This is a genomic window from Stenotrophomonas sp. Y-13, assembly GCF_046267925.1.
Taxonomy (GTDB): Bacteria; Pseudomonadota; Gammaproteobacteria; order Xanthomonadales; family Xanthomonadaceae; genus Stenotrophomonas; species Stenotrophomonas acidaminiphila_A.
Genome location: NZ_CP176501.1, coordinates 415,694 through 522,500, shown reverse-complemented (window position 1 = coordinate 522,500; position 106,807 = coordinate 415,694). Strand labels below are relative to the sequence as shown.

Genomic DNA, 106,807 nt, shown 5'->3' with positions numbered 1-106,807 from the left:
GCGCACCGCATGGGCGCGGTAGAGCGCCTCGCGCAGCGCACGGTTGTCCGCATAGGTCTGCACCGGCAGGTAGCAGGGCATGTGCAGGGTCAGCTTCCAGCCTTCGCGCCCTTCCCGGGCGGCGGCGGCACGGGTGCTGGCACGCACATCGGCCGGCAGGCCGGACAGTTCGGCCTCGTCCTCGACATACAGGGCGAATGCGTCGGTGGCATCGAGCACGTTCTGCGAGAACTTCGCCGACAGCGCCGACAGTTCCTGCTGGATCTGGGCGAAGCGCGCCTTGCCGGCCTCGTCGAGCTCGGCGCCACCCAGGCGGAAGTCACGCAGGGCATTGTCCAGCACCTTGCGCCGGGCCGGGTCGAACGCCGCGGCCTCCGGCGACGCCGCCAATGCCTTGTACTGCGCGTACAAGGCCGGGTTCTGCGCCATCGCGCTGCCGAAACGGCTGATCCGGGGCAGGTTGGCGTTGTAGGCCTCACGCAGCTCCGGGGTGTCGGCCACCGCCTGCAGGTGGGCGACCTGGCCCCAGGCGCGATACAGCCGCTCGGTGGCGTCGTCCAACGGCGTCACGAAGGCCTCCCAGCTCACCGGCGCGACGGTTTCGGCGGCCTTCACCGCGGCTTCGGCTTCGGCCAGCAGGGCATCGATGGCCGGGGTGACGTGCTCCGGGCGGATTTCGTCGAATCGCGGCAGGCCGGAGAAGTCGAGCAGGGGGTTGGCAATCATGGGCAGTCCTGGAAACGGGTCCGGCGTGGCCGGTATCAGCTCCGATATGGCGACGGCTCGAGCCACGCACAAGGCAGCGCTGGCAGCCCCTGCCCGTTCACCGCCGCGGCGACGGCGGCGTCGGCGGCGGCCACGTCGATCCCCTGGTGGTCGTACCAGGCGGGGTCGTAATAGCTGTGCGCATAGCGCTCGCCGGCATCGCAGAGGATGGTGACGATGGACCCGTCGCGGCCGGCATCGCGCATCAGCTGCGCGGCCTGCAGCACGCCGATGAAATTGGTGCCGGTGGAACCGCCGACGCGGCGCCCGAGGGTGGCGCTGACGTGGCGCATGGCGGCCAGGCTCAGGGCATCGGGCACCTTGACCATGGCGTCGACACAGGTAGGGATGAAACTGCGCTCCACGCGCGGGCGACCGATGCCCTCCACACGCGAGCCGCCTTCGCAAGTCAGGTCACGCCAGTCGGCCCCTGCCAGCGAGGCGCAGTAGCCGTCATAGAACACCGATACCTCCGGGTCCGCGCACATGATCAGGGTGTCGTGGCGGCGGTAGCTGACATAACGCCCCAGCGTGGCCGCGGTGCCCCCGGTGCCCGGGCTGCAGACGATCCATTCCGGTACCGGATGCGGCTCCTCGGCCATCTGCTTGAAGATCGATTCGGCGATGTTGTTGTTGGCGCGCCAGTCGGTGGCGCGCTCGGCGTAGGTGAACTGGTCCATGAAATGGCCGCCGGTTTCGCGCGCCAGCCGTTCGGATTCGCAGTTCAGATCACAAGCGCGCTGCACCAGGTGGCAGCGCCCGCCCTGGAACTCGATGGCGGCGATCTTCTCCGGCGAAGTGCTGGCCGGGATCACGGCGATGAACGGCAGCCCCAGCAGGCGCGCGAAGTAGGCCTCGGACACCGCGGTCGAGCCGCTGGAAGCCTCGATCACCGGGCAGCCCTCGCGCAGCCAGCCATTGGCCAGCGCGTACAGGAACAGCGAGCGCGCCAGGCGGTGCTTGAGGCTGCCGGTCGGGTGGCTGGATTCGTCCTTCAGGTAGACGTCGATGCCGGGGAAACCGGGCAGGTCCACCGGGATCAGGTGGGTATCGGCCGAGCGGTTGAAATCGGCTTCGATCTTGCGGATGGCCGCCGCCACCCAGGCGCGCTGGGACATGGATCACACACTCTAATGAAAGCTGAAGCCGATTCTACTGCGGACGGCCACCGCTGCCGCCGCCGGCAGCGTCGCGCGCCGCACGGTGGTATGGTGCGCGCAGGTTTCCCTACCGACTACGCGTGCCGCGCATCCTGCTGCCCCTGCTGCTGTGCCTGTCCCTGATCGCCGGTGCGATCGGGTCGGTGTGGTCGGCCACGGCGATGGCGATGCCGGCCGCCGCCGCGCCGGTCGCGGCCATGTCCATGGACATGGTCATGGATCACGGCTGCTGCCATGACGGCGGCGGCCTGCACGATGCGTCCAAGCCGTCCCCGGCTCCTGCGTCGCCCTGCGACGACGGCAAGCAGTGCGATTGCACCCAGCACTGCAACATGCTGCCCACGCCACTGGCGTCGCCGGCCAGTGCCATCGCCCGCGCGACCGAGCCCGGCGCGCCCACGCCAGGGCGTTATGACGTGCGCCCGCGCCAGCTGCACCGGCCGCCCATCACCTGATCCGGCTGTTGCCGCCGCGCGGGCCATTCGCGCGTGACGGCCATCCCCCCGGGGCACGCAGCGCGTAGCGTGGGTGACGTCGGTCGCCGCCTTCCGCCGGCGCCTCCCGCGCGCCCCCGGCAAATCCGCAGTTGCCGCCCGCCTTCGCCGGCGGGCGACCGATGGAGTTCCCATGAAAAACGATTTCCTTTCCGACCCGCGCTCGGTGCTGTCGCGGCGCCGCTTCGTGCAGGGCCTGGCCCTGGGCGGTGTCGTCGCCGGCAGCGGCCTGTGGCGCGCATCCGACGCCTTCGCCGCCGTCCCGCGGGCGATGGCCGCCAGCGAGCTGCGCGGCACCGACCTGAGCCTGGCCATCGGCCGCTCGACGGTCGATTTCACCGGCCGCGCGCGCAGCGCGGTCACCGTCAACGGCTCGCTGCCGGCGCCGATCCTGCGCTGGCGCGAGGGCGATACGGTCAGCATCCGCGTGGCCAACACGCTCGCCGACGAGATGACCTCGATCCACTGGCACGGCATCCTGCTGCCGTCCAACATGGACGGCGTGCCGGGGCTGAGCTTCGACGGCATCGCCCCCGGCGAGGCCTTCCAGTACCGCTTCCAGCTGCGCCAGTCCGGCACCTACTGGTACCACAGCCATTCGCTGTTCCAGGAACAGGCGGGCCTGTACGGCGCGCTGGTGATCGATCCGCTGGAGCCGCCGCCGTACCGCGTCGACCGCGAGCACGTGGTGCTGCTGTCGGACTGGACCGACCTGGACCCGGCCGCGCTGTACCGGCGGATGAAGAAGATGCCGATGCACGACAACACCTACCAGCGCACGGTGGGCGATTTCATGCGCGATGCCCGCCGCGACGGCCTGCGCGCCACCCTCGCCGACCGTGGCATGTGGGGGCGGATGCGGATGACGCCGTCGGACCTGTCCGACATCAACGCCCACACCTATACCTACCTGATGAACGGGACCGCGCCGGCCGGCAACTGGACCGGGCTGTTCCGCAGCGGCGAGAAAGTACTGCTGCGTTTCATCAACGGCTCGGCGATGACCTACTTCGACGTGCGCATCCCGGGGCTGAAGATGACCGTGGTGGCGGCCGATGGCCAGTACATCCACCCGGTGAGCGTGGACGAGTTCCGCATCGCGGTGGCCGAGACGTTCGACGTGATCGTCGAGCCCAGCGGCCAGGACGCGTTCACCATCTTCGCCCAGGACATGGGCCGCACCGGCCATGCCTGCGGCACCCTGGCGGTGCGCCACGGCCTGCAGGCGCCGGTGCCGGCGCTGGACCCGCGGCCCTTGCTGACCATGGCCGACATGGCCCACGACCACGGCGGCGGCCACGGTGACATGCCGATGGCGCACGGAGAGCCTGCCGGACAGGCAGCGCATGGCGCCCACGGCGGACACGGCAGTGGCGGTGGCAGCGCGCCGAAGCATCCCCCCGGCGAGCGCGGCAATCCGCTGGTGGACATGCAGAGCGCGGCCAGTTCGCCGCGGCTGGACGACCCCGGCATCGGCCTGCGCGACAACGGCCGCAGGGTGCTCGCCTATGCCGACCTGCACTCGCTGTTCGAGGACCCGGACGGGCGCGAACCCGGCCGCGAGATCGAGCTGCACCTGACCGGGCACATGGAGAAGTTCGCCTGGAACTTCGACGGCGTCCCGTTCGCCGGTGCCGAGCCGCTGCGGCTGAACTACGGCGAGCGCATGCGCATCGTATTGGTCAACGACACGATGATGACCCACCCCATCCACCTGCATGGCGTGTGGAGCGACCTGGAGGATGCCAATGGCCAGTTCCAGGTGCGCAAGCACACCGTGGACATGCCGCCCGGCACCCGCCGCAGCTACCGCGTGCGCGCCGATGCACTGGGGCGCTGGGCGTTCCACTGCCACCTGCTGTACCACATGGAAGCGGGCATGATGCGCGAAGTGAGGATCGAGGCATGAAGACACGCACCCGATCGCTGCTGTTCATCGCCCTGGCCGCGGCCACCGGCAACGCCGCCGCGCAGGAACCGCATGCCAGCCACCACGGCCACCACCGCCATGGGGCCGGCGCCAAGCCGGATCCGCATGCGGGCCACGTGCCTGCGTCGCCCGGCAACGCCGCCGAGGCCGACCAGCACGCGCACCACGCCGCCCACGCGGCAACGGCGAAGCCGGCCGCACCGGCCCCCGATCCGCATGCGGGCCACCGGATGCCGGCCAGCACGTCCGCACCCGCGGACATGCACGCCGGCCATGCCGCGGCGGCGGCCCCTGCGACCGACGCGGTACCGCCACAACCGGCCACGGACCCGCACGCCGGCCATGCGATGCAGGCATCCGCCGCGCAGTCCATGCACGGCAATGATCCGCATGCCGGCCATGCCACTCCCGCCGCGCCCCCATCGCGGCCTGCCTCCGGCGACGCCCATGCCGGCCATGGTTCTGCGGCCAACGGCCTGGACGTGCATGCCACGCATGCCGATCACGCCGGCCATGGCGCCGCGGCCATGCAGGCGCCGCGCGAGCCGATTCCCGCGCCGACCGCCGCGGATCTGGCGGCGGCGTTCCCGGCGCTCGCGCCGCATGCGATGCAGCACGCGCCCGGCATCAACAGCCTGGTGCTGTTCGATCACCTGGAAGCCTGGGACAACGCCCGCGGCAGCGGCCAGTCGTGGGCGGCCAAGGGCTGGGTCGGCGGCGACATCGACCGCCTCTGGCTGCGCAGCGACGGCCAGCGCAGCGAGGGCCGGTTCGGCGAATGGTCGCTGGACGCACTCTACGGGCGCGCCATCTCGCCGTGGTGGGACCTGGTCGGCGGCGTCCGCCATGACGGTGGCGATGCACCCGGGCTGACCCGCGCCGCCATCGGCGTGCAGGGGCTGGCGCCGTACAAGTTCGAGTTCGCCGCCACCGCCTACCTGGGCGGGCCGCGCCGGGCCGAACTGGCGGTGGAGGCGGAGTACTCGCTGCTGCTGAGCAACCGGCTGATCCTGCAGCCGTCGCTGGAGGCCAGCGTGGCCGCCGACGACGACCCGCACCGCGGCGTCGGCAGCGGACTGGGCCACGTCGGCGCCGGCCTGCGCCTGCGCTACGAGATCACCCGCCGCTTCGCGCCTTACGTCGGCTTCGTGCATGAGCGGCGCTTCGGCCGCAGTGCCGACCTGCACCGCGACGCCGGGGAAGCCACCCGCGAATCGCGCTGGGTCGCCGGCGTGCGGTTCTGGTTCTGACCCCGCCCCCACGGCGGAATGCCCCGTGGCGTTCCGCCCCCTTCCGAAGGAGATCCACATGAACACACTGCTGCACAGGACGATATCCGTGCTGATCGTCGCCAGCGCCGTCCTCGCCGTGGCCGCCTGCGATGCCGCCCCGCCAGCGGCGGCGGGCAAGCCAGCGGCAGCCGCGCACGCCGCCCACGCGGCGCAGGTCGTGCACGTTCACAAGGACGCCAACTGCGGCTGCTGCAACGGCTGGATCGCGCACATGCGCGCGGCCGGCTTCACCGTGGTGGCCCATGACAGTACCGACATGGCCGCGGTGAAGCAGCGCCTCGGCATTCCGCTGTCGCAGGCGTCGTGCCATACCGCCGAAGTCGGTGGCTACGTGCTGGAAGGCCACGTGCCAGCCGCGGACGTGCAGCGTCTGCTGCGCGAGAAGCCGGCCGCGCGCGGGCTGGTGCTGCCGGGCATGCCCATCGGTTCTCCGGGCATGGAGTCCGCCGATGGCCGCCGCGAGGCGTTCACGGTCGACCTGCTGGGCAAGGACGGCAGCCTGCGGCCCTACGCCCGGCACCCCTGAGCGGCAGGCAACGGCACACGCCACCGGGAACGCGGCACGCTGCGTTCCCGGTGCATTGCCGCGCCGCGCTCTAGAATCGCCCCCTCCCCCATATCAGGAACACCGCCATGAGCCTGAACGCTCTCCACCAGCAGCCCGGCGTGGCCGCGCAGCCACCGGCCGAAACCACCGGCTTCGTCTTCAACCACACCATGCTGCGGGTCAAGGACATCGCCGCTTCGCTGGATTTCTACACCCGCGTGCTCGGCTTCCGCCTGGTCGACAGGCGCGACTTCCCGGAGGCCGCGTTCAGCCTGTACTTCCTGGCCTACGTACCGGCGGGCATGCAGGTGCCCGAGGATGACGCCGCGCGCCGGCTGTGGATGGCCGGCATCCCCGGCGTGCTGGAACTGACCCACAACCATGGCACCGAGCACCAGGACGGCCCGGTCTACCACGATGGCAACAGCGAACCGCGCGGCTTCGGCCATATCTGCGTGTCGGTGCCGGCACTGGAAGCGGCCTGTGCACGCTTCGAGGAACTGGGCGTGCCGTTCCAGAAGCGCCTGCAGGACGGGCGCATGAAGAACCTGGCGTTCATCAAGGACCCGGACGGCTACTGGGTCGAGATCATAGGCAACCGCTGAGGTCGCCGGTAGCCGCGGCCGACGCACGGGCCGCGGCTACCGCTGCGTCACGTGCCGGGCCGGCGCCCCGGGCGCGGCCCGGCGCCGCTGTCACGTCGTCGCCTGCTCGCGCGCGATGCGTTCGGTTTCCGCCGCCAGCAGTTCCGGGTGCAGGTCGAACTGGTCGGACAGCAGCAGGGTGCGCGCAGCTTCGGTGACCTCGATGCGCTCGGCCTGCAGCAGGTCGCCGTCGCGGAACAGTTCGATGTAGCTGTCGAGCACGCCGGAAAGGGTGCCCTGGGCGGTGTCCGGCGCCGCCAGCACCAGCTGCAGGCCCAGCGAGCGCAGGTAGTTGGTGGTGGCGCGCGCGTTCTGCGCGTCGATCTTGTCGCCGAACTCGTCGAGCAGGATCAGCCCCAGCCCGCCCGGGTGCGCTTCACTCTTGCCGTAGGCCGCGGCCAGCGCGGCGCCGGCGATCACGTACAGCGGCGCGCGGTGTTCACCGCCGGAGCCCGAGCGCATGCGTTCGCTGAGGCTGCCGATCACCCGGTCGTCCTGGCGGATCTGCACTTCGAAGCGGAAGAAGCGGCGGTAGTCGTCCAGCGGCGAGTTGGCCACGTGGGTGGCGGCCTTGTCCTCGACCAGCGCGCGGAACGCCTCGGGCACCTGGCCGGCGCTCTCGAACAGCGTGTCCTCGCCGCCGATGTCGGCGGCGCGCTGGATGAAGCGGTGCAGCTCGCGGAACTCCGGCACCACCTCGTAATGGAACTGGTAGCACTCGTTGTTGGAGAACGCCGGGCTGGCGCGCAGGGTGCGGTTGAGCGTGGCGATCTGGGTCTTGAGCCGGGTGAAGTTGTCGTACAGGGTGGAGGCCACGCCGGTGCGGAAGGTATCCACGGCGGTGGCGTAGGCCTGGCGCGCCTCGGCCTCGTACTGCACCAGCTCGGTATCGCGCAGCTGGGCCAGTTCGCGCTGCAGCAGGCTGCGCGCCGGGCGCCAGGCGCTGGCGTCGAAATCCAGCTCCAGCCCATGGTCGCGCGCGTACTGCGCCAGACCGCTCCAGGCCTCGGGCAGCAGCCGTGCCAGCTGCGCGTCGCTGTCCCTGGCGCGCTCCTCGCAGCGGCGCGCGCGTTCTTCCAGCGACGGATATTTTTCGTCCAGCTCCTCGCGCTGGCGTTCGACCCGGTTCGGATCGACGTCCGCATCGGCGAAGGCGTCCACCGCGCGCCGCGCGATCAGTTCTTCCTGCTGGCGCAGGCCTTCGAGCAGGGCCTGCGTGCGCTCGAGGTCGGCCGCCGCCACGGCTTCCTGGCCGACCAGCGCGTCGGCGCGCTGCTCGCAGCCGGCGAGCTGGGCGTTCAGTTCACGCAGCTGTTCGGACAGGCGCAACAGGTCCGGGTCCAGCGAGGCGAGGCGGCTTTCCTGCGCGCTGCGGTAGCGTTCGGCCACCTGGCGGTGTTCGAGCACGCGCTCGTGCAGCGCCTGCGCCACCGCGTCGGCATCGGCCAGCCGCGCCAGGCCGCGCTGGCAGTCATCGGCGCGGCGCAGTCGCGGCTCGATCTGGCGCAATTCCTGTTCGGCCTTCTCGATTTCCTCGTGCAGCACGCGCAGCCGCGCGCGGTTGTCGGAGGCGCCGATGCGCAGGTCGCCGGCCGCGGGCAGGCGCAGGCGTTCGATGCTGCCGCCGCGTGCCAGCAGGCCGTCGCGGGTCAGGCCCTGGCGGCTGCGTACCAGCTCGGCCTCGGTTTCCACGCAGCGCAGCTCGCCGAGCTGGCGGCGCAGGAAGGCCAGTGCGTCGGCGTTGACGCCCTCCAGCAGCGCGGCGACGCTGCCGGCCTCCGGCTCGTCGGCGCCACGCGACCTGCGTGCATGGCTGGACAGGGCGAGCTTGACCCCATACACCGAGCGCCCGCCAGACAGGCCGCGGTACAGCTTGACCGCGCGTTCCTCGTCCTTGTCCGGGATCAACAGGGCTTCGATGTTGCTGCGCAGATAACCTTCGATGGCGTGCTGCCAGGTCGCGTCGGTGACCCGCACCAGGTCGCAGACCGGGCGCGCGTCGATGCCGGCATCGCGCAGGTAGCTCATCAGCCGCACCGTGTCCGGGTGCAGTTCGGCCTGGCCGGCGGCCAGACGCTTCTGGTTCTGGCGCGCGGTCTCCAGCGCGTCGCGCGCCTTGTCGTGGGCCGCGTGCAGCTGGCGGGCGTGGCGGTCGACCCGCTCGCGCAGCGGCGCGGCGGCGCGCAACGCCTGGCGCGCACCGGCGAACAGTTCGTCCGGGGTCCATGGCAAGGCAGCCTCGGCGGCCAGCGCCGACAGTTCGGCATGCCACGCGTCCCACGCTTCGCGCGCGCCGGCCAGCGCGGCGGCGTCGATGTCGTCCAGCGCGAGCGCGTCGAGCTGGCGGAACTGGTCGCGCACGAAGCCGACTTCGCGCGCCAGGTCCTTCTTCAGCTGCGCGAGGCGGTCGCGGTCGCGGCCGGCCAGTTCGTCCAGCTGCGCCTGCTCGCCGTAGCCGGCGCTGCCCTGCAGGCGGGCATTGGCGCGCGCCTGCTCCTCGCGCAGGGTGTCGCGTTCGACGCGGGTGTCGGCCAGGCGGCGACGGGTGTCGGCCAGCGTGTTCTGCGCGGTGGCGAGCGCGCCTTCGGCCTGGTCGAGCTGTTCGCTGTACAGGTCGCGGGCGTATTCGGCGGCCAGTGCGCGCGCCGAGGCGGCGCGGGTGGCCTGCGCGGCGATCTTCTCGTACTGGCGCTCCGCGCCCTCGGCGGCGTCGATGCGCTGCTTGACCTGTTCGATCTTCTCCTTGATCTGGCGGAAGCTGTCCAGCAGGGCGCGGAAGCGGGCGATGTCGGTGGGCCGGTCCTCGGCCACCAGGGTACGCACGAACAGGTCCACGTCCTCGACCCGCTGCAGGTTCAGCGCGTTGAGGAAGGCCTTGCGGTAGGCGTTGAGGTCGGGGCTGGCCGACGGGCTGGCGCGCAGCCGCAGCAGCAGGTCGCGCAGGAAGCGTTCGGCATTGGGATGCAGCTGCGGGGTCTCGCCCACCTCCTTGCAGCGGCGCGCGATGTGCTCGCGGAAGGTGTTCCAGGCCAGCGGCAGTTCCTTGCCCTTGACCCGCTCCAGGTGCTCGTCCAGCGCCAGCGCCACGCCCGGCAGCAGGTACAGGCCGTGGGTGCGGTGCTCGGGCTCGTCGACCGAGGCGCCGAGCGCGATGCCGGCGGTCAGCGGCACCCCGGTGTCGGTGTCGCGGAACACCAGCGAGATGTAGGTGGTGGCGGTGCGGCGCTTGCGCCCTTCCTCGCCGCTGCGGAACACGCCCAGGCAATAGTCGCGGATGGTACGCGCGCGGTGGCTGCCGCCGGCCTGGGCGTTGAAACGGATGCGGCTGCGGTCGCCGCCCAGCAGCACGATCTGCAGCGCGTCGAGCAGCGCGCTCTTGCCGGCGCCGTTGGGCGCGATGATGGCGCTGGTCGCGTCCAGTTGCAGGCTCTGCGCCTCGAACAGGAAGAACTGCACCAGGTGGATGCGCTCAAGCTGCTGCATCGTCGTCCTCCGCGCCGGTGTCGCCGGCCTCGTCGCGGTTGTGCTGGTCCAGGCGCTGCAGCCATTGCTCGCCGACGATCTCGACGATGGCCGGGCGCACCCGCAGGTGGAACGGCTGCGGGTCGTCGCCCTCGGAGTCGATCAGCCGGCATACGCCCCAGCGCTTGAGCGTGCGCGCCAGCGCGCGCAGCGCGCCGACGTCGGGCATCGCGCGGCCGGTCAGCGCCTGCCAGCTCTCCTGCAGGTCCGGCAGTTCCACCACCACCTCGCCGTGGTCCTCGATCAGGCCCTGGCGCATGGCCTCGTCGTAACGCTGGCGCAGCACCAGCAGGGCCAGGGTTTCGTCCAGCGTCACCGGCGCGCCCTCGCCATGGGCCGGCAGTGCCACCACGTAGCGGTAATGCGCGTTGCGCTCCAGGCGGATGCCCAGCGGCTCCAGCGCGGCGACGAAATCGGGGTAATGGTCTTCCACCAGGTGGTAGGCCACGCGCGAACGCGGGTCGGTGGCGTACAGCACCTGCTCGGTGGCCAGGCGGTAGGCGGCGCGCTCGAAGTCCTGCACGGCATAGGTGCCGTTGGACATCTGGCTCAGGGTGTTCCAGCTGCGTTTCATGCGGTTTCCGGGAGTTTTGCGCCGACCCGCAGGATGCGGAAGCGCGGGCCGCGCAGGTAATCGTTGTGGTTGCCGTTGCCGGCATCGAGCAGCTCGACGCGGAAACCGCGCAGCAGGCGGCCGAGCGGGTCCTCGCGGCGCAGGCCGCCGACGCGGTTGCCACGCAGGGCCAGCGTGAGCAGGGTCTGGTAGGCGCGCAGGTCCTCGATGCTGGCGATGTCCAGCCGCGCCGAATCGACCGCCGCGCCCTGCCGCAGGTGGCGGCCGACGTAGCGCGCCATGTCCTCGGCGTTGACCAGGCGTGCGCGCTTCATCCGCCGCAGCAGCGACAGCCGTGCCAGCTGCTCCGGCGTGGGCGGCGTGGTGGCGTTGGCGCTGCGCGGGATCGGCGCCGGCTTGCGGTGCGGCGGGCGCAGGCGTGCTTCGTCCATCAGCGGGCCGGGTGCCACCGGCAGCCGCAGCGCGTCCTCCGGCGCCGACAGCACGCCGCGGCAGGCGCGGCGCAGCAGTACGTCGAGCCGGTCGGGGGCGCGCAGGCGGTAGTCGAGGAAGGCCAGCGCGCGGCGGTTGGCCTGGCGGATGTCCTCGTCCAGCCGGGCCAGGTATTCGTCGATGCGTTCCAGCTCGCGCAGCCGTCCCAGGCTGCGTGACAGCCGCTGCTGGGCGCGCGCGGCGTCGCCGCCGGTCACGTGCTCGGCGTACCAGGCCACCAGCGCTTCGCGCTGCGCGCCGGACTCGAGCTGCTGCACCATCGCCAGGATCGAGCTGCGCCGCGCCATCGGGTGGTCGGCGCGGTGCAGTTCGGCATAGTCGCCGATGAACAGCTGGCCGACGTAGCGCTCGAACCACTGCCGGGCGAACTGCGCGGTGGTCTCTGCCTTGCTCAGCTCCGGCATCAGGTCGCGCACCTGCAGGCTCATCGAGGCCAGCGACACCAGCAGCCGCCGCGCCTGGTCGGCGGCCTCGTCGAGGATGCCCCCGTCCAGGCGGCCTTCGGCCACCTGCTGCAGCTGCAGCTCCACCGAGCGCATCTTGGCCGAGACGAAGGTCGGGCCGTGCTCGCTGAACTCCACCAGGGTGGACAGCAGCTGCGCCACCATCGGCGGCATGGTCACCATCTCGCGCGCGCCGATGCGTTCCTGGCGCAGCCAGCCGGCGGCGCGGAAGCGGTCGTGGATGGCGCTGGCGCGCACGTTCAGCGGCGCGTCCGGGGCCTGCCCGTCCTCGTCTTCCCACGGGTCGTCGGCAAGCAGGTAGCGCTCGATCGCGGCGGTGATCTCGCGGCGCGGAAAGCCGTGGCTGGGCGGCACCGGCGCGTCCGGGCCGAAGAACTCGTCGAACATCCGGCACAGCAGCGACCAGTAGTTCTGGCGGTTGGCCGAGGCCAGCGGGCCGAAGATGCCGGCGGGTACGACCGAGAACAGCGGCGGGGTGGTCGTGGCGGTGGTGGTGGTCAAAACGTCGGGGTCCTGCAGCTTCCTGCCGTGCGGCGGCGATTGTGGCATATCGCCGCCGCCGGCGGCCCCCGGCGCGGGGGTGTCGCGGGGCCGCAACGACGACGGGCGCCACCGGGGCGCCCGTCGTGGCAAACGGCCCGGGCGGCGGCTCAGAACTTCTGCGTGTAGCGCAGGTAGACGATGCGGCCGTAGGCGTTGTACAGGTTGAAGTTCCAGGGCCGGCCGTCGGTTTCGACCAGCTGCGGGTAGCGGTTGCCCAGGTTGTTGGCGCCCAGGGTGATGCCGGCGTTCCACGGCGCCTTGTAGGTCAGCGCCAGGTCATGGGTGACATAGCTGCCCACGCGCGTGCCCGGGTCGCCGGCCAGGAAGCCGAAGGTCGGCTTGACCCCGGGGTTGCGCTGGTCGCCGATGTAGTTGACGTTCCAGTTGACGCTCCAGTCCCCGCGGCTCCAGATGTTGCGCAGGCTGCCGCGCATCTCCGGGGCGGCCGCCCAGCCCAGCCGGTCCTTGACCGTGGCCCCGTCGGTCACCTTGAACTCCAGCACGCGCGCCACCTGCAGCCAGCTCTCCAGCCGGCCCCAGCCGCCGCCGTCGAAACGGCCGCGCAGGTTCAGGTCCAGGCCGCGGGTGCTGAGGTCGCCCTCGTTGGCATAGGCGGTGTTGATCTCGCGGATGGAGCCGTTGGCGCGTCGCTCCACCGAGGTTCCGGCCGGCAGCGGCAGGCCGTTGTTGTCGAACTCCACCAGCTCCTGGTACTCGATCTGGCGGATGCGGTCGTCGATGCGGATGTGGTAGTAGTCCAAGGTCAGGTTCAGCCAGTCCAGCGGGTCCCAGGCCAGGCCCAGGCTGTACTGGCGGGAATGCTCGGAGCCCAGCGCGGGGTTGCCGCTGGACCAGGTATCGACCTGGTAGCTGACGTCCTTGCTGACCGGGCCATCGGCGATGCCGTCGTTGTTGGCGTCGCCGCCGCACTGGGCGGACGAATAGCCCACCGCCAGGCAGCTGCGGTAGTCCTGCACGTGCTCGGCCGAGAACGAACGCTTGGCATGGATGCTGTTGAGGTTGGGTGCGCGAAAGCCCTTGCCGACCGAACCGCGCAGGGTCAGGTTGGCCAGCGGCTGCCAGCGCAGCGAGAGCTTGGGCGACAGGTCGCCGCCGTAATCGCTGTAGCGGTCGTAGCGCGCGGCCAGGGTGAAATCGAACCCGTCCGCCACCGGCAGCAGCCATTCGGCGAAGGCGGCCTGCACGCGGCGGTTGCCGGCCGCCGAGTTGCCCGAGGAGCCGGCCACGACGCCGGCTTCGGACAATGAATCGTAGGTGTCGGCATAGTCTTCGCGGCGCGACTCCAGGCCGAACGCCAGCGCCGAGCGCCCGCCGGCCATGTCGAACAGGTCCAGGCTGGCGTTGGCGTAAAGCTCGTCGATGACGAACTTGCCTTCGCGGCTGGTGGTGGTGGTGAAGCCCTTGATGACCTCGTCCGGGTTGCCGAACGGGTCGCGCAGGTTGTAGCGGCCATCGGCGGCGGCGGCCTCGGCCAGCGGGGTGACGATGTAGCCGCGTCCCTGGTCGCGCAGGCGCGCGTCGCTGCGGCGCACGCCGGCATCCACGCTGAGCCGGTCGTTGACCTGCCAGTCCACGCCGACGCCCAGGTCGAGCACGGTGTTGTCGATGTAGTTGTCGCGGTTGCCGGCCGCGGCGTAGCGGTGGTAGATGAAGGCGCCGAGCCCGTCGCCGGGCACCGGGTCGTTGGGCGAGTTCTCCGCCACGTAGAGCACCCCGGGCGTCGGCGCGTAGCGGCCGAAACTGCTGGCATGGCTGTAGCTGGCGGTGGAGTACAGCGACACCGCGTCGTTGACCCGCAGGGTGCCGCGCGCGAACAAGGCCTTGTTCTTGATCGAGGCCTCGTTGGCGGCCACCGCGTTGTAGTCGTAGACGCAGTTGCTGCCGTTCATCCAGAAGTTCGGGTCCTTGCAGGCATAGCCCGGCAGCGCACCACCGGCATCGCCCTCCTCGCCCGGGCTGGTCGCGCTCTCGAAGTAGAAGTTGTTGCCATAGGGCGAGCTGCCGCGCGTGTCGCCGCCGAGCTGGTCGCGGGTGAACACGATGCCGCGCGCGTTGTAGGACGCGCCGAACATCAGATTGCCGCGCTCGCCGGAGGTACCGAACAGGAGCGATCCCTCCTCGGTGTCGCCGCCGGCGACATCGGGCGATCCCCTGCCGAGGCGCAGTTCGGCGCCGTCGAAATCCTTGCGCAGGATGATGTTGACCACGCCACCGATGGCGTCGGAACCGTACAGCGCGGAGGCGCCGTCGGACAGCACCTCGATGCGCTCCACCGCCGCCATCGGGATGGTGTTGAGGTCGGCATTGCTGCCCAGCGACGGCGCGTACGGCGCGCGGCGGCCATCGACCAGCACCAGAGTGCGGTCCGAGCCGATGCCGCGCAGGTTGACGTCGGATACGCCCTGGGCGCTGCTGCCCGAGCGCGGGCTGAAGTTGCCGAACGAGGCGAACGTGGTATCGCGCAGCACATCGGCCACCGAGACATGGCCGCTGGCGTCGATCGCGGCGCGGTCGATCACGGTGACCGGCACCGCGCCCTCGATGTCGGCGCGCTTGATGCGCGAGCCGGTGACTTCGATCCGGTCCAGGCTGCGCACGTCCGGCTGCGATTGCGCCAGCGAAGCGAACGGGACCAGTGCGGCGGCGATGCCCAGCGGGAGCACGGCCAGCCGGGCGACCGGCTTGGAACAGCGATGTTTCACGGATTTCTCTCCAGGTAATGTTGGTGGGACGTCAACGCCACACGACGTTAATGAGCCGCTCACGCCACTGCGCCGCATGCCCTGTCCATTGGGTTTGCAGGGTCTGTCGACAGCGCCTGCGCGCCACTGCGGTACAGCGACGGCGTCACGCCGAAGCGGGTGCGGAATGCGCGCGAGAAGCTGCAGTTGTTCTCGAAGCCACTGGCCGCGCCGACCTCGGTGATGGACAGCGAGGTGTCGCGGATCAGACGCGCGCTGCTGGCCAGCCGCAGCCGCACCGAGGTGGCCTGCGGGCATTCGCCGTAGACCGCACGGAAGGTCTTGGTGAAGTACCAGACCGACATGCTGCTGAGCTCGGCCAGCTCGCCGATCCTGACCACCCGGTGGGTATGCCCTTCGATGTACTGCAGGGCGCGCTGCATGCGCGCATAGACCTGCCGCCGGTGCGACAGCGAACGCCCCGGGCAGCGCGCGATCAGCGCCTGCTGGCCCTGCTGCAGCCCGGCCAGGGCGCGCAGCAGCCGCTCCACCTGCCAGCGGTCGGCGGGCGTGGCCTGCATGCCGCGGCCCGGGCGCCCCAGCACCGCGCGCCAGCGGCGCGCCAGCAGCCGCCGCGCCAGCCCCGTCGCGCTGCCACGGCCCGGGAACAGCGCCAGCTGCGGCGAGCGCAGCAGGCGCATCTGCAGGGCCGCCGGCAACACCAGCCCGACGGCGACGGTGCGTTCACCGGCATGCAGCAGCGGGTGCGCGCCACGGTCGAAGTGGATCCACTGGCCGGCCCCGAGCCGGAACGCACCCGCCCGCGCGGCAATGTCCAGCTCGCCCCGGAGCACCAGCCAGAACGACGCCTCGGCCGCGCCCAGCGCCAGGCTGGCGCCGCGCGCGAGCGTCGCCAGCAGCGGCAGGTCGGCATCGCCCACCTGCTCCAGTTCGCGCGTATCACCACGGTCCAGCCACAACACCTGCATTTGCACCTGCATGACCACTCCTTTGTTGGAACTGGCCATCTGTTTGCGCGTCCGCGTGCCGAAATGCCGGAAATGCAGCCGAAATCTTTCCGAAATCCGCTGCCGGCGGCGTGCCACAGAGCCTTGCCGCGTCCGCGCGGCGGACAGGCGGACAGTGCGGACAGCCCGTGCGCACTGGCTGCGCCGCGTATCCGGCGTCCGCGGCGGACACACGAACGCGCAGGCCCGCACCAGGACGGTGCGGGCCTGCGTTGGATCACGGGGTTCCGGGTCAGTTGCGCCGGCGCGCGAGGCGCTTGTACTCGGCCTCGTCGATCGCGCGCATCCCGCGCACCGCGCAGCGGCCGGACCGGGAAGTCACCACGCTGCCTTCGGTGCAGACCACGTTCTGGCGGCCATCGGTGGCGATCACGATGTTCGAATTGCGCATCATCGCCTCGCAGTAACCGCCGAAATCGAGGCGCAGATGCTTGTCGCCATCAGCGATGACCATGCCCTCGCCGCCCACACGCGCCGCCTTGTGCTGGCCGGACAGGGTGACGCAGGACGCCGGCGTGGCATCACCCTGCTTGCCAGCCGCCACGGCATCCACGGGCAGCATGGCGGCGGCGGCCAGGCCCAGGACGATCATCAGATATCGGTACATGGTGCTTTCCTTCTTCATGCCGTGCCCGGCATGGGCACGGACACAAGGCTAGGCAGCGGCCAGCACCGCGGAATCTGCTTGAAGTCGCGATGACCAAGGACCGGGCATGACGCCAAGCCATGCAAACCGCGTGGCGGACGACGCAGGCGAAGGCATCGCCTGGCTGAACGCCGGTGCGCGACCTGACCAAAGGCACATGCCGCTGTGCCGGTGGCGACACATCCTCGGGCCGTGACGGGGCCGTGGCTGCGGCACGGCATCGCACCGGACCGACGCGGTCCGCGTGACGTGCCGGTGCGGTGCGCGCCCTGTCCATGATCAGGGCGGGCATGCTGGCCAGGCCTGCAGACGGGCAGACCGGCACAAGGGAAGAGCAGGCAGTGAACGACGTGGGTGATACCGGCAACGCGGACCGGGCGCAGGCGTCCGCGGGCCGTATCCTGCGCGTGGGCGACCACGATATCGACGTGGACCGGCGCACCGTGGTCTCGCGCATCGATGGCAACTCGCGACGGGTGACGCGCAAATCACTGCAGGTACTGCGGGTGCTCGTGGACGAGGCCGGGAAAGTGGTGAGCCGCGACGTGCTGCTGGCACGCGTGTGGCCCGACACGCTGCCCACCGACGACGTACTGACCCAGGCCATCGCCCTGCTGCGCAAGGCATTCGGCGACGACCGCGGGGCCCCGCGCTACATCGAGACCATCGCCAGGGGCGGCTACCGCCTGCTGGCCACGCATGCGTGGCTGGCGGCGCCTGTCGTGGATGCCGAACCGGCGCGGGACGCCGCCACGCACGAGGCCACGGCGCCGGAACTGCATCCGGAACCGGATCCGGCCCCGCACCCGGCCCCACCCGCCGCGTCGCGGCGCGCAGGGCGGCGGTGGTGGCCCGCGCTGCTGGCGGTCGCGGTACTGGGGGTGACGCTGGTGCCGGCGCTGCTGCTGCCCGCCCGCACCGCGCGCCACGCCGCGGCAACCGCGGCCGGCGGCGCGCGCGAGGCGTCGCTGCAGTACCACGCCATCGTGTCCTCGCCCGAGCAGGAGACCGCGCCGCGCCTGTCACCGGACGGCACGCAACTGCTGTTCGCGCGCCAGGACCCCGCTACGGGCGGGCAGCGGCTGTACCTGCAGCGCACGTCGCAGGCCAGCGCGCAGCCGTTCACCTTCCCCGTCGGCGACGAGCGCGACAGCCTGCCGGCATGGTCGCGCGACGGCCGCCAGGCCGCGTTCGTGCGCAGGTCCGGGCAGGGCTGCCACTTCATGCTCGCCGCGGCCGACGGCGGCGCCGCGCGGGTGGCCGGCGCCTGCGCGGACCGCGAGGGGCAACCGTTCGACTGGACCCCTGATGGCGGCGCACTGGTTGCCGGTGGCCTGCGCGCGGACGGCGGCCGTGGGCTGCACCGGCTCGATCTCGCCAGCGCGCGCTGGCGCGCACTGGACTACGGCGTCGACCGCGATGCCGTCGATTCGCTGCCGCGCCATTCCCCCGATGGCCGCTGGCTCGGCTTCCGCCGCGGCACCACGCTGGGCGACCTGTGGGTCATGCCCGCGGCCGGTGGTACGCCGCGCCGCGTCACTTCGCTGCGCGGCGACATCCGCGGCTGGGCCTGGCTGCCGGACAGCCGCGGCATGGTCTTCAGCCTGGTCAAGGAAGAAGTCCGGCTGTACCGCGTCGACCTGGCCGGCGGCACGCCGGTGCCGCTGCCGGTGCTGGGGGGCGGCAACCCGACCTACCCCGACATCGCCGCCGACCATTGGTCGATGGTGTTCGAGATCGACCGGCTGCGCAGCGGCATGTTCCGCTTCCGCACCGACGGCAGCGGCGGCGGCGAACCGGTGTTCGCATCCAGCGGCGTCGACCTCACCCCCGGCATCTCCCCCGATGGCAGCACCCTGGCCTTCGTGTCCGACCGCAGCCTGCACGCGCAGCTGTGGATCGGCCAGCCGGCGCACCCGCAGACGCTGCGTCCGGTGGCCGGGCTGGTGCCGGTGCCGCGCCATCCGCCGGTCTGGTCCGCTGATGGCCGCCGCCTGCTGGTGATCGGCCGCGGTGAGCACGGCGACCGGCTGTTCGAGGTCGACGTCGGCAGCGACACGGTGAACGCGTTGCCGGTGCCGGCCGCGTCGCCGGCGTTCGCCGCCTACACCGATCGCAGCGACCGCCTGCTGGTGGGCACCGACGCCGGCCAGGGCCGCCTGCAGCTCACGCTCTATTCGCTGCCGGACTGGCGCCGCATCGCCTCGCTGGACGACGTGGCGGTTGCCCGCCATGACCCGGCCGGACACCGGGTCTGCTTCACCCGGCCGGCCCGCCGCGGCCTGTGGTGCGCCGACCCGACGCTGCAGGCGGTGGTCCAGCATGACGCCGGGTTCCCGGACGTGGCCCATTACCGCGAGTGGAGCATCGCCGCGGGAACGCCGCACTACAGCGGGCCGGCCGCGGGCTGCGGAACCGCGTGGCTGCCGCTCGGCCAGGCGCGCCGCGACGGCGGCCGCACCCGCTGCCTGATCGCCGCGCAGGCCACGCTGCCCGGCTCCAGCAGTGTCGACCGCGAAGGCCGCTGGTTGTATGCATCGTTGCCACTGGAGCACAACATCGACGTCGGCTGGACCTCGCTGCAGGCATTGGCCGCGACCGCGCGGTGACGGCGGGTGGGCGGCCGCCCCCGCGGTGGCCGCGGACAGCGTCGCCCGCGCAGACGCGCCTGTCATCGGCCTGCGCTACTGTCGGCCACCGCCTTCCGCCATCGCGCCGTGCCATGCCCACCACCGCTTTCCCGGCCGCCACCGGCCGCCCCCCGTCGCAGCGCGTCCGCAGCCGCCCCGCAGGCGCGGTGCCACCGGGAAGCCGCCGTGGCGCATGAAACCGATGCGCCCGGCGGCGCTGACCCGGTGGCCGGCGACAGCGCATGGCGCGTGTTCCTGGTGTTCCTGCGGCTGGGCCTGGTCGCCTTCGGCGGGCCGGTCGCGCACCTGGGTTACTTCCACGCCGAGTTCGTCACCCGGCGCCGCTGGCTGGACCCGCGCGCCTATGCCGACCTGGTCGCGCTCTGCCAACTGCTGCCGGGCCCGGCCAGCAGCCAGGTCGGCATGGCGCTGGGCCTGTCGCGCTGCGGCTACCGTGGTGCGTTCGCTGCCTGGGCCGGCTTCACCCTGCCGTCGGCCATCGCCCTGATCGTCTTCGCGCGGTTCCTGGCCGCGCATCCCGGGGTGATTCCGCCCGGGGTGCTGCACGGACTCAAGGTCGTGGCGGTGGCGGTGGTGGCGCAGGCGGTCTGGGGCATGGCACGCAACCTGTACGCCGGCGGCACGTGGCTGGCGCTGGTGCTGGTGGCGGCCGCCATCGCCCTGGGCGTTCCTTCGGCCTGGGTGCAGCCGGGCCTGATCGCCGCCGCCGCGCTGGCCGGCCTGCTGCTGTTCAAACCCACGCCGGCGCCCCCAGGCGGCGCCTGGACGATCGCCGTGGGACGCCGCGCCGGCGCGTGGTGGCTGGCGCTGTTCTTCGCCCTGCTGGTGGCGCTGCCGCTGCTCGCCGCGCTGCGGCCCGGCCACGCCATCGCCGAGGCCAACGCTTTCTTCCGCGCCGGCGCGCTGGTGTTCGGTGGCGGCCACGTGGTGCTGCCACTGCTGCAGGCGGCGGTGGTGCCAGCGGGCTGGGTCGACAACGACACCTTCCTCGCCGGCTACGGCGCCGCGCAGGCCATGCCCGGGCCGTTGTTCGCCTTCGCCGGCTTCCTCGGCGCCTCCATGCAGGCGGCACCGTCGGGCTGGAGCGGCGGGTTGCTGTGCCTGCTAGCGATCTTCGCCCCGTCGTTCCTGCTGGTCGCAGGCACGCTGCCGTTCTGGAACCGGCTGCGCGGCAACGCGCGCATGCGCGCCGCGCTGAGCGGCATCAACGCGGCGGTGGTGGGCCTGCTGCTGGCCGCGCTCTACGACCCGGTAGGCACCCATGCCATCCATGCGCCGCGGGACATCGCGCTGGCACTGGCCGCGCTCGCCGCGCTGGCATGGTGGAAGCTGCCGCCGTGGCTGGTGGTGGTCGGCTGCGGTGCCGCCGGCGGGATCGCGGGCTTCGCCGGCCTGCAATGAACCGGCGGCCGGACGCGGTTGCCGCGCCGGCCGCCGTAGGGTCAAGCGGGCACCGCCGCGCTCACTCCACGGTGACGCTCTTGGCCAGGTTGCGCGGCTTGTCCACGTCGGTGCCGCGCGCCAGGGCGGTGTGGTAGGCCAGCAGCTGCACCGGGATGGTGTGCACCACCGGGCTGAGCACGCCGGCGTGGCGCGGGGTGCGGATCACGTGCACGCCGTCGGAGGCGGTGAAGTTGCTGTCCTGGTCGGCGAACACGAAAAGCTCGCCACCACGCGCGCGCACTTCCTGCATGTTGGATTTCACCTTCTCCAGCAGGCTGTCGTTGGGCGCGATCACCACCACCGGCATCTCCGCGTCCACCAGTGCCAGCGGCCCGTGCTTGAGCTCACCGGCCGGGTAGGCCTCGGCATGGATGTAGGAGATTTCCTTGAGCTTGAGCGCGCCTTCCAGCGCGATCGGGTAGTGCAGGCCGCGACCGAGGAACAGCGCATTGGCCTTGCCGGCGAAGCGCTCGGCCCAGGCCACGATCTGCGGTTCCAGGTTCAACACGTGCTGCACGCTGCCCGGCAGGTGCCGCAGCTGCTCCAGGTAGTCGGCCTCGCGCGCGGCGTCGACCCGGCCGTGCAGCCGGCCCAGCACCACCGCCAGCTGGAACAGCGCCGCCAGCTGGGTGGTGAAGGCCTTGGTCGAGGCCACGCCGATCTCGGCGCCGGCGCGGGTATAGCAGACCAGTTCGCTGGCGCGCGGGATGGCGCTCTCGGGCACGTTGCAGATCGACAGCGTGTGCGCGTGCCCCAGCGACTTGGCGTACTTCAGCGCCTCCATCGTGTCCAGGGTTTCGCCGGACTGGGAAATGGTCACCACCAGGTGCCTGGGGTTGGCATAGGCGGCGCGGTAGCGGTACTCGCTGGCGATCTCCACGCTGCACGGCAGCCCGGCGATGGCCTCGATCCAGTAGCGCGCGGTCAGCCCGGCGTAGTAACTGGTGCCGCAGGCGAGGATCTGCACGCCCTCGATGCCGGCCAGCACCGTTTCGGCGTTGCGGCCGAACAGCGTGGCAGGGAAGCCGCCGGCGTCGATCGCCGCCTCGATGGTGTCGCCCAGCGCGCGCGGCTGCTCGTGGATTTCCTTCTGCATGAAGTGGCGGTACGGGCCCAGCTCCAGCGATGCCAGCGACACGTCGGACAGGTGCTCCTCGCGCTGCACCGGCATGTCGTCGGGGCCGAACACGCGCACGCCGGCGCGGGTCAGCTCGGCGGTGTCGCCTTCCTCCAGGAACACCACGCGGCGGGTGGCCTGGATCACCGCCGACACGTCGGAAGCGACGAAGTTCTCGCCCTCGCCCAGGCCCACCAGCAACGGGCAGCCCATGCGCGCGACCACCATCCGCTCCGGCTCCTTGCGGCTGATCACCGCCAGCGCGTAGGCGCCGGTCAATTCCTTGACCGCCCGCTGCAGCGCGCCCAGCAGGTCGTCGTGGTCGGCCTGCAGGTGGTGGTGGATCAGGTGCGCGATGACCTCGGTATCGGTCTGCGACTCGAACGTGTAGCCCAGCGCGCGCAGACGCTCGCGCTGTTCCTCGTGGTTCTCGATGATGCCGTTGTGCACCAGCGCCACGCCGTGGCTGACGTGCGGGTGGGCGTTGGATTCGGTGACGCCACCATGGGTGGCCCAGCGGGTGTGGCCGATGCCGAGCGTGGCGGCGAAGCCTTCGGCCGCGGCGGCGCTGGCCATCTCGGCCACGCGGCCGGTGCGGCGCACGCGGCGGATGTCGCGGTCATTGAGCACGGCGATGCCGGAAGAGTCGTAGCCCCGGTATTCCAGCCGCTTCAGTCCTTCGATCAGTACCGGTACCACATCGCGATCCGCGATCGCTCCCACAATGCCGCACATAGTCCATCCGCCTGGATTCACAGACGGACATTCTAGGTCAGCCGCTTCGGACATCCATCGGACAACGGCGCGACACCCGGCCGCGGACACTGTCCGCGCCGGTGTCCGCGGACACCCGGACACCGCACCGCGCAGGAATTAATCCTTGTTTTTCATGCACATGGATGTTGGCACGGGACGTGCTTAACAGATACCAACTCTTCCAGCGAAGCCGACGATGATCCGCGACACCTCCGCTCAGGACCAGACAATCTCCCAGCGCTCGCGGCCGCAGTGGCGCCGCTGGCTGTGGCCGGCCGTGGCCACGGTCGTGGTGCTGGCGGGCATCGGCTTCGTCGCCAAGGGCTGGCTGGGCGGCTCGCGCTCGTTCGATGGCGCGCGCCTGCGCATCGCCACCGTGGGCCGCGGCGACCTGGTGCGCGACATCGCCGCCGACGGCCGCGTGATCGCCGCCAACAGCCCGGTGCTGTACGCGATCTCCGCCGGCACCGTGACCCTGAAGGTGGTGGCCGGCGACGTGGTCAAGCAGGGCCAGGAGCTGGCGGTGATCGACAGCCCGGAACTGCGCAGCAAGCTGGCGCAGGAACAGGCCACCCTGGCCGGCCTGGAGGCCGAGGCCGGGCGCGCCGCGCTCGACGCCACCCTGGCCCGCGCCACCGCCAGCAAGGTCACCGACCAGGCCGCCATCGACCGCCAGGCCGCCGCCCGCGACCTGGAGCGCTACCAGCGCGGCTTCGACGGCGGCGCGGTGCCGCAGGTCAACCTGGCCAAGGCGCAGGACGACCTGAAGAAGGCCGAGATCACCCTGCAGCATGCGCGCAGCGATGCCGCGCTGCAGAGCCAGGGCGCGGACCTGGACGCGCGCAACAAGCGCCTGCTCGCCAACCGCCAGCAGGCGGTGGTGGCCGAGGTGCAGCGCCAGGTGGACGCACTCACCCTGCGCGCGCCGTTCGACGGCCAGGTCGGCCAGGTGCAGGCCACCCAGCACACCCAGGTCGCGGCCAACGCGCCGATCCTGGGCGTGGTCGACCTGTCGCGCTTCGAGATCGAGATCAAGGTGCCCGAGAGCTTCGCCCGCGATCTGGCGATCGGCATGCCGGCCCAGCTCACCAGCGGCTCCGGCCAGCCGTTCCCGGGCGAAATCTCCGCGGTTTCGCCGGAGGTGGTCAACGGCGAGGTCGTGGCCCGCATCCGCTTCTCCGACAAGCAGCCCGAGGGCCTGCGCCAGAGCCAGCGGATGAGCGCGCGGATCCTGCTCGACACCCGCAAGAACGTGGTCAAGGTCGAGCGCGGCCCGTTCGTCGAGCAGTCCGGCGGCCGCTACGCCTGGGTGGTCAACGGCAGCACCGCCAGCCGCCGCCCGGTGCAGTTCGGCGTCAGCAGCCTGGGCGAGGTCGAGATCGTCTCCGGCCTGCAGCCGGGCGAGAAGGTCGTCGTTTCCGGTACCGACCTGTTCGGCGACGCCGAGAAGGTTTCCATCAACTGATCGAAAAGCCGGGCGCGGGGAACGGGCAACGGGGCATGGAAGCGACGGCAATCGTCCAGACCCCCGCAGGCGCGTTCCCCCACCCTTCCGCCACTGCACTTCCTGTCCACCACGCCTGATCCCGCGTTTCCCGTTTCCCCTTTCCCAGAGGTCATCCCATGCTCCAGATGCAATCCGTCTCCAAGGTCTTCCGCACCGAGCAGGTCGAAACCCACGCGCTGCGCTCGCTCGACCTGCACGTGCGCGAAGGCGAGTTCGTCGCGGTCACCGGCCCGTCCGGCTCCGGCAAGACCACCTTCCTCAACATCGCCGGCCTGCTGGAGACCTTCACCAGCGGCAAGTACCTGCTCGACGGCCAGGACGTCAGCCACCTGGGCGACGATGCCCGCTCGCGCCTGCGCAACCAGAAGATCGGCTTCATCTTCCAGGGCTTCAACCTGATCCCCGACCTGAACCTGTTCGACAACGTCGACGTGCCGCTGCGCTACCGCGGCATGCCCTCGGCCGAGCGCCGCGAGCGCATCGAGAAGGCGCTCAGCAGCGTCGGCCTGGGCTCGCGCATGAAGCACTACCCGGCCGAGCTGTCCGGCGGCCAGCAGCAGCGCGCCGCCATCGCCCGCGCCCTGGCCGGCAGCCCGCGCCTGCTGCTGGCCGACGAACCGACCGGCAACCTCGACACGCAGATGGCGCGCGGCGTCATGGAACTGCTGGAGGAGATCAACAGCCAGGGCACCACCATCGTCATGGTGACCCACGATCCGGAACTGGCCGCGCGCGCGCAGCGCAACGTGCACATCGTCGACGGCCAGGCCACCGACCTGCTGCGCGAACCGTCGCTCGGGCGCGCGGTGGCGTCGGTCGAAGCGGCCACCCAGGCCTGAGCCACGGACATGCTGTCGCTGCTCCCCTACTACCTCCGGCAAGGCCTGCGCAGCCTTCGCCGCACGCCGGTGCTCACCGGGCTGATGGTGCTGTCCATCGCCATGGGCATCGGCGCGGCGATGACGACCTTGACCGTGCGGCACCTGCTGTCCGGTGATCCGCTGCCGGGACGCAGCCAGCACATCTACTACCCGCAGATCGATGCGACGCCCAGCGAGGAGCCGCGCGCCAACCCGCTGGACATGCTCGACTACACCACCGCCGTGGACCTGTGGCGCGCGGCCAGGGCCGACCGCCAGGCGCTGGTGGTGGACAGCCCGGTCAAGCTGCAGGCACCGGACAACGGCGAGCCGGCGAGCATGGCGACCATGCTCTCCACCACCGCCGATTTCTTCCCGATGTTCCAGGTGCCGATGGCCTGGGGCAGCGGCTGGTCTGCCGAGGACGACGAACGCCGCGCGCGGGTGGCGGTGATCTCCTGGGACCTCAACCAGCACCTGTTCGGGGGCACGGACAGCACCGGGAAGATGCTGCGCATCCGCGGCAGCGACGTGCGCATCGTCGGCGTGCTCGCACCGTGGCGGCCCTCGCCCCAGTTCTACACGGTGGCCGGCGGCCGCTTCGCCCAGGGCGATACGGCGTCGTACTACGCCAAGCCCGAGGACGTGATGGTGCCGTTCTTCACCGGCCTGCAGATCAACGCCGGCAACTTCCACCAGTTCACCTGCTGGGCGCTGCCCGAGCGCCCGGGCCACCTGGAGAACTCGCCGTGCGTATGGCTGCAGCTGTGGGTCCAGCTGGACAGCAGCGCCAAGGTCGCCGCCTACCGCCAGTTCATGGACGGCTACGTGCGCCAGCAGAACACGCTGGGCCGCATCCGCCAGACCGGCAACATGCGCCTGCCAAGCCTGATGGAATGGCTGGACTACAACGGCGCGGTGCCGCGCGATGCGCGCCTGCAGTCGTGGCTGGCACTGGCGTTCCTGGGCATCTGCCTGTTCAACACCGTCGGCCTGCTGCTGGCCAAGTTCCTGCGCCGCAGCGGCGAGATCGGCGTGCTGCGCGCACTGGGCGCCACCCGCACCATGGTGTTCCTGCAGTGCCTGGTCGAAGCGGCGCTGATCGGCCTGGCCGGCGGCGTGGCCGGGCTGGGCCTGACCCTGCTGGGGCTGTGGAACGTGCGCCAGCAACCGCTGGAATACGCCGACATGGTGCACCTGGACCTGCCGATGCTGGCCCTTACCTTCGCCCTGGCCGTGGCCGCCACGCTGCTGGCCGGCCTGTTGCCGGCGCTGCGCGCGAGCCGGATCGACCCCGCACTGCAGGTCAAGTCGCTGTGAGCATGCGCATGGACATCAAACCCATCCTGGCGACCCTGACCCGGCACCGCGTCTCGGCGCTGCTGATCACGCTCGAGATCGCCCTGGCCTGCGCGGTGCTGTGCAACGCGCTGTTCATGGCGGTGTCGCGCATCGACCTGATCGGCCTGGACAGCGGCGTGGACGAAGCGTCGCTGGCCACGCTGTCACTGAACGACTGCGAGGGCTGCAACCCCGCCGACATCAACGGCCGCTGGCTCGAGCTGCTGCGCCGCCAGCCCGGGGTACAGGCCGCTGGCGTGGTCAACAGCCTGCCGTTCGCGCAGCGCGCCGGCGCCGCCGGTGTCACCCTGGACCCGGAAGGCAAGCGCTTTGGCGGCGTGCCGCACTTCTACACCGTCGACCCCGGCGCGATCCAGGCGCTGGGGCTGGTGCCGGTGCAGGGCCGTGGCTTCACCGCCGCCGACTACCAGCCGGTCGACAACTTCCTGCCGGCCAATGCGCAGGTGTGGATCACCCGCGATTTCGCCGAGCACCTGTGGCCCGGCGAGAATCCGCTCGGCCGCGAGTTCTGGATGGGCCCCTCGCACCTGAGTGTGGCCGGCATCGTCGCCCACTTCGCGGTGCCCAACCCCGGCCGCAGCGAAGGCGGCGTCGCCGCCGCGCAGTGGTCGGTGATCGTGCCGGTGGCCACCGACGCGCAGAGCGGCACCTACGTGGTGCGCGCCGATCCGCGCGACCTGCCGGGCATTCTCCACGACGCGCTGGCGGCGGCACCGCGGCTGGTGCCCGAGGCCATCGTTAACCGCGAATACAGCCGCACCCTGGCCGAACTGCGCCACCGCTATTTCACCCAGGACCGGGCCATGACCCGGCTGCTGCTGGGCGTCTGCCTGGCAATGCTGCTGGTGACCGCGCTGGGCATCGTCGGCCTGGCCAGCTTCTGGGTACAGCAGCGCACCAAGCAGATCGGCATCCGCCGCGCGCTGGGCGCCACCCGGCGCCAGGTGGTGGCCTACTTCCAGACCGAAAACCTGCTGCTGAGCGCCGCCGGCATCGTGCTGGGCATGTTGCTGGCCTATGCCGGCAACCAGGTGCTGATGCACTACTTCGAGACCGACCGGCTGCCGCTGCTGTACCTGCCGCTCGGCGCGATCGCCCTGTTCGCGCTGGGCCAGGCCGCCGTCATCGGCCCGGCGCTGCGCGCCGCCTCCGTTCCGCCCATCGTCGCCACCCGCGGTCAGTGACCGCCCGCAAGGATACGTCCATGTTCGCCTACTACTTCAAACTGGCGCTGCGCAGCTTCCGTCGCAACAAGGTGCTCACCGCGTTGATGGTGCTGGCCATCGCGCTCGGCATCGGCGCGGCGATGACCACCCTGACCGTGTTCAAGGTGCTGTCCGGCGACCCCATCCCGCACAAGAGCGAGCGCCTGTTCTACGTGCAGCTGGATCCCTACACCAAGGAAGGCTACAAGCCGGGCGAAGAGCCGGAGCAGCAGCTGACCCGCTTCGACGCCGAGGAGCTGCTGCGGCAGAAGAAGGCGCCGCGGCAGGCGATGATGACCGGCGGCGACGGCATCGTCGATCCGCGCGTGGATGCGCTCAAGCCGTTCAGCGTGAGCGCGCGTTACACCTCCGCCGATTTCTTCCCCATGTTCGACACGCCGTTCCTGTACGGACAGGGCTGGAGCGGCACCGAGGACAGCGGCCGCGCGCGGGTGGCGGTGATCAGCCGCAACCTCAACGAGAAGCTGTTCAAGGGCCAGAACAGCGTCGGCCGCGAGGTACTGTTCGAAGGCCATCCGCTGCGCATCGTCGGCGTGCTCGACAGCTGGTCGCCGCAGCCGCTGTTCTACGACGTGTTCGTCGGCAAGTACGACCGCAAGGAAGAGGTGCTGCTGCCGTTCTCCACCTCGCGCGACCTGCAGCTGGACCGCAGCGGCAACATGAACTGCTTCGGCCGCGAGATCGTCAACGACGCCACCGCGCTCAACGTGCCGTGCGCCTGGATCCAGTACTGGGTGGAGCTGGACGCGGCCGGCGACGCCGGTGCGTTCAAGGCCTACCTGGACAACTACTCCGAGCAGCAGCGCGCCGCCGGCCGCTTCGAGCGCCCGGCCAACACCCGCCTGCGCAACGTCATGCAGTGGATGGACTACCGCGGCGTGGTGCCCGGCGACGTGCGCCTGCAGATGTGGCTGGCGTTGGGCTTCCTGCTGGTGTGCCTGGTCAACACCGTCGGCCTGCTGCTGGCCAAGTTTCTGCGCCGCAGCGGCGAGATCGGCGTGCGCCGGGCGCTCGGCGCCAGCCGCGGCGAAATCTTCAAGCAGTGCCTGGTCGAGGCCGGCACCGTGGGCCTGGCCGGCGGGCTGCTCGGCCTGCTGTTCGCGCTCGGCGGCCTGTGGGCGGTGCGCCAGCGCCCGGCCGAGTACGCATCGCTCGCGCACCTGGACGGCTCGATGCTGGTGCTGACCTTCGCCCTGGCCATCTTCGCCAGCCTGCTGGCCGGCATCCTGCCGGCCTGGCGGGCGATGCAGGTGACCCCGGCGCTGCAGCTCAAGAGCCAGTAAGGCTGGAACGACTGGAGGGGTGGCGAGCAGGTCCGACCGGCTCTCCACCCGCTTCCCACCCCTCGTTTTTTCTTCCGCTTCCGGAGAACCCCATGGAAATCCGCCCCATCCTCTCCACGCTGGCGCGCCACAAGATGGCGGCCGCGCTGATCGTGCTGGAGATCGCGCTGAGCTGCGCCATCATCTGCAACGCACTGTTCATCGTCACCCAGCGCCTGGAGACACTGAACCTGGCCAGCGGCATGGACGATGACCGCCTGGTCGAGATCGCCCTGAGCGGCATCGGCCAGCAGACCGACGCCGATGCCCGCACCGCGCAGGACCTGGCGTCGCTGCGCGCCATCCCCGGCGTGGAACGCGTGGCCATCACCAACCAGCTGCCGTTCCAGAACGGCAGCTGGAACACCTCGCTCTCGCTCAGCGCCGAGCAGGAAGTCCCCACCCTCAGCGCCACCCAGTACATGTTCGGCGAAGGCACGCTGGCATCCATGGGGCTGAAGCTGGTCGCCGGCCGCGACTTCAACGCCGACGAATACAAGAGCAGCGACGAGCTGAACAAGATCGAGGACGTGAGCAACCTGTCCTCGGCCATCCTGCTGAGCAAGGCCGCCGCCGACAAGATGTTCCCGGAAGGCGATGCGCTGGGCAAAACCGTGTACATGGCCAACATCCCGCTGACCATCGTCGGCGTGGTCGACACCCTGCTGCGGCCCAACCTGATGGGCGGCAACCGCACGTTCTCGGCGATCTTCCCGATCCGCATGAACTTCTCCAACGGCGGCCGCTACCTGATCCGGGTCAGCGACCCGGCACGCCGCGCCGAGGTGCTCGAACAGGCGCTGGCCGCGCTGGACAGGAACGACCCCAACCGCCTGGTCTGGCGCAAGCAGACCTACGAAGAGGGCCGCGCCAAGTACTTCGCCAACGACCGCGACATGATCGGCCTGCTGCTGATCGTCAGCGCCCTGCTGCTGCTGGTGACCGCGCTGGGCATCGTCGGCCTGGCCAGCTTCTGGGTGCAGCAGCGCACCAAGCAGATCGGCATCCGCCGCGCCCTCGGCGCGACCAAGGGCCAGATCCTGCGCTACTTCCAGACCGAGAACTTCCTGCTGGCGACCATCGGCATCATCGTCGGCATGCTGCTGGCGTACCTGCTGAACCAGTGGCTGATGGGGCGCTACGAGCTGCCGCGGCTGCCGCTGCTGTACCTGCCGCTCGGCGCCGCGGCGCTGTGGTTGCTGGGCCAGCTGGCGGTGTTCGGCCCGGCGCGCCGCGCCGCGGCGATCCCGCCGGCCGTCGCCACCCGCAGCACCTGACCACGGACGCCCTTCCCGCGGCGGCAGGACGCACGCGGGAAGGCAGGCCCGGGACCCGTCCCGGGCCACAGGGAACACCGCACCACGGGGAACCATATGCTCGGCTACTACCTGCAGCTCGCGCTGCGAAGCTTCCGCCGCAACAGGGTACTGACCACCTTGATGGTGGTGACGATCGGCATCGGCATCGGTGCGGCGATGACCACGCTGACGCTGTACAAGGTGCTGTCCGGCGACCCGATACCGGACAAGAGCACGCGCCTGTTCTACCCGCGGCTGGAGCCGCGCACGCTCGGCCGCGACGTCAGCCTTGACCCGGAGCCGATGGACCAGCTGACCCGCTTCGACGCCGAGGAACTGCTGCGGCAGAAGCGCGGCGTGCGCCAGGCGATGATGAGCGCCGGCGCGGTGACGGTCCTGCCAGAAGGCACCGCGGCGCAGCCCTTCCGTGCCGCATCGCGCTACACCTCGGCCGATTTCTTCACCATGTTCAACGCGCCGCTGCGCGCCGGCCGCGGGTGGAGCGCGGACGACGACGCCGCACGCGCGCGGGTGGCGGTGATCGGCTCCGGGTTGGCCACGAAGCTGTTCGCCGACGCCGACCCGGTCGGGCGCGAGATCCGGCTGCCGCAGGGGGTGCTGCGTGTCATCGGGGTGATGGACGAATGGACGCTCAACCCGCGCTTCTACGACCTCAGCAACCGCCGCTTCGGCGGCGGCGAGCAGGTGTTCCTGCCGTTCTCCACCTCGCGCGACATGCGCCTGCCCACCCAGGGGAACATGAACTGCTGGGGCAACAGCAACAACGACCCGGAAGGCGCGCGCGGGCGCAACGCGCCATGCGCCTGGGTGCAGTACTGGGTGGAGCTGGCATCGCCCGGACAGGCTGGCGACTACCGCAAGTACCTGGCCGACTATTCGGACCAGCAGCGCGCCGCCGGCCGTTTTGAACGCCCGGCCAACGTGCGTCTGGATGACGTCATGGGCTGGCTCGACGTCAACCGCGTGGTGCCCAACGACGTGCGCATGCAGATGTGGCTGGCGTTCGGCTTCCTGCTGGTGTGCCTGCTCAACACCGTGGGCCTGCTGCTGGCCAAGTTCCTGCGCCGCAGTGGCGAGATCGGCGTGCGCCGTGCGCTCGGCGCCGCGCGCGGCGATATCTTCCGGCAATGCCTGGTGGAAGCCGGCGCCATCGGCCTGGCCGGCGGCCTGCTCGGCCTGGGCTTCGCCGCGCTGGGCCTGTGGCTGATCCGCCAGCAGCCGGACGATTACGCGCGGCTGGCGCAGATGGATACCGGCACCCTGCTGCTGAGCGTGACCCTGGCGCTGGCCGCCAGCCTGCTTGCCGGCCTGCTGCCGGCCTGGCGCGCGATGCAGGTGCCGCCGGCGCTGCAGCTCAAGAGCCAGTGAAGCAGGAACGAGTGAAGAGGAGTGAGAAGTGAGAGAAGTCCAGATCAAGAGCGCTTGCAATCAAGTCTGTCGTTTTTTCATGAGCAGTGATCGCAGCTGAGAAATGAAGCAACGGCTTGCCGTCGCTTCTTCTCGCTCCTCACTCCTCTTTACTCATTCCTCGCTCCCGGAGATTCCCATGGAGATCCGTCCGATCCTCTCGATCCTGATGCGGCACAAGACCGCCGCGGCGCTGATCGTGCTGGAGATCGCCCTGAGCTGCGCGATCATCTGCAACGCGATCTTCGTGATCGGCAACCGCACCACGGAAATGCGCCGCGAAAGCGGCATCGCCGAGGACGAACTGGTCCATATCAGCGTCAGCAGCCTGCAACCGGACCGCAACCGCGACGCGATGCGGCGCGAGGACACCGCCACCCTGGCCGCCGTCCCCGGGGTCAGGTCGGTCAGCAGCGTCAACCAGCTGCCCTACGGCGACAACGTCTGGGCGTCGGGCATCAACCTGCGCCCGGGCCAGGCCGACGCGGTCGTCACCGCCTCCAACTACATGGACGACGGCCACCTGCTGCCCACCCTGGGCCTGCGCGTGGTGGAGGGCCGCGGCTTCAACCCGGACGAGTACCAGGACCAGGACGCCCTGGACGCACCGGGGCAGGCGCCGCAGGTGCCCGCCGTGCTGCTGAGCCGCGCGCTGGCCGCACGCCTGTTCCCCGGCGGGAGCGCGCTGGGCCGCGACATCTACGTGTGGGGCGACCAGCCCACCCGCGTGGTCGGCGTGGTCGACCGGCTGATCGCCCCCGGGCGCGGACGCATGTTCGAGGACAGCGACCACAGCATGATCTTCCCGCTGTGGGTGTCCCACGGCAGCTATGTCCTGCGTACCGATCCGGCCCGCCGCGACGAGGTGCTGACGGCCGCGGTGGCCGCGCTCACCCGCGCCGACCCCAACCGGATCGTCGACACCCGCAAGACCGTCAGCGAGATGCGCCGCGACTTCTACAGCCGTGACCGCGCGGTGATCTGGCTGCTGGTGAGCGTGTGCGTCGCGCTGCTGGCGGTCACCGCGTTCGGCATCGTCGGCCTCGCCAGCTTCTGGGTGCAGCAGCGCACCCGCCAGATCGGCATCCGCCGCGCGCTGGGCGCCACCCGCACCCAGATCCTGCGCTACTTCCAGGCCGAGAATTTCATCCTCACCAGCACCGGCATCCTGATCGGGGTACTGCTGGCCTACACCTTGAACCTCACCCTGATGCGCCAGTACGAGCTGCCGCGCCTGCCCCTGGCCTACCTCCCGGCCAGCGCGCTGGTGCTATGGCTGCTTGGCCAGGTCGCGGTGTTCGGCCCGGCGCGCCGCGCCGCGGCGATCCCGCCCGCCGTCGCCACCCGCAGCGCCTGACCGGCGCAGGAGAAACCCGATGAAGACCCCGCTGTACCTGTTGCCCCTGCTGCTGGCGCCGGCCGTCCCGGCACTGGCGGCCGATGACCTGGCCACTACCATCGCCACGCTCGACCGCGCCGTGTTCGACAGCTTCAACCATTGCCAGGATCCGGCCCAGCTGGAGAAGCACGCCGGCTATTTCGACCCCGCGGTGGAGTTCTACCACGACACCGGCGGCGTCACCTGGACCCGCGAGGCCATGCTCGACAACACCCGCCGCCATGCCTGCGGCCGTTACACGCGCGAACTGATCGACGGCAGCCTGCAGGTGTTCCCGGTCAAGGATTTCGGCGCCATCGCCCAGGGCAGCCACCGCTTCTGCGACACCGCCAGCGGCAAGTGCGAGGGACTGGCCGACTTCGTCATGCTGTGGCGCCTGCACGATGGCCAGTGGTCGATCACCCGCGTGCTGAGCTACGGCCACCGCACGGCGCCCACGCCCGCGCAGCCATGAACTACACGCTGGAAACCGGCCTGCGTGGCTGCCTGCGGCATCCGCGGACAATGCTGCTGGCGGTCCTGACCCTGGCATTGGGGCTCGCATCGGTGATGACCATGCTGACGCTGTTGTCGGTGCTGTCGGCTGATCCGCTGCCCGGCATCAGCCACAGGCTCTACATCGCCTGGGCTGATTCGCGACCGGCGCCACGCAGTGGCGAGAACGACACCATCGATGGCACTGGCGCCAACGTACCGCCGCTTTGGAAGCTGCAGGACGTGCAGGCGATGCGTCACCAGCAGGCGGACGTCCGCCAGGTGGCGCTGCTGACCGCGCCGCTGTCGGTGAGCAATGCCGACGGCAGCAACACGCGCACCGCATCGGCGGTGCTGGCGGTAGGGCCCATGCTGTCGATGTTCGGCGTACCACTGCGCCATGGCCGTGCCTGGACGCCGGAGGAAGAACAGACGCGCGCGCCGGTAGTGGTGATCAGCCGCGCGCTGAGCCAGCGCCTGCTTGGCCGCGAAGACGGCACCGGTGCGGGGATCCGCCTTGGCCGCCATACATTCCAGGTGATCGGCATCAGCGAGCGCTGGGCACCACGCCCACGCCCACATTTCCTGCCCGGCAACGATCCCGGTTGGCAGGGCCATGGCGACGAGATCTTCGTGCCGGCGATGGCCGCGGTGGACGCGGGCGTGGAGGTCACCAGTACACGCCAATGCGATGGGGGTGGCTTCGATGGTTTCCGCTTCGATGAAATCAACATCGACAACTGCCGGTGGCTGGTGCTGTGGGCCGAGCTGCTGGATGGGGTTCAGCATGAAGCGTATGCACGCAGTCTGCAGGCGTTCGCAGCGCAGCGGCGGGCCAGTGGGGCCTTCGAGCGCGCTGCCGACACGACCCTGCGGCCCATGGGCGAATGGCTGCGTTTCAACCGCGTCGTGCCCGACAGCGTGCGCCTGAACCTGTGGCTGGCCGCCGGCTTGCTGGCCTTGTGCCTGGTCAATGTCGCCGGCCTGTTGGCCGCGCGCTTCCTGCGCCGTGCCGGCGAGCACGGCATACGTCGTGTACTCGGTGCGCCACGGCGCTCGATCATCGCCGCCTGCCTGGTGGAAGCCGGACTGGCCGGAGTGCTCGGGGGCGTACTCGCATTGCCGTTGACACTGGGCGGGCTGTGGCTGATGCGCCAACAGGGTGAGGCGTATGCACCACTGGCGCGCTTCAGCCTCCCACTGTTCCTTGCCTTGCTGGCGCTGGCACTGCTCACCGGCCTGCTGGTGGGATTGCTGCCTGCGCTGCGCGCGGCCCGGCAGGAGCCGGCGCTGCAGGTCAAGACGCTCTAAGGAAGACCAGCATGTTCCCTCTGTTGTCCGCGCTGCGCCGCAACCCATTGATGCCCCGGCTGATCGTGCTGCAGGTCATGGTGGCCAGCGCGATCCTCTGCAACACCCTGTTCCTGCTGGGCCAGCAAGCCGCCCCCTTGCTGGTGGATGATGGTCTGGCAGGCGATGAACTGGTGATCGTCGACCAACTGGTCAGCCGCGGTGCGCCATGGACCCCCGCGCAGGTCCGTGCAGGTCGCGATGCCCTTGCATCGATCGCCGGCGTCCGCGCCGCCAGCGCCGCGTCCGGCGTACCAATGCGCCAGACGCTGACCCTGGCCTTCGAGCTCAAGTCAGCCGACGGCACGATGCTGGCGACCACCGGCTATGTCGGTGAGCGCCTGCTGGAGACTTTCGGCCTGCGCCTGACCCGCGGACGCGACTTCCTGGACACCGAGTACCGCGACATCCGCATGGCCGACGACATGCATACGCCGATCATCATCACCGAAGCGCTGGCGCGGGCGTTGCTGGGGGATGCCGATCCCGTTGGAGCAACGTTGCGGTCAAGCGACGACAAAGGCAGCTACAGGGTCGTGGGTGTCGTCGCCCATCTCATGCGCTACCAGCTGTCGGAACTTGACGACGGAAAGGCGGAATACTCGATCATCATCCCCGGCATTCTCGACGGCATGCCCATCGCCAGCTATGCGCTGCGCACCGCCCCCGGCAACCGCGAAGCGCTGCGTGCGCAGGTGTCGAAGGTGCTGGACCAGCACTTCTCCGGGCGGCTGGTCGCGGGCATCGCGCCGGTGGTGGCCGACTATGAACACCTGCGGGACGACGGACTGCGCACCCGGCGCGCGGCGGTCTGGCTGCTGTCCACGGTGAACGCCGTGGTCGCCACGATCACCCTGATCGGCATCGCCAGCCTCAGTGGCTACTGGATCCAGCAGCGCACACGCCAGATTGGCATACGCCGCGCCCTGGGGGCCACGCGCGGACAGATCCTGCGTCACTTCCTGGCCGAGAACCTGGTGCTGGTCGGTGTGGGGTTGGCGTTGGGCCTGCTCCTGGCGCTGGGCATCAATCAATGGCTGATGCAGCATTACGAGTTGGCACGGCTGCCGTTACCCTACCTGCCGGCGGCGGCGGTGTTGCTGCTGGCGCTGGGACAGCTGGCGGTTGCCGGCCCGGCGCACCGCGCAGCGGGGCTGCCGCCTGCCAGCGCGGCCCGCAGTGTGTAAGGCCGGCGCTCCCCCACCCCCTTCTTTCCTGCAAGGCCCCGAATGCCGCAGATACTGATCATCGACGACAACGCCGCCGTGGCCACCGCGCTGGACGTGCTGTTTTCGCTGCACGACATCGAGACGCGCCATGCGTGTTCGCCCGCGCAGGGGCTGGCGATGCTCGCCGAACAGGAGTTCGACCTGGTCATCCAGGACATGAACTTCACCGCCGACACCACGTCCGGCGAAGAGGGACAGGTGCTGTTCCGGCAGATCCGCGACAGCTGGCCGGACCTGCCGGTGATCCTGCTGACCGCCTGGACCCACCTGGACAGCGCGGTGGAACTGGTCAAGGCCGGTGCCGCCGACTACCTGGCCAAGCCCTGGGACGACGGGCGCCTGCTGACCACGGTCAACAACCTGCTCGAGCTGGCCGAGACCCGCCGCGAACTGAGCCGCCGCCGCCAGCGCGAGCTCAAGCAGCGCCAGAGCCTGCACGAACGCTACGACCTGGCCGGGGTGGTATTCGCCGACCCGGCCAGCGAGCGGGTCATCAGCCTGGCCTGCCAGGTCGCGCGCTCGGACCTGCCGGTGCTGATCACCGGCCCCAACGGCGCCGGCAAGGAGAAGATCGCCGAGATCATCCAGGCCAACTCCGGCAAGCGCGGCGGCGCGTTCGTCGCGCTCAACTGCGGCGCGATCCCGGCCGAGCTGATCGAGGCCGAACTGTTCGGCGCCGAGGCCGGCGCCTACACCGGCGCCAACAAGGCGCGCGAAGGCAAGTTCGAGGCCGCCGACGGCGGCACCCTGTTCCTGGACGAGATCGGCAACCTGTCGCTGGCCGGGCAGATGAAGCTGCTGCGCGTGCTGGAGACCGGCCGCTTCGAGCGCCTGGGGTCCAACCGCGAGCGCCAGGTGAAGGTGCGCGTGGTCAGCGCCACCAACGCCGACCTGCCGGCGATGATCCGCGACGGCAGCTTCCGCGAGGACCTGTATTACCGGCTCAACACGGTGGAACTCGCCCTGCCGGCATTGGCCGAGCGCCGCGAGGACATCCTGCCGCTGGCCCGCCACTTCCTCGGCGACGAGGGCAAGCCGCTGTCGCCGCAGGCCGCGCAGGCGCTGCAGCGGCATACCTGGCCCGGCAACGTGCGCGAGCTGCGCAACGTGATCCAGCGCGCCAGCCTGCTCGCGCAGGGGCCGCGGATCGAAGTGGTCGACCTGAACCTGCCGCGCGCGCCGCAGCGGCCCATCGCGCAGGCGGACGAACCTGACCGCGCGCGCATCGTCGGCGCGCTGGAGCGCGCCGGCGGGGTCATCGCCCAGGCGGCGGCGGACCTGGGCCTGAGCCGGCAGGCGCTGTACCGGCGCATGGACCGCCACGGCATCCCGCGCGACTGACATGCACATGCTGAGAACCCGCTCCTTCACCTTCCGCCTGTTCCTGCGCCTGTTGCCGGTGCTGGGCCTGGCCGCGGCGCTGCCGTGGCTGCTGGCTTACTGGATGGACCGCGGCTGGGTGGTCACCGTGGTTTCCACGGTGCTGCTGCTGTCGCTGATGTGGTGGACGCTGCGCCGCGCCACCGCGCCGATCCGGTCGCTGCTGCGCTCGCTGGCGGGCATCACCAGCAGCTACCGCGACGGCGAGTACAACTTCGGCGTGCACTGGCGCGGCGACGACGAACTGGCGCAGCTGGTCAAGGCGCATGCCGAGCTCGGCGACGTGCTGCGCGAGCAGCGCCAGGCGCTGGTGCAGCGCGAGCTGCTGCTCGACACCATGGTGCAGAACACGCCGGTGGCGATGCTGCTGCTGGCCGATGGCGGCGATGGCGTGCAGCGCGTGGCGTTCTCCAACATCTCCGCGCGCAAGCTGCTGCACGGCGGCTGGAAGCTGGAAGGCAAGCGCATGCACGAGCTGCTGGAAAACATGCCGGTGGAGCTGCGCAATGCCATCGCCCGCGGCGGCGACAGCCTATTCGCGGTGCGCGAGGCCGACGGCGACGAGGACGACGAGCAGATCTACCACCTGTCGCGGCGCAGCTTCCATCTCAACGGCCGCCCGCACGACCTGCTGCTGCTGCGCCTGCTCACCGCCGAGCTGCGGCGCCAGGAAGTGCAGACCTGGAAAAAGGTGATCCGCGTCATCAGCCACGAGCTCAACAACTCGCTGGCGCCGATCGCCTCGCTCGCGCATTCCGGCGCCGAGCTGGTGCGGCGCGGGCGCGTCGAGCGGCTGGAGGACATCTTCGGCACGGTCGAGGAACGCGCGCGGCACCTAGAGGGTTTCATCCGTGGCTACGCGCGCTTCGCCAAGCTGCCGCAGCCACAGCTGCAGACCGTGGCCTGGGGGCCGTTCCTGCGCGGGCTGCAGCAGCAGATCCCGTTCCGCATGGTGCCGCCGCCCGAGGACCTGTGCAGCCGGGTCGATCCGGCGCAGTTCTCGCAGGCGCTGCTCAACCTGCTCAAGAACGCGCACGAGGCCAGCAGCGACAACGGCGTCACCGAGGACACGGTCGAGGTACGGCTGGCGCGGCTGCCGCATTGGCTGCGCATCGAGGTGCTGGACCGCGGCACCGGCATGAATGAAGCGGTGCTGCAGAACGCGCTGATGCCGTTCTACTCGACCAAGCGCAACGGCACCGGCCTGGGCCTGGCATTGACCCGCGAAATCGTGGAAGCGCACGACGGCCGCATCTCCCTGCAGAACCGCAACGACGGCGGTCTGTGCGTAACGCTGCTGCTGCCGGCCGGCGGCTGACCCGCGGCGGCGCGCCTGCCGCATCGCGCTAGCGTGCGTCGCCGGCGATGGCGGTTGCCGCGGTGGCTGCCGGCACCGGCCCGGCGTACCGATACCACGCGCCGCACACGTATACCCGCGGCACTGCCCGGCGCGCGTCGCCACCCGGCCGGCATTGCGGGCCGGCACTGCGATGGACGCCTCCAATAGTGGGCGCTACGTGCACAACCGGTGCCGCCCGCGCATTGCCGCAGCGCCGCCGCCGCGGCCGGCAGCTCAGGCCTTCTTCTGCGGGCGCTTCCAGCCTTCGATGGTCTGCTGGCGGCTGCGCGCCACCGTCAGCCGGTCCTCCGGCGCATCGCGGGTGACCACCGAGCCGGCGGCGATGGTGGCGCCGTCGCCCAGCGTCACCGGCGCCACCAGCGAGCTGTTGGAGCCGACGAACACGCGGTCGCCGATACGGGTCTGGAACTTGTTCACGCCATCGTAGTTGCAGGTGATGGTGCCGGCGCCGATGTTGCTGCCGCTGCCGATCACCGCATCGCCCAGGTAGGTGAGGTGGTTGGCCTTGCTGCCCTTGCCCAGCGTCGCGCTCTTGGTCTCGACGAAGTTGCCCACGTGCACGCCGTCGGCCAGCACCGTGCCCGGGCGCAGCCGGGCGAACGGGCCGATCAGCGCGGCGCCGTCGCTGACCACGCCGTCCAGGTCGCAGTGCGGCCGCACCTGGGTGCCGGCACCGAGCTTGACGTCCTTCAGCCGTACGAAGGCGCCGATGGTGACGCCATCGCCCAGCTCGACCTCGCCCTCCAGCACCACGTTGGCGTCGATCTGCACGTCGCGGCCGACCTTGACCGTGCCGCGCTGGTCGAAGCGCGACGGGTCGAGCAGGCGCACGCCCTGTTCGCACAGCGCACGCGCCGCGCGCAGCTGCCAGGCCCGCTCGAGCTGCGCCAGCTGCCAGGGATCATTGGCGCCCTCGGCTTCCTGCGGGTCGGCCACGTGCACCAGCAGCGCCGGGGTGTACTCGGCGGCCGCCGCGGCGAACACATCGGTCAGGTAGTACTCGCCCTGTGCGTTGGCGTTGGACAGGCCCGACAGCCAGCGCCGCAACGCGGTCGATTCGGCGGTGATGATGCCGGTGTTCACGGTGCGGATGCGCTTCTGCTCGTCGTTGGCATCCTTCTGTTCGACGATGGCCGCGACCTTGCCTTCGGCATCGCGCACCACGCGGCCGTAACCGCCCGGGTCGTCGAGTTCGGCCACCAGCACCGCGAGCCGCGGCGCGTCGTGCAGCAGCGCGCGCAGGGTATCGGCACGGATCAGCGGCACGTCGCCGTACAGCACCAGCACCTGCGCGGTATCCGGTACCGCCGGCATCGCCTGCAGCACGGCGTGGCCGGTGCCCAGCTGCTGCACCTGCTCCGCCCAGGCCAGGTCGTCCTGGCCGGCGAAGGCGGCGCGCACGGCCTCGCCACCGTGGCCGTGCACCACGTGGATGCCGGCAGGCTGCAGCTGGCGCGCGGTCTCGATCACGTGCGCCAGCATCGGCCGCCCCGCCACCGGTTGCAGCACCTTGGGCAGGGCCGATTTCATGCGCTTGCCGGCGCCGGCGGCGAGGATGATGACGTGCAGCGGGTGGCTCATCGGCGGACTTCCGGTAATCGATGCAGGGATTCTAAGAAGGCACCGGCAGGCCGTCGAGCGCGGTGGCGCGGCACGACCCGCATGTGCGTGGCAGGCCTGCGGCGCGCCTGCCGCCGGCCCCGTGCGTCAGGCGCACGATCGCCACGGGAAATCCCGCAGCTGGACGATGCCCCGCGCAGGGCGCGCGACCACTGCAGCGCACGTGCCCCGCGCGCGCCATGGGCATGCGGCCGCCGCCAGCGGGTAGCATGGGCGCCTTTCCCTGCCTGCGTTCATCCCGATGACCCTGTTGCGACAAGGCGGTCGCTATATCGCCGCCGGCCTGATGCAGTTGCTGCTGGACTGGCTGGTGTTCGTGGCGGCCACCGCCGCCGGCCTGCCGCCGGTGCCCGGCAACCTGCTCGGGCGCGGCAGCGGTGCCCTGCTCGGCTTCTGGCTCAATGGCCGCTACACCTTCCCGCGCGCGGACGGACGCCGCCACGGCTGGAAGCACTTCGCCCGCTTCCTCGCGTTGTGGCTGCTGATGACCGCCGCCAGCAGCGGGCTGCTGGCATGGACCACGCACGCGCTGGGGCTGCAGATGGCATGGCTGGCCAAGCCGCTGGTGGAAGGCGGGCTGGCGGTACTGAACTTCTTCCTGCTGCGCCACGTGGTCTACCGCTGACCGGAGCGATGCGCGGTGCCGGCCTGGTTGCTCGATGGGGACGCGGGGTTCGCTCCGCAGGGGGACTTTCCGGCGAGGTGCGTGCCGGGCAAGCCCGGCACCTACGGGGGCGACATGCCCGGCGAGGCGCCGGGCCGGCCTGGTTGCTCGATGGGGATGCGGGGTTCGCTCCGCAGGGGGGACTTTCCGGCGAGAGGCGCGTGCCGGGCGAGCCCGGCACCTACGGGTGGGCAGCCAACGAAAAACGCCGGGCAAGCCCGGCGTTTTTCGTTACCTTGACCGCACTGTGCTCAGTGCTTGAGGTTGCGGCGCAGGCGTTCCAGCGCCTGCAGCTGCGCGGTGACTTCGGCCAGGCGCTGCTGCGCCTCGGCCAGCTCCATGGCTTCGCCACGGTTGGCCAGCACGCGCTCGGCTTCTTCCTTGGCCTTGCGCACCGCCGCCTCGTCGATGTCGGTGGCGCGGATGGCGGTGTCGGCCAGCACGGTCACGACCTGCGGCTGCACTTCCAGGATGCCGCCGGAGATGGCGAAGTCCAGGTGCTCGCCGGCGGCGGTGGTGACCACGACCTTGCCCGGCTTCAGGCGGGTGATCAGCGGCGCATGCTTGGGCGCGATGCCCAGCTCGCCCAGCTCACCGGTGGCCACGACCAGGGTCGCTTCGCCGCTGAAGATCTGCTGCTCGGCACTGACGATGTCGCAACGGATGGTGCTCATGGAACTCTCTTCGCCTGGTTGGGTGGGCCTGCGCCCACCGCAGGATGCCGCAGAGGCGGAGCGGACTCCGCCTCACGCCGGAATTAGGCCTTTTCGGCCATCTTCTTGGCCTTCTCGACCGCTTCTTCGATGCCGCCGACCATGTAGAACGCCTGCTCCGGCAGGTGGTCGTACTCGCCATCGACGATGGCCTTGAAGCCACGGATGGTTTCCTTCAGCGGCACGTACTTGCCCGGCGAGCCGGTGAACACTTCGGCCACGTGGAACGGCTGGCTGAAGAAGCGCTCGATCTTGCGCGCGCGCGACACGGCCTGCTTGTCTTCCTCGGACAGCTCGTCCATGCCCAGGATGGCGATGATGTCCTTCAGCTCCTTGTACTTCTGCAGGGTCTGCTGGACGCGCTGGGCGGTTTCGTAGTGCTCGTTGCCGATGACCTGCGGGTCCATCTGGCGCGAGGTGGAATCCAGCGGGTCCACCGCCGGGTAGATGCCCAGCGAGGCGATCGAGCGCGACAGGGTCACGGTCGAGTCCAGGTGGGCGAAGGTGGTGGCCGGCGACGGGTCGGTCAGGTCGTCCGCGGGCACGTACACGGCCTGGATCGAGGTGATCGAACCGGTCTTGGTCGAGGTGATGCGCTCCTGCAGGACGCCCATTTCCTCGGCCAGGGTCGGCTGGTAGCCCACCGCCGACGGCATGCGGCCCAGCAGCGCGGACACTTCGGTACCGGCCAGCGTGTAGCGGTAGATGTTGTCGACGAACAGCAGCACGTCCTTGCCCTTGCCGTTGGCGTCCTTCTCGTCGCGGAAGTACTCGGCCATGGTCAGGCCGGTCAGGGCGACGCGCAGGCGGTTGCCCGGCGGCTCGTTCATCTGGCCGTACACCATCGCCACCTTGTCCAGGACGTTGGAGTCCTTCATCTCGTGGTAGAAGTCGTTGCCCTCGCGGGTACGCTCGCCCACGCCGGCGAACACGGACAGACCCGAGTGCGCCTTGGCGATGTTGTTGATCAGCTCCATCATGTTGACGGTCTTGCCGACGCCGGCGCCGCCGAACAGGCCGACCTTGCCGCCCTTGGCGAACGGGCACATCAGGTCGATGACCTTGATGCCGGTTTCCAGCAGTTCGGTCGAGGACGACTGGTCTTCGTACGACGGCGCGGCGCGGTGGATTTCCCACGAATCGGAGGCGGCGACCGGGCCGGCCTCGTCGATCGGGCGACCCAGCACGTCCATGATGCGGCCCAGGGTGCCGGCGCCGACCGGCACCGAGATGGCGCGGCCGGTGTTGTTGGCGACCAGGCCACGCTTCAGGCCATCGGTGGAACCCAGCGCGATGGCGCGGACGATGCCGTCGCCGAGCTGCTGCTGGACTTCCAAGGTGATGTCGGTGTTCTCGACCTTCAGCGCGTCGTACACCTTCGGCACGTCGCTGCGCGGGAATTCGACGTCGACGACGGCGCCGATGATCTGAACGATCTTGCCCTGACTCATTGCTGCATCCTCTAATTAAATGCTTTGACTGTGCGCGTCAGACTGCTGCCGCGCCGCCGACGATTTCGGAGATTTCCTGGGTGATCGCTGCCTGGCGGGCCTTGTTGTAGACCAGCTGCAGGGTTCCGATCAGCTTGTTCGCGTTGTCGCTTGCCGCCTTCATCGCCACCATGCGTGCCGCGTGCTCGGAAGCAACGTTCTCCAGCACGGCCTGGTACACCAGCGACTCGATGTAGCGCGTGATCACGTGCTCGAGCACGGTCGCGGCATCGGGTTCGTACAGGTAGTCCCAGTCGTGCGAGGCGACCTGCGTGTCGCTGGCCGGCAACGGCAGCAGCTGGTCGAAGGACGCCTTCTGCGTCATCGTGTTGATGAAGCGGTTGTAGACCAGGTACACGCGATCGACCTTGCCTTCGGTGAAGGCGTCGAGCATCACCTTGATCACGCCGATCAGCGTCTCCAGCTTCGGCTGGTCGCCGATGTGGGTGACGCTGCCGACCATGTTCACGTTGACCCGGCGGAAGAACACGCTGGCCTTCTGGCCGATGGTCACCATGTCGATCTCGGCGCCCTTTTCCTGCCAGCCGCGCATTTCGGCCACGGCCTTGCGGAACAGGTTGTTGTTCAGGCCGCCGGCCAGGCCGCGATCCGAGGAGATCACGATGTAACCCACGCGCTTGACGTTGTCGCGCTCGACCAGGAACGGATGCTGGAAGTCGGTGCTGGCCTGGGCCAGGTGGCCGATCACCTGCTTCATCGCCTGCGCGTACGGACGCGAGGTCTTCATCCGATCCTGCGCCTTGCGGATCTTGGAGGCGGAGACCATCTCGAGCGCGCGCGTCACCTTGCGGGTGTTCTGCACGCTCTTGATCTTGGTTTTGATTTCGCGTCCGCTTGCCATCTCTTATTCCCATGGAGCGGGGGCCTTCCCCCGCTGTGTCACAGTGAAGCGGGGCCAAGGCCCCGCTCTACGTGCGGCTTACCAGCTGCCGGTGGTCTTGAACTCGGAGATGCCCTTCTTGAAGGCGGCTTCGATCTCGTCGTTCCAGGCGCCGGTGGCGTTGATCTTGGCGGTCAGCTCGCCGGCGGTGTTGGCGAAGTGGGCGTGCAGGCCCTCTTCGAACGCCAGCAGCTTGTTGACCGGCACGTCGTCCAGGTAACCCTCGTTGACGGCGTAGATCGACAGCGCCTGGTTGGCGATGGACATCGGCGCGTACTGCTTCTGCTTCATCAGCTCGGTGACGCGCTGGCCACGCTCCAGCTGCTTGCGGGTCGCTTCGTCCAGGTCCGAGGCGAACTGCGCGAACGCCGCCAGCTCACGGTACTGGGCCAGCGAGATGCGGATGCCGCCGGACAGCTTCTTGATGATCTTGGTCTGGGCCGAGCCACCGACGCGCGACACCGAGATACCGGCGTTCACGGCCGGGCGGATGCCGGCGTTGAACAGGTCGGTTTCCAGGAAGATCTGGCCGTCGGTGATCGAGATCACGTTGGTCGGGACGAACGCGGACACGTCGCCGGCCTGGGTCTCGATGATCGGCAGCGCGGTCAGCGAACCGGTCTTGCCGGTGACCTTGCCCTCGGTGAACTTCTCGACGTACTCCTCGGACACGCGGGCGGCGCGTTCCAGCAGGCGCGAGTGCAGGTAGAACACGTCGCCCGGGTAGGCTTCGCGGCCCGGCGGACGCTTCAGCAGCAGCGAGATCTGGCGGTAGGCCACGGCCTGCTTGGACAGGTCGTCGTACACGATCAGCGCGTCTTCGCCGCGATCCATGAAGTACTCGCCCATGGTGCAGCCGGCGTAGGCGCTGATGTACTGCATCGCGGCCGACTCGGAAGCGGTGGCGGCCACGACCACGGTATGGGCCAGCGCGCCGTTCTCTTCCAGCTTGCGCACGATGTTGGCCACGGTCGAGGCCTTCTGGCCGATCGCGACGTACACGCACTTGATGCCGGTGCCCTTCTGGTTGATCACCGCGTCGATCGCCATGGCGGTCTTGCCGGTCTGGCGGTCACCGATGATCAGCTCGCGCTGGCCACGGCCGATCGGGATCATCGAGTCGACCGACTTGTAGCCGGTCTGCACCGGCTGGTCGACGGACTTGCGCCAGATCACGCCCGGGGCAACGCGCTCCACCGGAGCGGTCAGCGAGGTGCCCAGCGGGCCCTTGCCGTCGATCGGCTCACCCAGCGCGTTGACCACGCGGCCGAGCATTTCCGGACCCACCGGCACTTCCAGGATGCGGCCGGTGGTCTTGGCCACGTCGCCTTCGCGCAGGTGCTCGTAGTCGCCCAGCACCACGGCGCCGACCGAGTCGCGCTCCAGGTTCAGCGCCAGCGCGTAGGTGTTGTTCGGCAGCTCGATCATTTCGCCCTGCATCACGTCGGCCAGGCCGTAGATGCGCACGATGCCGTCGGACACCGAGGTCACGGTGCCTTCGTTGCGCGATTCCGCGGACAGCGCGACCTTCTCGATGCGGTTCTTGATCAGTTCGCTGATTTCGGAGGGGTTGAGCGTGGTAGCCATCGTCAAGTCCTAGTGCCGGCGATCAAGCCGGACGATAAGTGAATTCAGTTTGCGAGCGCGGTCTGCAGGCGCGACAGCTTGCCCTTGAGCGAACCATCGATGACCACGTCGCCGGCATCGATCACGGCGCCGCCGATCAGCGAAGCGTCCACCGCGGTCGACACCTCGACGTCGCGGCCGAAGCGGCGACGCAGCGCGAGCTTGATCTTTTCCAGCTCGTCGGCCGACAGCGCGGCCGCCGAGGTGACGGTGGCCTTGACCACGTTCTCGGCTTCGGCGCGCAGCTGGTCGAACAGGCCGGCGATCTCCGGCAGCTGCTGCAGGCGGTGCGATTCGGCCAGCAGGTTCAGGAAGCGGCCGTAGGTTTCGCCCGCCGCTTCCGGGGCCAACAGGGCCACGGCGTCGCCGCGGGCCAGCTCCGGATTGGACAGCAGGGCCGACACGCGCGGATCGGCGGCAACGCGGGCGGAGAACGCAAGTGCTTCGGACCACGGCGCGAACTTGCCTTCCTCGCGCGCAATCGCGAACGCGGCGCGGGCATACGGGCGGGCAAGCGTGAGGGCCTGGCTCATCTATCAGATCTCCGCGGCCAGCTCGTCGAGCAGCGCCTTGTGGGCGTTGGCGTCGATTTCGCGCTTGAGCAGCTTCTCGGCACCGGTCACGGCCAGCACGGACACCTGCTTGCGCAGGTCTTCGCGGGCGCGGTTGGCGGCGGCGTCGATTTCAGCCTGGGCCAGTTCTTTCTGGCGGTTGGCTTCGGCGATGGCTTCGTTCTTGGCGGCCTCGACGATCTGGTTGGCGCGGGCATGGGCCTGGTCGATGATCTCGTTGGCCTTGCCACGGGCTTCCTTCAGCGCCTCGTTGACCTTCACTTCCGCCTGGGCCAGGTCTTTCTGGCTGCGATCGGCCGCGGCGAGGCCTTCGGCGATCTTCTGCTGGCGCTCTTCGATGGCCTTCATCAGCGGCGGCCAGATCTTGGTCGCGATGATCCAGATCAGCGCGGCAAAGGCCAGTGCCTGTGCAAAGAGGGTGAGATTGATATTCATGGGTTAGCTCGATCGCTGGTGTCGGGGTGGTTGCGCCGCCGTGGCGGCGCAACCGGACCTTCATCCGAAGCCGGATGCCCGCAGGCACCCGGCCGTCTCACTTCAGCTGGATCAGCCCGCCAGCTTGGCGGCTTCGGCCAGCAGGGCAGCGGCCAGCGGGTTGGCGAAGGCCAGCAGCAGGCCGACGGCGACCGAGATGATGAACGCGGCGTCGATCAGGCCGGCGGTGATGAACATGCGGACCTGCAGGACCGGGATCAGTTCCGGCTGGCGGGCAGCCGATTCCAGGAACTTACCAGCCATGATGGCCAGACCCAGACCGGCGCCCAGCGCGGCCAGGCCGATCATGATGCCGACGGCAAGGGCGGTGGAGCTCTGAACTTGGGCGAGATTGGTCAGGACGGCGAAGTACATGGTTTTCTCCGAGAACTAAGGGTAGCTAAGGGTGATGAAACGGATGAAGGTTGGAACTGGTTGAAGCTTGTAGCTTAGTGGCTGTCTTCCGACAGGCTCAGGTACACGATCGACAGCATCATGAAAATGAAGGCCTGCAGCGGAATCACCAGCAGGTGGAACAGCATCCAGCCCAGGCCGAACACGCCACCGGCAACAGCACCGAACAAGCCGGCGCCGCCCAGCACCCAGATCAGCAGGAAGACGATCTCGCCGCCGAACATGTTGCCGAACAGTCGCATCGCCAGGGAGATCGGCTTGCTCAGCCACTCGACGATGTTGAGGATCAGGTTGAACGGCATCATCCACTTGCCGAACGGGGCGGTCAGGAACTCCTTGACGAAGCCGACCAGGCCCTTGGAACTGAGCGAGAAGAAGACCATCAGGAAGAACACGCTGATCGACATGCCCAGGGTGGCATTGACGTCGGCGGTCGGCACCGGCTTCCAGTAGTGGACGCCCGCCCATTCCAGCGGCTTGGCGATGAAGTCGGCCGGGATCATCTTGATGAGGTTCATCAACAGGATCCAGAAGAAGATGGTGATCGCGATCGGCGTCACCAGCTTGCTCTTGCCGTGGTAGGTGTCCTTGGCCTGGCGGTCGACGAACTCCAGGCAGATTTCAACGAACGCCTGCCACTTGCCCGGCACGCCGGCGGTGGCCTTGCGGGTGGCCATCCAGAAGGCGAACACCATCAGCAGGCCCATCAGCACCGCGGTGACGACGGTATCGACATGGATGGTCCAGAAGCTGCCGCCGTCCCCGACCTTGACGGTCAGGTTCTGCAGGTGATGCTGGATATAGGTGGTAGGGGTTAGAGCCTCGCCCGCCATGAGTCCGGATACCTTTTGTGAATTCGATCAACGCCTGGCCAGAGCCAGAACCTGGAACATCAGCGCCACTGGAATCGCTGCCAGCAGGGCCAAGGGAGGAAGCCGCCACCAGACGAACGCCATTGCCAGCACGGCGACAATCAGCACGATCTTCAGCGCGAACCCCAGGAACATGCGGATCATCGCCGAACCGGCGGCCTGAACGCCGCCGCCGAGTCCCACCCATGCCGCCAGCACCGTCCCCGCCACCACCGCCACGCCGGAAACCAGCGCGCCCAGGGCGTACTTCGGCCCCAACAGCAGGAAGGCCAGCGCGAGGACAACCACTGCGACCAGCGGGTACACCGCGGCACGCAGCATCAGCCGCCGACCCGCATCAACGGAGTTCAGCACGTGGAATGTCCTGCTTCATGGAACAAGGAGATCTGGCGGCGCCGGGGGCGCCTCGTCGAGCCGCGAAAGTATAGCAGCGGGACATTTTGCGAGACAACCGCCACAAGCCGCCCCCCTGCGGATCGCAAGTTGCGGCATTTACTGGAATTTTCAGCCGTCCCGGGTTAGGGCGGGCGAATCCCGTTTTTGCGCTGCAACATGCGGAACTTCGGCCGCGGCGGCGGGTCACACCTGCACGTCCGCCGCCATTACCTCGTCGATGTGCGCGACGGACGCACCGGGCGAGGTGGCCCGCCCAGGGCCACCTCGCCGCATTTTGCACGCCGCGTGCACTCCGCGGTCACGCAGGTGTCACACCGCTTCGGCCACGGTAGCCGCTCCCTGATTTCCTACACGGAGCGAACCGAACGATGCGCCTCCCCCCGCACCTCCCGACCTGCGCCTCCTGCGCGCTTGCCCTGGCCCTGCTGCAGGCCGCGCCTGCCCACGCCGCGGACGGCGATCCGCGCTTCACCCTGCGCCTGGGCGCGATGAACATCGATTCGTCCAATACCCTGCGCGGCAGCGGCACGGTCGGCGGCCAGGAACTGGCGTTCGACGAGGATTTCGACCTTGGGGGCAAGGAATGGGAGCCGCGCGTGGACGGCCTGTTCCGCATCAGCGAGCGGCAGCGGCTGATCTTCGATTACTTCCGCTACGACAAGGACCGCCGCCAGGCGCTGGGCGAGAGCATCAGCTTCGACGGCACCACGGTGCCGGCCGGCAGCTTCGTCAAGGGCAACCTGAAGTACCAGGTGGCCAGCCTGGTCTATGACTACGCGGTGGTCGACGGCGAGCGTTTCGACCTTGGCCTGCAGCTCGGCGCCGAGTACGCCAAGGTGGACGCCAACGCCTATGCCGACCTCGGCCAGCTGTACCAGGGCCAGGTGCTCGACGAGAAGACCGACGGCATCGCCCCGGTGGTCGGCGCGCGCCTGACCTTCACCCCGTCCGAACACTGGCTGATCAACCTGCAGGGCCAGTACCTCAACACGCGCTGGGGCAACTTCGATGACTACGAAGGCGACCTGAGCCGCGCCAACGCCATCGTGCAGTACAACGTCAACCCGAACTTCGGCATCTTCGCCGGCTACGACTGGTTCAAGCTCGACGTCGACCGCAAGGGCAGCGACGGCCTCATCGGCCTGAAGCAGGAATTCAAGGGCCCGCTGGTCGGCGTGAGCCTGTCGTTCTGACCCGGCCGGTCACGGCATGCGTGGCGGCGGGCCATGCCCGCCAGGCGCCGTGCAGGCAACCCGGCACCGCGCGGCATGGCACCGCGTCCCGGCACCGATGGCAGGCCTACAGCAGCCTGCCTTCGGCATCGGTGGCCGGCGCCGGGAACATCTGCGCCGCGACGCAGAGGTAATCGGCCAGCGGCATCTGCCCGATGCTGGCGCGGCGCTGGTCCACCTGTTCCGGCGCTTCCATGGCCTTGGGCTGCCACCTGCCACCGATGGCGGCGAGCTGGCTGCCGTAACGCTGCGGCTTGCCGGCGTTCACCAGCACCCGGTCGGTCAGCAGGGCGAATTCGCGCGATGAGACCTCGCCGCTGGCCAACCGCGGCGCCAGCCCGTCCAGCACCTGCCGCTGCAAGCCGGCATCGGCGTCGGCGTGCTGCACCAGCAGCCAGGCCGCGCGCAGGCCATCCACGCCGACCGCGCGCACGTCCGGCAGCCCCCCATGATCGGCGACCACCTACCTGATCTTCGCCAGGTTTGCCGCGTCCACCGCAAGCATCTTCTCGACCATCGCCTGCGACCAGTCGCCGTCGCGCGCCTGCTGGTCCAGGCGCGCCATTTCCAGCAGTTGTTCGCGCAACCGCGGTTCGGACGGCTCGATGCCGGCGCTCCTGCGCGCCAGTGCCTGTTCGCGCAGCCTGTCCGCCTCCACGAACGGCGCCGCACCCGGGCATTGCAGCAGCGCCGCGTCCAGCTGCGGGTCCGCCTCCTCCGCCAGCGCACCGCCCGCACCTGGCAGCCACACTGCCGCCACGATCGCTCGCCACATTTCCCTGTTCCTGCAGACGCCGGAAACGACGACGCCCCGGTGAAGGGGCGTCGCGTGGATCACTTCTTCTTCGGGAGGTACAGGTCGGTGATGGTGCCGTCGTAGATCTCCGAAGCCATCGCCACCGATTCGCTCAGCGTCGGGTGGGCGTGGATGGTATGGCCGATGTCCTCGGCCTCGGCACCCATCTCGATGGCCAGGCCGATTTCGGCCAGCAACTCACCGGCATGCACGCCGACGATGGCGCCGCCGATCACACGATGGGTCTCTTCGTCGAAGATCAGCTTGGTGAAGCCCTCGGTGCGGCCGATGCCGATGGCGCGGCCGCTGGCCGCCCACGGGAACTTGGCCACGCCAACCTTCAACCCCTTGGCCTTGGCCTCGGTCTCGGTGACGCCGACCCAGGCGATCTCCGGGTTGGTATAGGCCACCGACGGGATCACCCGCGCCACCCACTCCTTCTTCTCGCCAAACGCCACTTCCGCGGCCAGCTTGCCCTCGTGCGTTGCCTTGTGCGCCAGCATCGGGTTACCGACGATGTCGCCGATGGCGAAGATGTGCGGGACGTTGGTGCGCATCTGCCGGTCGACCGGGATGAAGCCGCGGTCGGTCACTTCCACGCCGGCCTTGTCGGCATCGACCTTCTTGCCGTTCGGCGCGCGGCCCACGGCCACCAGCACGCGGTCGAAGGTGCCGCTTTGCATCGCCGGCTTCTCGCCCTCGGTGGCGGCCTCGAAGGTCACCGTGATGCCCTTCTTGTCGGCGGTGACGCCCGAGGCCTTGGTCTTCAGGTGCACTTCGATGCCCTGCTTCTTCAGGCGCTCGGCCAGCGGCTTGACCAGGTCCTTGTCGGCGCCCGGCATCAGCTGGTCCATGAACTCGACCACGGTGACCTGGGCACCCAGCGCGCTGTACACGGTGGCCATTTCCAGGCCGATGATGCCGCCACCCACGACCAGCAGCGACTTCGGCACGTCGGCCAGTTCCAGCGCGTCGGTGGAGTCCATCACGCGCTTGTCGTCCCACGGGAAGTTCGGCAGCTTCACCGCCCGCGAGCCGGCGGCGATGATGCACTGCTCGAAGCGCAGCAGCTGGGTCTTGCCGTCGTCGCCGGTGATCTCCAGTTCGTTGGCCGAAACGAATTTCGCCACGCCCTGCACGGTGCGCACCTTGCGCTGCCTGGCCATGCCGGCCAGGCCCTTGGTCAGCTGGCCGACGACCTTTTCCTTGTACTCGCGCAGCTTGTCCAGGGTGATCTTCGGCTTGCCGAAGGCGATGCCCAGTTCATCGGCATGCGCGGCATGGTCGATGATCTCGGCCGCGTGCAGCAGCGCCTTGGACGGAATGCAGCCGACGTTGAGGCAGACGCCACCGAGGCTGGCGTAGCGCTCGACCAGCACCGTATCCATGCCCAGGTCGGCCGAACGGAACGCGGCGGTGTAGCCGCCCGGGCCGGCGCCCAGCACCACCATGCGGCACTCGATGTCGGCGGCGCGGCCGGTCGACGGCAGCGCCCGCGCGGCCACGGCCGGGTCCGGCGCGCGGTGCGACGGGGTCACCGGCGGCTTGCTGCCCGGCGCCACGTTGCCGGCGCCGGCCACGGGCGTGGCGCCCTGCGCGTCCAGCACCACCACCACGTCGCCCTCGGACAACTTGTCGCCGAGCTTGACCTTGATCTCCCTGACCACGCCGGCGGCGGTGGACGGCACTTCCAGCGTGGCCTTGTCCGATTCCAGCGTCACCAGCCCCTGGTCCTTCTTCACCGTGTCGCCCACGGCCACCAGGATCTCGATCACCGGCACGCCGCTGTAGTCGCCGATGTCCGGCACCTTGATCTCGACCGGGCCGGTTGCGGCCGGGGCCGGAGCCGCCGGCGCGCTCACTACCGCCGGCGCGGCCGCAGCCGCGGCGGCTGGCTGCGCGGCGGGAGCCGGCGTTGCGGCGGGGGCGGCAGGCGCAGGTGCGGCGGCCGCGCCTGCGGCTTCCAGCACCACCACCACGTCGCCCTCGGACAGCTTGTCGTCGAGCTTGACCTTGATCTCCTTGACCACGCCGGCGGCGGTGGACGGCACTTCCAGCGTCGCCTTGTCCGATTCCAGCGTCACCAGGCCCTGGTCCTTGGCCACCGTGTCGCCCACGGCCACCAGGATCTCGATCACCGGCACGTTGCTGTAATCGCCGATATCGGGGACTTTGACTTCAATCGTGTTCGCCATCTTTCAAGTCCTCGGGATCAGAGCAGCACGCGGCGCATGTCGGCCAGCACCTGCGACAGGTACGTGGTGAAGCGCGCGGCCAGGGCGCCGTCGATGACGCGGTGGTCGTAGCTCAGCGACAGCGGCAGCAGCAGCTTCGGCGCGAACTCCTTGCCGTTCCAGACCGGCTGGATCGAGGACTTGGAGACGCCCAGGATGGCCACTTCCGGGGCATTGACGATCGGGGTGAACGCGGTGCCGCCGATGCCGCCCAGCGAGCTGATCGAGAAGCAGCCGCCGCTCATCTCGGCCGGGCCCAGCTTGCCGTCGCGCGCCTTCTTCGCCAGCTCGCCGGTTTCCTGCGCGATCTGCACCACGCCCTTCTTGTCCACGTCGCGGATGACCGGCACGACCAGGCCGTTCGGCGTGTCGGCGGCAAAGCCGATGTGGAAGTACTTCTTCAGGGTCAGGTTCTCGCCGCTGGCATCCAGCGAGGCGTTGAATTCCGGGAACTTCTTCAGCGCCGCGGCGCTGGCCTTGATCAGGAACGCGAGCATGGTCAGCTTGATGCCGGCCTTCTCGTTCTCCTTGTTCAGCGCCACGCGCAGCGCTTCCAGGTCGGTGATGTCGGCCTGGTCGAACTGGGTGACGTGCGGAATCATCGCCCAGTTGCGTGCCAGGTTGGCGCCGGAGATCTTCTTGATCCGCGACAGCGGCTGCACTTCGGTCTCGCCGAATTTGCTGAAGTCCACCTTCGGCCACGGCAGCAGGTTCAGGCCACCGCCAGCGGCCACCGGGGCGCCGGCCACGGCAGCACCGCCGCCGGTCAGCGCGCCCTTGACGAACTTCTGCACGTCGGCCTTGGTGATGCGGCCGCCCTTCTCGGTGCCAGCCACCTGGGCCAGGTCCACGCCCAGCTCGCGGGCGAACACGCGCACCGCCGGGCTGGCGTAAGGCACGTTGGACGGCAGCACGCCCTCGGCGTTGAACTGCACCGGCGGGCTGGCCGGCTTGCTGGCGGCCAGCACGGCTTCCTGCGCGATTTCGCGCTGGGCCAGCTTGTCCGCCACCGGGGCCACGGCCACCGGCTCGACCCTGGCGCCGGTCTCGGCGGTCGGCTCGACCTTGGCCGGTGCGGCCGGCGCGGCGGCGGCGGCCGGCTTTGCGCTCTCCTCGGCCACTTCGATCAGCGCCACGACCTTGCCCTCGGACAGGGTGTCGCCGACCTTGACCTTGATTTCCCTGACCACGCCGGCCACGGCCGACGGCACTTCCATGGTCGCCTTGTCCGATTCCAGCGTGACCAGGCCCTGGTCCTTCATGACCGTATCACCGACGGCGACCAGCACTTCGATCACCGGGATGTCGCTGTAGTCACCGATATCGGGGACAACTGCTTCCTTGATTTCGGCCATGAAACTACTCCAGCAACAGTGAGGGAAACTCCTATTGTGGCGCCAGTGCGGCGCAGCGCCAACCGCCGCCCGTGGATTCGCATACGTATGTCCGCGGACAGGGACGGGCCATGGCAGGCCGGGCGCGGCTGCGCGCGCCCGCCGCGCGGGCATCACCGGCCAGGTGCCTGTCCCGGCCTGTCTCCACGGCCAGGCACCGCGGAAATGGACTGTTCCGCCACCGGCAACCACGGCGCCAGCCGGCGCCATTCATCCAGCAGCCGCGCGAACGACCAGGCGGCGTTGGCCGGGCTGGTGGACGGCAGCGCCAGCACGGTCACTCCATGTCCGGCCGGCAACGCGGGGCGCACATGGCGCTCGAACGCCTGCGCCGCCGCGGCGCCGTTGCAGGCGATGGCGCGCAGATGCGGCAGCCGCCCGACCAGTTCCGGCAGCGGGTTGGCGACTTCGCTGCCGCGGACGATGGCCGCGTCCAGGCTGCCGCGCCGCCGGCACCGGCCGATCACGTCCCACAGCCCGACACCAGCTCCCTGCAGCCGGGCCAGCCGCAATGGATAGTCGAGTGCCGGGTCGAAACCGCACAGCGCCCCCATCAGCGGCCAGAAGCGATTGCGCGGATGCGCGTAATAGCGCGCCGCCTGCAGGGAGGCCATGCCCGGCATCGAACCGAGCACGAGTACGCGGCAGTGCGCGTTCACCTGCGCAGGCAACCCCAGCAGCAGTGTTTCGTTCGTCACGCGCGACCCAACTCCATGAATGATCCTGCCGCAGCCGCGCCCGCCATTCCGGGCGTGGCGCCATTTTCGCTGAACGACAGAGCATGAGGGCATTGGCGCGTACGGATCGATTCATCCTGCCGCGGCGAGGATGGGCGCGCCCCGAGCGAGGGCCTCGATAACAACGCAATCCCGAGAGCACTACGAGGAGTCACCCCATGCGTACCATCAAGATCATGAGTTTCGCCGTCCTGGGCGCCCTGGCGCTGTCGCCCGCCGCGTTCGCGCAGGACGCCGGCGCCGCGCCGGCCGATACCGCCTCCGGCAAGCGCTTCGCCGTCGTCGGCGGCGTGACTCTGCTGCAGCCCAAGAGCGGCCCGGCCACCGGCATCGACAAGGTCGACGGCGGCCCGGCGCCGACGCTCAGCGCCAGCTACTACTTCAACGACAACGTCGCGGTCGAACTGTGGGGCGCGGCGGACAAGTTCGACCACCGCGTGCGCACCAGCGGCGGCGCCAAGGCCGGTACGGTCGAGCAGCAGCCGCTGGCGCTGAGCGCGCAGTACCACTTCGGCGCGGCCGACAACGTGTTCCGTCCGTTCGTGGGCGCGGGCTACTACGAGTCGAACTTCAGCAACGAGAAGATCGACGGCCTGGCCGCCGGCGGCGACCACGTGGGCCTGCGCACCGCCAAGGGCGCGATCGGCACGGTCGGCGTGGACATGAACATCAACTCCACCTGGTTCGCCCGTGCCGACGCGCGCTACATGCATGCCCGCCCGGAACTGAGCGTGGCCGGCAGCGGCACCGGCGAGAAGCTCAAGCTGGACCCGTGGACCGTGGGCTTCGGCATCGGCGCGCGCTTCTGATCCAGCCCGCAAACGGCGCCAACGGCAGGCACGGACCGTCCGCGGTCCGTGCCTGTCGCGTTCATGGCCCGCGGCACTGCGCCAGCAAGATCATGGCGTACCGTCGTCGCCCCACTGCAGGGTGCGGTAATCGAAGCCCGACTGCAGCCGCGGCTTGACGATCTCGAAGAACGGCGACACGTCGAAATCGCGCGGCGTGTACAGGCTGTAGTTGCGGATATGCAGGATCTCGCGCTGCTGCTGGCGGCCGCCGGCATGGCCAAGCACGGTCTCGATCCCGGGCAGGATCGGGTAGCGGATCGACTCGAACGCCTGCGCCAGCAGGGTCGAGCAGATCGCCTTGGTCGGCTCGCCGCTGCCCAGCGCGATCATGCGCCGGCGCATGTGCCCGGGCACCGGCGGCAGGATCAGGTAGCGCGCCAGGTCGAACACGTTCTTCAGGTCGTAGCTGTAGCCGATGCGCGCGCGCATGAAGCCGACCAGCTGGTCGATGACCGGCGGCGGCAGTCCGTGCGCGCGGCAGATGCGGGTATGCACGTCACTGAACGCGTCCAGCGGCACCCGCCGCACACCTGCTTCCACGTCCACGTCGATCAGCATCGGCCGCCGCGGCCCGCCCGGCTCCAGCGCTTCCTCGCCGATATACAGCGCCGCGTGCGACCAGGTGGACTGGGTGAGGTACTTGATGACGGTGGAGAAGCGGCTGTTGCCTTCCACCAGCAGCACGTCGCCACGGCGCAGGGTGCGCGCCAGCAGCTGCGGGCCACTGGTGGGCGGATGCGCCTGCCGGCGCCGCGGCTGTGCCAGGAAATGCGCCATGCGGCGCCCGGCAAAACGCAGCAATCCCATCCCTGCCCCTCCGCGAAAGCGTGGGGGGAAGCCTAGCCCCCGCCGCCGCAGCCGCACAACCGCTCGGCGCATGGCAGCGGCGCCTTGCGCGGCGTGCGCCAGCGGCATGTTGCCCGGCGCTACGCCAGGAGCAGGCCCGCGTGGTTGCGGAATCCAGCGGCGTCACACCGACGCCGGCGGCGCGCAGGGCGCCGCCGCACGCGCGGGCTGGCGATGCGCGGTTCGCGCTCAGAACGCCGGCAGCACCGCCCCCTTGTACTTGTGCTCGATGAAGGCCTTCACTTCCGGGCCGGTCAGCGCCTTGGCCAGCTTCTGCACGCGCGCGTCGTCGCGGTTGTCCGCGCGCGCGACCAGGAAATTCACGTAGGGCGAATCCTTGCTTTCGATCGCCAGCGCATCACGGGTCGGGTCGAGCCCGGCGTCGAGCGCGTAGTTGGTGTTGATCAGCGCCAGGTCGACCTGGTCGAGCACGCGCGGCAGCATCGCCGAGTCCAGCTCGCGGAACGTGAGCTGCTTGGGGTTGTCGACGATGTCGCGCTGGGTGGACAGCGCGTTGGATGGATCCTTCAGCTTGATGACGCCGGCCTTGTCCAGCAGGATCAGCGCGCGGCTGTTGTTGCTCGGGTCATTGGGAATGACCACGTCGGCACCGGCCGGCAGCTCGGCCAGCGACTTGACCCGGCGCGAATAGGCGCCGAACGGCTCGATGTGCACGCCGACCACGGTCACCAGCCGGGTCTTGCGGTCGCGGTTGTAGGCATCCAGGTACGGCTCGGTCTGGAAATAGTTGGCATCCACCTGTTTCTGCACCAGCTGGTCGTTGGGCTGCACGTAGTCGTTGAACACGCGCACGTCCAGGGTGACGCCCTGCTTCTGCAGGATCGGCTTGACCACTTCCAGGATCTCGGCGTGCGGCACCGCGGTGGCGGCCACCACCAGCCGGGATTCGTCGGTGGCGGGCTTGCCGCAGGCCGCCAGCGCCAACACGGCGGCAGCGGCGAGCAACGGACGGAACAGGGAAGTCTTCATCGGTATTCCAGTGCGGCGGGAGGGGAGCCGCTCAACGGCGAGTGTAGTGGCGTACCAGGCGGTCGCCCAGCATCTGCAGCAGCTGCACCAGCACCAGCAGCAGCACCACCGTGACCAGGGCCACGTCGGTGTGCGAACGCTGGTAGCCGTCGCGGAACGCCAGGTCGCCGAGGCCGCCCGAACCGATCGCGCCGCCCATGGCGGTGAAGCCGATCAGGGCGATGGTGGTGACCGTGGCGCCGGCGATCAGCCCCGGCCGCGCTTCGGGCAGCAGCACCTTGAACACCAGCTGCGCGGTGGTGGCGCCCATGGCCTGGCTGGCCTCGATCACGCCGCGGTCGACCTCGCGCAGCGCGGTCTCGACCAGCCGCGCGTAGAACGGCGCGGCGCCGACCACCAGCGGCAGGATCGCGCCGCGCACGCCCAGCGAGGTGCCCATCAGCGCCAGCGTCACCGGGATCAGCACGATCATCAGGATGATGAAGGGCACCGAGCGCAGCACATTCACCACGAGCGCGGTGAGCCCGTACAGCAGCGGGCGGCGGTGCAGCTGCGGCGAGCCGGTGAGGAACAGCAGCACGCCCAGCGGCAGGCCGATGGCCAGGGTCAGCGGCAGCGAGCCGGCCAGCATCAGCAGGGTGTCGACGGTGGCCTGGCCGATGTCGGCCCATTTGCCGGCATCCAGGTGGCGGAAGAAGCCGTCGGTGGTGGTGGCGATCATCGGCGCAATTCCTCCACGTGCACGCCGGCCTCGACGAAACCGGCCTGGGCGGCGTTCTGGTCGCCGCCCACCAGGGCGACGGTCAGCTGCCCGTAGGGCGTGTCCTTGATCCGGTCGATGCGGCCGGACAGGATGTTGTAGTCCACCCCGGTCTGCCGCGCGATGCGGCCCAGCAGCGGTTCGTAGGTACCGTCGCCGAGGAAGGTCAGGCGCACGATACGCCCGCCCACGGCGGCGAAATCGCGGTGCAGTTCACCCTCGTCCACGTGCTCGGATTCGGACACGAAGCGGCGCGTGGTCGGGTGCTGCGGATGCAGGAACACCTCGCTCACCGGCCCGCTCTCGACCAGGCGGCCGGCATCGAGCACCGCCACCCGGTCGCAGACCCGGCGGATCACGTCCATCTCGTGGGTGATCAGCACGATGGTCAGGCCCAGTTCGCGGTTGATCTTCGCCAGCAGCGCCAGCACCGAGGCGGTGGTCTGCGGGTCGAGCGCGCTGGTGGCCTCGTCGCACAGCAGGATCTTGGGCGCGGTGGCCAGCGCGCGGGCGATGCCCACCCGCTGCTTCTGCCCGCCGGACAGCTGTGCCGGGTACTTGGCCGCGTGCGCTTCCAGGCCCACGGTATGCAGCAGCTCGGCCACGCGTGCGTCGATCCGCGCCTTCGGCGTGCCGGCCAGCTCCAGCGGGAAGGCGACGTTGCCGGCCACGGTGCGCGCCGACAGCAGGTTGAAGTGCTGGAAGATCATGCCGATGCGCCGGCGCAGCGCGCGCAGCCCCTCGGCGTCGAGCGCGGTGGCATCCTGGCCGTCGATCAGCACGCGGCCGCCGCTGGGTTCCTCCAGGCGGTTGATCAGGCGGATCAGGGTCGACTTGCCGGCCCCCGAATGGCCGATGATGCCGAACACCTCGCCGGCGCCGATCGCCAGGTCGAGCGGATGCAGCGCGGTGATCGCGCGGCCGTCCACGGCATAGGATTTGTGCAGGTTCTGGAACTCGATCACGGCCAGGCAGCAGGCGGACGGAAGGGCGGCAAGCCTAGCAGCGCCGCGGCCGCGGCGCCCGCACGGGCAGGGGGAATCTTATTCCTTTTGGTTCTATGCGCGCCCGGACGGCCGTCAGGGGTGGTCCACCTGCCCCGCCCGCCGCGCGTGCTGGACCCGCTCGCGGTGCAGCAGGTACAGGCCGCTGGCGACGATGATCGCCGCGCCGACCCAGGTCATGCGATCCGGCAGCACGCCCCACAGCAGCAGGTCCCAGCCGATCACCCAGACCAGCCCCGTGTATTCCAGCGGCGCGATCATCGACGCCTGCCCCAGCTGGAAGGCGCGGGTCAGCGCGATCTGCCCCAGCGCCCCGGCCAGGCCCATGCCGGCGATCAGCCCGGCGTGCCGCCATTGCAGCGGTTGCCACTGCGGCCACGCCAGCAGCCCGGCGCCGATCGCCATGATCAGCAGGAACCAGACCACCATGGACTGCGGCGTGTCGGTGCGGGTCAGCAGGCTCACCGTCACCGCGGCGATGGCATAGGCGGTGGCCGCCAGCAGCACCATCAGCCCCGGCAGCGAGATGAAGCCGTCCACGCCCGGGCGCAGCACCACCAGCACGCCGACCAGGCCGATGGCGATCGCGACCCAACGCCGCGGCCCCACCCGCTCGCCCAGCAAGGGCACCGACAGCGCGGCCACCAGCAGCGGCGCGACGAAATAGATCGAATAGGCGGTGGACAGCGGCAGGCTGCGCAGCGCGTAGACGAAGCAGCCGATCATGGCCATGCCCAGCGCGCCGCGCAGCAGGTGCAGGCCCCAGCGCACCGGGATCAGCGAGCGCGGGCCGGCGGTGGCCAGCACCCAGACCAGCACGAACGGCAGCGAAGCGGCGCCGCGCAGCATGGTGACCTGCAGGGTCGGGTAGCTGGCCGACAGCAGCTTCATGCCGGCGTCCATCAGCGAAAAGAAGGCGACGGCGGACAGCATCCACGCCACGGCGGCGGCGGGGGAGCGCGGAACGGGGGAGGATGAAACGGACATGGCGCGATTATCGCAGGCCACGCCGGCAACCGCCGCCGCGGTGCCGTTATGCTCGCCGCATCTTCCGCCGGAGCCGGATGCATGCCTGTCGCTTCCACCCCGCTTCGCTGCCTGGGCCCACTGGCCCTGTCCCTGACCTGCGCGACGGCCGCTGCGCAGGCGCCTGCCGCCACCGACCTGGCGCGGCTCGACGGTTTCGCCCTCGGGCTGGAGGCGGCCGGACGCTTTTCCGGCGTGGTGCTGGTCGCGCACGACGGCCAGGTGGTGTTCGAGAAGGCCTATGGCCTGCGCGACGAGACCGGCGAGGCGCCGCTGCGCACCGATGACCGCCTGAACCTGGCGTCCGCCGGCAAGATGTTCACCAGCGTGGCGATCCTGCAGCAGGTCGCCGCCGGCCGCATCACCCTGGACAGCCACGTCGGCGAGGTGCTGGAGGACTACCCCGACCGCGCCTTCGCCGACACGGTGACGGTGCGGCAGCTGCTCACCCACACCGCCGGCGCCGGCGACGTGGACGAACTGTTCGGCGCCGCACATGCGGCCGAGCGCGCGCGGCTGCGCAGCGCCGCCGACATCATCGCCCTGCATGGCCGGCGCGCACCGCAGTTCGCCCCGGGCACGCAGCAGAAGTACGGCAACTATGGCTACGTGGTGCTGGGGCGGATGGTCGAGGTACTGTCCGGGCAGGACTTCGAATCCTACGTCCGCGCGCATGTGCTGGCGCCGGCCGGGATGACCCGCACCGGCTTCGTCGACTGCGACGACCCGGCACCGGACCTGGCGGCGGGCTATGCGGAAGTCGAAGGCAGGCGCGTGCGCAACTGCGCCACGCTGCCGGCGCGCGGTTTCGCCGCCGGCGGGCAGGTGGCGCCGGCCAGCGACCTGCTGCGCTTCGTGCAGGCACTGGTTGACGGCCGGCTGCTGCCCCTGCCGCTGTTCAGGCAGGCGACCACGCCGCAGCACGAGTTCATGGGGCTGGGCTTCTTCGCCACGGGCTACGGCCCGGGCGTGCCCGACGCGATTTCCGCTGGGGCCACGGCGGCAGCGCCGACGGCATCTGCACCGACGTGCGCAGCTACCCGCATACCGGCGAAACCGTGATCGTGCTGTCCAACAAGGACGCGCCGGCCTGCTTCGCGGTATCCAACCTGCTGCATGCGCAGTGGAAGGACGCGCCCTGACGACGGCGCCACCGGGCGATCGCCTAGAATGACCGCTGTTTTTCCGCCAGGAGCTCTCCCATGCCTTCCTTCGACGTCGTGTCCGAAGTCGACAAGCACGAACTGACCAACGCCATCGACCAGGCCAACCGCGAGCTGTCCACGCGCTTCGATTTCAAGGGCGTGGACGCGAAGTTCGAGCAGGAGGGTGACGCGCTGATCAAATTGGCCGCGCCCAGCGATTTCCAGCTCAAGCAGATGGCCGACATCCTCAAGCAGCGCCTGGCCGCGCGCGGCATCGACTTCCGCTGCATGGAGTTCGGCGACATCGAGACCAACCTCGGTGGCGCGCGCCAGCAGGTCAAGGTCAAGCAGGGCATCGAGCAGAAGCTGGCCAAGCAGATCGCGGCGAAGATCAAGGAGTCCAAGATCAAGGTCGACACCCAGATCAACGGCGACAAGCTGCGCGTGAACGGCAAGAAGCGCGACGACCTGCAGGAAACGATCGCGCTGCTGAAGAAGAGCGAGTTCGAGCAGCCGCTGCAGTTCGACAACTTCCGCGACTGAGCGGGCGCGGCGTGATGTCCGCGGCGGCCCGCGCGCCGGCGCCGCGGCACGGCCCGCCATCGCCTAGAATGGCCGCCCCGTTGCCCGCCTGCCCGCCATGAACGACACCGCCCACGACCCGATCGCCGACACCCGCCGCTGGCTGGAGAAGGCCGTGATCGGGCTCAACCTGTGCCCGTTCGCCAAGGCGGTGTACGTCAAGGAGCAGGTGCGCTTCGTGCTCAGCGACGCCAGCACGCCCGAGGCGCTGCTGGAGCAGCTGGCCGAGGAACTGCTGCTGCTGCGCGACACGCCGGCCGAGCAGATCGATACCACGCTGATCGTGCACCCGCAGGTGCTCAGCGATTTCCTCGACTACAACGACTTCCTGGACAACGCCGACGCGGCGGTGGAGGCACTGGACCTGCAGGGCGTACTGCAGGTGGCCAGCTTCCACCCGCAGTACCAGTTCGCCGGCACCGCGCCGGACGACGCCAGCAACTACACCAACCGCGCCCCCTGGCCCACCCTGCACCTGCTGCGCGAGGACAGCGTGGAACGCGCGGTGGCCGCGTTCCCGGACCCGGACGTGATCGTCGAGCGCAACATCGCCACCCTGGACAGGCTCGGCGTGGACGGCTGGAAGCGGTTGCTGGACGGGGAGTGAGGCGGCCGCTCCCGGCCGCCGACGCGCAGCGGCGAAGGAACCGATGAAGGCGGCGGCCCGGCGCGGTCGCCGTGGCCGGGTTCCGTTCGCGCCTTACCCGGCCCGCGTGCGCGCCGCGGGCGGGCCGTCCAGCAGCGGCAGCAGCAGCCCGCGCACATCGTGCAGCGAGCCGGCGATGGCATGGCCCAGCGCGCGCACGTCCGCGTCCGGCTGCAGCAGGTCCGGCACCTGGATCACGGTCATGCCGGCGGCCAGCGCCGCGCGCACGCCGGTGGGCGAATCCTCCAGCGCCAGGCAGTGGCGTGGCTCGACCCCCAGCCGCGCCGCGGCCAGCAGGTAGATGTCCGGCGCCGGCTTGGGGTGGGCGACGTCGCTGCTGGTCGCCACGTGTTCGAAGTAGCGCAGCAGCCCGGCGCTTTCGAGCTTGCGCAGCGCCAGCGGGCGCCGCGTGGAGGTGGCCACCGCGCGCGGCACGCCGTGCGCGACCAGGGTGTCGAGCAGGTCGGTGATGCCCGGGCGGTGCGGCACCCCGGCCGCCACCAGCCGTTCATAGCGCGCGTACGAATCCTGCAGCAGGGCATCGACCGCACCGGCCCCGACCTGCCCGGCGATGCGCTGGCGGGTGAGCGCGTCGCTGGAGCCGATCAGCGACAGCAGGAACGCCTCGGGCAGCGCGTGGCCGGCGTCCGCAGCGGCCTGCGCCAGGCAGCCCAGCAGCGCGCGCTCGCTGTCCAGCATCAGCCCGTCCATGTCGAAGATCACCGCCTGTGGCCGCGCCGCCAGCGACGCCAGCAGGGTCATGGCGCGTCCCCGAACAGGACCTGCAGATCGGCGGCCGACAGCACCCGCCACCGGCCTTCGGCCAGCCCGTCCAGCGCCAGCCCGCCGATGCGGCTGCGGTGCAGCGCTTCGACGTGGTTGCCGACCGCGGCGAACATGCGCCGCACCTGGTGGTAGCGGCCCTCGTGCAGGGTCAGGCGCGCGTGCCGCGGGCCCAGCACCTCGAGTTCGGCCGGCAGCAGCGGCTTGTCCTCCGATTCCAGCAACAGCGTGCCGCTGGCGAAGGTCGCCGCCTCGTCGCCGCGCAGATCCTGCGCCAGCCGCGCCTCGTAGACCTTGTCCAGCTTCGACTTCGGCGACACGATCCGGTGCAGCAGCGCGCCGTCGTCGGTCATCAGCAGCAGCCCGCTGGTGTCGCGGTCCAGCCGGCCGACCGTGGACAACAGCGGCGAGCGGTCACGGAAGCGGGTGGGCAGCAGGTCATAGACCAGCCGGCCCTGGTCCTTGGTCGAGCAGGTGTAGCCAGCCGGCTTGTGCAGCATCAGGGCCAGGCCCGGCGGCGGATCCAGCGGCTCGCCATCGATGCGGATGGCGTCGTGCGCGACCTTGTCGTCGGCGTACAGCACGTCGCCATCGGCATCGGTGACGCGGCCCTCGCGGAACAGCCACTGCACCTGCTTGCGGCTGCCATAACCGAGGTTGGCGATGTGCTTGACCAGCTTCATGCGCGGCCCCCGCGGGTGCCGACGATGACCTTGAAGCCGTCGCGCTCGGCCGCCACGCGCACCTGCCCGAAACTGTCGTTGAGGATCTGTTCGTACGGCAGGTGCCGGTTGGCGACCATGAACAGGCGCCCGCCCGGGCGCAGCGCCTGCGCGGCCACGGCGATGAAGCGCTGGCCGATGTCCGGCCGGTCCTCGCGCGCGGGGGTATGGAACGGCGGATTGGAGACGACGAAGTCGTAGCGGCCGTCGATGCCGGCGGTGACGTCGTGCCAGCGGAAATCCAGCTGCGCGCGGCTGCCGGCCAGGTTGTGGCGGGCCAGCGCCAGCGCCCGCGACTCGGCTTCGTACAGGTCCAGCGCGGTCACCCCGGGGCAGCGCGCCAGCAGCTCGGCCGACAGATAGCCCCAGCCGGCGCCGAGGTCGGCGCCACGCCCGGCCAGGTCCGGCGGCAGCTGTTCGACCAGCAGCGCCGAGGCGCGGTCGATGCGGTCCCAGGCGAACACCCCGGGGCGGCTGAGGAAGCGCCCGTCCATGATCGGCCGCGGCGCATCCAGCGCCGCCCAGCGCGCGCGCAGCGCCTCGTCGTGGTGGCCGTCACGCGGCGCGCTCCAGTACACCCGGCAGTGGTTCTTGGTGAGCTTGCCGCCGAGGCCGGCCAGGCGCTCCAGGTCGCTTTCACCCGAACGCGCGCCCTCGCTGTTGGCCTGGCAGGCGACCAGCACGCCACCCGGCGCCAGCTGCGCCAGCGCCCGCGCCAGCAGCGCGCGCGCCTCGTCGCGCTGGCGCGGCGGCAACACCAGCACCAGCGGGTAGGTGGCGGCGGTGTCTTCCACGGCGGCCTCGTCGCGCACCTCCCAGCCACCGCGCTCCAGGGCCTGCGCGAACGGCCGGAAACTCTGCACGCACACCAGTTGCCCGGGCGCGGCATGCTCGCGCAGCGGCCAGCCCTCGCGGGCGCGCAGGAACAGCACCGGCCCCTGCGGCCACGGCAGGCTGCCACTGGCGAACGGGAGGAACAGGGTCTGCAGCGGGGCGTCTTGGGCGGCGGCCATCGCGGATATCCAGCGGAACGTAGCCGGTCATTCTAGCGGCCCGCCCGGGCCGGGGCCGGCCACGCGCGGCGTGGATTCAGCGGCCGCTACAGGCTTCGCGGACCGCGCCTACCAGCTGCGCCACGCTGTACGGCTTGGCGACGTGCACCTGGAAGCCGGCCGCCAGCGCGCGGCGGCGGTCATCGCCGCGCGCCAGCGCGGTCACCGCGACCGCCGGCAGCTCCGCCGCGGAAATGCCCATGGTCTCGCGCAGCGTACGTGCCAGCCCGTAGCCGTCCATGCCGGGCATGCCGACGTCGCTGACCAGCACATCGAAGGCGGCGTGGCCACGCAGGTCCAGCAGCTCCAGCGCTTCGGCGGCCGACGCCGCCGCCACCACCTGCGCGCCCTGCTCTTCCAGCACCCGTCGCAGATAGGCCAGTACCTCCGGCTGGTCTTCCACCGCCAGGACCCGGGTCCCGGCCAGCGCGTGGCCGGCCACCACCTGTTCGCCGGCCGCGACCCGCTGCACGGTGCGCCGCGGCCGCCCGGCGTTCTCCACCCGGTATGCCGGCAGGCGCACGCTGAACGTGGCCCCCTGGCCGGCACCCGCGCTCTGCGCGCACACCGAACCGCCATGCAGTTCGGTCAACTGCCTGGCGATGGCCAGCCCCAGCCCCAGGCCGCCATGGCGGCGGGTGGTGGTGGTGTCGGCCTGGCTGAAGCGGCTGAACAGCTGCGCCAGGAATTCCGGCGCGATGCCGTCGCCGTTGTCGCGCACGTCCACCACGTATTGCCCCTCCTCCTGCCGCAGCACGACCTCGATCCGGCCCTCGACCGGGGTGAACTTGATGGCGTTGGCCAGCAGGTTCCACAGCACCTGCTGCAGCCGCGTGGCATCGCCCAGCACCGGGCACGGCGCGCGCGGCACATCGACCACCAGCGCCTGCGCCTTGTCCTGCGCCGCCAGCTCCTGCAGGCGCACGGCCTCGCGCACCTGCTCGGCAAGGTCGAGCACTTCGACCTCCAGCTGCACCTTGCCCAGCAGCATGCTGCTCAGGTCGAGCATGTCCGACATCAACCGCTTCTGCGCCAGCGCGCTGCTGGCGATGACTTCCACCCCGCGGCGCATGGGATGGTCGGCCTCCATGCGCTGCAGCAGCAGTTCGCTCCAGCCCAGGATGGTGGTCAGCGGGGTGCGCAGTTCGTGCGACAGGGTGGCGAGGAACTCGTCCTTGACCCGGGCCATGCCCTCGGCGGCGCTGCGCGCGGCGCGCTCGGCGCCCAGCAACTCCTCGCGCGCCATCTCGATCTCGCGGCGCTCGGTGATGTCCGGGCTGTTGCCGGCCAGGCCGATGAAGCGGCCATCGGCCGAGAAGCGCGGCGCGGCGTTCATTTCCAGCCACCGCCACTGGCCGTCATGGCGGCGCAGGCGCGCGCTCAGGTGCAGTTCGCGCTCGTTGCCCAGCGCGTCTTCCAATGCGTACTCGAAGACCTTCAGGTCCTCCGGGTGCAGCAGCCCTTCCCACCAGCGCGGCCCGAAGCGGTGGTCGGCCTGCAGGCCGAAGAAGCTGCCGAAGGCATTGTTGACGAAACGTACGTGGCCCAGGTCATCCAGTACCCAGACCGGCATCGGCAGGCCGTCGGCCAGGGCGCTGAAGCGCGCCTCGCTTTCGGCCAGCTCGGTCTCGATCTGCTTGCGCCGCGAGATGTCGACGAACAGCACCGCGAGCCGCCGCGCCGCCGCCGGCCGCAGCCGCACCGCCTCGACCGAGTACCAGCGCCCGAGCTGTGGCAGGTAACGCTCGAACTGCGCCGGCACGCCCTCGTCGACCACCCGCCCGAACACCCGGAACCAGTACTCGTCCAGCCCCGGCAGCACCTCGGTGGCGCGGCGCCCGGCGACACCGGCCAGCCCGGTGATGCGCTCGAAGGCCGCGTTCACCCTGCAGTGCAGGAAGTCCACCGCGCGGGCCTCGTCGAACAGCACCTCGATCACGCAGAAGCCGGTACCGGCGGCCTCGAACACCTCCTGGTACAGCGACGCGCTGTCCAGCCCCGCCGCGACCTGCGGCGGCGGAACGAACGGCTCCAGTTCGGATGGATGCGTGCTCAAGGGGGTTGATCGGGTCCTCGCGGCGATGCCGCAACAGGGAAAAGTCTCGGCGTCCGGCTATCCACGGCATGTGATGATGAACCGTCCGCAACCCGGCTCCAACCGCCGGGCGGCGGGCGATTGCCCGGCGCGGCGATCGCCCCCACACTGCAGGGACACCCGATTCCGGAGGTTCGTCATGAAAACCCCGACCGTAACCGCCCTGGCGCTGGCGTGCCTGCTCGCGGCGGGTAGCGCCGATGCCCGGCCCGCCACTGTCACCGACCCGCAGGCGCCGCGCGCCCTGGCCCAGGAAGGCCCGGTGCAGGTGCAGTGGAACGATCCGTCCGGGTTCACCGAACTGCGCCAGAGCCACAATCGCTGGGACGCCGAGCGCGGCAACTGGGTGGTGGACCTGGCCGAGTACCTGCGCAAGCAGGCATCCAGCAAGCTGCCCGAGGGGCAGCAGATGAGCGTGACCATCACCGACATCAAGCGCGCCGGCGACTACGAGCCGTGGCAGGGCCCGCGCCTGGACGACGTGCGCATCATGCGTAACATCTACCCGCCGCGGATCAACCTGCAGTTCACCGTCACCGACGCGCAGGGCCGGGTGATCGACCAGGGCGAGCGCAAGCTGGTGGACAACGCCTACCTGTATGGCACCACGCGCCTGTCCGACACCGATCCGCTGCGCTACGAGAAGCGCCTGCTCGACGACTGGCTGCGCCGCGAACTGCGCGAGGACCGCGCCACCGCCGGGCTCTGATGCCGGCAGCGGCGCGCGCGAGCGCAGGGGACGAAAGGAAAAGGGCCGCGTTCGCGGCCCTTTTCTGTTGCCTATTGCGACAGATAGACGCGCGGGGTGCGCTTGAGGCTGCACGGCAGCCGGTAGGCGCTGGTGTTGCAGCGCGGCGCCAGTTCGGAAATGGTGGGTGCCGTGCCCCACAGCTGCACGATGCTGCCCAGCCCGGCCTGCGGGTGATCGGTCAGGTCGACGGTGAGCATGTCCATCGACACCCGCCCGATCAGCTGGCCGGGCACGCCGTCGATCTGCACCGGGGTGCCGTTGGGCGCGAACTGCGGATAGCCATCGGCGTAACCCATGGCCACCACGCCCACGCGCGTGGGGCGCTGCGCGACGAAGCGCGCGCCGTAGCCCAGCGGCTCGCCGACGCCGATCTCGCGCACCGCGATCACCCGCGACTGCAGGGTCATCACCGGCCGCAGCCGTGCCGCGTACGGGCCCGGCTGCGGGTACAGCGGGTCGGCGCCGTACAGCATCAGGCCCGGGCGCACCCAGTCGCTGCGCACCTGCGGCCAGCCCAGCAGCGCCGGCGAGTTGCACAGGCTGGTCTCGCCGGGCAGGCCGTCGATGGCGCGGTTGAAGGTTTCCAGCTGTTCCAGCGTGCGCGGGCTGTCCAGCTCGTCGGCGCGCGCCAGGTGGCTCATCAGCACCATCGGCGCGATGTGCGGCAACGCCGACAGCCGCGCGTGCGCGGCGCGGAACTCGTCCACCCCCAGTCCCAGCCGGTGCATGCCGCTGTCCAGCTTCAGCCAGACCTGCACGGTGGCGTCGGTGCCGAACGCGGCCAGCGCCTCGACCTGCCACGGCGAGGCCGCCACGGTCCACAGGTCGTGCTCGACGATCAGCGGCAGTTCGGCGGCGTCGAAGAAGCCCTCCAGCAGCAGCACCGGCTTGCCGATGCCGGCCTGGCGCAGCTCCAGCGCCTCCTCGATGCAGGCCACGCCGAAGCCGTCGGCCTCGGCTTCCAGCGCGCGCGCGCAGGCGACCGCGCCGTGGCCGTAGGCGTCGGCCTTGATCACCGCCAGCGCCTTGCCGCCGCCCAGCTCGCGCGCCAGCCGGTAATTGCCGCGCAGCGCGTCCAGGTCGATCAGGGCCTGTGCCGGGCGCATCAGCCGCGCTCCTGGCCGCCGTAGCGGAAGATATCCAGGCCTTCGCTGCTGATCTGCGGCGTCCGGCCGTCCATCAGGTCGGCCAGGTAGCGCCCGGAACCGGCGGCCATGGTCCAGCCGAGCGTGCCATGGCCGGTGTTGAGGAACAGGTTGCGGTACGGGGTGGCGCCCACCACCGGGGTGCCGTCGGGGGTGGCCGGGCGCAGGCCGGTCCAGAACTCGGCGCGCGACAGGTCGCCGCCGTGCGGGTAGAGATCGCCCACGACCTTTTCCAGGGTGGCGCGGCGGCGCGGGTCCAGCGACAGGTCGAAACCGGCCACCTCGGCCATGCCGCCGACGCGGATGCGGTCCTGGAAGCGGGTGACCGCCACCTTGTAGCTCTCGTCCAGGATGGTCGAGGTCGGCGCCATCGCCGGGTCGGTGATCGGCAGGGTCAGCGAATAGCCCTTGAGCGGGTATACCGGCAGGCGTATGCCCAGCGGCGCCAGCAACTGCGGCGAATAGCTGCCCAGCGCGACCACGTACCGGTCGGCGGTCTCCAGCCGGCCGCCGATGCGCACCCCGGTGATGCGGTCGCCGTCGCGCTGCAGTCCCGCCACGTCCTGGTCGAAGCGGAACTCGACCCCGGCGGCGGCGGCCAGCGCGGCCAGTTTGTGGGTGAACAGCTGGCAGTCGCCGGTCTGGTCCTCGGGCAGGCGCAGCGCGCCGACCAGGGTGTCGGCGGTGCCGGCCAGCGCCGGCTCCACGCGGACGATGCCCTGGCGGTCCAGCACTTCATACGGCACGCCGTACTGGCGCAGTACTTCGATGTCCTGGGCGGCGGCATCCAGCTGCTGCTGGGTGCGGAACAGCTGGGTGGTGCCCAGCTGGCGGCCTTCGTAGTCGATGCCGGTGGCCGCGCGCAGCTCGTTGATGCAGTCGCGGCTGTAATCGGACATGCGCACCATGCGCGCCTTGTTGATCGCATAGCGGCCGGCGGTGCAGTTGCGCAGCATCTGCCACAACCAGCGGTACTGGGCGATGTCGGCGGTCGGGCGGATGGCCAGTGGCGCGTGCTCCTGGAACAGCCACTTGATCGCTTTCAGCGGCACCCCGGGCGCGGCCCACGGCGAGGTGTAGCCGAAGGAGAGCTGGCCGGCGTTGGCGAAGCTGGTCTCCAGCGCCGGGCCGGGCTGCCGGTCCACCACCGTGACCTCGTGGCCCGCCTGTCGCAGGTACCAGGCACTGGTCGTGCCGATCACACCACTGCCGAGTATCAGAACCCGCATCGTCGTCTCCTGGGAACCTGCGCGCGCCCGGCGCAGGCGCGGCGGGGGATGGCGGCAGGCCCTGACCCTGTCAATTCCCTGCGCCGGATCGCGCAGGGGCCATGAACGGCGCAGTATATTCAGCCCATTCCAGTGTTTTTCCCCGTATTGGCGGATAAAACAGGGTAATTTCCCGTTTCCTTCACGCAAAACAGAGCCCCCATGGCCGCCCGCAGCCGCGAACTGGACAAGATCGACCGCCGGATCCTGCGCATCCTGCAGGCCGAAGGCCGCATTTCCTTCACCGAACTGGGCGAACGGGTGGGCCTGTCCACCACCCCGTGCACCGAGCGCGTGCGCCGGCTGGAGCGCGAGGGGGTGATCACCGGCTACTACGCGCGGCTGGACCCGCAGTACCTCAAGGCGGGGCTGCTGGTATTCGTGGAGATCTCGCTGGCCTACAAGTCGGGCGACATCTTCGAGGAGTTCCGCCGCGCCGCGCTGAAGCTGCCCAACGTGCTGGAGTGCCACCTGGTCTCGGGCGACTTCGACTACCTGATCAAGGCGCGCATCAACGAAATGGCCTCCTACCGCAAGCTGCTCGGCAGCACCCTGCTGACCCTGCCGCACGTGCGCGAATCCAAGAGCTACATCGTGATGGAGGAAGTAAAGGAAACGCTCAGCCTGCCCATCGCCGACTGAGCCGGCGACGGCAGAGCGGCGGGACAGGCCCGCCGCTGGCTCAACCCGCAACGCCCGTCGCGTTGCCAGCGGCGGTCCCGCTCCGGCGCCTTGTGCGCCTGCTTGTCCGCCTTGCCCGCGGCTTGGCTGGCGCTGGCCATCTTCGACGGCCGCGACGGTTCCTGCGGCGCCGGCTGGCCGGCGCTGCGCTGCGCGGCATGCCCCGGGTTCGGAGGGGGGGGTATAGGTTGGACACCCGGTACGCCGGTACGGCAGTGGCGCGCACCGACCGCGCCTGCGCACAGTGCGCCCGGGAAGGGTCAAGCAGGCGCCAGGGCACGGTGATTCCGGCCACCGCAGGGATGCCTGCGCGGCGCGCGTTGCCGGCGGTCAGGCCCGCGGCTGATCAGCGCACGATGCGCACGCCGTCGCCGCTGGGCACGGTGTCGTGGTAGCGCCCGGTACGGGTATCCATCACCCGCCCCGGACCGGCCGGGCGCATGCCGTTGAGCCGTCGCCCTTCCTGGTCGTACACCGGCACCTGGGCCGTTTGCGGCTTGGCCGCCGGCCGGGGCCGGACCGGGGCCGCCTTGCCCGCCGAATCCTCCAGCCGCTCGCGCAGGCGCGCGTTGTCGGCCGCCTGGCCGGAGGCGTCACTGGCTGGTTTCGAGGGCGGCGGCAGGCTCACCGGCCGGGTCTCGGTCGGCGCCGGCGTGGGCTTGAGCTGGGCCAGGGCCGGGGTGGCCGCCAGCAGCGTGGTCAACAGCAGGGCAATCCGTTTCATCGGGTACTCCCACGGGTCCATGTCTGGCCATGATGCACCTGCGCCGCTGCAGGCGGGTTAACCGCCACGGTTGGAGCAGCGCCGGCCGCCCCCTACCATGGGGCCTCCCCCCTGGAGGCGCGGCCATGACCGCTTTCGACCTGACTCCCCCCGATGCCGCCCGGCGCGACGCCCTGGTCGCCGGCCTGGGCGACGACGAAAAGCGCGTCCTGCTGCATCACGGCACCGAGGCGCCGTTCTGCGGCGTGTTCCTGGACAACAAGCGCGAAGGCACCTACTGCTGCCGGCTGTGTGGCCTGCCGCTGTTCCGCTCCAGCACCAAGTTCGACTCGGGCACCGGCTGGCCCAGCTTCTTCGCCCCGTTCGACCCGGCCCATGTCGGCCGCATCCGCGACACCAGCCACGGGATGGTGCGCACGGAAATCGTCTGCGCCCGCTGCGGCAGCCACCTGGGCCATGTGTTCCCGGACGGCCCCCCGCCGACCTTCGAAAGGCATTGCCTGAACTCGGTTTCGCTGTCCTTCGTCGGCCGCGGCGAGCGCTGGCCGGACCCGCTGCGGCGCGGCGGGGCCGAAGCAATGCCCGCCGACTGAGTTCACACTTTCCCCCTTCAGTTCCGGCCGGCGCGGCCGACAACGGGATATCCCCTCCCGTGTCCCGCGCCCATGCTCATCATCGTCGGTCTGCTTGTCGTCATCCTCAGCGTGCTCGGTGGCTATGTCGGCGCGCACGGAAAGCTCGGCGCGCTGTGGCAACCCTATGAACTGGTGATCATCGGCGGCGCGGCACTGGGCGCGTTCCTGGTCGGCACCCCGGCCAAGACGGTGAAGAAGACGCTGCAGGCCGTGGTCGGCGTGTTCAAGGGCCCGCGCTACAAGCAGCAGGACTACCTGGACGTGCTGAGCCTGCTGTACGAACTGCTCAACAAGGCGCGCCGCGAGGGCTTCATGTCGCTCGAGGAGCACGTGGAGAACGCCGCCGAGAGCCCGATCTTCGCCAATTACCCGAAGATCCAGGCCGACCACCACCTGATCGACTTCATCACCGACTGCCTGCGGCTGATGATCGGCTCCAACATCGAGCCGCACGAGCTGGAACCGCTGCTGGAGCTGGAGCTGGAAAAACACCACCACGAGGCCATGGAGCCGGCGCACGTGCTGACCAAGGTGGCCGACGGCCTGCCCGGTTTCGGCATCGTCGCGGCGGTGCTGGGCATCGTGATCACCATGGGCTCGATCGGCGGCGACATCAAGGAAGTCGGCGCGCACGTGGCCGGCGCCCTGGTGGGCACCTTCCTCGGCATCCTGCTCGGCTACGGCTTCATCGGCCCGGTCGCGGCCGCGGTGGAGGCCCGCGCCGAACAGGATTCGCGCATCTACGAATCGGTCAAGACCGCGCTGCTGGCCTGCCTGCGCGGCTACAACCCGAAGATCGCCCTGGAGTTCGCGCGCAAGACCGTGCCGTCGGCACTGCGCCCGGGCTTCACCGAGTTCGAGCAGCACCTGAAGTCGGTCAAATAAGCCATGGCCAGCAACGATGCCAAGCCCACGGTGATCGTGCGGCGCGTGAAGAAGATCCAGGGCGGCGGCCACCACGGCGGCTCGTGGAAGGTCGCCTACGCCGACTTCGTCACCGCGATGATGGCGTTCTTCCTGGTGATGTGGCTGCTGGCCTCCACCAGCAAGCCCGAGCGCGCGGCCATTTCCGAGTATTTCCGCAACCCGAGCCCGTTGAGCGGCACCAGCTCCACCCCGGCGCCGGGCATGGCCGGGCCCGGCGGCGCCAGCACCTCGATGATCAAGCTCGGCGGTGCCACCGATATCTCCCGCGGCAACAGCAACGACCCGTTCCAGAACCAGCGCGAGTCGATCCCCACGCCGGTGGACGAACGCGAGCGCGAGAAGCAGCAGCTGGAGGCGCTGAAGCAGGAGCTGGAGGAAGCGATCAGCAAGAGCCAGGCGCTGGAGCCGTTCAAGGACCAGCTGCTGCTGGACATCACCTCCGAAGGGCTGCGGATCCAGATCGTGGACAAGCAGAACCGGCCGATGTTCGACATGGGCAGCGCCAAGCTGATGCCGTACACGCGCGAGATCCTGCGCGAGCTGTCGCACTTCATCAACCAGGTGCCCAACCACATCAGCATCAGCGGCCACACCGACATCACCGCCTATTCCACGCAGCTGGGCTACAGCAACTGGGAACTGAGCGCGGACCGCGCCAACGCCGCGCGCCGCGCGCTGCTGGAAGGCGGCATGGGCGAGGACAAGGTGGCGCGGGTGGTCGGGCTGTCGTCGTCGGTGCTGTTCGACAAGACCGACCCGCAGAACCCGATCAACCGCCGCATCAGCATCGTGGTGATGACCAAGGAGGCCGAAGCCGCCGCGCTGTCGGCGATCGCCGCGCTGCCCGCTCCGGGTGGATCCGCCGCTGCCGCCGCTGCCGCGCCTGCCAGCGGCGACACCGCGGCCGGTGCCGCACCCGGCCCGGGCGTCGACTGAACGGCCGCGCGACGGCGCCGGTTCGGCAACCAGCGAAGCGGCCGCCTACAATGGCGGCCGTTTCCTTTTGTGCAGCCCTCATGTCCAAGCAGTCCAAAGCCAAGCGCGACAAGCGCAAGAAGCAGCAGCCCCGCCGCCCGTTCCTGCGCCTGGACGCGCAGCAGCAGGTGCAGAACCACGCCGTGCTGGTGAACGAAGAAGGCCAGGTGGTCGCCGCCATCGGCCTGCAGGGGCGGCAGTGGCTGCTGTCCATCGGCGGCCAGACCATGGGCAACGCCGACAACCCGGTGCCGATGCTGGCCATGCTCAAGCACCTGGCCAACGTGCAGGAGAAGGAAGGCCGCAAGGTCGCGCTGGAGTATTCGGAGCAGCTGCAGCAGCTGATCGACGCCGCCGCCGCGGCCGAAGGCAAGAGCGCCGACGACTACCTGGCCGGCCTGGTCGCCGAGTTCGAGGGCGTCGAAGGCGAGGACGCCGCGGTCGCGGACGCCGGCAATGACGCCGTGGACACCGACGCAGGCGAAGCAGCGGCCGAGGCCGGCGACAAGCCGCAGGCCTGAGCGATGGCGCCGCGGTGACGGTCTATATCGACGATGCGGTACACCCCTGGCGCGGCGAGCGCTGGGCGCATCTGCTGGCCGACACCCTGCCCGAGCTGCATGCCATGGCGCAGCAGCTCGGGATTCCGCGGCGGGCATTCCAGAACCGCCGCAGCGGCGCGCACTACGACGTGCCGGCGGCGCTGCGCGATACCGCCATCGCGCTGGGCGCGCGCGCCATCTCGCGCCACACCGACCGCGAACTGGTGCGGCGGGTCATCGCCAACGCGCGCGCGCAATACCAGCCGTAGGCGCGGGTCTCGCCGCGCACGCCTGCCGCGGCACCCGTCGCGTCCACCAGCGCCGGCGGGGCAAGCCCCGCAGCCACGCGCGGCGGGATTCAGAACGGGTCGCTGCCCGGCCGCACTTCCACGCCCAGCAGCGAGCACAGCGCCAGCATCGCCTCGTCGTCGCGGCTGAGCGCGATCCAGCCGGCATAGTCGTCGCCGCCGGTGTTCCAGTTCCACAGCGTGTAGCCATGCTCGCGCAGGCGGTCGTGCGCGGTCGCCATCAGCGCCGGCACGTCGAGGTCCTGCGCGAAATCCTCGTCGTCCAGGTCACCGCCCCAGTCGATGCGCAGGTTCCAGCGCGCGGCCAGCTCGTCGATCGCGGCCACGAACGAATCGATGTCCTTCCAGTCCACGTAGAAGCCGGCGCGCCAGTCGATCGTGTCCTTCAGGTCCCACAGCCACTGCTCGTCGCCGCTGTCGTGCTCGGCGCCGGCACGCGCCTCGCGCCAGGCATCGAACTGCTGCAGCGCGGCCTCCTCGTCGCCCGGGTTGACCAGCCACAGCAGGTTCCACACCCGCGCCGGATGGTCGTCCTCGTCGAAGGTCGGCAGCAGTTCGTCGGAATCTTCGTAATCGGCACTGTTGTCGGGCATGGCGGCGCTCCACTGCGTGATGGCGCGCATTCTGCCGCCACGCGCACGGCAGCGGAAGCGGCAACGGTTATCCTTGTGCGCATGAAGAGGGCCACGGTGGCCGTCAACGAACACAGATCATGAGCGATACCCCTCCCGACCGCCTGGCGGTGAACCCCAGCAGCCCGTTCCACGACCCGGCCGCGCTCGAACGCGGCGTCGGCGTGCGCTTCAACGGCATCGAGCGCGATGACGTGGAGGAGTACTCGGTCAGCGAAGGCTGGATCCGGGTGCAGGCCGGCAAGGCCCGCGACCGCCGCGGCAACCCGATGACGCTGAAGATCAACGGCGCGGTCGAGCCGTATTTCCTGGAATTGAACAGGAAGTAAGCCAGGCGGCGCCCCGCGCGGGCGCCGGCAATGCCGGCCGCGGGCTCAATCCCGCTGCCGGCTCTCCAGCAGGTCCAGGTTGCGGATCAGCCTGCGCGCGACCTCGTCGGGTATCTGCCCGTGCCGGGTCAGGCGGAACAGTTCCTCGCGCTCGGCGGTGAGCCCGGCCGCGCGCAGGCTGCGGTAGGCCTGCTCCATGCGCCGCACCTTCTCCGGGTCCTCGTCGGGGCCCTGCCCCTTCTCCAGGTTGCGCTGGTACAGCAGGCTGACCCGCGCCGCGGCGTCGTTGTAGAGCTGCACGTTGGTGGTGGTCTGGCCCTCGACCAGCTGCTGCCGGGCTTTCTCCACCGCGACCAGCGCGGCCTTGGACGACAGCGTGCGGGCCAGGTCCTCGACCCGCCGGCTGTCGTCGTCCCGCGGCAGTTCCAGCCCGCGCAGCAGCCGCGGCAGCAGCAGGCTCGCGCCCAGCAGCGAGACCAGGATCACCGACGCGGCCAGGAAGATCACCAGGTCGCGCGCCGGGAACGGCTCGCCGCCGGGGACCATCAGCGGCAGGGTCAGCACGCCGGCCAGGGTGATGGCGCCACGCACGCCAGCCACCGACATCGCCAGCACCACCCGCCACGAGGTCTGGTTCGCACGCGCCTCGCCACGCCAGCGCGCGCGCAGCAGGTTCCAGCGCAGCGACAGCCACACCCACACCAGGCGCAGCACCACCAGCATCGCGTTGATCGCCACCACGTAGATCGCCAGCCACCACCAGTCGCTGTGCCCGGTGACCGCCAGCGTGTCCACCGCGCGCTGCACGATACCCGGCAGCTGCTCGCCCAGCAGCACGAACATGATGCCGTTGAAGCTGAACTGCACGGTGCTCCACACCGCCGCGCGCTGCACCCGCATGCTGCCGCTGATGCGGCCGGTCAGCTCGACATAGCTCATGGTGATGCCGGCGGCGACCGCAGCGAGGATGCCCGACGCGTTGAACTCCTCGGCCAGCAGGTAGGCGGCGAACGGGATCAGCAGGTTGACCAGCAGCGCCGCGCCCGGCTCCTCGCCGAAGCTGCGCCACAGCCAGCGCTGGAAGGTGGACACGCCCAGGGTCACCGCCACGCCGATGGCCAGGCCGGCGAAGGCCACCCACAGGAAGGTCAGCGAGGCCTGCGCCAGCGAGAAGCTGCCGGTCATCACCGCGGCCACGGCGAAGCGGAAGCAGACCAGGCCGGAGGCGTCGTTGAGCAGCGATTCGCCTTCCAGGATGTGCATCAGCCGCTTGGGAATCGGCACCCGCGAGGCGATGGCCCCCACCGCAACCGGATCGGTGGGCGAGACGATGGCCGCCAGCGCGAACGCCACCGCCAGCGGCATGGCCGGGATCAGCCAGTGGATCAGCAGGCCGGCGCCGACCACGGTGAACACCACCAGCCCGAACGCCAGCTCCAGGATCGCGCCCTTGTCGCGGAACAGGCCCTGCTTGGGGATGCGCCAGCCGTCAAGGAACAGCAGCGGCGGCAGGAACAGCAGGAAGAACATGTCCGGCTCGAGCGCATGGCCGCGCTTGAACACGCCGGCGATCAAGGCGCCCAGGCCGATCTGCACCAGCGGCAACGGCAGCGAGAACGGCAGGATCCTGACCAGGTAGCCGCTGGCGACCACCGCCACCAGCATCGCCAGAACGACTTCGATCGTGTTCATGCCTCTCCACGAAGTCACCACCATGGCAGCGACGGTTGGAACAACGCGGAAAAACTATCACAGGCACGCGCCGCCGCCGATGGGGGCGGCGGGTATCCGCGCAGGAAGCGCCGGACCTATGCCGCGCCGTCGAAGCGGTAGATGTCCATCGCCAGGAAGCCCATGTCGATGCCGGCGTCGATGCGGCGCGCGCCGAGCCGGTCCGTGCCGGCCGCGCCCATGGCGAAATGCAGCGGCAGCAGGTGCTCGTCGGTGGGGTGCGCCTGTTCGGCGAACGGCGCCTGGCGGCGGTAGTCCAGCAGCGCCGGCACGTCATCGGCGTGCAGCTTCTGCTCCACCCACTGGATGAACGGACGCACGTACGGCGCCTCCCCGCCCTGCGCGTAGTGGTGCCAGTCGTGCAGGTTGTGGGTGATGCTGCCCGAGCCGACCAGCAGCACCCCGTCCGCGCGCAGCGGCGCCAGCGCGCGGCCCATCGCCCATTGGTGCGCGGGCCCCAGCGCCGACTGGATCGACAGCTGCAGCACCGGGATGTCGGCCTGCGGGTAGAGGAAGCGCAACGGCACCCAGGCGCCGTGGTCGAGCCCGCGCTGCGGATCGATCAGCGGCGACAGTCCGGCCGCGGCCAGTCGTGCCGCCACGTCCTGCGCCAGTTCCGGCGCGCCGGGCGCCGGGTACTGCAGCTGGTAGAGCGCCTCGGGAAAGCCGCCGAAATCGTGGATGGTCCGCGGCCGCTCCGCCGCCGATACCATCGGCGTGCGGCCCAGCCAGTGCGCCGAGGCCATCACGATGGCGCGCGGGCGCGGCAGCGCGGCAGCCAGCTCGGCCAGGCGCGGACCCACCGCACCGGGCTGCAGCGCGGTCATCGGCGACCCGTGCGAGATGTACAGGGACGGCAGCGATGTCGATGGCATGGGGAACTCCAAGGGGGCGATGCGATGCCACACAGGTTATTGCCGCAGCGCCCGGCAACAAATAACCTCGGCATCAACGTTTTATTGCCAAAGCGGAAACAATGGACACCATCGATGCCATGCGGGTGTTCGTCGCGGTGGTCGAGCGCAATGGTTTCAGCGCCGCCGCGCAGGCCCTGGACCTGTCCACCGCCGCCGTCACCCGGCAGGTCGCCGCGCTGGAAAAGCGCCTGTCCGCACGCCTGCTCAACCGCACCACGCGGCGGGTCAGCCCGACCAGCACCGGCGCCGCCTACTACCAGCGCTGCGTGCAGCTGCTGGCCGAGTTCGACGCGCTGGAGGCCGCGGTCGGGGCGCAGGCGCTGCAGCCCTCGGGCCGGCTGCGGATCAACGCGCCGGTCAGCTACGGCATCGCCCGCCTGGCGCCGTTGCTGCCCGGCTATGCCGAGCGCCATCCGCAGGTGGAACTGGACCTGTCGCTGTCCGACCGCCAGGTGGACATGGTCGAGGAAGGCTTCGACCTGGCGATCCGCATCACCCGCCAGCCGGCGCCTTCGCTGATCGCCCGGCGCCTGGCCGAAGCGGCCATCGTGCTGTGCGCCGCGCCGGCCTACCTGGCGCGGCATGGCACCCCGCAACACCCGGACGACCTGTCGCGGCACGCGTGCCTGGCCTACAGCTACTGGGCCGGGGGCGACAGCTGGCAACTGCAGGGGCCGCAGGGCGAGGTAAGCGTGCCGGTGGCCGCGCGCATGCGCGCCAACAACGGCGAGGTACTGCGCGAGGCCGCCATCGCCGGCATGGGCATCATCGCGCAGCCGGATTTCATCGTCGGCCAGGCCCTGGCCGACGGTCGCCTGGTGCCGGTACTGGCCGACTGGCGGCTGCCGCCGGTCGGCATCCATGCGGTCTATGCCAGCCGCAGCCACCTGGCACCGAAGGTGCGCAGTTTCATCGACTACCTGGTGGAACGGCTCGGCGCGGACGCCGGCCCCCCTGGCTCACGCTGAGTCGGGCGCCAGGGCCAGCAGCGCCAGCAGTTCGCGCAGCGGCATCGGCCGGCCCAGCAGGTAGCCCTGCACCTGGTCGCAGCCGTGCGCCACCAGCCAGTCGAGCTGGCCCTCGGTCTCCACGCCCTCGGCGATCACCACCAGCCCCATGCTGTGCCCCAGCGACAACAGCGCGCGGCAGATGGCCGCGTTGCGCGGGTTGCGCTCCACGTCGGCAACGAACGCCCGATCGATCTTCAGCGAATCCAGCGCCAGGTGCTGCAGGTAGGACATGCTGGAGAACCCGGTGCCGAAATCGTCCAGCGCCACCGCAATGCCGTTGGCGCTCAGGCTCTCCAGCACCTGCATCGCCTGCGCCGGGTTGCGCATCAGGCTGCTCTCGGTCAGCTCCATCTGCAGCGCACCCGGCGGCAGCCCGTGCTCGGCGGCGGCCTGGGTGAACTCGCCGACCAGGTCGCTGTTGAACAACTGCACCGCCGACACGTTGACCGCCACCGGCAGCCCGGCCCAGCCGTTGTCGGCCAGCGCGCGGCTGGCGCGGGCCGCGGCGCGGATCACCCAGCGGCCGAGCGCGATGATCTGCCCGGTGTCCTCGCACAACTGGATGAAATCCGACGGCGGGATGAAACTGCCATCGGGCTGCGGCCAGCGCAGCAGCGCTTCGAGCACCGCCGGCGAGCCGTCCGCGGCATGGCGGATCGGCTGGAAATACAGTTCGAACTCGTCGCGCTCGATGGCCAGGTGGATGCGCCCGGCCAGTTGCAGGCGGTCGGCATGGCACTGTGCCAAGGTATGGTCGAAACGCAGTACGACCACCCCGTTCTCGCGGGCGGCGTGCGCGGCCTGGGCGGCGCGGCCCAGCACCAGGTCGGCGCTGGTGCCATCGCCGGGGTTGCCGGCCACGCCGATGCGCGGTTCCAGCTGGTGGAAGGAATCGCGGCCGCGCACCGGTTCGGATACCGCCGCGCGCAGTGCCTCCAGCGCCTGCGCGGGATCGTGCTCCTGCGCCACCGCCAGCACGAAATCCTCCGCCGGCTGGTAGGCCAGCAGGCCATAGCGCGTGCCCAGCGTTTCCAGCCGGGCCACCATCGCCTGCAGGACCTCGTCGCCGGCTTCGCGGCCCAGGGTATCGGTCACCATCTGCAGCCCGCGCAGCTGCGCATGGACGATGGTGTAGCCGGCGCCGCTGGCGTCCAGGCGCTCGGCCAGCGCCTCGATCGTCAGCAGCCCGGTGCCGGGGTGGTGGCTGGCACGCCAGGCCAGGTCGCGTTCATAGGCCAACCGCTGACTGACATCCTCGGCCAGCACCAGGCACGCCGGGCGCCCGTCGAATTCCAGCCGCGCCATATGCGCCAGCACCTCGAACAGGCTGCCGTCGCGGCGCCGGTGCATGCGCACCCGCGGCGCCGGCGAACTGCCATCGCGCGACGCCTCCAGCGTGCGCCGGATCTCCTCCCTGGCCTCCTCCGGGCGGATGTCGAGGATGGTCATGGCCAGGAATTCCCTGCGGCTGTACCCGTACTGGTCGATCGCCGCCTGGTTGACCTCAAGGAACTGCAGGGTGTCCAGGTCGAAGATCCAGAACGGGGCGGGATTGCGGTCGAACACCAGCCGGAACTGGTGTTCGGCGCGCTGCACCCGGGCTTCGCTGCGGACCCGCTCGGTGATGTCGGTGACCGCGCCGGTCATGCGCGGGTGCGGCCCCAGCCCCTGCACGCGCTCGCCGCGCGCGGACAGCCAGCGCACCGAGCCGTCGCGCAGCACCAGGCGGAACAGCGCGTTGACCGCACGCCCGGCTTCGGTCGCCTGCTGGACCTGCTGGCGCAGCCACGGCCGGTCTTCCTCGTGCACGTGCGCGTAGAACTCCTCCAGCCGCGCCTGCCGCACCGGCAGCGCGAACATCCGCCGGGTCAGCGCCGACCAGCGCAGGGTGCCGTCCTTGCGGTCGATCGACCAGGTCCCCACCTTGCCGACCTGGTGCGCCAGCGCCAGCTCCGCCGCGCCGGCACGCAGCTCGTCGGCCAGCCGCGCCTGGCGCAGCGCGCCGCGGCGCATGCTGGCGTACAGGTACGCGAACCCGCACAGGTACAGCAGGTAGATGCCGCAGGCGACGAGGAAATACGTGCGCCACGGCGCCATGACCTCGTCGTAGGACAGGCCGGCGAACAGGATCAGCGGGTAATCGTGCGGCACGCTCACCGCGACGACGCGGCGCACGCCGTCCAGCGGACTGGTCGCCACCCCCAGCGCCTGCACCTGGTCCGACCCGGGCAGCGGCCGCAGCGGCCGCGGCAGCGGCCGCTCCACCGCCGACGGATCCAGGCTGTGCGCCAGCAGCGCGCCCTGGCGGCTGCTGATCGAGACCACGCCACTGCGACCGGTATCCAGGCCGCTGACCACGCGCTGGAACACCGCCAGCCGCACGCGCGCCAGCAGCCACTGGCCCGGCTGCACCGGCACCGCGGTCAACAGCACCATGCCACCGCCGGGCAGCGCCTCCAGCCCGCCGACATACAGCTCGCCGGCCAGCACGCGGTTCTCCGGCACCACCCATTGCGCGAGCGTCGGATCGCCGCGGCCTTCGCCCAGCGGCATGCCGGCATCGTCGACCACGGTGATCGCGGCCAGGTCGGTATTGCGTTCGAGCGTGCCGCGCACGCTGGCGGCGAGCAGCGCCGGCGCCCGCTCCGGCACCTGCCGGTAGTATTCGCGGCCGTCGCGGGCGGCGCCGCGCAGTGCGCGTTCCATCGTGGTCAGTTCCGCCCGCAGCAGGCGGTCGCTGCCGGTCGCCAGGGCCATGCTCTGGCGCTGCGCCGCCTGCAGGCGGCTGCCGCGGTCGTTCCACAACATGATCGCCAGGGTCGCCGCCAGCAACAGCGCGATCACGGCACCGAACACGACGACCTGGCGCAACGGCTGGCTCATGCCCCGGGGCACCCGCATCTTCCCTGCGTCGGCATTCGCTGTGCGTGCATGGTCTCGCTCGTTGTCCCCTGCGCCATCGGAAACCGCCGGCCGCACGCGGCCGGCCGCCTGGTTCGCGCCGCGCCGCACGCACGCAACGCGACTTCCGTCCTCCCCGGAAGTCGCTGTCGATGTCCGTTCCACAGCATGCAGTACAAACGCCCCGGACGGGAAGAGTCGGCATGCCAGAAGTACCGCAATCGGCAAGGCGCGGGTGCGGGTGCGGCACTAGACTGCGCACTCCATCCCAGATTCCGGAACCGCCATGGCCCTGCAACGTTCGATCCTCGCACTCGCTCTCGGGGCCGCGCTGTCACTGGGCGGCTGCGGCGGCGGCAAGGCCCCCACCGGCGACGCTGCCGCCACCGCCAGCCCGGTTGCCAGCGCCCGGCCGCAACTGGGCAGTTTCGGCTTCGACGTCTCGGGCATGGACCGCAGCGTGGCCGCCGGCGACAACTTCTTCGATTTCGCCAATGGCCAGTGGGTGCAGCGCACCGCGATCCCGGCCGACCGTTCCAGCTACGGCAGCTTCAACATCATCTACGAGAAGACCCTGGGCGACACCCGCGCGATCCTGGAAGATGCCACGCGCGCCAGCGACGGCGAGGCGCGCAGGATCGGCGACTACTACGCCGCGTTCATGGACGAGGCCGGCATCGAGGCGCGCGGCGTGGCACCGCTGCAGCCGCAGCTGCAGGCCATCGCCGGCATCGGCGACCGCCAGGCGCTGGCGCGGGCACTGGGCGCCAGCCTGCGCGCCGATGTCGACCTGCTCAACGCCACCCATTTCTACACCCCGCACCTGTTCGGCCTGTGGGTGTCGGTGGACCTGCTGCAGCCGGACCGCAACGTGCCCTACCTGGTGCAGGGCGGGCTGGGCATGCCCGACCGCGACTTCTACCTGCAAGGCGGCCGCATGGCCGAGCTGCGCAAGGCTTACGAGGGCTACGTCGCGCGGTTGCTGGAACTGTCCGGCGACCGCGCCGCCGCGGCCAAGGCCGCGCGCATCGTCGCGCTGGAAACGCGGATCGCGCGCGCGCACGCCACCCAGGAAGAAACCAACGACGTCGAAAAGGGCGCCAATGCCTGGAAACAGTCCGAGCTGGCGGCGAAGGCGCCGGGCCTGGACTGGGCGGCGTTCCTGGACGCGGCCGGCCTGTCGGCGCAGCAGGATTTCATCGTCTGGCAGCCGCGGGCGGTGGCCGGGTTGTCCAGGCTGGTCGCCAGCGAACCGCTGGACACATGGAAGGAATACCTCGCGTTCCGCGCCCTGGACGAGGCCGCGCCGTACCTGCCCAAGGCATTCGCCGATGCGCACTTCGCCTTCCACGGCACCGCGATGAGCGGCACCCCGCAACAGAGCGAGCGTTGGAAGCGCGCCGTCGACGAGACCAACAACGCCCTTGGCGAGGCGGTCGGCAAGCTCTACGTCGCGCGTCATTTCGATGCCGCCACCAAGGCGCGCGCCGACGAGATGGCCAGGAACATCATCGCCGCCTTCGCCAGGCGCATCGACGCGCTGCAGTGGATGTCGCCGGAGACCAAGGCGCATGCCAAGGCCAAGGTCGCCGGGCTCAAGGTGGGCATGGGCTACCCGGACAAGTGGCGCGACTACGGCGCGCTGGAAGTGAAGCGCGACGACGCGCTGGGCAACGCGCAGCGCGCGGCGCTGTTCGAGTACCGGCGCAACATCGCCAAGCTCGGCCAGCCGGTGGACCACGGCGAATGGGCGATGCTGCCGCAGACCATCAACGCGATGAACGTGCCGCTGGAGAACCGTCTGGTGTTCCCGGCCGCGATCCTGCAGCCGCCGTTCTTCGACCCCGCGGCCGACGACGCGGTGAACTACGGCGCCATCGGCGCGGTGATCGGCCATGAGATCAGCCACGGCTTCGACAACGCCGGCGCGCTGTTCGACGAGACCGGCAGGCTGCACAACTGGTGGACGGCCGAAGACCTGAAGCAGTTCAACGCCGCCGGCGACGCGCTGGCCGCGCAGTTCAGCGGTTACGCGCCGTTCCCGGGGGTGCACGTCAATGGCCGCCTGACCCTGGGCGAGAACATCGCCGACGTGGCCGGGCTGGCGACCGCGTACGACGCCTACCGCCTGGCGCGGCAGGGCAAGCCGGCGCAGGACCTGGAGGGCTTCACCCCGGACCAGCGCTTCTTCCTCGGCTTCGCCCAGGCCTGGCGCAGCAAGATGCGCGAACAGGCGCTGCGCAACTCGCTGTTGACCAACGTGCACGCGCCGGGCCAGTTCCGCGCACTGACCGTGCGCAATCTCGATGCGTGGTATCCGGCGTTCGGGGTGGAGCAAGGCCAGGCGCTGTACCTGGCCCCGGACAAGCGGGTCAAGGTCTGGTGACGGCACGGCGCCTGCGCCAGCGCGTGCGCGCGGCGATCCGCGCCTGACCCTGGTGTTCCGGGGTCACGGCGGCCAGTGCAGCAGTAGCTGCGGGTCGCGGCCCATGCGCCGGCAGGCGCGCGCGGCGATGCCGTCGCCCAGCGCGGCGCGGAACAACGGCGCCGACCCGCGCAGCAGGCGCGCGGCCAGCGCCGCGCGCAGCTGCTGGCCGCGGCGGCGCCCGAGCAGGGGCGGTGCCCAGTCGGGCAACAGCGCCGCACCCGCGGACAGGAACAGGTCGCGCGAGGCCCCCGGCAACGGCACCGGCAGGCGTACGCCCTCGAGCACCGCCAGCACCTCGCGCGAACGCGCATCCATGCGCAGCTGCGGCTGCTGCGCGGCGAAGTACGCGCGCACCTGCGCCTGGCTGGCCGGCACCGCGCGCGCGCCCAGTGCCTCGGCCACGCGCCGGTATTCGGCGTAATAGCGGTCGGCGATGGCTGCCGGCACCTGGCGGCAATAACGGCGGCAACCTTCGAGGAAACCATAGGCCTCGGTGACGTGTACCCAGGTGAGCAGTTCCGGATCGTCGGCGGCATACGCGCGGCCATCGGGCAAGGTCCCGGTGACGCCTGCATGGATGCGCCGGACCCGGTCGACCAGTGCCTGGGCCGCGGCCGCCGGCGCGTAGCTGGTGCCGGCGACGAACGCGGTGGTGCGGCGCAGCCGCCCGACCAGGTCGTGGCGGAAGTTGGAATGGTCGTAGACGCCGGCCAGCGCGCGCGGGTGCAGCAGTTGCAGCATCAGCGCGCACAGGCCGCCGGCGAGCATGCCCGGGAATTCGGAATGGATGCGCCAGGTCACGCTGTCGGGGCCGAACCAGCCCGGGTCGCCGGCCGGCGCGTCGTAATCGATGCCGCTGGGTTCGCGCGGGAAGGCGTCGAGCACCCAGCGCCGGATCTGCGCGGTGACCACCGAGGACACGGGCGTGGACAGGAGCGACATGCGCCACATCGTAGTGGAACGGCCGCGCACGCCGGCGGCGGCGGCCACGGCGCGACGGCCGGCCCGGCCGGGCAATGGCCGCATCCGGCCCCCTCGCGCCGCATGTGCGTCCGCAGCATGCCGCTGCCCTTTCGATTTTCGATTCCGCCACTTGCACGATGACGCACCGCAAAACTCCAGGGCCGGGCGTGCGCCGGTCCGCGGCCGCGCGGCGGCGTCATCGCATCGTGCCCATTGCCAAGCGGCGCGAAAGTGCTAGAACTGGAGCCGCCAGATCGTTCCACGCCGTATCCGTCGCTCGTTCCAGCCAGTATCTGCAAGGAGCTCCACATGATCGCGTTGTTCAAGGGTTTGGGTTTGTTGCTGCAGGACAATGAGCTGTACCGCAGTCCGTTCGAGAAACAGGTCGAACACTGGAAGAACCTCAGCGACGAACAGATACGCGGCGAGGTGTCGGTGCTGGCCAAGGCCAAGTGCCAGTGGCTGATGGCGTCCATCGTGCTCTGGCAGGCGTCCTCGCTGTTGATCCTGGGGCTGATCACCAACTACCTGTGGCGCGATGATTTCCATATCACCTTCACCCGCGTGGTGATCGTGTTCGGCTCGTGGGTGTCGATCCTGTTCGTGATCTGGTTCATGGCCAACATGTTCGACGACACCGCCGGCTTCGAGCGCTGGATGAAGGCGTTCAACAGCCGCGCCCGCATCAGTTCCGACGCCGACAGCGTGGAAACCGTGGCCGAAGCGCTGGAGATGGCCCAGCACTACCCCGAAGTGCTCGACTACAAGCAGGCGGTGGCGTCCCGCCGCGAACTGCGCCACGAGGACATCCGCATCATGCGCGAGCTGGGCCGCATGCGGCAGCACTCCGAACTGGTCGGCAAGCTCAACCACATCGGCGACGACGGGCTGCGCCTGCAACCGGCGTTCTGATCCCGCTGCCGCTGCCTCGCTCCCGCAACGCCGCGCTCAGTCGCGGCGTTGCGCGTTGTGGGCCCGCACCTGCTGGCCGAAGCCATGCGGCAGGCCCTGCACGTCGCGCACCCCGCCCACCACCAGGCTGAAATCGCCCAGCGCCTGCCGCTGGCACAGCTCCCCGCCCGCCTGGTCGCGGCAGTGCTCGCGGTAGAGCCGGTAGAAGCAGTTGCCGCTCTGGCTCTGCAGGCACTGGAAGCGGGCATGGTCGCCGGACACCGTGGTGCGGCTGAGCACGGCCTGCTCGCCGCTGATGCGGACGATCGAGGTCTGGCCCTGGGGTTCGCGGTAGCCCAGCATCGCCAGCAGGCTGCCGAGCAGGAACGTCAGGTACTGCATGGCACTTCTCCTTGTACGGGCCGCGGACGGGGCTTACATGCCGCGGAACAGGCTCATGAACGGTTGGCTGACCACCAGCGTCTCGCTGCGCGCCTTCAGCCGCAGCACGCCACGGCCGCTGTCGTCGCGGCTCACTGCCGCGACCGCTTTCATGTTGACGATGGTGGAGCGGTGCACCTGGCGGAAGCACTGCGGGTCCAGCACCTGTGCCAGCTCGCGCAGCGAGCTGCGCAGCAGCAGTTCCTCGTCGGCGGTCACGACCGCGGTGTACTTGCTGTCGGCGCGGAAATACAGCACGTCCTCCAGCAGCACCAGCCGCGTCTCGCGGCCGTTGCTGGCGGTGATCCATGCCGGCGGCGGCGCGCTGGTCCTGGCGGCCGGCTGCCGCGCCAGCTGTTCCAGCAACTGGTCCAGCAGGCGCCGGTCCGGCGCACCGGCCTGCAGCCGCGCGAGCACCCGCTGGCGCGTGGCCAGCAGGCGTTCGTCGGCCACCGGCTTGAGCAGGTAATCGACCGCGCCGCGCTCGAAGGCATCGATCGCGTACTGGTCGTAGGCGGTGATGAACACCACCTGGGTGCGGGGGCTGAGCGTTTCCAGCGCGCGGGCGACGTCGATGCCGGTGACGCCGGGCATGCGGATGTCCAGGAACGCCAGGTCCGGCCGCAGCGTTTCCAGCACCTCCAGCGCGGCGGCGCCATCCTCGCATTCGGCGGCGACGCGCAGTTCCGGCCACAGCCGCTGCAGCTGCGCCACCAGCGCCTGGCGCAGCAGCGGCTCGTCCTCGGCGACCAGGGCATCAAGTTGCATGGGGCAGCTCCGGTACCTGGATGGTGGCGGCCGCCGCGGCCTGTGCCGTGGTCGGCCTGCGCGGCAGGGTGATCGTGGCCGCCGCGCCACTGGGGAAGTTGGAGACCAGGGCGAAGCCGGCCTGCGCCCCGCAGCCCAGCCGCAGCCGCTCGCGCAGGTTCTTCAGGCCGATGCCGGTGCCGCCGCCGCTGCTGCCACCGACGCCCTGGCCGTCGTCGGCCACGGTGAGGTGGACCTGGCCATCGGCCTCGCGCGCCAGCACCCAGATCGTGCCGCCACCGGGCTTGGGTTCCAGCCCGTGCTTGATCGCGTTCTCCACCAGCGTCTGCAGCGCCATCGACGGCAGCACCACGTCCTGCAGCGCTTCGGGCACGTCGATCCGCACCGCCAGCCGCGCGCCCATGCGGATGCGCAGGATTTCCAGGTAGGCCTGCACCCGCTCCAGCTCCTGCCCCAGGGTCGACAGCGACTGGTCGATCCCCGGCAGCGAGCTGCGCAGGTACTGGATCAGGTGGCCGAGCATGCGTTCGGCGCGTTCGGGATCGGTGCGGGTCAGCACCTGCGCGTTGGCCAGGGTGTTGTAGAGGAAGTGCGGTTCGACCTGCGCATGCAGCAGGTTCAACCGCGCCACGCTCAGTTCCTTCTCCGCCTCGGTGCGCTCGGCCATCTCGCGTTCGTCGCGGCGCAGCTCGGCCACGCGCCGGCGCATCGCGCGGCTGACCGCCTCGGCGTTCTCGCGGTTGCTGCCCTCGTCCGGTATCAGCAGGTCGGCCCAGGCGCCGGCCTCGGGCTCGAACAGCAGGGAGACGCTGCTGGTGCCCTGGCCGGGCGTCACCGTCGCCGACACCTGGTTGCGCTTGATCGCCAGCCACGACCGCGGGTTCCAGCGCGAGGGCGGGCTCATGTTGTAGGGGTCCACGCGCACGAGCTTGGCGCGCAGCTGCAGGCTGCCGGGCGAGCTTTCGATATCGGTGACGCGCGGCAGCCCCGCGATCACCGACTCGACCAGCGCGAACGCCTGCCCGGCATCGAACGGCAGTTCGATCTGGCGCCGCTGGCGGCTGGACAGGCTGTCGTGGTCCAGGCGGCCCGCCGTCAGCTTGACCCGGTGCAGATGGCTGGCGGCACTGATCGCCGCCATCGCCAGCACGCCGATCACCAGCAACGCGAATATCGCGCCGGGGTCGCCGAAGACCTGCGCCCATATGATGCCCAGCACGATCAACGCCAGCGCCCAGGCCACGAGGATGCGGAAGCAGAACCAAAGGCTGGCGATCATGGCGGCGGTGTTCCCGGCTGGACAGTGGTGGCGAGCATAGGCGCTGGGCCGCCATGCACAAGCGCCCTGCGACGAAGACGGGAATCGGGGGAACGAACACGGGTGCCGGCGGCTGGAACCGGCGGGCGGAAACGCGGACGCCGCCCGTTGCGGGGCGGCGTCCGGGCACAGGCGGCGTCCATCCGGGCCGGATGGGCGCCGCCGGGCGGGTTCAGCGGCGCTCGTCGGCGCTGGCGTCGCGGACCGCGCGGAACGGTTCGCCGGCGCTCCAGTTCGGCCAGGCACGCGAATTGGCCAGCTGCTCGCCGAGCGTGTAGACCACTTCCAGGTCGCGCGCGGCGCCGGCGAAGGTCCAGTCCGGCTGCCATTCGTCGCCCTGCTGGTGGTAGCGCCTGGCGGTGTAGTCGTCCGAGGCCTTCTTGCCCGCCGCCACGCCGCCGTCGATCCAGTCCTGCCCGGCCGAGTACGACAGCGCCGGCACGCCGCGCTTGGCGAACGGGAAGTGGTCGGAGCGGAAGAACAGGCCGGCTTCCGGCTTCGGGTCCGGGGTGTAGCGGATGTCCCAGCCCTTGGCCACGTCCTTGAGCTGGTCCAGCAGTTCGAAGCGCGCCGAGCCGTAGATGCCGAAGTCGCGCGACGGGCCGAACGGCGCCATGCCGTCCATGTTGATCAGCGCGACGGTCTTGCCCAGCGGGTACAGCGGGTGGCTGGCGTAGTACTCCGACCCCAGCAGGCCCTTTTCCTCGGCGGTCACCGCCAGGAACACCACCGAGCGCTGCGGGCGCGGCGCCTTGGCGAAGCCGCGGGCCAGCTCCAGCAGTGCCGCGGTGCCGCTGGCGTTGTCCAGCGCGCCGTTGAAGATGCGGTCGCCGCGCGCGTCCGGCTCACCGACGCCGATGTGGTCCCAGTGCGCCGAATAGAGCACGGTCTCGTCCGGGTGGCTGCTGCCTTCCAGGCGCGCGACCACGTTGTGCGAGGTGATGACCTCGGTCTTGACCGCGTAGTCGGCCGAGAACGCCTCGCCCTTCAGTTCCACCGGGCGGAAATCGCGCGACTGCGCCTGCTTCTTGAGCGCCTCGAAATCCAGGCCGGCGCGCTTGAACAGGTCCACGGCCAGGTCGCGCTGGATCCAGCCTTCCAGCGGCGGATGGGCCGCGGCCGGATCGTCGCGCACCACGTCGAACATGGTGTTGGTGTTGGAACCGGCCACCGTCGCCCAGCCATAGGACGCCGGCGCGGTCTCGTGCACGATCAGCACGCCCGCGGCGCCCTGGCGCGCGCCTTCCTCGTACTTGTAGGTCCAGCGGCCGTAGTAGGTCATGCCCTTGCCGTCGAAGTCGCCGACGCCGGTCTCGAAGTCCGGGTCGTTGATCAGCACCACCGCGATCTTGCCCTTCAGGTCCACGCCCTTGAAATCGTCCCAGTTGCGCTCAGGCGCCTTGACCCCGTAGCCGACGAACACCAGCGGCGCGTCCTTGATCGCGACCGCGCTGGCGCCGTTCATCGCCGCGCGCACCGCGATCTCGCGGCCCTGGGTCAGCGCCTGCGAGGTGCCCTTGCTGGACAGCGACAGCCGCGGCGTGCCGACGATATCGCCCTTGAGCAGCGGCACCGCCTGGGTCCACAGGCGCTTGCCGTCCTGCAGGTCGCCGCCGGGCTGCAGTCCCGCCTCGGCGAACTGGCGGCTCAGGTAGGCGATGGTCTTCGCCTCGCCGGCGGTGGCCGGGGAGCGGCCCTCATAGGCGTCGGAGGCCAGTTCCTTCACATCGGCGGAAATCCGCGCGCCGTCGAACTTCGGCGGCGCGGCCATCAATGCGCTGGATACCGACATTGCCAGCAGGCTGATCACGATTCGCTTCACATCCATCTCCAATGGGTCGAACAACCACCGCAGTGTAGCCAGCACCACGACGGCGCGGGCAGTGCCGGAACGCATGGGGTCCGTAGATGCGGGGCTTGCCCCGCATGCGGCGGTGACAATCACGCGATGGCGCGCCTGCCCGTAGATGCGGGGCTCGCCCCGCATGCGGCGGTGAGCATCACGCGACGGCGGCCGGACCGTAGATGCGGGGCTTGCCCCGCATGGGACGTTGAGCATCATGCGATGGCGCGCCGGATCGCGTAGATGCGGGGCTCGCCCCGCATGAGGCCTTCCCGGCGAAGCCCGTGTCGGGCGAGCCCGGCTACGGACGGGGTGCTGGCACGCGCGGCTACAGGTTCGCCGCGCGTGCCCGCAGCGCCGCGCGTTCGCGGGCGTTGCCGCTCAGGTCGGCGGCGCGCTCGAACGCGGTGCGGGCCTCGTCGCGCCGGCCCAGGTGTTCGAGCAGATCGCCGCGCACCGCCTGCAGCGGCGCATAGTCCGCCAGCCGGCGGTCCTGCTGCAGGGCCTCGAGCAGCGGCCAGGCGGCCTGCGCGCCCTGCGCGCGCGCCACCGCCACCGTGCGGTTGAGTTCGACCACCGGCGACGGCATGACCGCCGCCAGGCGCCCATACAACGCCGCGATGCGCGCCCAGTCGGTCTGGTCGGCGCGGCGCGCCCGCGCATGGCAGCCGGCGATGGCCGCCTGCAGCACATAGGCGTCCGCCTCGCCGCCCAGTGCCTGCGCCTGCTCTAGCAGGGCCAGGCCGCGGCCGATCTGCAGCCAGTCCCAGCGGCCGCGGTCCTGCTCCATCAACAGCACCGCCGCGCCGTCGGCATCGGTGCGCGCATTCATCCGCGACGCCTGCAGTTCCATCAGCGCCAGCAGCCCCAGCACCGCTGCCGAGCCGGACATCAGCCCGGCCAGCACCCGGCCCAGGCGCAGCGCCTCGCCGCACAGTGCCGGGCGCATCCAGTCCTCGCCCTGGCTGGCGGCATAGCCCTCGTTGAAGACCAGGTAGAGCACCTCCAGCACCGAACGCAGGCGTCGCGGCAACGCCTGCCGCCGCGGCACCTCGAAGGCGATGCCGCGTTCGGCCAGGGTGCGCTTGGCGCGGACGATGCGCTGGGCGACGGTCGGCTCCGGCAGCAGGAACGCGCGCGCGATCTCGGCCGTGCTCAGGCCACACAGCAGGCGCAGGGTCAGCGCCACCCGGGCGTCGGCCGGCAGCACCGGGTGGCAGGCGACGAACAGCAGCCGCAGCAGGTCGTCACCGATGTCGTCTTCCACTTCGCGCTCGTGGTCACGCACGACGCTCCCCTGGTGGTCCGGCTCATGCGCCATCGCCTCGTGCTTGCCGGCCTGCAGGCGACGCTGGCGCAGCAGGTCGATCGCCCGCCGCTGGGCGGTGGTCATCAGCCACGCGGCGGGGTTGTCGGGCACGCCCTGCCGCGGCCAGTGCTCGAGCGCGGCGACCAGCGCGTCCTGGGCCAGCTCCTCGGCGCTGTCCAGGTCGCCCAGCATCCGCGCCAGGCGCGCGATCAGGCGCGGCGACTCCATGCGCCACACCGTGTCGAGCCTGCGCTGTATCTCGCGGGTATCCATCCGCCCGCGATCACACCATCGCGCCACGGTGCGCGCAAGCGCGCGCGCCGTGGGTCACGCCTCGACGAAGGCCTTGAACCCGCCCCAGAACATGCGTTTGCCGTCGAACGGCACGCTCTTGGCATCCATGCCGGCCAGGCGCGGATCGGCCATGGCCCGGGCGTTGACCCGGTCGCGGTGCGCGCGCGAGCGGTAGACGATGTAGGCGAACACCACCACCTCGTCCGGCTTGAGCTTGACCGCCTGCGGGAACGAGGTGTGCCTGCCCGGCTTGACGTCGTCGGCGACCGCTTCCACGTAGGCCAGCGCACCATGTTCCTTCCACACCTTGGCACCCAGGCGCGCCATGCGCCGGTACTCGGCCAGCCGCGCCTGCGGCACCGGTAAAACGAAACCATCCACGTAGCTCATCGTCCTCTCCTCGCTGCAGCAGGTACGGAAGCGGCCGCGCCGGGGCCCGGCCGCCGCTGGATCAGCCCGGCGCGCCGTCCATGTACGCGATCTCTCAGAGGTGACCGTCCAGGTCCTGGAAGCCGCGCTGGTACATGAAGCCATAGTCGCGTGCCGGCATCGGTTCGCTTGCGCCCGCGGCCAGCGCCTTGTCGACCAGCGTATCCACCGCCGCGCGGCTGGGTGCCGACAGGCAGGTGATGACTTCGGTGTGGGTGCGCGCGTCGCACAGCGGCCGGGGCGTGAAGCCCTGGAAGAACGGCTCCACCAGCAGCATCACGAAGATGCTGTCGCTGATGACCATGCAGGCCGCGTCCTGGTTGGTGAACTGCGGGTTGAAGGTGTAGCCGAGCGCGGCGAAGAACGTCCGGGACGCCTCCAGATCGCGCACCGGCAGGTTGACGAAGATCATCTGCGGCGGGGCCATCGTCAGTGTGCCCCGTCCATCGGCTTCATGCAGTTGACCATCCACGGCTTGCCGTAGCGGTCCACCAGCATGCCCCAGCGTTTGGCCCAGAAGGTCTCGGCCAGCGGCATCTGCACCTGGCCGCCTTCGGCCAGCGCCGCGAACACGCGCTCGGCTTCCTCCACGCTGTCCACGTCGACGTTGATGGTGGTGGCGCACGGCCCTTGGGCAGGCGGGCCGTCGGCGGCCATCAGGATCGCGCCGCCCGCCTCCACCTGGCAGTGCGCGACGTGGTCCGGCTGCGGGGTGTACCCGCCGCAGGCCTCACCGTCCATGTCGGGGCCGGGCGGCATGTCGGCGTATTTCATCTCCGACACCACCTTGCCGCCCAGTGCCCGGGCGTAAAAGGCCATGGCGTCGTGGGTGTCGCCATTGAAGCCCAGGAAAGGAATCAGTTTCATCGCATGTCTCCTTGCGGTCGGATCAGTCGTTGCGTTCGATGCGCTCGCGCAGACGTTGCTCCTGCGCGCGCAGTTCCGGGGTGAAGGCCTCGCCGAAGTCCTCGGCCTCGAACAACGGGCGGATCTCCACTTCCACCGGCGCGGTGCCGTCGGCGTCGAACGGGGCGCGGCTGAGCCACTCCACGGCCTCGTCCAGGGAACGGACCTGCCACAGCCAGAAGCCGGCGATCAGCTCCCGGGTCTCGGCGAACGGGCCGTCGATGACCTGCCGCCGGGCGCCATCGAAGCGCACCCGCGCGCCGCGCCGACTCGGGTGCAGGCCTTCGCCGGCCAGCATGATGCCGGCCTCCACCAATCGCTCGTTGTAGGCGCCCATCGCCGCCAGCTCGGCCTCGGTCGGCATCACCCCGGCCTCGGTCTCGGCCGTCGCCTTCACGATCACCATTACTTTCATGTCCATGCCCTTCCGGTTGCGGACCGGATGATCCGCTTCACATCCGGTACGACGAACCAGCGCCGACGGAATCGACAACACCGGCGATGCTTTTCATGAACACGTTCATGGTTGCGGCGCAACCGCCACCCTGCGCCATCATGGCCCTCTGCTCCCGACAGGACCCGGCCATGAAATTCCTGCTGTTGATCCATATCGACCCGGCGCTGCTGGAGGCGCTGCCGCAACCTGCCTACGACGCGCAGATGCGCGAATGCCTGCGCCATGCCGACGCACTGCAGGCACAGGGCACCGTGCTGATGTCGCAGAAGCTGCAGCCGCCGGCGACCGCGCGGACCCTGCGCATCCGCGACGGCCAGCCGCGGATCACCGACGGCCCGTTCGCCGAAACCCGGGAAATCCTCGCCGGGTTCAACCTGATCGAAGCCGCCGACGCGGAGGAGGCCATGCGCATCGCCGCGCAGTTCCCGTGGGCGGCCTACGGCAGCATCGAAGTACGCGCGGTGGATGACCTGCAGGCCGAGCGGATGCGGCTGGGGTGAGCGCACTGGCCGCTGGCCACCTCCGGGCCGGGCGTCCGCACCCTGCCCGGCCCGGCAAGTACCGTGCCAACACTGGTCAAGACACTTTCAGAAGAAAGCAAACGCACAATAAACAGTGAGAAAAGTCACAATACCGAAGATGGGTTTACTTGTAACTAATTGAAAAACAAAAGGAAAAAAAATTCGCCCGGAAAAATCAGTCATAAATCGTTAACTTTCCGACAGTGGGGAGTTATGGTCGGCTCACTTGGCATTCGACTTCTGTTCATCTTCTAGTTTCCGCCAAGGACTTCCACTGGAGAGAGAAATGGTCAAACGCAAGACGATCCAACGCGCCGCGTTGAGCGCGGCCTTGAGCCTTTGCATCGCCGGCGGCGCCTACGCCCAATCCAATGCTTCAGGCTCGATCTTTGGTGCCGGCGGCCAGCCGGGCGCTACCGTCACCATCCGCAATGTCGAAACCGGGCTGACGCGCGAGATCCGTGTAGACAACAACGGTCGCTACAGCGCCTCGGCCTTGCCTGTCGGCAAGTACGAGGTGATCCTGAAAAAGGACGGCGAAGTTGTAGCCTCCAAGTCAGATGTGCTGGTGCAACTGGGCGCGGGTAGTGAGGTTTCCTTTGCCGCGGCTGGCGGCAGCGCCACGGACATGGATCGCATCGAAGTGCGTGCCAGCGCCATGTCGCCAATCGACGTCTCTGCAACCGACAGCCGCCAGGTGTTCACCGCCGAGCAGATATCGAAGATGTCTATCGGCCGCAACATCAACGCCTTGGCCATGCTCGCGCCAGGCGTCGTCGCCGCTGACTCACGCTACGGTAACGTTTCCTCGTTCAGCGGTTCGGCAGCATCGGAGAATGCCTTCTACATCAACGGCTACGCTGTCACCAACCCGCTTACCAACCTCGGCTCCACCACTTTGCCCTTCGACGCCATCGGCCAGTACCAGGTCATCACCGGCGGCTATGGCTCGGAGTTCGGCCGCGCAACGGGCGGCGTGGTCAACATAATCACCAAGAGCGGTACCAATGATTTCAAGGCCGGCGCCCAACTGGTCTGGACTCCGAAGGATTTCCGCGCGCACTCGCGCAACATCTACTACCCCAGTACGGGCAAGCTCCCCAATACCGACGGCCTGATCTATCAGCACCTGAGCGATCAGACCACCGACTCTCTGACCTACGGCGCGTACGCGAGCGGCCCGATCATCAAGGACCGGCTGTTCTTCTATGCCGGCGCGGAATTTGAGGACCAGGACAGGACCACGGTCTCCACCCGATCCAATACCGGAACCGGCTATCAGAAGCGCAACTACGAGGTTCCCCGCTGGCTGGCGAAACTGGATTGGTACATCAACGACAACCACCTGCTTGAGTTCACCGGTATCTCCGATGTGACCAAGCAGACGATGAGTGCCTACGCCTACAACTACACCGGGTCGAATGTATTCAACCCCGGGAACGTCAAGAACAGTGGTTACTACTACGAAGACGGCGGCGAGCTGTACATCGGGAAGTACACCGGCTACCTGACCGACAGCCTGACCCTGACCGCACTGTACGGCGAACAGGAACAGGACCATATCGCCAAGCCGTGGGGTTACGACCCGAGCGTGGTGTATGTCAGCGACTCCCGCAACGTATCCAACCCGGTCCGCTTTGGTGCATTCGACCAGCTCAGCTTCCCGGATGCCTACGACAAGACCGACGGCTATCGCATCGATCTGGAATGGCGTTTGGGCAATCACACCCTGCGTGGTGGCTATGACGTGCAGAACTCCGAATCACGCGCGGGCGAAGTGACGTCGGGGCCGGGGTACCGCTGGATCTACAACTCGGTAGGCGCGGCCAATGCCAACGAAACGATCCCCGGCAGCGGTGGCGCCCGTGGCCCCGGTGGCAACGGCGACTACGTGGTCAAGTACGTCTATGCCAACGGCGGTACCTTCAAGGTCGAGCAGAAGGCCTTCTATCTGGAAGACCGCTGGCAGGTCACCGACAACTGGCTGTTGTCACTGGGCCTGCGCAATGAGAGCTTCCAGAACTTCAATGCCGATGGCATCGTCTATGTGGAGCAGAAGAATCAGTGGGCTCCCCGCATCGGCGCCACCTGGGATGTCTTCGGCGACTCGTCCTTGAAGGTCTTCGCCAATGCCGGCCGCTACCACCTGGCGATGCCGAACAATGTCGCGCTGCGCGGTGCCGCCGGTTCGACGTATACGATGGAGTACTTCTCCTTCACCGGTATCGATCCCAATACCGGCGCCCCCCTGGGCACCACGGCCCTGGGCAACGGCCCGTTCTCCTCCAACAACGAGTATGGGCAAGCACCGGATCCGGCCTCGGTTGCAGCCAAGGGGCTGAAATCCCACTACCAGGATGAGTTCGTTCTTGGCTTCGAGAAGCAACTGGGCGAATCACTCACCTTCGGTGCGCGTTACATGTTCCGGGACCTCAAGAGCGCAATCGATGACATGTGCGATTGGCGCCCGGCCTACTACTGGGCCATCGAGAACGGCTACTCCGAAAGCGTCGCCGAGGCGCTGGGCGATGGCCTGGGTGGCTGCCGCCTGTTCAACCCCGGGGTAGGCAATACGTTCCAACTGGATGACGGCACCGGCAATCTGATCACCGTGCCCCTGTCGGCCCAGCAGCTCGGATTCCCGAAGCTCAAGCGCCGTTACCAGGGTATCGGGCTGTTCCTGGAGCATTCCTTCGACGGCAAGTTCTACGGCAAGATCGACTACACCTGGTCGCACAACTACGGCAATGCCGAGGGCCAGCTGAAGTCCGACGTGGCACAGGGCGATGTGTCGCAGACGATGGACTGGGACCACCCGGAGATGATGTTCCATGCGAACGGCAACTTGCCCAACGACCGTCGCCACTACCTCAAGTCCTTCGGCTACTACCAGCTCAACGATGAGTGGCGCTTCTCCAGCACCTTCACCTTGATGTCCGGTCGCCCGAAGAACTGCACTGGCATCTACGCCGGTCCGGATCCGGATGGCGAGTTCAGCGAAACCGTTGAGTATTCGGGTCCCTATTACCGCTACTGCAATGGCAAGGTCATGCCGCGCGGCTCGGCCGGTACCACGCCGTGGGTGGGACGTCTGGACATGGGTGTGGCCTACCGTCCGTCGTTCCTGAACAACAAGCTGGAACTGTCGCTTGATGTGTTCAACGTGACCAACTCCCAGACGGCACAGAACTACATCGAGTACGGCGAAATCGGCTCTGTCGGCAACCCATACCATTCGACCAACCGCGTGATCAGCTATTCAACGCCGCGCTATATGCGGCTTGGCCTCCGCTACGATTTCTGATTGCCATCTTCTCCAAGTGCAGTACTTGAACCCGGCCACGTGCCGGGTTCTTTTATGCCCCGGATCTATGTGCAACCCTCAGCGTCCTGCATTGCTGCGAGGCTCGACATACGAAGTTCATGCCATAAGGCCTGGAAGTCCGCCAGGTGGGTCGTGTCGCAGAGCCCGGGGACAGTGGCCGGACAATGGCGATCTACTCCGGGCGGTCGGCATCGCCGAGGTACTACCCGACGGTGGGAGGGGTGTGCCGCCCCCTCTTGGGCTTACGCCATCCCGGTTGGGCGCGGACGCGGTGCAGCAGACCAGCTCCTCGTCACACAGGCAAGCGAGCTCCACCTCCCCCACGCCGGGTGGTCCAAGCCTGCTGTCGTGCAATCGCCCGAGCCTGGATCAGGCCCACGGCCACGACGATGGCTGGAAGCCAGCCAGCAGCGGTCGACCGTCCACCTGGGACGCGATGAGTGCAACGACGGCGGCTCCCATGTACCCAGGCGTGGTGCGGCCGACCTTGCGCCACTGGCTGGAAAAGGCCCGGACAGCCCGGCCTTGTTCGCGCTGCGCCCCAGCACACATCAGCACTGAGACCAACCCAGCGGCCGGCACCGGGCCTGAACCCACATCGTCGAAGGCTGCCCGACATCCCGGCGGTCATCCAGCACCATGCGCAGACCTACCGGATCACACACTTTCCATCTCCCACGCCCGGAGGGCATTGATGGGCATCCATGGAAAATGAACCATCCTTGTTCATTCGCCGATAGCAGCAGCGAGCCCTATGTGCACCGTTTCTCCCACCGCCTACTGTCCTGCTGCGTCTATCGTCATTGCAAGCTCTTCATGTACCGTGTTGCCGCTGTAGTCTTTTGCGGTTATGCGGCAGATATAGTCGCCGGGTGATAGCTGGGCCAACCGTAGGGCATCCACTGCCAGGCGCCCGTCGCGCACCACATTGCTGACCACGTAGCGGAACCGCGTCACCGCGCTGCCGTGCACGGTGATGCCGCTGTCCTCGGCGTAGGCGACCTTGGCCGCGTCCGCCTGCGGCGGCATGCGGTTGAACTCGATGTTCATGCGCGGCTGTTCGTGGCCGGGCAGCGCGCGGCCGTCGGCGTCGAGGATCTGGTAGCCCAGCGCGTACAGGCCGAGACGGCGGCGCGGCAGGTTGCCGTCCACCTGGTCCCAGGCCTCGACCACCAGTTGCAGGCCGCCGGCGTCGCGCGGCACCCGCAGGCGGCCGTCGCGGCTTTCGCGCAGGCGCTGGCCGCGGGCGTCGAGCAGGGCGATGTCGTCGATGCGTGGCGGCACGTGGTCGGCGTAATTGGCGAAGCCCAACCGTACCGCATTGCGCTCGTAACCCGATGGTCCGACCGCCAGGTGCACGTGGGCCTGGCTGTTGATGCTGCCCAGCGCATCGCCGGGGTGGAAGCGGGTACCGCGGCGCACGCGCACCCGCTGCAGCTGCCCGGCCTCGTCGTGCACCAGCTGGAAGCGGGCCGGATCGAGCGGCTGGTTGCGCGGGTCGCGGCCGACCTTCATGTGGATGTAGTCGACGGTGTCCAGCGACAGGCCCTCGGCCTGCCCGCCCAGGCTCCAGGTCGCCGCCGGGCTGCTGACCTTGGCCGCGGCGATGGCGAGCACGGTCTGGCCGACGTCGCCGCGGACGTCGAAGCCACCGTGCAGGTGGTGGCGGCTTTCGCCGCTGAAGTTGCCGCGCACTTCGCCCAGGGTGCCGACCACTTCGTGCCAGCCCAGCTGCGGCGCCAGCGGCCAGCGCCCTTGGTTGCGCGGCAGCGGGTTGTCCATCGCAGGCCCGACCGGCGCTTCGGCCGCCGCCATTCCCGCCAGCGGCGGCCGCAGGTGATGGAGGCGGTAGGCATCGGCATCGCCGAGCAGCAGGCTGCCATCGGGCGCCAGCGCGATGCCGGCCGGGCGCGCGAAGCGCTGCGCATCACCCGCCACCGCCACCACGTGCCCGGTGGGCGAGACCTGCACCACGCGGCCGGTGATGCGCTCGCCGACGTAGGCCACGCCGTCGTGGGTGAGCGCCAGCGTCATCGGCCCCCACAGCACCTGGGGGCCCTCGGGCCCACCCACCGGCGTGGCGACGTGGCCAGCCGCGGTGACGGTGCGCAGCGCGTCGTTGCGCAGGTCGGCCACCCACAGCGTGCCGTCGGCGGCGAGCGCGAGGTCGGTGGGGGTATCGAAACGCGCCGCTTCGCGCTGGCCGTCGGCCCAGCCGGGGCGGCCGCCGCCGGCCAGCGTCCACACCCGGCCGTCCGGCTCGATCACGCGGATGCGGTCGTTCCAGGTGTCGGCCACGTACACCCGCCCCTGCGCATCCACCGCCACGCCCATCGGCCCGTCGAAACGCGCCTGCCGGCCGATGCCATCGGCGAACCCGGCCACGCCGTCGCCGGCCAGTGTGCTGACGTCGCCCTGCGCGGTGACCTTGCGGATCGCATGGTTGCCGGTATCGGCGACATACAGGTTGCCGTGGCGGTCCAGCGCCAGCCCGGAGGGCGTGTTGAACGCGGCGGCGTCCCCGCGCCCGTCGGCGAAGCCCTCGCGGCCGCCGGCCAGCACGTGGAACACGCCGTCCAGCCAGCGGTAGAGGATGCGGTTGTTGTCGCCGGCATCGGCAACATAAAGCGTGCCGCCGGTGTCCATCGCCACGCCCCAGGGATCGCTGAAGCGGCTGTGCATGCCGGAACCGACGCTGTCGCCTTCGATGCCGTCGCCGGCCAGCAGCGCGACCTGCGCGCGCCAGCCCAGCGGCGTGGCGGCCGGCGCTACCGAGGGCGTCCGTGGCGGCCACAGATAGCTGGCCGCGAGCGCGCCCCCGGTCAGCAATGCCACGACCATCACCCAATGCCTGCGTTCCATGTACATCCCAGCGGTTGCGGAGCCGGCACCATAGACGCTCGCCGGCCACGGAACCACCCGGCACCGACAGGATCGCCACCCGTCCCACGGAGTCATGCATGAATCTGCAACTGCACCTGCAGGAAAACCCGATCCGGCTGCAGCCACCGCAGGGTGCCGCGGTGGTGCTGCCGCTGTCGCTGGCGGACCTGCTGGCGGCGGGGCTGCACGCCTTTCCGCCGCAGCCCAGCGCACTGGAGCAGGCCATCCAGTGCGCCGAGGATGTGCTGATGCCGGCGATCCCGGCGCTGCGCCACCCGGCGCCGGGGCTGCTGGAATGCGCCGACCCGGTGCTGGCGCCGCTGTGGGCGGCCAGTGGACGGGTACCCGGCACGGTGGCCACGCTGTCCATCGCCGACGTCGAGAACGTCTTCGAGCGGCTCGCGCGGGTGGCGGCCGGCGTTCCCGCGCACAGCCTGGGGTTGCCCGCGCAGCCGCGCTTCGCCGCCGCGCTGGTGGTGGTGCGCGAGCTGCTTCACCACATTCCAGTGCCGGCACTGCGGCTGCGGCCGGCGACGGACTGAGTACCGCCCCGCGCGGCGGGTTGCGCGCCCGCGCGGTCAGCGGCTGCCGCGCGCCGCGCGCAGGTGGGTGCTGACCGGCGCCGAGAACGCGCCGTTGTCGGCCACGTCCCAGTTGATCGACCACGCCATCACACCGCGGAAGTCCGGATACGGCCGCGCCGGCTCGAGCGTGTCGCAGCCGTTGCCGCGGGCCAGGCAGTCGAACGCGCGGATGATGGCCGCCGGCGGCGCGTAGCCAGTGCCGGCCGCGCGCGGGCCGGAGGGCAGGGCCAGCGCCACCTGGTCCGGGCGCAGGCCGTGGAAGCGGCCCTTGCCGCCGGCCAGGGCGAAGCCCTCGATCAGCATCTTCGCCGAGCCCACCATCATGTCCACGCTGCCGGCCGGCAGTCTGTCCGCGCGGTAGGGGGTGGGCAGGCCGCCGTTGTTGTAGAGCTGCACGTGCAGCAGGTCCAGCTCGTCGCGCAGCCCGTCGATCAGCGGCAGGTAGGCGCCCCAGATGCCCTCCATCGACACCCAGCCGCCCTGCACGTAGGGGTGCTCCGGCGCCATCGACACGTACAGGTTGGGGTACATGGCATGCAGGCGCTTGACCGCGGAGACCAGGTGGCCGGTGACCGGTGCGCCGTGCACGACACCGGCGACCTTCTCCAGGTCGATATCGATGCCGTCGAGCCCGTAGGCGTCGATGGCCTGCGCGGTGGTGCGCACGAAGTTGTCCTCGTCGCGCTGCGTGCGCAACGTCACCTTGCCCAGCTCACCACCGAAGGACAGCGCCACGATCCCGCCACGCGCGCGGCGCGCGGCGATGTCGGCGACCAGGCGCGTGCGCTCCAGCCCCGGCGCCGGATTGAACGCGACCCTGCCCTGGCCCATGTCGTCGGCGAACGCCAGCACCACCACGTCCCAGGCGTCGTCCACCTGGCCCAGCGGCAGCACCCCCGATCCGTTGTCGAAGTTGTGCAGGTAGCCGACCAGGGCATGGCGCGGCAGCGGGTGGCTGTAGCCCGGCGTCACGCCGGGCCGCGGCTCGGCGGCGCCGACCTGCCCGGCGTGGCAGCCGAAACTGGTGACCAGGAACAACATGCACGACAACAGGCGGCTCGGCTTCATCGCAATCCCAGGCGGTGGAGGAGCGCCGATTCTAGACAGCCGCCGGCACCAAAAATCCTTCTGGAACATGAAGTTGGCGAAGTTGTCCGGTAATGACCCGCGGCCGTCCGGGCACTGTCCAGAGGGCCTGTCCGGTGGGCCGCGGCGCGGTGTCGCGGCCCGCCGCGAGGGCCACCGCGCAGGACATCCGCAGGCAACCGGGCGCAGCCATCATGCCCCGGGCATGACTCATGCCGGCAGGTTCGCTCAGCCGCAGGTCTTCATGCGTCGTTCCGCCTCCCACAGCGCGCGCCTTGCCAGGTCATAGGCGCTGTCGGCCGCGGACGGCAGCGTGTGCTCGGCTTCGACCGGGTCGGCGCCATGGCGGTAGCGGTACTCCAGCCGCTCCAGCGCGTCCAGCTGCTGCAGCGCGTTGCCGAACCAGCGCCGGCGTACCGCATCGTCGCAGCGCGGGTAGCGCCGTTCCAGCTCGCCGATGGCGGTACGGATGCGACGGCTGGCCTCGCCATCCAGGCCGGGCAGCGGCTCATGGCGGATCGGCGCGGCCTTGTAGGCATCGCCGGTGGCTTCGCTGCCCAGGTCGGACGCGCGCTCGTGCAACGACGGGTTGAACGCCACATCCGGCGCGCGCCGCGCCTGCGCCGGCTGGATGTCCTCGCCGTAGAGCCACTTCTCCCTGCGTGACTGCCGGGTCCCGGCTGCACGCTTCGAGAACAGGCCGGCGGTGGCGCGCTCGCCGACGCCCGTCGCCAGTTCGTCGCGGTGGGTGAACAGTTGCTCGTCCTTGCCCGGGGTGCGTGCCCGCGCCGCGACATCGTCCGGCAGCGCGATCCCGCCATCGGCGGCGTACAGGCGACGCGCGGCGCCGGCCGCGGGCACCGGCGGCGATGACGCGGCCGGTGGCGGTGTCGGCGCGGGCGGCCGCTGGCCATCGGCCGGGAACGGCGGGGGCGCAACGGCGGGCGCCGCCACCCGGGTCATGGCGGGCAGCGACGAGTGCGACGGCGCCGGTGCCGGTTCCGCCGCGCGCGCCAGCCAGCGCACCTGCAGGCGCTGCTGCCGATGCTCCGCGGCGGGTTCGGGCACCTGCCACAGCACGCGGCCGGCCAGGCAGAGAATCGCCACGGTCGCCAGCCCGGCGCCGATGCGGTGGGACAGGGGTTCGCTGACGCGGGAATCGTGCATGCCTCTCCATCGCAGACCTGCACGCGGCGGGAGCCCCGCGGTGCACCGTGGCAACTACAGACCGGAGGCCGGGCGGCGAGTTCCATCGCCGTCGCGCGCCGATGCCCGGGTTACGATGGCCGCCCTTTCCGGCACTCCCAGCGCATGACCCACTACTCCGGCCCCCTGCTCACCCGCCCGTTGCTGGACGCCATGCGCGACGCGCAGCGGCGCGGCGACGCGGTCTGGAACGGCTCGCTCGACCTGGGCCGCGGCACCGACGCGGTGCGGCTGGAGGCCGGTCGCTGGCAGTGGCGCGGCCACGATTATCCGTGGCCGGAGCGGCTCAAGGACCGCACCCTGTACTACTGGGACGGCGCGGATTTCGCGCCGGCCTCGCGGTTCGGCAATGGCCTGTACAAGCTGGTGCCGACCGACTGGGGCGTACCGACCTTCGAGATCGACGGCATCAAGATGCTGGTCAGCGCGCAGCTGTCGCCGATGGACGACGCGCGGCGCAAGGTTGCCCTGGTCGCGCCGCGCGGCAAGCAGGTGCTCGATACCTGCGGCGGCATGGGCTATTTCGCCGCCTGCTGCCTGGAGGCCGGGGTGGCGGCGGTGCATTCGTTCGAGAAGAGTCCGGAAGTGCTGTGGCTGCGCACGCTCAATCCCTGGTCACCGGACCCGGCAGCGGCCGCCGCCGGCGGCCGCCTGACGCTGACCCACGGTGACATCTCGCTGGCCATCGCCGATATCGCCGACGCCTCGGTCGATGCGGTGCTGCATGACCCGCCACGCTTCGGCATCGCCGGCGAACTTTACTCGCAGGCGTTCTACGACCATCTGGCGCGGGTGCTGCGCCGCGGCGGCCAGCTGTTCCATTACACCGGCATGCCCAACCGGCTGACCAGCGGCCGCGACGTGCCGCGCGAGGTCGCCACCCGCCTGGGCAAGGCCGGGTTCCGCGCGCGCCCGGAACTGGACGGCGTGTTCGCGGTCCGCAACTGAGCGGCGCGCGTCATGGCAGCGGCGGCTGCCCGGTGTTGTCGCACTGGAACAGCACCCGCTCCGGGCGGTGCAGGGCGAAACCCTGCGCGCTGTCCACGCCCAGCGCGCGCAGCAGGTCCAGGGTGTCCAGGTCGTCCACCCACTCGGCCACCACCCGGGCCCCGCGCTGGTGGCCGATGCGGGTGACGGCATCGACGATGGTCCGGCTCATCGGGTCGCGGCCGAGGTCGCGCACGAAACTGCCGTCGATCTTGATCACGTCCACCGGCAGGTTCTTCAGGTAGCCGAACGAGGCCATGCCGGCGCCGAAGTCGTCCAGCGCGATGCAGCAGCCGGCCGCGCGCAGGCGCTCGATCACCCGCACCACGCGCAGCAGGTCGCGCACCGCCACGGTTTCGGTGATTTCCAGGCACAGCCGCTGCGGCGGCACGCCATTGCGGGCGATCGCATCGAGGATGAAATCGGCCAGCCCCTCGTCCTCGAGGCTGGCGCCGGAGAGGTTGATGGCGCAGCTCTGCAGGCGCTCGCCGCAGGGATGCAGGGCATTGAAATTGGCCAGCGCGGTGCGGATCACCCAGCGGTCCACCGCCGGCATCAGGCCATAGCGCTCGGCCGCCACCATGAACACGCCCGGCGCGATCACGCTGCCGTCGTCGGTGCGCATGCGCAGCAGCAGCTCCACGCGGGTGACCGGTTCGACGCCGGGCGACAACGGCACGATCTCCTGGTAGTCCAGCAGCAGGCGGTCCTGCTCCAGCGCCCGGCGCAGCTGGCTGGCCCATTCCATCTCGCCCATGCGCCGGGTGGCGTCGGCGTCGTCGCGGTACACCCGCACCCGGTTGCGGCCGTCTTCCTTGGCCTGGTAACAGGCCGTGTCGGCCCAGGCCAGCAGGTCCTTGAGGGTGCATCCGGGCTGGTCGACCAGCACCAGCCCGATGCTCGCGCTCACCGTGTAGCTGCGTCCCAGCCAGCAGAACGTCGAACGCTCGATGCACGCGCGCACCTGCTCGGCCAGCAGGTCGGCCTGGGCCTGGTCCACGCCGGACGCCAGCAGCCCGAACTCGTCGCCGCCCAGCCGCGCCAGCAGGTCGCCATCGCGGACGTGGCGCCGCATCGCCTGCGCCAGCTG

95 protein-coding genes (2 of these 95 cut by a window edge) are annotated in these 106,807 nt (G+C 70.0%); 41 read left to right on the top strand and 54 right to left on the bottom strand.

Features of this window, described 5'->3' with window-relative positions; all coding sequences use genetic code 11:
• Positions 1-723, bottom strand: the beginning of a protein-coding gene (locus ACJ7VY_RS02245) for a M3 family metallopeptidase (protein ID WP_161614347.1). Its footprint begins 1,302 nt before the window's first position; only the first 723 of its 2,025 coding nucleotides appear in the window; its start codon is at positions 721-723; its stop codon lies beyond the left edge, outside the window.
• Between the two features lie 38 nt (positions 724-761).
• Positions 762-1,883: a PLP-dependent cysteine synthase family protein gene (locus tag ACJ7VY_RS02240; RefSeq protein ID WP_409476289.1), complete on the bottom strand. Its 1,122-nt coding sequence runs from the start codon at positions 1,881-1,883 to the stop codon at positions 762-764.
• Positions 1,884-2,005: 122 nt separating this feature from the next.
• On the opposite strand from ACJ7VY_RS02240, the gene ACJ7VY_RS02235 reads away from it, so the two are divergent.
• The 5 genes from ACJ7VY_RS02235 (at position 2,006) to gloA (ending at position 6,793) form a co-directional block, all read left to right on the top strand.
• Positions 2,006-2,380, top strand: a complete 375-nt coding sequence (locus ACJ7VY_RS02235; RefSeq protein ID WP_161614340.1) for a CopL family metal-binding regulatory protein — start codon at positions 2,006-2,008, stop codon at positions 2,378-2,380.
• 172 nt (positions 2,381-2,552) lie between these two features.
• A complete protein-coding gene (locus ACJ7VY_RS02230) occupies positions 2,553-4,328 on the top strand; it encodes a copper resistance system multicopper oxidase (RefSeq protein ID WP_409476288.1) in 1,776 nt (591 codons plus the stop codon).
• A 251-nt stretch (positions 4,329-4,579) separates the two neighbouring features.
• Positions 4,580-5,599 (top strand): copper resistance protein B, encoded by a 1,020-nt coding sequence (locus ACJ7VY_RS02225; RefSeq protein ID WP_409476780.1) that lies wholly within the window; start codon positions 4,580-4,582, stop codon positions 5,597-5,599.
• 70 nt (positions 5,600-5,669) lie between these two features.
• Entirely contained in the window at positions 5,670-6,167 is a 498-nt protein-coding gene (locus ACJ7VY_RS02220; protein ID WP_409476779.1) for a DUF411 domain-containing protein, read from the top strand.
• 107 nt (positions 6,168-6,274) lie between these two features.
• Entirely contained in the window at positions 6,275-6,793 is a 519-nt protein-coding gene (gene gloA / locus ACJ7VY_RS02215; protein WP_104937949.1) for a lactoylglutathione lyase, read from the top strand.
• A 90-nt stretch (positions 6,794-6,883) separates the two neighbouring features.
• On the opposite strand, the gene ACJ7VY_RS02210 is transcribed toward gloA, so the two are convergent.
• The 6 genes from ACJ7VY_RS02210 to ACJ7VY_RS02185 all read right to left on the bottom strand — a co-directional run bounded on the left by ACJ7VY_RS02210 (position 6,884) and on the right by ACJ7VY_RS02185 (position 16,764).
• Positions 6,884-10,315, bottom strand: a complete 3,432-nt coding sequence (locus ACJ7VY_RS02210; RefSeq protein WP_409476287.1) for an SbcC/MukB-like Walker B domain-containing protein — start codon at positions 10,313-10,315, stop codon at positions 6,884-6,886.
• Entirely contained in the window at positions 10,302-10,928 is a 627-nt protein-coding gene (locus ACJ7VY_RS02205) for a DUF4194 domain-containing protein (RefSeq protein ID WP_104937947.1), read from the bottom strand. The genes ACJ7VY_RS02210 and ACJ7VY_RS02205 overlap by 14 nt, the downstream gene beginning before the upstream one ends.
• Positions 10,925-12,385, bottom strand: coding sequence for a Wadjet anti-phage system protein JetA family protein (locus tag ACJ7VY_RS02200; RefSeq protein ID WP_409476286.1), 1,461 nt, complete (start codon positions 12,383-12,385; stop codon positions 10,925-10,927). Before ACJ7VY_RS02200 ends, ACJ7VY_RS02205 begins: the two co-directional genes overlap by 4 nt.
• A 149-nt stretch (positions 12,386-12,534) precedes the next feature.
• Positions 12,535-15,150, bottom strand: a complete 2,616-nt coding sequence (locus ACJ7VY_RS02195; protein WP_409476285.1) for a TonB-dependent receptor plug domain-containing protein — start codon at positions 15,148-15,150, stop codon at positions 12,535-12,537.
• A 59-nt stretch (positions 15,151-15,209) separates the two neighbouring features.
• Positions 15,210-16,130, bottom strand: a complete 921-nt coding sequence (locus ACJ7VY_RS02190) for an AraC family transcriptional regulator (protein ID WP_321989886.1) — start codon at positions 16,128-16,130, stop codon at positions 15,210-15,212.
• A gap of 259 nt (positions 16,131-16,389) precedes the next feature.
• Positions 16,390-16,764, bottom strand: coding sequence for a hypothetical protein (locus ACJ7VY_RS02185; RefSeq protein ID WP_161614327.1), 375 nt, complete (start codon positions 16,762-16,764; stop codon positions 16,390-16,392).
• A 380-nt stretch (positions 16,765-17,144) separates the two neighbouring features.
• Between ACJ7VY_RS02185 and ACJ7VY_RS02180 the strand changes: the two genes are divergently transcribed.
• Both ACJ7VY_RS02180 and chrA read left to right on the top strand, forming a co-directional pair.
• Positions 17,145-19,412, top strand: a complete 2,268-nt coding sequence (locus ACJ7VY_RS02180; RefSeq protein WP_409476284.1) for a winged helix-turn-helix domain-containing protein — start codon at positions 17,145-17,147, stop codon at positions 19,410-19,412.
• A gap of 207 nt (positions 19,413-19,619) precedes the next feature.
• The gene (gene chrA / locus ACJ7VY_RS02175) at positions 19,620-20,855 is read left to right on the top strand and encodes a chromate efflux transporter (protein ID WP_409476283.1); all 1,236 of its coding nucleotides are present in this window, start codon (positions 19,620-19,622) and stop codon (positions 20,853-20,855) included.
• A 61-nt stretch (positions 20,856-20,916) separates the two neighbouring features.
• Here chrA and glmS read toward each other — a convergent pair whose 3' ends face one another.
• On the bottom strand, positions 20,917-22,749 hold the full coding sequence (gene glmS / locus ACJ7VY_RS02170) for a glutamine--fructose-6-phosphate transaminase (isomerizing) (protein ID WP_240212954.1): 1,833 nt from the start codon (positions 22,747-22,749) through the stop codon (positions 20,917-20,919).
• Between the two features lie 217 nt (positions 22,750-22,966).
• Here glmS and ACJ7VY_RS02165 point away from each other — a divergent pair, with 217 nt between their 5' ends.
• The 13 genes from ACJ7VY_RS02165 (at position 22,967) to ACJ7VY_RS02105 (ending at position 38,923) form a co-directional block, all read left to right on the top strand.
• On the top strand, positions 22,967-24,235 hold the full coding sequence (locus tag ACJ7VY_RS02165) for an efflux RND transporter periplasmic adaptor subunit (protein ID WP_104937941.1): 1,269 nt from the start codon (positions 22,967-22,969) through the stop codon (positions 24,233-24,235).
• Between the two features lie 158 nt (positions 24,236-24,393).
• A complete protein-coding gene (locus tag ACJ7VY_RS02160; protein ID WP_104937940.1) occupies positions 24,394-25,116 on the top strand; it encodes an ABC transporter ATP-binding protein in 723 nt (240 codons plus the stop codon).
• Between the two features lie 18 nt (positions 25,117-25,134).
• The gene (locus ACJ7VY_RS02155; protein ID WP_104940095.1) at positions 25,135-26,457 is read left to right on the top strand and encodes an ABC transporter permease; all 1,323 of its coding nucleotides are present in this window, start codon (positions 25,135-25,137) and stop codon (positions 26,455-26,457) included.
• A gap of 8 nt (positions 26,458-26,465) precedes the next feature.
• The gene (locus ACJ7VY_RS02150) at positions 26,466-27,683 is read left to right on the top strand and encodes an ABC transporter permease (RefSeq protein WP_409476282.1); all 1,218 of its coding nucleotides are present in this window, start codon (positions 26,466-26,468) and stop codon (positions 27,681-27,683) included.
• A gap of 20 nt (positions 27,684-27,703) precedes the next feature.
• Positions 27,704-29,008, top strand: coding sequence for an ABC transporter permease (locus ACJ7VY_RS02145; RefSeq protein ID WP_409476281.1), 1,305 nt, complete (start codon positions 27,704-27,706; stop codon positions 29,006-29,008).
• Between the two features lie 92 nt (positions 29,009-29,100).
• Positions 29,101-30,324, top strand: coding sequence for an ABC transporter permease (locus tag ACJ7VY_RS02140; RefSeq protein WP_161614321.1), 1,224 nt, complete (start codon positions 29,101-29,103; stop codon positions 30,322-30,324).
• A 96-nt stretch (positions 30,325-30,420) separates the two neighbouring features.
• The gene (locus tag ACJ7VY_RS02135; protein WP_409476280.1) at positions 30,421-31,734 is read left to right on the top strand and encodes an ABC transporter permease; all 1,314 of its coding nucleotides are present in this window, start codon (positions 30,421-30,423) and stop codon (positions 31,732-31,734) included.
• A gap of 178 nt (positions 31,735-31,912) precedes the next feature.
• Positions 31,913-33,130, top strand: coding sequence for an ABC transporter permease (locus ACJ7VY_RS02130; protein ID WP_161614319.1), 1,218 nt, complete (start codon positions 31,913-31,915; stop codon positions 33,128-33,130).
• A 19-nt stretch (positions 33,131-33,149) separates the two neighbouring features.
• On the top strand, positions 33,150-33,626 hold the full coding sequence (locus ACJ7VY_RS02125; RefSeq protein ID WP_202626394.1) for a nuclear transport factor 2 family protein: 477 nt from the start codon (positions 33,150-33,152) through the stop codon (positions 33,624-33,626).
• The gene (locus ACJ7VY_RS02120; protein ID WP_409476279.1) at positions 33,623-34,957 is read left to right on the top strand and encodes an ABC transporter permease; all 1,335 of its coding nucleotides are present in this window, start codon (positions 33,623-33,625) and stop codon (positions 34,955-34,957) included. Before ACJ7VY_RS02125 ends, ACJ7VY_RS02120 begins: the two co-directional genes overlap by 4 nt.
• A gap of 23 nt (positions 34,958-34,980) precedes the next feature.
• On the top strand, positions 34,981-36,183 hold the full coding sequence (locus ACJ7VY_RS02115; RefSeq protein WP_409476278.1) for an ABC transporter permease: 1,203 nt from the start codon (positions 34,981-34,983) through the stop codon (positions 36,181-36,183).
• 42 nt (positions 36,184-36,225) lie between these two features.
• Positions 36,226-37,566, top strand: coding sequence for a sigma-54 dependent transcriptional regulator (locus ACJ7VY_RS02110; RefSeq protein ID WP_161614316.1), 1,341 nt, complete (start codon positions 36,226-36,228; stop codon positions 37,564-37,566).
• A gap of 10 nt (positions 37,567-37,576) precedes the next feature.
• A complete protein-coding gene (locus ACJ7VY_RS02105; RefSeq protein WP_313256452.1) occupies positions 37,577-38,923 on the top strand; it encodes a HAMP domain-containing sensor histidine kinase in 1,347 nt (448 codons plus the stop codon).
• A 255-nt stretch (positions 38,924-39,178) separates the two neighbouring features.
• Here the strand turns inward: ACJ7VY_RS02105 and glmU are convergent, their stop codons facing one another.
• Positions 39,179-40,546 carry a bifunctional UDP-N-acetylglucosamine diphosphorylase/glucosamine-1-phosphate N-acetyltransferase GlmU gene (gene glmU, locus ACJ7VY_RS02100; protein ID WP_409476277.1) on the bottom strand — a complete coding sequence of 456 codons (1,368 nt, stop codon included), beginning with the start codon at positions 40,544-40,546 and terminating at the stop codon, positions 39,179-39,181.
• Positions 40,547-40,826: 280 nt separating this feature from the next.
• Here glmU and ACJ7VY_RS02095 point away from each other — a divergent pair, with 280 nt between their 5' ends.
• Positions 40,827-41,210, top strand: coding sequence for a GtrA family protein (locus tag ACJ7VY_RS02095; protein WP_104937931.1), 384 nt, complete (start codon positions 40,827-40,829; stop codon positions 41,208-41,210).
• 290 nt (positions 41,211-41,500) lie between these two features.
• Here ACJ7VY_RS02095 and ACJ7VY_RS02090 read toward each other — a convergent pair whose 3' ends face one another.
• The 9 genes from ACJ7VY_RS02090 to ACJ7VY_RS02050 all read right to left on the bottom strand — a co-directional run bounded on the left by ACJ7VY_RS02090 (position 41,501) and on the right by ACJ7VY_RS02050 (position 48,665).
• Entirely contained in the window at positions 41,501-41,923 is a 423-nt protein-coding gene (locus tag ACJ7VY_RS02090) for a F0F1 ATP synthase subunit epsilon (RefSeq protein ID WP_054661996.1), read from the bottom strand.
• An 83-nt stretch (positions 41,924-42,006) separates the two neighbouring features.
• Positions 42,007-43,413 carry a F0F1 ATP synthase subunit beta gene (gene atpD, locus ACJ7VY_RS02085; protein ID WP_104937930.1) on the bottom strand — a complete coding sequence of 469 codons (1,407 nt, stop codon included), beginning with the start codon at positions 43,411-43,413 and terminating at the stop codon, positions 42,007-42,009.
• Positions 43,414-43,450: 37 nt separating this feature from the next.
• Positions 43,451-44,314: a F0F1 ATP synthase subunit gamma gene (atpG, locus tag ACJ7VY_RS02080; RefSeq protein WP_104937929.1), complete on the bottom strand. Its 864-nt coding sequence runs from the start codon at positions 44,312-44,314 to the stop codon at positions 43,451-43,453.
• A gap of 78 nt (positions 44,315-44,392) precedes the next feature.
• The gene (gene atpA / locus ACJ7VY_RS02075) at positions 44,393-45,940 is read right to left on the bottom strand and encodes a F0F1 ATP synthase subunit alpha (RefSeq protein ID WP_104937928.1); all 1,548 of its coding nucleotides are present in this window, start codon (positions 45,938-45,940) and stop codon (positions 44,393-44,395) included.
• 44 nt (positions 45,941-45,984) lie between these two features.
• A complete protein-coding gene (locus ACJ7VY_RS02070; RefSeq protein WP_104937927.1) occupies positions 45,985-46,512 on the bottom strand; it encodes a F0F1 ATP synthase subunit delta in 528 nt (175 codons plus the stop codon).
• A 3-nt stretch (positions 46,513-46,515) separates the two neighbouring features.
• Complete coding sequence (locus ACJ7VY_RS02065; RefSeq protein WP_104937926.1) at positions 46,516-46,986, bottom strand: F0F1 ATP synthase subunit B; 471 nt, start codon at positions 46,984-46,986, stop codon at positions 46,516-46,518.
• A gap of 111 nt (positions 46,987-47,097) precedes the next feature.
• A complete protein-coding gene (atpE, locus tag ACJ7VY_RS02060) occupies positions 47,098-47,400 on the bottom strand; it encodes a F0F1 ATP synthase subunit C (protein WP_054661978.1) in 303 nt (100 codons plus the stop codon).
• Between the two features lie 74 nt (positions 47,401-47,474).
• Positions 47,475-48,272 carry a F0F1 ATP synthase subunit A gene (gene atpB / locus ACJ7VY_RS02055; protein ID WP_409476276.1) on the bottom strand — a complete coding sequence of 266 codons (798 nt, stop codon included), beginning with the start codon at positions 48,270-48,272 and terminating at the stop codon, positions 47,475-47,477.
• A gap of 27 nt (positions 48,273-48,299) precedes the next feature.
• A complete protein-coding gene (locus ACJ7VY_RS02050; RefSeq protein WP_199776756.1) occupies positions 48,300-48,665 on the bottom strand; it encodes an ATP synthase subunit I in 366 nt (121 codons plus the stop codon).
• Between the two features lie 410 nt (positions 48,666-49,075).
• On the opposite strand from ACJ7VY_RS02050, the gene ACJ7VY_RS02045 reads away from it, so the two are divergent.
• Entirely contained in the window at positions 49,076-49,900 is an 825-nt protein-coding gene (locus ACJ7VY_RS02045; protein WP_240212947.1) for a hypothetical protein, read from the top strand.
• 106 nt (positions 49,901-50,006) lie between these two features.
• Here the strand turns inward: ACJ7VY_RS02045 and ACJ7VY_RS02040 are convergent, their stop codons facing one another.
• The 5 genes from ACJ7VY_RS02040 to ACJ7VY_RS02020 form a co-directional block, all read right to left on the bottom strand.
• The gene (locus ACJ7VY_RS02040) at positions 50,007-50,402 is read right to left on the bottom strand and encodes a DUF6624 domain-containing protein (protein ID WP_409476275.1); all 396 of its coding nucleotides are present in this window, start codon (positions 50,400-50,402) and stop codon (positions 50,007-50,009) included.
• Positions 50,403-50,714, bottom strand: a complete 312-nt coding sequence (locus tag ACJ7VY_RS02035) for a hypothetical protein (protein ID WP_409476274.1) — start codon at positions 50,712-50,714, stop codon at positions 50,403-50,405. It lies immediately after the preceding gene.
• Between the two features lie 59 nt (positions 50,715-50,773).
• Entirely contained in the window at positions 50,774-52,930 is a 2,157-nt protein-coding gene (gene lpdA / locus ACJ7VY_RS02030) for a dihydrolipoyl dehydrogenase (RefSeq protein WP_409476273.1), read from the bottom strand.
• A gap of 17 nt (positions 52,931-52,947) precedes the next feature.
• On the bottom strand, positions 52,948-54,324 hold the full coding sequence (locus ACJ7VY_RS02025; protein WP_104937921.1) for a dihydrolipoyllysine-residue acetyltransferase: 1,377 nt from the start codon (positions 54,322-54,324) through the stop codon (positions 52,948-52,950).
• Between the two features lie 152 nt (positions 54,325-54,476).
• The gene (locus ACJ7VY_RS02020) at positions 54,477-55,061 is read right to left on the bottom strand and encodes a DNA-deoxyinosine glycosylase (RefSeq protein WP_409476272.1); all 585 of its coding nucleotides are present in this window, start codon (positions 55,059-55,061) and stop codon (positions 54,477-54,479) included.
• Positions 55,062-55,258: 197 nt separating this feature from the next.
• On the opposite strand from ACJ7VY_RS02020, the gene ACJ7VY_RS02015 reads away from it, so the two are divergent.
• Positions 55,259-55,909 carry an OmpW/AlkL family protein gene (locus ACJ7VY_RS02015; RefSeq protein WP_161614310.1) on the top strand — a complete coding sequence of 217 codons (651 nt, stop codon included), beginning with the start codon at positions 55,259-55,261 and terminating at the stop codon, positions 55,907-55,909.
• A 90-nt stretch (positions 55,910-55,999) separates the two neighbouring features.
• Here ACJ7VY_RS02015 and ACJ7VY_RS02010 read toward each other — a convergent pair whose 3' ends face one another.
• The 5 genes from ACJ7VY_RS02010 to ACJ7VY_RS01990 all read right to left on the bottom strand — a co-directional run bounded on the left by ACJ7VY_RS02010 (position 56,000) and on the right by ACJ7VY_RS01990 (position 60,538).
• Positions 56,000-56,758, bottom strand: coding sequence for a YiiX/YebB-like N1pC/P60 family cysteine hydrolase (locus tag ACJ7VY_RS02010; protein ID WP_104937918.1), 759 nt, complete (start codon positions 56,756-56,758; stop codon positions 56,000-56,002).
• Positions 56,759-56,986: 228 nt separating this feature from the next.
• Positions 56,987-57,787, bottom strand: coding sequence for a MetQ/NlpA family ABC transporter substrate-binding protein (locus ACJ7VY_RS02005; protein WP_312347921.1), 801 nt, complete (start codon positions 57,785-57,787; stop codon positions 56,987-56,989).
• Positions 57,788-57,818: 31 nt separating this feature from the next.
• Positions 57,819-58,508: a methionine ABC transporter permease gene (locus tag ACJ7VY_RS02000; protein ID WP_104937916.1), complete on the bottom strand. Its 690-nt coding sequence runs from the start codon at positions 58,506-58,508 to the stop codon at positions 57,819-57,821.
• Positions 58,505-59,512, bottom strand: coding sequence for a methionine ABC transporter ATP-binding protein (locus tag ACJ7VY_RS01995; protein ID WP_104937915.1), 1,008 nt, complete (start codon positions 59,510-59,512; stop codon positions 58,505-58,507). Before ACJ7VY_RS01995 ends, ACJ7VY_RS02000 begins: the two co-directional genes overlap by 4 nt.
• A gap of 114 nt (positions 59,513-59,626) precedes the next feature.
• A complete protein-coding gene (locus ACJ7VY_RS01990; RefSeq protein WP_161614307.1) occupies positions 59,627-60,538 on the bottom strand; it encodes a DMT family transporter in 912 nt (303 codons plus the stop codon).
• An 81-nt stretch (positions 60,539-60,619) separates the two neighbouring features.
• On the opposite strand from ACJ7VY_RS01990, the gene ACJ7VY_RS01985 reads away from it, so the two are divergent.
• The 3 genes from ACJ7VY_RS01985 (at position 60,620) to ACJ7VY_RS01975 (ending at position 62,911) form a co-directional block, all read left to right on the top strand.
• Positions 60,620-61,639 (top strand): serine hydrolase domain-containing protein, encoded by a 1,020-nt coding sequence (locus ACJ7VY_RS01985; protein WP_409476271.1) that lies wholly within the window; start codon positions 60,620-60,622, stop codon positions 61,637-61,639.
• Positions 61,640-61,779: 140 nt separating this feature from the next.
• Complete coding sequence (locus tag ACJ7VY_RS01980) at positions 61,780-62,265, top strand: YajQ family cyclic di-GMP-binding protein (RefSeq protein ID WP_104937912.1); 486 nt, start codon at positions 61,780-61,782, stop codon at positions 62,263-62,265.
• Positions 62,266-62,362: 97 nt separating this feature from the next.
• Positions 62,363-62,911, top strand: a complete 549-nt coding sequence (locus ACJ7VY_RS01975; RefSeq protein ID WP_240212938.1) for a DUF1415 domain-containing protein — start codon at positions 62,363-62,365, stop codon at positions 62,909-62,911.
• 93 nt (positions 62,912-63,004) lie between these two features.
• Here the strand turns inward: ACJ7VY_RS01975 and ACJ7VY_RS01970 are convergent, their stop codons facing one another.
• The 4 genes from ACJ7VY_RS01970 to ACJ7VY_RS01955 form a co-directional block, all read right to left on the bottom strand.
• Complete coding sequence (locus tag ACJ7VY_RS01970) at positions 63,005-63,712, bottom strand: HAD family phosphatase (protein WP_321989871.1); 708 nt, start codon at positions 63,710-63,712, stop codon at positions 63,005-63,007.
• Positions 63,709-64,416 (bottom strand): pseudouridine synthase, encoded by a 708-nt coding sequence (locus ACJ7VY_RS01965; protein WP_104937909.1) that lies wholly within the window; start codon positions 64,414-64,416, stop codon positions 63,709-63,711. The genes ACJ7VY_RS01970 and ACJ7VY_RS01965 overlap by 4 nt, the downstream gene beginning before the upstream one ends.
• Entirely contained in the window at positions 64,413-65,468 is a 1,056-nt protein-coding gene (locus ACJ7VY_RS01960) for a class I SAM-dependent methyltransferase (RefSeq protein WP_161614302.1), read from the bottom strand. Before ACJ7VY_RS01960 ends, ACJ7VY_RS01965 begins: the two co-directional genes overlap by 4 nt.
• A 76-nt stretch (positions 65,469-65,544) precedes the next feature.
• Entirely contained in the window at positions 65,545-67,563 is a 2,019-nt protein-coding gene (locus ACJ7VY_RS01955) for an ATP-binding protein (protein WP_409476270.1), read from the bottom strand.
• A gap of 178 nt (positions 67,564-67,741) precedes the next feature.
• Between ACJ7VY_RS01955 and ACJ7VY_RS01950 the strand changes: the two genes are divergently transcribed.
• Positions 67,742-68,311, top strand: coding sequence for a DUF3016 domain-containing protein (locus tag ACJ7VY_RS01950; RefSeq protein WP_161614301.1), 570 nt, complete (start codon positions 67,742-67,744; stop codon positions 68,309-68,311).
• Between the two features lie 71 nt (positions 68,312-68,382).
• Here ACJ7VY_RS01950 and alr read toward each other — a convergent pair whose 3' ends face one another.
• Positions 68,383-69,459 carry an alanine racemase gene (alr, locus tag ACJ7VY_RS01945; RefSeq protein WP_409476269.1) on the bottom strand — a complete coding sequence of 359 codons (1,077 nt, stop codon included), beginning with the start codon at positions 69,457-69,459 and terminating at the stop codon, positions 68,383-68,385.
• Positions 69,459-70,727 carry a D-amino acid dehydrogenase gene (locus ACJ7VY_RS01940; protein WP_409476268.1) on the bottom strand — a complete coding sequence of 423 codons (1,269 nt, stop codon included), beginning with the start codon at positions 70,725-70,727 and terminating at the stop codon, positions 69,459-69,461. The genes alr and ACJ7VY_RS01940 overlap by 1 nt, the downstream gene beginning before the upstream one ends.
• Positions 70,728-70,928: 201 nt before the next feature.
• Here ACJ7VY_RS01940 and ACJ7VY_RS01935 point away from each other — a divergent pair, with 201 nt between their 5' ends.
• The gene (locus ACJ7VY_RS01935; protein ID WP_104937905.1) at positions 70,929-71,408 is read left to right on the top strand and encodes a winged helix-turn-helix transcriptional regulator; all 480 of its coding nucleotides are present in this window, start codon (positions 70,929-70,931) and stop codon (positions 71,406-71,408) included.
• A 385-nt stretch (positions 71,409-71,793) separates the two neighbouring features.
• On the opposite strand, the gene ACJ7VY_RS01930 is transcribed toward ACJ7VY_RS01935, so the two are convergent.
• On the bottom strand, positions 71,794-72,171 hold the full coding sequence (locus ACJ7VY_RS01930; RefSeq protein WP_104937904.1) for a classical arabinogalactan protein 4: 378 nt from the start codon (positions 72,169-72,171) through the stop codon (positions 71,794-71,796).
• Positions 72,172-72,296: 125 nt separating this feature from the next.
• Here ACJ7VY_RS01930 and msrB point away from each other — a divergent pair, with 125 nt between their 5' ends.
• From msrB to ACJ7VY_RS01905, 5 genes are all read left to right on the top strand, one after another.
• Entirely contained in the window at positions 72,297-72,764 is a 468-nt protein-coding gene (gene msrB, locus ACJ7VY_RS01925) for a peptide-methionine (R)-S-oxide reductase MsrB (RefSeq protein WP_104937903.1), read from the top strand.
• 72 nt (positions 72,765-72,836) lie between these two features.
• Positions 72,837-73,691 (top strand): flagellar motor stator protein MotA, encoded by an 855-nt coding sequence (gene motA / locus ACJ7VY_RS01920; RefSeq protein ID WP_182336037.1) that lies wholly within the window; start codon positions 72,837-72,839, stop codon positions 73,689-73,691.
• 3 nt (positions 73,692-73,694) lie between these two features.
• Positions 73,695-74,669, top strand: coding sequence for a flagellar motor protein MotB (motB, locus tag ACJ7VY_RS01915; RefSeq protein ID WP_409476267.1), 975 nt, complete (start codon positions 73,695-73,697; stop codon positions 74,667-74,669).
• An 80-nt stretch (positions 74,670-74,749) separates the two neighbouring features.
• Positions 74,750-75,229, top strand: a complete 480-nt coding sequence (locus ACJ7VY_RS01910; RefSeq protein ID WP_409476266.1) for a hypothetical protein — start codon at positions 74,750-74,752, stop codon at positions 75,227-75,229.
• A 14-nt stretch (positions 75,230-75,243) separates the two neighbouring features.
• A complete protein-coding gene (locus ACJ7VY_RS01905; protein WP_409476265.1) occupies positions 75,244-75,519 on the top strand; it encodes a DUF4031 domain-containing protein in 276 nt (91 codons plus the stop codon).
• 89 nt (positions 75,520-75,608) lie between these two features.
• On the opposite strand, the gene ACJ7VY_RS01900 is transcribed toward ACJ7VY_RS01905, so the two are convergent.
• Complete coding sequence (locus tag ACJ7VY_RS01900) at positions 75,609-76,151, bottom strand: hypothetical protein (protein WP_409476264.1); 543 nt, start codon at positions 76,149-76,151, stop codon at positions 75,609-75,611.
• Between the two features lie 119 nt (positions 76,152-76,270).
• Here ACJ7VY_RS01900 and ACJ7VY_RS01895 point away from each other — a divergent pair, with 119 nt between their 5' ends.
• Complete coding sequence (locus tag ACJ7VY_RS01895; RefSeq protein WP_104937898.1) at positions 76,271-76,519, top strand: DUF3297 family protein; 249 nt, start codon at positions 76,271-76,273, stop codon at positions 76,517-76,519.
• A gap of 45 nt (positions 76,520-76,564) precedes the next feature.
• On the opposite strand, the gene ACJ7VY_RS01890 is transcribed toward ACJ7VY_RS01895, so the two are convergent.
• Both ACJ7VY_RS01890 and ACJ7VY_RS01885 read right to left on the bottom strand, forming a co-directional pair.
• A complete protein-coding gene (locus tag ACJ7VY_RS01890; protein WP_409476263.1) occupies positions 76,565-78,211 on the bottom strand; it encodes a Na+/H+ antiporter in 1,647 nt (548 codons plus the stop codon).
• 116 nt (positions 78,212-78,327) lie between these two features.
• Positions 78,328-79,125 (bottom strand): DODA-type extradiol aromatic ring-opening family dioxygenase, encoded by a 798-nt coding sequence (locus ACJ7VY_RS01885; RefSeq protein ID WP_409476262.1) that lies wholly within the window; start codon positions 79,123-79,125, stop codon positions 78,328-78,330.
• Between the two features lie 101 nt (positions 79,126-79,226).
• Between ACJ7VY_RS01885 and ACJ7VY_RS01880 the strand changes: the two genes are divergently transcribed.
• Complete coding sequence (locus ACJ7VY_RS01880) at positions 79,227-80,135, top strand: LysR family transcriptional regulator (protein ID WP_409476261.1); 909 nt, start codon at positions 79,227-79,229, stop codon at positions 80,133-80,135.
• On the opposite strand, the gene ACJ7VY_RS01875 is transcribed toward ACJ7VY_RS01880, so the two are convergent.
• Positions 80,127-83,060 (bottom strand): EAL domain-containing protein, encoded by a 2,934-nt coding sequence (locus ACJ7VY_RS01875; protein WP_409476260.1) that lies wholly within the window; start codon positions 83,058-83,060, stop codon positions 80,127-80,129. The genes ACJ7VY_RS01880 and ACJ7VY_RS01875 overlap by 9 nt on opposite strands.
• Positions 83,061-83,364: 304 nt before the next feature.
• Between ACJ7VY_RS01875 and ACJ7VY_RS01870 the strand changes: the two genes are divergently transcribed.
• On the top strand, positions 83,365-85,464 hold the full coding sequence (locus ACJ7VY_RS01870) for a M13 family metallopeptidase (protein ID WP_409476259.1): 2,100 nt from the start codon (positions 83,365-83,367) through the stop codon (positions 85,462-85,464).
• 63 nt (positions 85,465-85,527) lie between these two features.
• Here the strand turns inward: ACJ7VY_RS01870 and ACJ7VY_RS01865 are convergent, their stop codons facing one another.
• Positions 85,528-86,448: an oxygenase MpaB family protein gene (locus tag ACJ7VY_RS01865; protein ID WP_312347873.1), complete on the bottom strand. Its 921-nt coding sequence runs from the start codon at positions 86,446-86,448 to the stop codon at positions 85,528-85,530.
• 330 nt (positions 86,449-86,778) lie between these two features.
• On the opposite strand from ACJ7VY_RS01865, the gene ACJ7VY_RS01860 reads away from it, so the two are divergent.
• Positions 86,779-87,381, top strand: a complete 603-nt coding sequence (locus tag ACJ7VY_RS01860; protein ID WP_409476258.1) for a hypothetical protein — start codon at positions 86,779-86,781, stop codon at positions 87,379-87,381.
• Between the two features lie 36 nt (positions 87,382-87,417).
• Here the strand turns inward: ACJ7VY_RS01860 and ACJ7VY_RS01855 are convergent, their stop codons facing one another.
• From ACJ7VY_RS01855 to ACJ7VY_RS01815, 9 genes are all read right to left on the bottom strand, one after another.
• Positions 87,418-87,762, bottom strand: a complete 345-nt coding sequence (locus tag ACJ7VY_RS01855) for a hypothetical protein (protein WP_409476257.1) — start codon at positions 87,760-87,762, stop codon at positions 87,418-87,420.
• A gap of 33 nt (positions 87,763-87,795) precedes the next feature.
• Positions 87,796-88,569 carry a LytR/AlgR family response regulator transcription factor gene (locus ACJ7VY_RS01850; protein WP_240212919.1) on the bottom strand — a complete coding sequence of 258 codons (774 nt, stop codon included), beginning with the start codon at positions 88,567-88,569 and terminating at the stop codon, positions 87,796-87,798.
• Complete coding sequence (locus ACJ7VY_RS01845; RefSeq protein ID WP_409476256.1) at positions 88,559-89,848, bottom strand: sensor histidine kinase; 1,290 nt, start codon at positions 89,846-89,848, stop codon at positions 88,559-88,561. Before ACJ7VY_RS01845 ends, ACJ7VY_RS01850 begins: the two co-directional genes overlap by 11 nt.
• A gap of 211 nt (positions 89,849-90,059) precedes the next feature.
• Entirely contained in the window at positions 90,060-91,715 is a 1,656-nt protein-coding gene (locus ACJ7VY_RS01840) for a M28 family metallopeptidase (protein ID WP_275692563.1), read from the bottom strand.
• A gap of 343 nt (positions 91,716-92,058) precedes the next feature.
• Positions 92,059-93,312: an RNA polymerase sigma factor gene (locus tag ACJ7VY_RS01835; RefSeq protein ID WP_313249816.1), complete on the bottom strand. Its 1,254-nt coding sequence runs from the start codon at positions 93,310-93,312 to the stop codon at positions 92,059-92,061.
• A gap of 54 nt (positions 93,313-93,366) precedes the next feature.
• Positions 93,367-93,723 carry a DUF1428 domain-containing protein gene (locus ACJ7VY_RS01830; protein WP_104937887.1) on the bottom strand — a complete coding sequence of 119 codons (357 nt, stop codon included), beginning with the start codon at positions 93,721-93,723 and terminating at the stop codon, positions 93,367-93,369.
• A 94-nt stretch (positions 93,724-93,817) separates the two neighbouring features.
• Positions 93,818-94,189: a VOC family protein gene (locus tag ACJ7VY_RS01825; protein WP_409476255.1), complete on the bottom strand. Its 372-nt coding sequence runs from the start codon at positions 94,187-94,189 to the stop codon at positions 93,818-93,820.
• Between the two features lie 2 nt (positions 94,190-94,191).
• Entirely contained in the window at positions 94,192-94,629 is a 438-nt protein-coding gene (locus ACJ7VY_RS01820) for a VOC family protein (RefSeq protein WP_161615534.1), read from the bottom strand.
• A gap of 22 nt (positions 94,630-94,651) precedes the next feature.
• Entirely contained in the window at positions 94,652-95,083 is a 432-nt protein-coding gene (locus tag ACJ7VY_RS01815; protein ID WP_104940085.1) for a YciI family protein, read from the bottom strand.
• 170 nt (positions 95,084-95,253) lie between these two features.
• Here ACJ7VY_RS01815 and ACJ7VY_RS01810 point away from each other — a divergent pair, with 170 nt between their 5' ends.
• Positions 95,254-95,625 (top strand): YciI family protein, encoded by a 372-nt coding sequence (locus tag ACJ7VY_RS01810; RefSeq protein ID WP_161615533.1) that lies wholly within the window; start codon positions 95,254-95,256, stop codon positions 95,623-95,625.
• A gap of 307 nt (positions 95,626-95,932) precedes the next feature.
• Positions 95,933-98,950: a TonB-dependent receptor gene (locus ACJ7VY_RS01805; RefSeq protein WP_293760496.1), complete on the top strand. Its 3,018-nt coding sequence runs from the start codon at positions 95,933-95,935 to the stop codon at positions 98,948-98,950.
• Between the two features lie 798 nt (positions 98,951-99,748).
• Here ACJ7VY_RS01805 and ACJ7VY_RS01800 read toward each other — a convergent pair.
• A complete protein-coding gene (locus tag ACJ7VY_RS01800; RefSeq protein WP_409476254.1) occupies positions 99,749-101,833 on the bottom strand; it encodes a gluconolaconase in 2,085 nt (694 codons plus the stop codon).
• 98 nt (positions 101,834-101,931) lie between these two features.
• Between ACJ7VY_RS01800 and ACJ7VY_RS01795 the strand changes: the two genes are divergently transcribed.
• Positions 101,932-102,396, top strand: a complete 465-nt coding sequence (locus tag ACJ7VY_RS01795; protein WP_409476253.1) for a hypothetical protein — start codon at positions 101,932-101,934, stop codon at positions 102,394-102,396.
• Positions 102,397-102,432: 36 nt separating this feature from the next.
• On the opposite strand, the gene ACJ7VY_RS01790 is transcribed toward ACJ7VY_RS01795, so the two are convergent.
• Together ACJ7VY_RS01790 and ACJ7VY_RS01785 are read right to left on the bottom strand one after the other, a co-directional pair.
• Positions 102,433-103,506, bottom strand: a complete 1,074-nt coding sequence (locus ACJ7VY_RS01790) for a chitinase (RefSeq protein ID WP_409476252.1) — start codon at positions 103,504-103,506, stop codon at positions 102,433-102,435.
• 246 nt (positions 103,507-103,752) lie between these two features.
• A complete protein-coding gene (locus ACJ7VY_RS01785; protein ID WP_409476251.1) occupies positions 103,753-104,691 on the bottom strand; it encodes a hypothetical protein in 939 nt (312 codons plus the stop codon).
• A gap of 144 nt (positions 104,692-104,835) precedes the next feature.
• Between ACJ7VY_RS01785 and ACJ7VY_RS01780 the strand changes: the two genes are divergently transcribed.
• Positions 104,836-105,678 carry a class I SAM-dependent methyltransferase gene (locus ACJ7VY_RS01780; RefSeq protein WP_409476250.1) on the top strand — a complete coding sequence of 281 codons (843 nt, stop codon included), beginning with the start codon at positions 104,836-104,838 and terminating at the stop codon, positions 105,676-105,678.
• Between the two features lie 10 nt (positions 105,679-105,688).
• Here ACJ7VY_RS01780 and ACJ7VY_RS01775 read toward each other — a convergent pair whose 3' ends face one another.
• A protein-coding gene (locus ACJ7VY_RS01775; protein ID WP_409476249.1) for an EAL domain-containing protein crosses the window boundary here: on the bottom strand, positions 105,689-106,807 show its end. 1,515 nt of this gene lie beyond the right edge of the window; 1,119 of the gene's 2,634 nt are visible here — the last part of the coding sequence; its start codon lies beyond the right edge, outside the window — the gene reads right to left on this strand; its stop codon occupies positions 105,689-105,691.

Coding starts and splice junctions, on each gene's coding strand:
- ACJ7VY_RS02240 (WP_409476289.1), bottom strand. CDS start 1,883: ATGTCCCAGCGCGCCTGGGTGGCGGCGGCCATCCGCAAGATCGAAGCC.
- ACJ7VY_RS02230 (WP_409476288.1), top strand. CDS start 2,553: ATGAAAAACGATTTCCTTTCCGACCCGCGCTCGGTGCTGTCGCGGCGC.
- ACJ7VY_RS02225 (WP_409476780.1), top strand. CDS start 4,580: ATGCCGGCCAGCACGTCCGCACCCGCGGACATGCACGCCGGCCATGCC.
- gloA (WP_104937949.1), top strand. CDS start 6,275: ATGAGCCTGAACGCTCTCCACCAGCAGCCCGGCGTGGCCGCGCAGCCA.
- ACJ7VY_RS02210 (WP_409476287.1), bottom strand. CDS start 10,315: ATGCAGCAGCTTGAGCGCATCCACCTGGTGCAGTTCTTCCTGTTCGAG.
- ACJ7VY_RS02205 (WP_104937947.1), bottom strand. CDS start 10,928: ATGAAACGCAGCTGGAACACCCTGAGCCAGATGTCCAACGGCACCTAT.
- ACJ7VY_RS02190 (WP_321989886.1), bottom strand. CDS start 16,130: ATGCAGGTGCAAATGCAGGTGTTGTGGCTGGACCGTGGTGATACGCGC.
- ACJ7VY_RS02185 (WP_161614327.1), bottom strand. CDS start 16,764: ATGTACCGATATCTGATGATCGTCCTGGGCCTGGCCGCCGCCGCCATG.
- glmS (WP_240212954.1), bottom strand. CDS start 22,749: ATGTGCGGCATTGTGGGAGCGATCGCGGATCGCGATGTGGTACCGGTA.
- ACJ7VY_RS02165 (WP_104937941.1), top strand. CDS start 22,967: ATGATCCGCGACACCTCCGCTCAGGACCAGACAATCTCCCAGCGCTCG.
- ACJ7VY_RS02160 (WP_104937940.1), top strand. CDS start 24,394: ATGCTCCAGATGCAATCCGTCTCCAAGGTCTTCCGCACCGAGCAGGTC.
- ACJ7VY_RS02150 (WP_409476282.1), top strand. CDS start 26,466: ATGGACATCAAACCCATCCTGGCGACCCTGACCCGGCACCGCGTCTCG.
- ACJ7VY_RS02145 (WP_409476281.1), top strand. CDS start 27,704: ATGTTCGCCTACTACTTCAAACTGGCGCTGCGCAGCTTCCGTCGCAAC.
- ACJ7VY_RS02140 (WP_161614321.1), top strand. CDS start 29,101: ATGGAAATCCGCCCCATCCTCTCCACGCTGGCGCGCCACAAGATGGCG.
- ACJ7VY_RS02135 (WP_409476280.1), top strand. CDS start 30,421: ATGCTCGGCTACTACCTGCAGCTCGCGCTGCGAAGCTTCCGCCGCAAC.
- ACJ7VY_RS02130 (WP_161614319.1), top strand. CDS start 31,913: ATGGAGATCCGTCCGATCCTCTCGATCCTGATGCGGCACAAGACCGCC.
- ACJ7VY_RS02125 (WP_202626394.1), top strand. CDS start 33,150: ATGAAGACCCCGCTGTACCTGTTGCCCCTGCTGCTGGCGCCGGCCGTC.
- ACJ7VY_RS02120 (WP_409476279.1), top strand. CDS start 33,623: ATGAACTACACGCTGGAAACCGGCCTGCGTGGCTGCCTGCGGCATCCG.
- ACJ7VY_RS02110 (WP_161614316.1), top strand. CDS start 36,226: ATGCCGCAGATACTGATCATCGACGACAACGCCGCCGTGGCCACCGCG.
- glmU (WP_409476277.1), bottom strand. CDS start 40,546: ATGAGCCACCCGCTGCACGTCATCATCCTCGCCGCCGGCGCCGGCAAG.
- ACJ7VY_RS02095 (WP_104937931.1), top strand. CDS start 40,827: ATGACCCTGTTGCGACAAGGCGGTCGCTATATCGCCGCCGGCCTGATG.
- ACJ7VY_RS02090 (WP_054661996.1), bottom strand. CDS start 41,923: ATGAGCACCATCCGTTGCGACATCGTCAGTGCCGAGCAGCAGATCTTC.
- atpD (WP_104937930.1), bottom strand. CDS start 43,413: ATGAGTCAGGGCAAGATCGTTCAGATCATCGGCGCCGTCGTCGACGTC.
- atpG (WP_104937929.1), bottom strand. CDS start 44,314: ATGGCAAGCGGACGCGAAATCAAAACCAAGATCAAGAGCGTGCAGAAC.
- atpA (WP_104937928.1), bottom strand. CDS start 45,940: ATGGCTACCACGCTCAACCCCTCCGAAATCAGCGAACTGATCAAGAAC.
- ACJ7VY_RS02070 (WP_104937927.1), bottom strand. CDS start 46,512: ATGAGCCAGGCCCTCACGCTTGCCCGCCCGTATGCCCGCGCCGCGTTC.
- ACJ7VY_RS02065 (WP_104937926.1), bottom strand. CDS start 46,986: ATGAATATCAATCTCACCCTCTTTGCACAGGCACTGGCCTTTGCCGCG.
- atpE (WP_054661978.1), bottom strand. CDS start 47,400: ATGTACTTCGCCGTCCTGACCAATCTCGCCCAAGTTCAGAGCTCCACC.
- atpB (WP_409476276.1), bottom strand. CDS start 48,272: ATGGCGGGCGAGGCTCTAACCCCTACCACCTATATCCAGCATCACCTG.
- ACJ7VY_RS02045 (WP_240212947.1), top strand. CDS start 49,076: ATGCGCCTCCCCCCGCACCTCCCGACCTGCGCCTCCTGCGCGCTTGCC.
- ACJ7VY_RS02035 (WP_409476274.1), bottom strand. CDS start 50,714: ATGTGGCGAGCGATCGTGGCGGCAGTGTGGCTGCCAGGTGCGGGCGGT.
- lpdA (WP_409476273.1), bottom strand. CDS start 52,930: ATGGCGAACACGATTGAAGTCAAAGTCCCCGATATCGGCGATTACAGC.
- ACJ7VY_RS02025 (WP_104937921.1), bottom strand. CDS start 54,324: ATGGCCGAAATCAAGGAAGCAGTTGTCCCCGATATCGGTGACTACAGC.
- ACJ7VY_RS02015 (WP_161614310.1), top strand. CDS start 55,259: ATGCGTACCATCAAGATCATGAGTTTCGCCGTCCTGGGCGCCCTGGCG.
- ACJ7VY_RS02010 (WP_104937918.1), bottom strand. CDS start 56,758: ATGGGATTGCTGCGTTTTGCCGGGCGCCGCATGGCGCATTTCCTGGCA.
- ACJ7VY_RS02005 (WP_312347921.1), bottom strand. CDS start 57,787: ATGAAGACTTCCCTGTTCCGTCCGTTGCTCGCCGCTGCCGCCGTGTTG.
- ACJ7VY_RS02000 (WP_104937916.1), bottom strand. CDS start 58,508: ATGATCGCCACCACCACCGACGGCTTCTTCCGCCACCTGGATGCCGGC.
- ACJ7VY_RS01990 (WP_161614307.1), bottom strand. CDS start 60,538: ATGTCCGTTTCATCCTCCCCCGTTCCGCGCTCCCCCGCCGCCGCCGTG.
- ACJ7VY_RS01985 (WP_409476271.1), top strand. CDS start 60,620: ATGCCTGTCGCTTCCACCCCGCTTCGCTGCCTGGGCCCACTGGCCCTG.
- ACJ7VY_RS01980 (WP_104937912.1), top strand. CDS start 61,780: ATGCCTTCCTTCGACGTCGTGTCCGAAGTCGACAAGCACGAACTGACC.
- ACJ7VY_RS01975 (WP_240212938.1), top strand. CDS start 62,363: ATGAACGACACCGCCCACGACCCGATCGCCGACACCCGCCGCTGGCTG.
- ACJ7VY_RS01970 (WP_321989871.1), bottom strand. CDS start 63,712: ATGACCCTGCTGGCGTCGCTGGCGGCGCGGCCACAGGCGGTGATCTTC.
- ACJ7VY_RS01965 (WP_104937909.1), bottom strand. CDS start 64,416: ATGAAGCTGGTCAAGCACATCGCCAACCTCGGTTATGGCAGCCGCAAG.
- ACJ7VY_RS01960 (WP_161614302.1), bottom strand. CDS start 65,468: ATGGCCGCCGCCCAAGACGCCCCGCTGCAGACCCTGTTCCTCCCGTTC.
- ACJ7VY_RS01950 (WP_161614301.1), top strand. CDS start 67,742: ATGAAAACCCCGACCGTAACCGCCCTGGCGCTGGCGTGCCTGCTCGCG.
- alr (WP_409476269.1), bottom strand. CDS start 69,459: ATGCGCCCGGCACAGGCCCTGATCGACCTGGACGCGCTGCGCGGCAAT.
- ACJ7VY_RS01940 (WP_409476268.1), bottom strand. CDS start 70,727: ATGCGGGTTCTGATACTCGGCAGTGGTGTGATCGGCACGACCAGTGCC.
- ACJ7VY_RS01935 (WP_104937905.1), top strand. CDS start 70,929: ATGGCCGCCCGCAGCCGCGAACTGGACAAGATCGACCGCCGGATCCTG.
- ACJ7VY_RS01930 (WP_104937904.1), bottom strand. CDS start 72,171: ATGAAACGGATTGCCCTGCTGTTGACCACGCTGCTGGCGGCCACCCCG.
- msrB (WP_104937903.1), top strand. CDS start 72,297: ATGACCGCTTTCGACCTGACTCCCCCCGATGCCGCCCGGCGCGACGCC.
- motA (WP_182336037.1), top strand. CDS start 72,837: ATGCTCATCATCGTCGGTCTGCTTGTCGTCATCCTCAGCGTGCTCGGT.
- motB (WP_409476267.1), top strand. CDS start 73,695: ATGGCCAGCAACGATGCCAAGCCCACGGTGATCGTGCGGCGCGTGAAG.
- ACJ7VY_RS01910 (WP_409476266.1), top strand. CDS start 74,750: ATGTCCAAGCAGTCCAAAGCCAAGCGCGACAAGCGCAAGAAGCAGCAG.
- ACJ7VY_RS01900 (WP_409476264.1), bottom strand. CDS start 76,151: ATGCCCGACAACAGTGCCGATTACGAAGATTCCGACGAACTGCTGCCG.
- ACJ7VY_RS01895 (WP_104937898.1), top strand. CDS start 76,271: ATGAGCGATACCCCTCCCGACCGCCTGGCGGTGAACCCCAGCAGCCCG.
- ACJ7VY_RS01890 (WP_409476263.1), bottom strand. CDS start 78,211: ATGAACACGATCGAAGTCGTTCTGGCGATGCTGGTGGCGGTGGTCGCC.
- ACJ7VY_RS01885 (WP_409476262.1), bottom strand. CDS start 79,125: ATGCCATCGACATCGCTGCCGTCCCTGTACATCTCGCACGGGTCGCCG.
- ACJ7VY_RS01880 (WP_409476261.1), top strand. CDS start 79,227: ATGGACACCATCGATGCCATGCGGGTGTTCGTCGCGGTGGTCGAGCGC.
- ACJ7VY_RS01875 (WP_409476260.1), bottom strand. CDS start 83,060: ATGAGCCAGCCGTTGCGCCAGGTCGTCGTGTTCGGTGCCGTGATCGCG.
- ACJ7VY_RS01870 (WP_409476259.1), top strand. CDS start 83,365: ATGGCCCTGCAACGTTCGATCCTCGCACTCGCTCTCGGGGCCGCGCTG.
- ACJ7VY_RS01865 (WP_312347873.1), bottom strand. CDS start 86,448: ATGTCGCTCCTGTCCACGCCCGTGTCCTCGGTGGTCACCGCGCAGATC.
- ACJ7VY_RS01860 (WP_409476258.1), top strand. CDS start 86,779: ATGATCGCGTTGTTCAAGGGTTTGGGTTTGTTGCTGCAGGACAATGAG.
- ACJ7VY_RS01855 (WP_409476257.1), bottom strand. CDS start 87,762: ATGCAGTACCTGACGTTCCTGCTCGGCAGCCTGCTGGCGATGCTGGGC.
- ACJ7VY_RS01850 (WP_240212919.1), bottom strand. CDS start 88,569: ATGCAACTTGATGCCCTGGTCGCCGAGGACGAGCCGCTGCTGCGCCAG.
- ACJ7VY_RS01845 (WP_409476256.1), bottom strand. CDS start 89,848: ATGATCGCCAGCCTTTGGTTCTGCTTCCGCATCCTCGTGGCCTGGGCG.
- ACJ7VY_RS01840 (WP_275692563.1), bottom strand. CDS start 91,715: ATGGATGTGAAGCGAATCGTGATCAGCCTGCTGGCAATGTCGGTATCC.
- ACJ7VY_RS01835 (WP_313249816.1), bottom strand. CDS start 93,312: ATGGATACCCGCGAGATACAGCGCAGGCTCGACACGGTGTGGCGCATG.
- ACJ7VY_RS01830 (WP_104937887.1), bottom strand. CDS start 93,723: ATGAGCTACGTGGATGGTTTCGTTTTACCGGTGCCGCAGGCGCGGCTG.
- ACJ7VY_RS01825 (WP_409476255.1), bottom strand. CDS start 94,189: ATGGCCCCGCCGCAGATGATCTTCGTCAACCTGCCGGTGCGCGATCTG.
- ACJ7VY_RS01820 (WP_161615534.1), bottom strand. CDS start 94,629: ATGAAACTGATTCCTTTCCTGGGCTTCAATGGCGACACCCACGACGCC.
- ACJ7VY_RS01815 (WP_104940085.1), bottom strand. CDS start 95,083: ATGAAAGTAATGGTGATCGTGAAGGCGACGGCCGAGACCGAGGCCGGG.
- ACJ7VY_RS01810 (WP_161615533.1), top strand. CDS start 95,254: ATGAAATTCCTGCTGTTGATCCATATCGACCCGGCGCTGCTGGAGGCG.
- ACJ7VY_RS01805 (WP_293760496.1), top strand. CDS start 95,933: ATGGTCAAACGCAAGACGATCCAACGCGCCGCGTTGAGCGCGGCCTTG.
- ACJ7VY_RS01800 (WP_409476254.1), bottom strand. CDS start 101,833: ATGGAACGCAGGCATTGGGTGATGGTCGTGGCATTGCTGACCGGGGGC.
- ACJ7VY_RS01795 (WP_409476253.1), top strand. CDS start 101,932: ATGAATCTGCAACTGCACCTGCAGGAAAACCCGATCCGGCTGCAGCCA.
- ACJ7VY_RS01790 (WP_409476252.1), bottom strand. CDS start 103,506: ATGAAGCCGAGCCGCCTGTTGTCGTGCATGTTGTTCCTGGTCACCAGT.
- ACJ7VY_RS01785 (WP_409476251.1), bottom strand. CDS start 104,691: ATGCACGATTCCCGCGTCAGCGAACCCCTGTCCCACCGCATCGGCGCC.
- ACJ7VY_RS01780 (WP_409476250.1), top strand. CDS start 104,836: ATGACCCACTACTCCGGCCCCCTGCTCACCCGCCCGTTGCTGGACGCC.